Origin of the sequence: Gordonia sesuvii (genome assembly GCF_036350415.1) — a bacterium.
GTDB classification, from domain to species: Bacteria; Actinomycetota; Actinomycetes; order Mycobacteriales; family Mycobacteriaceae; genus Gordonia; species Gordonia sesuvii.
Genome location: NZ_JAZDUF010000005.1, coordinates 1 through 115343 on the forward strand (window position 1 = coordinate 1; position 115343 = coordinate 115343).

Consider the following 115343-nt stretch of genomic DNA (forward strand, 5'->3'; position numbering starts at 1 on the left):
GGGACGACCTGGCCGACGCGGTCATCAGCCTCGACCCCGACGGTGCTGCCGAATCCCGGGATGCGATCGCCGAAGCGTTCGAGAACATCACCTTCAGCAACGAAGCCGGCGGGCACATGAACCTCGACGCCTGCATGCCCGCCGAGCACGGCGTGCACCTGCGTGACCGCATCACCAAGCTCGTCGCGGCACGCGTGTGCAAGAACGACCCGCGCACCCTCGGCCGCCAACGCATCCTCGCGTTCGGCGAGATCGTCGGCATCCCTGGCGCCAGCCTGGCGTGTGAATGCGGCGAGGACACCTGCACGGCAGGACAAGTCCGCACCAGGCGCGGCAAGCGGAAGACGGCGGCGCCCACCGCCGGCGGCAATGTAGCGAGTCAGACCCACCCGGAGACAGCCGACACCACCGGCCATGAGACCGACCCGAGCGACGGCGACGACGAGACTGGTCGGTCGCCGAGCAGCGCGTCCATCACCGCACCCACCGACACCGATCCCACCGACACCGAACCGGCCGCATCCGCCGAGAACCATGACACCGCCGACACCACGGACGGCGCCCACAACCACGACGTCGCCGAGACCGACAGCGAGCCCGACGCCGACATCGCCAACCTCGATAGCACTGGCGATGGCGACACGGCCGAGACCGACGCCGACACCGCTGACGACACCGGCAACGCCGACGACGCCGACGACAGCACCGAACAGACAGCCCCCGACCCAGCGCCCGCCGACCTCCCGACCCCACCGGCCTGGACGCTCCTGCACGACCCCACCGGCATCGAACCGACCCGGCTGCAGGGCTACGGGGCCATCGATCCCGCGCACGCGGCCGACCTGGCGCAGCGGGCGAAGATCATCACCACCCCCACCCTCACGACGCCGAAACCGGCCAGCCGACTGATCATCGTCGGCGACCGAGCCCTGGCACCACCCATCGACCCCACCGGACACGGCGGATTCGACATCCCACCACCCGGAGCCCTGATCTACCGACCACCCGACCGGATGCGCGCCGAGATCACCTACCTCGATCGGCGCTGCCGCTACCCCTACTGCAGTCGCCCGTCCCACGAGTGCGAGCTCGACCACCTGGTGAAGTTCAACCATGCCGACCCGCTGGCCGGCGGCTGGAGCGTGCCCTTCAACTTCGCACCACTCTGCCGACCCGACCACCACCGCAAGCACGATGGCGGCTGGGTGCCGACCATGCACACCGACCGCACCATCACCTGGCGCAACCTACGCACCGGCGAAACCATCATCACCTACCCACGGTGACCGGCACACTCACCGTGAAGACGGCGGCTCGCCTAGCAACGACCACCAGTAATCCTCGGAGATCTCCTCCCCTGCGCGAAGGACTTTGGCGAGTCCGATCGTCATGAGGATGCCGAGGATGCCGAGCCACAGGCCCACCAGGGAGATGAGAATCCAGGCCACGGTGACGGCACCCTGCCACGGTTCAAGGATGATCAACACCGGCGCGAAGAAGAAGCCGGCAACGATGTACCAGTACGATCCCCACCGGTCGCACCACATCACGAAGGTCAGCCATCGAGGGCTCGACTCTGTCGGTGCCGCAACGGGAATCGATAGAGAATGGCTGCGCGATGTCATGGCGCACCTCCTGAGATCCGGGTACCTCCATCCTCCGACCGAAACGGCATCGAGACCACTACCTGCGAGGTAGTGGTCCCGAAACCGGGTCGCGGGAAATCGCTTGTTCCGCTGCGCCACCGACCGTTACCGTCGACGCCGGAGGTGCACATGCGCAAGCTGATCTATCTCGTCGCCGCGACGCTGGACGGGTTCATCGCCGCGTCGGCCGGAAGCGACCCGTCCGGAACGGTTTTCGAGCTCGAGGGTGACCATGCCTCGGCATTGCTGGATGAGTATCCGGAGACGATCCCGTTCCATGTGCGCCCGATGATCGGGATGAGCGACGTCGAACCCCGCCATTTCGACACGGTGCTGGAGGGACGAGCCAGCTATGAGATCGGGAGGTCGCAAGGCGTCAGTGACGCCTATCCGCACCTGCGGCACCTGGTGTTCTCTTCCACCCTCGACGCGACCCCGGCGGAATCAATAGAACTCGTGACGTCGGACGCGATCGCGCACGTCCGCGCAGTGAAAGCCGAACGGGGCCGCGACATCTGGCTCTGTGGCGGTGGTTCGCTTGCCGCTTCGCTCCGCACAGAGATCGACGAGATCCATCTGAAACTACACCCGGTCGTCCTCGGCACGGGGGTACCGCTGCTCGCGCCGCCGACGACGCCAGAGGTCGACCGCTTCCGACTACGGTCCGCACAGCCCTTCGAGAGCGGCGTGAGCCTGATGATCTACGAACACTGTTGATCTACAAACGCGGCCGACCTACGACGCCACCCAACGACGACTCACCGATACGGCCGCCGCGCGGTCTCCGGATCGCCGTAGGTGATCGCGCGCTCTCGCCGTGAATCCGTGAGAAGGGTTGCACTCCAATTCATCACGGTGCCGAGCCGATTACGCATCCCGGCGAGGAAAGCGATGTGGATGATCCCCCACGCCACCCAGCCGATGTAACCGTACAGATTCAGCCTGCCCGCCTCGACGACTGCGTGCCTCCGCGCGATGTAGGCAGCGCTGCCCAGGTCGTGATACCTGAACGGCGCCCGCTCGGTGCCGTCCCCGGCGAGATGCGCGATGACCGCACCGACGTGGCGGCCACCCTGCATCGCGACCTCGGCGACACCCGGCAGATTGTCGCGCGACATCATGTCCCCGACGATCCACACGTTCGGATGACCAGGTACCGACAGATCGGCTTCCACCGATATCCGCCCGCCGCGGTCCTGCTCGACGCCCAGCGCCCGCGCCACCACACCCGCAAACGGGACCGCCTCGACTCCGGCGCTCCACAACGTCGTCCGGGTCTGATACCGGATCACCTCGTGCGGCGTGGACTTCGACGTCGTCTCCACCTCATCGGCGGTCACGTCGGTCACATGCACACCCAGGTGCGTCTCGACGCCGAGTTGGTCGAGGATCGTCTGCGCGCGGTGCGACAGCTTCGGACTGAACGACGGCAGCACCCGATCCCCGCCGTGCAGCAACAAGACCCGCGCCTCACCCGGGTCGATGGTGCGGAACTCGTTCTGCAGCGCCAGCGTTGCGAGTTCCCGGATCTGCCCGGCCAATTCGACACCGGTCGGCCCGCCGCCGGCGACCGCGAACGTCAGCCACTCTCGACGCTGCTCGGCATCCGGAATCGTCTCGGCCACCTCGAACGCGCCGATGATGCGTCGCCGGATCGCGAGGGCGTCATCGAGGGTCTTCATCCCCGGCGCATACTGCGCGAACTCGTCGTTGCCGTGATACGCGGTTCGCATCCCGACCGCGACCACCAGATGGTCGTAGCCGATGGTCATCGACGAGCCGTCCGGCCGGCACACCGAGATGGTCTGCCCCTCCGCGTCGACCTCCTCGGCCTCCCCCAACACGACGTCGGCATTCCGCTGCCGGCGCAGCAGATGTCGGATCGGGCTGGAGATCGCACCTTCGGACAACAAGCCGGTCGCACACTGATACAGCAGTGGCTGGAAGAGGTGGCTCGTCCCACGGTCGACGACAGTGACGTCGACATCGGCCCGCTTGAGCCTGCGGGCGGTCTGCAGCCCACCCAGACCTGCGCCGACGATCACCACACGTGGCCTACCGTTCGCACGCTGAGTGGTCACGCTTGCCGATTGTTCCAGAACCCGGGGACTCCCTCAGCGGTTCCGACCTTCGACCGCGTGTCAGCCCCGCCGGGTCACCGCATACGTCGTTCCCGCCGTGGCGGCGGTCACCGCGAACACCGACGGCCATGCCCCGATCTTCTTGGCCAGCGGATGCGACGCACCGAACGCCCCGAGATAGGTCGCGAGGAGTCCCGACGCGACGGCCGGGCCCCGGTCGGCCCACTCCCGCGTGCACCACGCGCCGGCGACGGCCAGCACCACACCGCCGAGTTCCCGGCGACCGCTGTAGCGAGCGGCGGCGTACCCGCCGACGAGGCCGACCGACGAGACGAGAACCGTGGCGTTGAGGGGCATGCCGGCCACCTTAGGCCCACAATACGAACATGAGCCAAGCAGGTGGCCTCGATCCCGCCCAGCCCGTCGACCCCGCCCAGCCCCTCGACCACGACGACCCGGCCGTCCAGCCCCCGAACGTCGCGGTGACGTTCCTAAAGGAACGCGTGTACGCGACCTTCACCGGACTGGCCATCGTGCTGACCCTCTACAACGGCGCCGACCACCACAGCGCCGCCTACGCCTTCGAGATCCTGTCGATGGGTGTGCTCGCGGTGATCCTGGCCGGTTTCGCGTCCGACGGCATCGCGCACCTGTCGGTCCACCGCCACTTCCCGCGGGGCAACGAGATCCGCACCCTGCTCCGGATCGCCGGCCACGCCCTCGAGACCCTGGTCGTCCCCATCGGACTGATCGTCGCCGCATGGATCGGCATTCTCGAGCTCGACACCGCGCTGCTCATCGCCGGGTTCGTCTACATCGGCACGCTCGGCCTCACCGGCTGGCTGGCGGTGCGCAACGCCGAGGTCACGTGGTGGCAGAAACTCGCAGCGCTCATCACACTCGTGGTGATCGGACTCATCGTTCTCAGTGTCCAGGTGTTCGCGCACAGCCACTGACGATCAGTCAGGAGTTCAGACCGTGACACGCTCCCCGGACCGGTCGCGTGCCGTCGCAAAACGCAGGTTCTCGTCGGCGACATCGCCACGCAGCAGCCGCCGGTCGGTGTAGTAGCTCATCGACATCACCCACGGCGCCTTCGGCCCCTGCTTGGGCAGCGACCCCAGCGCACGCTGCACATAGCCCGCACCGAAATCGAGCAGCGGGCGAGTCGGCATCGCCGGATCGGCGACGGCCCGCACGCTGTCGTAGCCGTGACGGTCCATGTGCCCCAGCAACTTACAGAAGTACTCGCACAGCAGCCCGATCTTCAGGGTCCAGGACGAGTTCGTGTAACCGATCGCCATCGCGAAGTTCGGCACACCGGACAGCATCATTCCGCGATACACCACCGTGTCTGTCAGGGCGACCGGCTCACCGTCGACGGTGAGGTCGATCCCGCCGACCACCTTGATGTTCAGGCCGGTCGCGGTGACGATGATGTCGGCCTCGAGCTCCTCGCCACTTTCGAGCAGGATGCCGTTCTCGGTGAACGTCGCGATGCGGTCGGTGACGATCGACGCCTTGCCCTTCCGGATGGTGCGGAACAGGTCCGCATCGGGGACGACGCACAGCCGCTGATCCCACGGGTTGTACGGCGGGTTGAAGTGCTCGTCGACGGGATAGCCGTCGGGCAGCTGGGATTGGTTGATCTTCCGGATCACCCGACGGGCCTGCTTCGGGAAGCGTTGACACAGCTCGAAAAGCAGCCGCTGCTGCGCGATGTTCTTCTGCCGTGTCACCGCATACCCGACCTTGTCGCCGAGCACCTTCTTGAGCGTGTTCGCGATGTCGTCCTCGCGCGGTAGCGGGATGACGTAGGTCGGCGTCCGCTGCAGCATCGTGATGTGCGCGGTCTCGTCGGCCATCGCCGGCAACAGCGTCACCGCGGTGGCACCGCTACCGATCACCACGACACGCTTGCCCGCGTAGTCGAGATCCTCGGGCCAGTGCTGCGGATGCACGATCTGTCCACGGAAGCGTTCACGCCCCTCGAAATCCGGACTGAACCCCTCGTCGTAGTCGTAGTACCCGGACCCGCAGAAGATCCACCGCGCACTGATCTGGATGCGCTCCCCGGTGTCGAGACGATCGATGTCGACGAGCCACCGCGCATCCTCCGACGACCACGCGGCCGACACGACCTTGTGCTGGTACCGGATCAGATCGGTCAGCCCGTTCTCGTCGATCGTCTCGTGCAGGTAATCGAGGATGCGCGGCGCGTCGGCGATGGCCTGCTTGTCTCGCCACGGCTTGAACTCGTAGCCGAACGTGTACAGGTCGGAGTCCGACCGGATGCCCGGATAGCGGAACAGGTCCCACGTGCCACCGGCGACCCCGCGCGCCTCGACGATCGCGAACGACCGGGCCGGGTGTTCGGTGGTGAGGTACCGGGCTGCGCCAACCCCGGACACACCCGCTCCGATGATCAGTACGTCGAGCGTCTCGGTCGCTGTCGAAGTGGACACGTTGCTCCTCTGCTTGTCGGCACGGTTGTTCCCAGCATGGACATCATTCGCCGATCACGCCAGCCACAAGGTGCAACATCTGGCCGGCTCGAGTGGTGCAGACTGTTCGTATGAGCGACTGGCCTGACTCCACTGACCGGGTCCGCGAACTGCTGCGGCGCGGCGCGGAGATCGTGCTGGCGCCCCCGGACGCCTGGATTCAGGAGATGCACGACGCCGCCCTCGGCGGGGTGCGGATGAGCCCGGTCGCCGACGACCCCGTGCTCGCCGAGGGCACCCGCCGCACCAATCTCGCCAACATGCTGCACTGGGCCGCGTCGAACGTCCGCGACCCGGGCGAACGGGTACCGGTCAACATCACCGGCCACGTCCTCGACACGGCACGCGACCTGGTCCGACGCGGGTTGGGCGAATCATCGCTGGACGCATACCGCACAGCGCAGAGCGTCGCGTGGCGACGGTGGATGGAGATCTGCTTCGAGCTGACCGACGATCCCGCCGAACTGCGCGAGCTCCTGGACATCTCGTCGTTGTCGATCTCGACGTTCATCGACGACACTGTCTCGGCGATGTCGGAGCGGATGGACGCCGAGCGCGCCGACCTCACCCGCGGCACGCATGCCGAGCGTCGCCAGGCGGTGGCGCTGCTCCTCGAAGGCGCCCCGATCCCGGCCGACCGCGCCGAGGCGCGGCTCGGCTACCGGTTGAGTGGTCCGCATGTGGCGGCGGCGATCTGGAGTGAACCGGGAGCGTCCGCGGTTCAGGACCTCGAGGCGGTCGCCGATGCGATGGCGAAGGCAACCGCAGCCGATGACCGACTCACCGTCATCGCGAGCGCGGCGACCCTCTGGGTGTGGCTGCCGGTGCAGCGGGTCCCGCCGATCCGCGACCTCCCCGATCACCCGACGGTCCGCGTGGCCGTCGGCCAGCCCGGCCGCGGCCTCGACGGCTTCCGTCGCAGCCACTTCCAGGCCCTGTCCACCCAGCGGTTGATGGCCCAGTACACGTCGGCACCGCACGTCGCACGCCACGAGGACGTGCGTCTCATCTCACTGCTGACCTCCGACGCCACGGCCACCGACGAATTCCTGTCCGACACGCTCGGCGGACTCGCCACCGCCGATCCCGACATCATCGACACGCTGCGCACCTGGATTGCCGAGCAGTGCAACACCTCCCGCACCGCCGATCGCCTGTACACCCACCGCAACACGGTGATCCGCCGACTCGCACGCGCGGACACGCTGATGCCCCGGCCGGTCGCGGAGAACATCGTCGACATCGCGGCCGCCCTGGAGATCCTGCGGTGGCGGCCGTCCCCACCCGCGACCTGAGTGATCTGTTACGGAATTGCCGCACCCAGCCGGGCGGCCGGCGTGAAGTCGTCGGGCACCCGACCTGACGCGACCGTCTCGACCAGGGCGTCGCCGATGACCGGCGCGTGTTTGAACAGGTTGTGGCCCGCGACCGCGACGATCGGACCCGACTGCCAGATCGCCATCCCGTCATCGCCCCACGGCAGAGTCGTCACCCAGCAGTGCACGATGTCCCGCGGGGTCGGGTCCAGGCCGGGCAGCGCCGTCGCGACGTAGCCGACGGCGGCGTCGGCGAACTCCGCCAGCCGTGGACCGTCGTCGATGGCGCCGTCGTCGTGCGCGTCGACGTGGTCGGACAATCCCAGCCCGTATCCGGAACGGTCCGGGTAGGCGGCGGCATACACCCCGGTGGCGCCGAAATATCCGCTGCCGTCCTGCAGGGTCGGCAACCGGGACACAGGTTCGCGGGTCGCGAACGAGACCCGCACATGCGCACCCAGGCGGACCGGCACGGTGATGCCGGCGCCACGCGCCAGCGCCGCCGTTCCCCGGCCCGCGGAGACGACAACGGCGTCGTGCACGCCCTGCGTCGTCGGCGTGCGCACCACCGCCCCATCCCCGTCGCGGTACAGCGCGATCACCTGCTCGCCGACGATGCGGTCGGAGAACCGTTCCGCCAGCGCGCCGATGGCGGCGCGGGTGTGGATCGAGCCGCCGCCCGGATCGAACATCGCCATGCCCTCGTACTCGCCCAGCAGCGGGAGGAGCTCACGCAGGTCGTCACCGTCGAGTTCCGCGGCGGCCACCCCGGCGTCGCGCAGCAACGGCAGCCGCCGATCCACCGCGTCACCGAGCGCGACCGCCCCATCCTCCGAGACCATGGTGACCCCGAACTCGTCGGTCAGCGCGTCCCACTGCTCGCGCGCCCGTACCGCGAGCCGGATCAGGCGAGGATCGTCGTGCGCGTGGCGGAAGATCCGCGAATGACCGGCGGACTGGCCGTACCCGGGTCGGCCCGATTCATAGAGGGTGACCGAATAACCTTGCCGCGCTGCGTGATACGCCGTCGAGAGACCGACGATGCCGGCGCCCACCACGGCGACGTCGGATCGTGCGACATCGGACGAGTCGACCATGACCCCACGCTACGCCCGCGCCGGGAACTATCGGCACCTTCGGTTTGCGGCACCGTCGGTGCGGGTACGCGTCCCGACACGCAAGATCCGATCCGAGAAAGGACTCGACATGCCCGAAGAGCTCGCCGGCACCACGATCGCGTTCCTGGTCGCCCCCGAAGGCACCGAACAGGTCGAGCTGACCGAACCGTGGAAGACCATCGAGGCGGTCGGCGGTACCCCGCGCCTGGTGTCCACGTCAGACGGGGAGATCCAGGCGTTCAACCATCTCGACCGGGCTGACACCTTCCCCGTCGACGTGACGGTCGGCGACGCACGCGTCGCGGACTTCGATGCGCTCGTGCTGCCCGGTGGCGTCGCCAATCCCGACTTCCTGCGGGCGAACTCCGATGCGGTCGCGTTCGTGAAGGCGTTCGTCGATGCCGGGAAGCCCGTCGCGGCCATCTGTCATGCGCCGTGGACGCTCATCGAGGCGGGCGTGGTGAGCGGCCGCACGGTCACCTCTTACCCGAGTCTGCAGACCGACCTCCGCAACGCCGGTGCCGAGTGGGTCGACGAGGAGGTCGTGGTGTGCCGTTCCGGCCCGAACGCACTCATCACCAGCCGCAATCCCGACGATCTGCCGGCGTTCAACTCGAAGCTGACCATCGAGTTCGCCAAGGCCTCTGCCTGATCCGGTCAGGCGTCGGCAGCGTCGAGTCGTTCGGCGACGTCGGCGGGGAATCCACCGGTGGCGATCGGCCCCCACCGGGTGGGCAGGATCCGGATCAGCGACTTGCCCTGCAGGCGCATCGCGGCCCGGTACTCGTCCCAGTCCGGGTGCTCGCCGGAGATGCAGCGGAAGTAGTCGACGAGCCCGTCTTCGGCGTCCGGCATGTCGAGTACCTCGGCGTCGCCGTCCACCTGCACCCACGCACCGTTCCATTCCTCGGACAGCACGCAGACGCTGGCCACCGGCGTGTGCCGGATGTTGGCGGCCTTCGCCCGTGTCGGATACGTGGAGATCACGATCCGGCCGGCGTCGTCGACGCCACCGGAGACCGGCGACAACTGCGGGGTGCCGTCGCGGCGCATCGTGCTGAGCAGCATGCGGTGCCGCGGACGGATGAAGTCCAGGAGCTCGGTTCGATCGACGGCGTCGGAGGTCGCAACTGTTCGGGCCATGGTCTCGACCTTACGCCGACGATCAGACCCGGAACCGCCCCGCGAACCCGCGCAGCGGCATGTCCGCACTCGTGAGGATGCCCGGCCGGGCCGCGACCACCGAGGAGATCGCGTTCAACGCGGGCAGCCCGGTCACGGTCATCCCGATCGACGCGAACGACGCCGGATCGGACAGATCGACCCCGGCTCTCGGGAAGATCATGTGCTTGGAGTACACCGACGGGTCACCGGTGATGTGAGTGATGTAGCAGCCCTTGATGTCCCACGCGGGATCGGTGTAGGGCGTCATCTGCCATTCGAGGTGCGTCTCGACGCGCGGCACGCCGTCGACCATCCCCTGGTACTTGATGTAGTTGGCACCCAGCGACCCTTCCGGCAGGAAGTACCAGCCGAGGTCGACGTCCTTGGTGCATGCGCCCAGCTCATAGCTGAACGCGACCTCGTCGAGTTCCAGATCGAAGCAGTCGGCCATCAGGTAGACCGAGTCCGCGAACACCTCGGTGTACGTCCGCAACGACTCCGGTATCGAGGGGTCATCGACCGGCCGTCCGTACCCCACCGCCTTCCACGTCTCCGCCGAGTGGTGGCATGACACGTCGACCGATTCGGTGACGGTGACGTTCTCGATGTCGGCGACATCCATCGACTGCGCCACCGCGATCACCTGTGCGGCACCCGGATTCATGCCGGTGCCGTAGAAGGTGGAACCACCCTTCTGGCAGGCGTCTTCGAGGATCTCGGTGGTCTTGCGGCCGCTGGGGTGTGGATGGTTGGTGTTGCGGTGGAATCCGGTGATCCAGTCGGCGGTGGTGACGATGTCGATGCCGGCCTCGAGGACCTGTACGTAGAGGTCCTCGTCGGGGAAGACGCCGTGGAACGTCATGACGTCGGGCTCGGCCGCGATGATCTGCTCGACCGTCCCGGTGGCGGTCACCCCGATCGGCTCCATCCCGACGATCTCCCCGGCGTCGCGGCCCACCTTGTCCGGCGAATAGCAGTGCAGGCCCACCAGTTCCAGGTCGGGATGGTTGCGGATACGTCCGATCATCTCGGTACCGACGTTGCCGGTGGCGACCTGGAACACCCGGATCGGCCGGGTGGGAGTCGTTGTCATGACACGACCTTTCGCTTGTCGGGCCGGAGGTTCGGCATCGCCACTCCGTCCGGGTAGAACTGGGTGGCCCACGCCCGAAGCGCCGTGAAACCCTGATACTCCTTGCGCGACAACGCAGGCGGGTCGGAGTAGCGCTGATGACGCCAGATCTCGATATCCGCCTCGAACTGCTCGATCACGAAGTCGGCCATCGTCTTTCCGTAGTCGGTGATCGGTCCGGACTCCTCGCCGGGTTTGCGCCCGATCCATACGGTGAAACGGACGTCGGAGGTGTGTTCGTCGACCGGGGTCACCGCCGGCATCGTCCGGTTGTCGACCATTCCCCAGCTCTTGGTGACCGAGCAGCCGAGGCCGGCGTTGATGGATTCGACTCCGCTGGTGGCTTCTTCGAGGGTGGCCCCTTCGTCGAACGCGATGGTGAAGTCGACGTAGGAGACCGGGCCGGAGAAGTCGTGCCGGGTGAACTCCGGCATGAACGGGGTCTTGTGCACGAACTTGAAGTGGGCGAAGTCGACGCCGTTCTCCATGATGTACTGCGGATGGATCTCCAACTGCTCGCGGAACAGCGTGGCCGCGGGGACCGGCGGGTAGTAGTCGTCGGCCGTCTTGTCGTCCCCGAAATCGGCGAAGATGTCCGGCACGTCGAAATGCGGTGGCCGGTTGTCGACGTCGTACCAGATCCAGATCGCCTCGTTGCGCTCGACGACCGGATAACTGCGGATGCGGCGGCCCTTGTTCGGGCGGCTCTCGTACGGGATGCAGACGTTGCGGCCCTCGCGATTCCACTCCCAGCCGTGGAACGGGCAGACGATGTTCTCGCCCTCCACATGTCCGCCGTACCCCAGATGCGCGCCGAGATGCTCGCAGTAGGCGTCGAACACCGCGACGGTTCCGGACGCCGCGCGCCACGCAACCATCTCGCGTCCGAAGTACGTCATCCGGCGTACCGCGCCGACCGCGAGCTCCGCCGACCACGCGACCTGGAACCACCCGGTCGGCTCCATCGAGAGCGGAATCCTGGCCACTCGACCTCCTCGTGCATGCGGGTCACGATGCGTCGAGAAGGATCGTAGTGGGTTCTACGAAACTGCGGTAGGGGGTCTTGTCCCCCTATCTGTCGACAACGCAGATCTGCCGCCGCCGCGCCAGGAGCACACCGAGCCCGCCGTATCCCAGGATGGTGAAGGCCGCCGCACCCCACAGCCCGATCGCCGGGACCGCGACGAGCGGAATCGAGTACAGGAACCAGCACTGCGCGAACAGGGTCTGCCACCGCAGCGCGCCGGTCCACCGGCCGGCGATGGCGATGCGGATGCCGATGATCGCCATCCCGAGCATCGACAGCGGCCAGGAACTGTCGAAGATCATCCAGACGACGGACTCCTGGATCAGCCAGAACATGTCCAGGATCGTCGACACCAGCGCTCCCCCGATCAGGGCGAACTCGATGCGGTACCCGACCCGGGCGACTCGACCGGCCCCCATCGCCTGGGTGCGGTACTGCACCGCTAGGAGCGCCAGCAGCGAGAACTGGAACGCGAGCCCGGCAACCCCGCCGACCAGCGATGACACCCCGAAACCCTCGTCGTCGCCGACCACCGCGAGGGCAACCGCCCAGATCGGCGCACTCACCGCCAGGGCGAGTCCCGCCCGGACGGTGGGCACCGGATTCGGCGCGACGACGGGGTGGACGGACGGATCGACGGCGGTCATGGATTCTCCTCGGTTGGTGGGCGATCGGGAGAAGCATCGCGAACGCGACTTGGGGTTGACTTGGGATCGGGCGCGCCCGATTAGGATCGGGCGTCATGACCAGCGAGGCCGGTACCGAGGGGCGACGCACCAACCGGCGCGGGCGCTCCACCCGGGAGGCGATGCTCGACGCCGCGGTCACCGCGTTGGCCTCCGGCGAACCGGGCTCGGTGTCGGCCAACCGCATCGCCAAGGAGACCGGCGCCACCTGGGGAACCGTCAAGTACCAGTTCGGCGACGTCGACGGCCTGTGGGCGGCGTTTCTGCGACGAACCGCCGAACATCGTGGCGAGTTGCCCTACCGCGAGAACAACAGCGCACCGCTACCGGAACGGGTCGCCGACATCATCGACATCCTGTTCCTCGGCCTCACCTCGACCGAGGCGCGGGCCATCGAGAACCTGCGGGCCGCCCTGCCACGCGACCCCGCCGAACTGGAGCGGCTGTACCCGGCGACCGCAGCGGAACTCGCATCCTGGAAGGACAGCTGGGCGAACGCCTGTCAGAAGGCATTCGCGGATCTCGATGTCGACCCGGGACGGGTGCGTGAGGTTGCCGCCTTCATCCCGGGCGCGATGCGCGGTCTCGTGTCCGAGGCACGGTTGGGCACGTACTCGGACCTCGACGAGGCGCGCCGCGGCCTGACGAATGCGATCGTGGCCTACCTCGACCGGTGAGATGTTTCGGGAAGCACGGATTCGCCCGCGCTCCATGGCCTAACGTCAGGCGCAGATCGTTCCGTCTCTCAACCACCAGGAGTTCGACCACATGTCGCCCGTAGTCGTCGTTGCCACCCTGTCCCCGAAGCCCGGCGAGGAGGAGGCCGTCAAGGAAGCCGTCCTGAACGCCATCCCCAAGGTGCACGCCGAGAAGGGATGCCTCAAGTACGCATTGCACGAGGCCACCGGCGACTCGACCGACCTGGTGATGATCGAGAAGTGGGAATCGATCGACGCCCTCGCCACACACGGCCAGGCGCCGGCGCTCGCCGAACTGGGCCAGGCCATCGCGAATCTGCTGGCCGCGCCCCTCGACGTCAAGACCTTCACGCCGATACGAGCAGGCGAAGCGGACCTGGGCGCCATTTAGCCCCGGCGCCGACCGGGCCCGCCGATCTTGTTGATCCGGCGGGTTCCGGCGTGCTACACAGGTAGAACGAGCGTTAGATCGGCGCGTCACGGAACGCGTGTCACCAGCCGATACGACTCACCGCCATCCCCGGGAGGATCCACATGCCTGAAGCAGTCATCGTCGACGTCGTCCGCCTCGCCTCGGGCAAGGGCAAGCCAGGCGGCGCCCTCTCGGAGACACAGCCGGTCGAACTCCTCGCCCACGTACTCCGCACCCTGGTCGAGCGCAGCGACATCGATCCCGCCCTCGTCGACGACGTCATCGGCGGGTGTGTCGGGCAGGCAGGCGAACAGGCCCTCAACATCTCGCGTACCGCACTGTTGTCGGCGGGCTTTCCCGAGTCGGTGCCCGCGACCACCGTCGACCGCCAGTGCGGTTCGAGCCAGCAGGCGGCCCACTTCGCCGCCCAGGGTGTGATCGCCGGCGCCTACGACGTGGTGATCGCCGCCGGCGTCGAGTCGATGAGCCGCGTGCCGATGGGCTTCACCACCGTCGGCCGCAGCCCGTACGGTCCCAGCATCGCGGCCCGGTACCCCGATGGCCTTGTCGGCCAGGGCATTTCGGCCGAGCTCATCTCCGCGAAGTGGAAGTTCGACCGCGATACGCTCGACGCGTTCGCCGCACAATCCCACCAGCGCGCCGCCGCGGCCGCGGCCGACGGGTTCTTCGACCGCGAGATCATCCCGATCGACGTCGCCGATGCCGACGGCAACACCGCCACCCACACCGCCGACGAGACCGTCCGCGCCACCACCACCGCCGAGGGCCTCTCCGGCCTGAAGCCGTCGTTCTACAGCGAGGAATACGCGCAGCGATTCCCGGAGATCAACTGGCACATCACCCCCGGCAATTCGTCGCCGCTGACCGACGGCGCCTCGGCGGCACTGATCATGAGCGACACGATGGCCGCCAAACTCGGCCTGACCCCGCGCGCACGGTTCCATTCGTTCTCGCTGGCCGGCGACGACCCGGTGTTCATGCTGACCGCCCCGATCCCGGCGACCCGCAAGATCCTGGAGCGCTCCGGCCTGTCGATCGACGACATCGACGCCTACGAGGTCAACGAGGCGTTCGCGCCCGTTCCGCTGGCCTGGGCCAACGAGTTCGGGGCCGACCCGGCCAAACTGAACCCGCGTGGCGGCGCGATCGCACTGGGCCATGCCCTCGGCTCGTCGGGCACCCGCCTGCTCAGCACGCTGGTCAACCACCTCGAGGCAACCGGCGGCCGGTACGGCCTGCAGACGATGTGCGAGGGCGCCGGAATGGCGAATGCCACGATCATCGAGCGTGTCTGACGCCATGTCGACGGCGGCGACCGACGAACCCGATGCGGTTGCGACCGCGTCGGGTGACTGGCGCCAGGTCGAACCGCTGTACCTGCCGGTCACCCTGGCCGCCGCCAAGGACGCGTTCCACGAGCGCGGGTTCCACGGCACCTCGATCCGCGACATCGCCTCGCGGGCAGGGGTTTCCCTGCCGACGCTGTACTACCACCACGAGAACAAGCAGGGCATCCTGGTGGCGCTGCTCGAGGCGGGGATATCGTCGATCCTCAACCGCGTCCGTGCGGCGATCGCCGACGGCGACACCCCGCGCCAGCAGCTGTCCAACGCCATCGAGACGATCGTCCTGCACATGACCGCGGACCTCCAACTCGCCAGCGTCGGCCGCGAACTGCGCTACCTCGACAGCGACAACCCGCACCGGCAGCACTACGTGGGCATGCGGACCGAAATGGAAGATCTGCTCGCCGACGTCCTGCGTCGTGGCATGGCGAGTGGGGATTTCCAGATCCCGGGCGATGTCCGAGAAGTGTTGCGGTATCTGCTCGGCGCCTGCCAGGAGGTCACCACCTGGTACCGCCCGGAGGGTGCCCGGTCACCTGCACAGGTCGCCGAGTCCTACGCGGCGACATCGCTGCGCGCCGTGGGCGCATCGTTCGACACCACCGATCACACCTGACCATCACCGACAGAGGAGTTGAGGGGAACACCATGAAACGCACCATCTTCGAACCCGAGCACGAACAGCTGCGGCAATCCGCCCGGGAGTTCCTGATCCGCGAGTGCGCACCGCACGTCGAGAAGTGGGAAGCTGCGGGGCAGGTGGACCGCGAGGCATATGCCAAAGCGGGCGAGGCCGGATTGCTCGGTTTCAACATCCCCGAGGAGTTCGGCGGAGGTGGCGTCGACGACGACTTCCGATTCAACGCGGTAGTCGTCGAGGAGTTCGCGCGTTTCGGCAGTGCGGCACCGGGTCTGAGCCTGCAGAACGATGTTCTGGTCCCGTACTTCCTGCACCTGGCCAACGACGAGCAGAAGAAGCGCTGGATGCCCGGGATGGCCACCGGAGAGACCATCCTCGCGGTCGCGATGACCGAGCCCGGCGCCGGTAGCGACCTCGCCGGCATCAAGACCTCCGCGAAGCTCGACGGCGACCACTACATCCTCAACGGCAGCAAGACCTTCATCTCGGCCGGTATCAACTCCGACCTCGTCGTCGTGGTCTGCCGCACCAACCCTGATCCGGCCGCCGGGCACAAGGCCTTCTCGCTGCTCGTCGTCGAGCGCGAGATGGAGGGCTTCGAGCGCGGACGCAAGCTCGACAAGATGGGCCTGAAGGCCGCTGATACCGCCGAGCTGCATTTCACCGACGTGCGCGTCCCGCGGGAGAATCTCCTCGGCGAGGAGAACAAGGGTTTCTACCACCTGATGCAGAACCTCCCCTCAGAGCGGCTGTCGATCGCCGTCGGTGCCATTGCCGGAGCCCGCGCCGTCTACGACGAGACGCTGCAATACGTCAAGGACCGCAAGGCCTTCGGCAAGCCGATCGGCACCTTCCAGCACAACCGATTCGTGATGGCCGAGATGTCCACCGAACTCGACATCGCCGAGCAGTACATCGATCGCTGCCTGAAGGCCGTCGTCGACGGTGAGCTCACCGCAGTGGACGCCTCCAAGGCCAAGTGGTGGTGCACGGAGCTGGCGAAGCGTGTCATCGACCAGTGCGTGCAGCTGCACGGCGGCTACGGCTACATGAACGAGTACCGCGTCGCCCGTGCCTACACCGATTCGCGCATCCAGACGATCTTCGGCGGCACCACCGAGATCATGAAGGACATCATCGGCAAGGATCTGGGTCTCTAGGTCTGAGTCCATCTGCAGTTGACGACGATCGGCTCCGTGAGAGACGACCGAGGCAAGTGTGCCTTCGATACGCCCTCACGGAGCCGATTTTTGTCATCGTCGCGTCTCATCAACGACGAGGAGGTGTCACCCCTCCCGCTGATCGAGTAGTCGGCGAGCGGCAGCGAGTCACCCCTCCCGCTGATCGAGTAGTCGGCGAGCGGCAGCGAGTCGACGTATCGAGATCCCCCGTGACCACACGTCGCCGCACAGACCAACGTGCCGACACGACCGGCACCTCCCGTAGGATCGCACCCCGTATCCCACCAGACCGGAAGGTGCCCATGCTCGACGGCGTCCGTACCCTCTATCGCCTGACGCGCGGCGAGCGTGTGGCCGAGGACCAGCCCACCCCGCACAGGACGCTGTCCGAGGGACATCACCGGACGCTTCGGCGCTACGGCACCGACGCGGAGGTCGACGCGGCGCGCGCGGCGAACCGCACGCCGGTCCTGCTGGTGCCACCACTCGCGGTCCCCGCCCGCTGCTACGACCTCGCGCCGGACATGTCGGTGGTGGCGTCGCTGCTGGCGACCGGACGCATCCCGTACGTCGTCGACTTCGGCGAGATGGGTTATGCCGATCGACATCTCGGATTCGAGGACTTCGCCGACGACATCGTCCCCGCCGCGATCGGCAGGTCCTCGCCGACTCCGGCGAGACCACGAGCACCGTCGATCTCGCCGCGTGGAGTCTGGGCGGGACCGTGGCGTTCCTGACCGCCGCTGCCCATCCCGAACTGCCGATCCGGTCGATCACCGCCATCGGCACCCCGCTGAATTACTCTCTGGTGCAGCCGTATCCATTGGTGAAGCGGCTCATCCGGCCGATCGGGCCGGCCCCGGTCACGTATTCGCTGAAAGCGATGGGCGGCATCCCGGCACCGCTGGTTCGCCTGGCCTACCGCGCGACGGCGTGGGAGCGCGAGATCAAGAAACCCGGCTACATCCTCCGCAACGCCGACAACACCGAGGCGTTGGCGCGGATGCAGGTCATCGATTGGTTCCAGGAGGCCCTGCCCGGCTATCCGGGTAAGCTGGCCGAGCAGATGTGGCAGAACCTGGTCTACCGCGACGAGATCGCCGGTGGCGTCGTGCGATTCGGCGATCGCAGCATCGACCTCACATCCATCGCGGTGCCGATCCAGTTGTTCGGCAGCCATCGCGACGCCATCGTGAGCTGGGGTGCGGCACGCCATGGCGTCGAGATCTTCGCCGATTCTCCCGAGGTGCACTTCACCACCGTCGAGACCAGCCACCTGGGTCTGATCGCCGGCAGCGAGGCCAGCGCGCAGACGTGGCCGAGGGTGGACGAATTCTTGACCGGCCTGGACAGCGCGGACACCTGAACCTGTCAGACCATCGCGGGTGGCGGCATACCCCCGCCCAACGTGCGGCCGACCCCCTGCGCGGCCACCTGCGCTGCCGCCACCAGGGTCGCCCGATTGCGGCCCAGGGAGGGCACCACTACACCCAGCGCGGCGACCACCTCGTCACCTCGACGAATCGGCACCGCTATCGAACACGCGCCGAGTGTCATCTCCTCGGTGGTGGTCGCGTAGCCCTGCTGACGGACCTGACGGAGCTGCCGGTCCAGCACCCCGGGCGCCACGATCGTGTGCGGGGTCATCGCCGGCAGGTCACCCATCGCCTGGCGCCGCACGTCGTCGGGGGCATGGGCGAGAAGCACTTTGCCGACGCCGGTGCAGTGCAACGGAAGTCGACTACCGACCCGGCTGACCACCGGCACCGACGCCCGCCCCGACAGGCGGTCCAGGTACAGCACCTCCACCCCGTCGCGCACCGCGAGATGCACGGTCGCGAAGGTCGCCGCGTAGAGGTCCTGCAGAAAGGGCGCCGCGATCTCCCTGATGCCGGATTGGATGGGGGCGAGCAGGCCCAGATCCCAGAGACGTCGCCCGATGACATAGCGGGTGTCGGGCCGGCGGGTCAGCGCACCCCAGGCCTCCAGTTCGCGAACGAGACGATGCACCGTGGGCACCGGCAGGTCGGCACGCTCGGCGATCTCGGTGAGGGTCAGCGTGCGATGGGTTCGGTCGAACACTCCGAGCACCGCCAACGTCCGGGCAGCCACGGACTGCCCCGGTCGACCCGTGTTGCCCGCCATCGCCAGACCCCTTCCACTCAGTGGAATCGAGTGTAGGGGCTGCGCATGGCGATCAGGACACGGTGAGCGGCAGTGTTCTCAGCCGCCGTACCAGCAGACTGCGTTCCCACTCCGGGTTGTCACCGTGGACGACGAACTCCGTCGTCGAATCCAAGAGGAAGTTGATCGCCGTCTGCGCCTCGAGACGAGCGAGGGCCGCGCCGACACACAGATGCATCCCCTTGCCGAAGCCCAGATGGGGCCGACGCCGCGACGGGTCGAGGACGATGCGGTCCGGTTCGTCGAACTGGTCGGCGTCGCGGTTGGCCGAACCCCACGCCAGGTACAGGTGTGAGCCTGCCGGCAACGTGGCGTCGCCCAGGGTGGTGTCCGACACGACGTGCCGATAGTGACCGCGAAACGGCGACTCCACGCGGAGGGCCTCTTCGACGAAGGTCGGCACGAGGTCGCGTTCATCGCGCAGCTGCCCGACCAGTTCCGGTTGCTGTCCGAGCAGCCAGACGGCGTTGCCGAGGAGGCTGACCGTCGATTCCGCCCCGGCCGCCACCAGCTGGATCAGCATGACGACCGCGGTCCCCTCTTCGAGGTCACCCCGGCGCACCACCGTGGCCAAGTCACCCATCACGCCTTGTCCGGATCCCTCGACCGCTTCTCGAAATGCCGCTGCGACATGGCCACTGAGTTCTCCCACCGCGACGCCGGCCGCGTCCAGCTGCTCGGCGGTCACCACCCCGTCGAGGAGGACGGTCGCGGCGAATGACCAGCGGACGAGATCGTCGATGTCATAGGTCGGGAATCCCAGGAGCTCCGCGACGACGGCCATGGGCAACTGCTGCGCGACCGCGGTCATCCAATCGATCCGGCCGCTGCCGAGTCCAACGCTGCCTATCCCGTCGTTCCAGAGACGCTTCAGCGTCCGATCGATGAACGGTTCGAGATCCTTCATGCGTTTCGCCACCAGTGACGGCATGACCATCTTTCGATGATCACGGTGTACCGGATCGTCGGCGGTCGCGAGCGCATGCAGCGGGGAACCCAGCTCGAGAATCGGGTACTCCGTCACCGTGCCATCCGCGGTCCAGACCATCGTCGCGGTGAGATTCGACGAGAAGTCGTCGGGCCGGGAGACCGCTTCGGCGACGAGGTCCCAGCTCGACACGAGATAGAAGGGCGAATCGTCCAGCCGGGCCACCGGCGCCACGCTCCGCAGATGTTCGAAGTACGGGTAGGGGTTGTCCAGATCATGCACCTGACCAGCGTCGACTCCACACGACACCGAAATCAACCGGAGACGGAAAGTCGACACCCCGGGCGCGACGGTTCACGTGCTGGGTGTCTCACGCCCATCGACCGACCTCGACCAATCGGTGAAACATTCCAAGCAGATGTCTCACACTGAGACCGTGACGGGCGACTGGCTGGTGAGCGACGACCGCAGCGACACCGCGCGCGTCAGGCTCTACACGCTGGCCACCGAGATGATCGGTCGCGATGGACTCGATCGGTTCGACCTCAACGACCTCGCTCGTCGTGCTCACTGTTCGAGGGCGACGGTCTATCGGCATGTCGGTGGCAAGAAGCAGTTGCTCGAGGCGGTGTGGGCATTCTCTTCGGCGGCCGTGGTGGCCGAGGTCGAAGCGGCGACCGCCGGTGTCACAGGACGCGAGCGAACGTCGGTCGCGATCACGGTGGCCGTGCAAGCGATCCGGTCCGACCGTGTGATCCGCCAGTTCGTCGAATCGCGTCAGGTCCTCGCCGCGGCCGATACCGTCGTCCACTCACCGACGATCGTCGCGGCGGCTTCCGACCTCATGGGACTCGATCCCGGAGATGCTGTGACGGTTCGCTTCGCGATTCGCGCGATTCTGTCGATCCTCACCGTGCCCGCGCACGATCCCGCCGAGGAACGCGAACTCATCGACATCCTGGTACGCGCGCTACGTCCGGCCTGACCTGCTGCGATCAAATCTGTCGGACCCCTGTCGTACATTGGTTTTCAGCGGAATCGAACACGTGATGTGACACCGGACCGACCCTGAGCGGCCGATCCACCTTCTGAGATATGCGGGCCTGCGTTCCGCGATGTCCACAGTGTCTCCGAAGGTGTTGGGTCTCCGAAGGGTGTTGGGGTGTCGGTTCCGGATTGGCGGCTGTCGTCGTGGTGGGGAGAGGCCTCGCCGTGGCCCGACCTCGCTCCCTTGTTCACCGGGAATGTGCACTCCGACGGTGTGCCCCAGGCTGATACGAATCAACTCCTCGGTTCGATGGCATCGACGCAACGCGGCATCGCATATCTCGCCTGGCACGACTATCAACTGGCCGCCGAGCTCCACCGGCGTCTGGTCGGTGACCAGGAGCGGCCAGAGGACCTGCTTGTCGTTGACGGCTTCGCCGACTGCGCCGCCCGGATCGCCTTGGCACTGAGCATCTCCCAACGCAGCGCCGAGCAACTGATCCACGAGGCGGTGGCGCTGCGCGATCGCCTTCCCGAGGTCTCCGAGCGTCTCCGCAACGGGCAGATCTCGCAGGCCCGCGTCTCGACCATCATCGCGCGCACCGATCTGCTCAGCGGACAGGAATGCATGGCAGCCGTCGATGCCGAGATCGCCGCCGAACTGGATCTGCATCGTGGGGCGTGGTCGGCCGAACGGCTTCGCAACATGACGGACCGCATCGTGTTCCGTCACGACCCGGACGCGGTCCGAGAAGCACGCAGACGCGCGATGGCTGACCGCCGGATGTCGACGACGCCGAAGCCGGACGGGATGGCAGAGATCGCGGGGACCATGTCGGCGGAGAACGTGCGGATCGCTGCGTCGGCGGTGAAAGCGCTCGCGGCTGCAGTGTGCGCCCAGGACGAACGTACGAAACAACAGCGCGCGTCCGATGCCATGTTCGCGTTGCTGTCCGGCACGCGATTCGAATGTCTCTGCGGCCAGGAGGATTGCACCGCGCAGATTCCGGAGCCGGGGACCGTACCGCCTGCGGACGCCAAGATCGTCATCCACGTCGTCTGCGACGAGTCCACCCTCACCGGTGACGCCGAGCATGCGGGTTTCGTCGACGGCCACGGGGTGATCTCCGACGAGCATGTGCGGGATCTCGCGGCACGGAAGGACGCCGTGATCAAGCCGCTGGTACCGAAGGGCACCCCGCAGAATCCGGATGGCACCTTCACCCTGCCGGCACACCTGCCGTCTGACCCGTATCGTCCGTCAGCCGCCCTGGACACCTACATCCGGGTACGGGACGGCTACAGCGTGGTGCCCGGCAACACGACCCCTGCGTTCGAGGGCGATGTCGAACACGTTGCCGAATACAACCACGCCGACCCGGCCGCGGGCGGACAAACGGTGCCGGAGAACCTGAACATCAAGGACCGCTTCTTCCACATCCTCAAGACGTTCGGCCGGTGGGTCGACGACATGTACCGCGATGGCCGCGGCCGGTTGCGCACCGAGTTCACCACACCCGAAGGCCTGGTGATCGAAGGCGATCCGGACAACCTGGAGACGATGTTCCCGGGACTCCTGCGCATCCGATTCACGTCGCCCGAACCACCGGGAGACGCCGAACCTGCGCCTTCCCCGGAACCCACCGTCCCACCGGCCCGACGTGTGTCGCGGTTGGCGGCCAAACATGCCCGCAGACAACAGGAACGAGAGCGCAACCGCCGTCGGAGGGAGGAGTGACGCGGGTCAGGCCTCCTCGTCGACCTCCGCGAACAACCCGTTCGCGATCCGGAACGCCGTATTGGCATCGGGCACACCGCAGTAGATCGCCGACTGCAGGAGCACCTCCTTGATCTCCTCGCGGGTCAGGCCGTTGCGCAGCGCAGCGCGCAGGTGCATCGCGAGCTCCTCGTGGTGTCCGCGGGCGATCAGGGCGGTCAACGTGATCATCGACCGGCTCCGGCGATCCAGCCCGGGACGGGTCCAGATGCTGCCCCACGCGTATTCGGTGATGAGTTCCTGGAAGTCGCGGGTGAGGTCGGTGATCGCGTTGGTTGCCCGGTCGACGTGTGCGTCACCGAGAACCTCGCGTCGCACCGTCATTCCGTCGTCGTATCGGCTCATCGTCGTCCTCGAGTCCCTTTCCTCATTGCTCATCCTTCTGCGTGATCGCGCGCGCACGTTCGAGCTGTGCGTCGATGAATTGGTCTGCGGCGCCGAAATACTCCGATGCCGCCGGGTGTCCGGCGATCTCGGCCATCGTCGACTGCTCAGATGTCACCGCCGCGCCGGCCGCCGCCAGGTTCTCGGCCATCCGTTCGGTGTGGACTCGGAGGTCGTCGAGGAGACTCGTGGTCTGATCACCCGCGACGACGGCTCGTCGCAGAAGGGTTCGGAGCGTGTCCCATTCGACGTGCCATCCGCCCGGCGTCCGTTCGTCGACGGCGTCCGCGGCGGCCAGGTGCAAGGTCGAGGCCATCGGCGGCCCGGCGATCGCGGCACGGCGGATCAGCACCGACAGTACAGGGTTGGACTTGTGCGGCATGGTCGACGATCCCCCGCCCGCCCCTTCGGACAGCTCACCGATCTCGGTCCGGGCCAGCACCATCACGTCGTTGGCGACATGGCCCCAGGCGTCGGTGCACTCGAGGGCGGCATCACCGATCCGGGTGATCGCGGTGCGCACCGAGTGCCACGGGGTGGCCGGCTCGAGGCCGAGTTCACGCGCGGCCACGGTCGAGGATCTTGCGACGAGCGCTGCGATGTCGGCGTCGGCCCCGGCGAGCTCCACGACCGCCGCCGACGTCCCGCCGGCACCGCCGAGCTGCACCGGGAAGCGGAGCAGGTCGAGTCGCTCCCGGGCATCGAGGACGCCACGCAGCCACAGTGCGCTCTTCAGGCCGAAGGTGGTCGGAACGGCCTGCTGCGTCAGTGTTCTCGCGACCATCGGCGAGTGACGGTGCTCGATCGTGTGGCGCGCGAGGATCGTGACCTGCGAGTCGAGTGCCGTCGAGATCGCCGCCACCGCCTCGGCCGCGCACCACATCAGCGCGCTGTCGACGACATCCTGGCTGGTGAGCCCGCGGTGCAACCAAGTCGCCGCGGGGCCGGCGCCCAGCCGCGACCTCAGCAGGCGCACGAGCGGAATCACCGGGTTACCGCCCGACTCGGCCTCGACCGCTACCGACTCGAGATCGGCATCGGTGAGGAGTGAGCGCAGCGCATCCACATCGAGTTCGGCGCCGGCGGGTGCGACCCCGGCCGCGGCCAGGGCCACGCTCCACGCAGCCTCCACCCGGATCATCGCGTCGAGGAAAGCCCCGTCGGTGAAGATGTCACCTGCGCGATGATCGCCTGGCCACAGCAGACCGCTCATCGGCCGCCGTGATCGAGGAAGACGGTCTCGTCGGCGCCCTGCAGGTGGATGTCGAACCGGTACCCGTCGTCGTCCTTGGCCGCGATCAGGGTGTCGCGACGACCGTCGGGAACCGCCGACAGCAACCGGTCCGCGGCGAGTGCGCGCACACTCTCGGGCAGGTACGCGCGGGTGAACAACCGGTCGAGCAGGCCGCGGGCGAACACGCAGATCGCGAAGAACGGTGCCGCCCCGTCGGTCACGGCGCCGGGCGGCATGGTGGCGAAGGAGTAGTGGCCCACCCGGTCGGTCTGGACACGTCCCCACCCGGTGAAGGTGAAACCGTCACGACGCAGCGACCCCGGCTCGCGGCTGACGTTGCCGTCGGCGTCGGGTTGCCAGATCTCGATGAGGGCGTCCGGAACCGCGTCACCGTTGCCGTCGAACACCGTGCCGTGCAGTCGAATCCGCCGCGGATCTCCCGGCGCGACGAGTTCGGGCCCACCGTCGAACGGCAGTGCGTAGTGGAAGAACGGGCCGACGGTCTGGCCCGGAGTCGGGGCGAGGGTCACTGGTCCTCCTCCATCGGGGTCTGGGCGGCACCGGTGAGCACGATGTCCCAACGGTATCCGGTGCACCACTCGTGCTGCGTGAGATCGTGGTCGTAGGTCGCGACCAGGCGGTCGCGGGCCTGCTGGTCGACGATCGCCTGGTAGATCGGGTCGAACGCGAACAGCGGGTCGCCGGGGAAGTACATCTGCGTGACCAGCCGCTGCGTGAACGCCGTGCCGAACACCGAGAAATGGATGTGCGCAGGGCGCCAGGCGTTGTGGTGGTTCTTCCACGGATACGGACCGGGCTTGATGGTGGTGAACCGGTACCAGCCGTCGTCGTCGGTGAGGCAACGCCCGACGCCGGTGAAGTTGGGGTCGATGGGCGCCGGATGCTGGTCGCGCTTGTGGATGTAGCGACCGGCCGCATTGGCCTGCCACACCTCGACGAGTTGGTTGCGGATCGGCCGGCCGTTGCCGTCGAGCACTCGTCCGGTCACGACCATCCGTTCGCCGATGGGGTCGCCACCGTGCTGGATCGTCAGGTCGGCTTCGAGCGGGTCGACGTCGCGGTGCCCGAACGCCGGTGACCACAGCTCGATGCCCTCGGGATCATTGTGCAGGAAGCTCTTTGTGGGATGGCGCAGGAGACTCGACCGGTACGGCGCGTAGTCGAGTCGGGGTGCGGTCTCCGGGACACCGCCCGACGACAGGGCCGACGCGTACCGATCGCCGATCCGGGCGATCTCGTCGCTGATCTGCTGTTGTGTTCCGTGCGCGGCATCCGAGGAGATCTGTCCGTGGTCGGTGAACACCTCCGACACGTCGGTATCCGGAATCAGTGGTGTGGCCATCCTGTGTATCCTTCTGCGAGATAAGTGGACCCGGCTTCGGAGGCGACCAGGGTCGCCAGCTCGCCGAGCTGCCGTTGTTCGTCGAAATCCGATGCGTCCGAGCTGTTGTGGAGCATCGTCGTCATCCAGTACGAGAAGTGCTGCGCCTTCCACACCCGGGCCAGCGCCCGGTCGGTGTAGGTGTCGAGAGCGTCGGAATCACCCTTGGTGATCGCCCGTTCGAGGACCTCGGCCAGCACCCGCACATCGGAGAGCGCGAGGTTGAGCCCCTTGGCACCGGTCGGTGGAACCGTGTGGGCGGCATCGCCGGCGAGCAGCAGACGGCCGTGGCGCATCGGTGACTGGACGAAGCTGCGGAACGGCAGCACCGTCCGTTCCAGAACGGGCCCGTCCTTCAACCGGAATCCGTCGGCACCGGACAGTCGAGTGTGCAGTTGTTCCCAGATCCGGTCGTCCGACCAGTCGTCGGGGTTCTCTCCCGGATCACACTGGAAGTACATGCGCTGCACGGTGTCGGTGCGTTGGCTGATCAGCGCGAAGCCCTGCGGCGACCGGTTGTAGATGAGTTCGGGTGCACTCGGCGGCGCCTGCACCATGACACCGAACCAGGCGAACGGGTACTCGCGGTAATACATGTGCGGGTCGGCGACCAGTTTGCGACAGATGCTGCGCGACCCGTCGGCGCCCACGACGAGGTCGGCGGTGATCTCGTGCCGCGCGCCGTCGGCGTCGGCGAAGCGCACCGTCGGTGTGTCGAGGACATCGGTGACCTCGGTGTCGGTGATGCCGTATCGGACGTCACCACCGTCGCGGGTGCGTGCCCGGTGCAGGTCGATGAACACCTCGGTCTGCGGGTAGAGCCAGCAGGACGCGCCGGCGAGTTTCTGGAAGTCGATGCGATGGCTGACGCCGCCGAAGCGCAGCGAGATGCCCTCGTGCTCGTGGCCGTCGGTGAGCACACGGTCGGAGACGCCCGAATCGACCAGCAGCCGCACGCTGTCGCGTTCGAGGATGCCGGCGCGATGGGTGGTCTCGATCTCCTCGACGGTGCGGTTGTCGACGACGACACTGTCGATCCCGGCGAGATGCAGCAGGTGCGACAGCATCAGGCCGGCGGGGCCACCGCCGACGATGGCCACCTGGGTGCGGGTGTGAGCGACAGTGCTCATCAATCGTCTCCGCTTTCTGTGTGGTGAGCTCGTGTGTGGTGATGGTGCTGTGAGGTGATGCGATTGCGTTGACCGTAGGAGGTCGGGATCACAGAAGTCGATGACCAGCTTTCACTCAGTGGAAGCGCTGGAAAAGTTGTGGCGGACCGATCTCGCGTGGATGACCAGCTGCATAGGATTGTGGCCACTCCATGGACATCACGCCCCAACAGCTTCGATGCTTCGTCGCCGTCGCCGAGAACCTGCACTTCGGCCGGGCGGCCGACTCGTTGCACCTCAGTCCGTCCACGGTCAGCGAGAACGTCGCCGCACTTGAGCGGCGTACCGGTCACGACCTTCTCCGACGCTCGCGATCGGTGTCTCTCACCGCGGCCGGCGAGGACTTGCTGCCATTGGCCCGGGAGGCGTTGTCCGCGCTGGACGCGGTGGGCGCCTGGGGTACTGCCGCCCGCTCGCGAGCGACGATCCGAGTCGGATTGATGGTGTCGAGCCGCCGGTTCCGAACCGTGATGGCGCACGCCACCGCGGCGATGCCGGATGTCACGTGGGAGATCAAGCACCTCGGGTTCGAGGGCAGCCATCGCGCCCTGGCGCACAACGAGGTGGACTGCGCCTTCCTCACCGAGGCCGGCGACGGCCCCACACACCTCGATGCGGCACGCCTGTGGGACGAGGGCAGTGTCGTGGTCCTACGCGACGACCATCCGCTCGCGCAGAGGGGCGCCATCCGGCGAGACGACCTTGCGGGCCAGACCGTGATCATGGGCCCGACGACGGGCGCATCGGCCGTCTGGACGCAAGCATTGCTCGGCGACACCGCCGATCTGCACATCCGACCGATCGCCCAGAATTTCGACGAGATCCTCGAGTTGTGCGGGATGGGCGCGGGGATCAACATCGCCGGCGAGTCGGCGGCGGAGGCCTATGCGCGGCCGGGCCTGCGCTTCGTCCCGACCACCGGCCTCCCTCGTCTGACCACCTATCTCTGCCGTCGACCCGACCCACCGGGCCCGGAACTCGACAGGTTCGTGCAGGTCGTCTCCACTGCCGCACAAACGGTCGACGGCTGACCGTTCGGTCCGACCGAACGCGGTGTTCCGGAATTCCTGATGGACGTCCGTGTGATCGGCGCCGCACCATGTCCGGGTGACTACGACCTCCACGACGCCCGCCGGTGTTCGTACACGGACCGTGCCGTATGCCGATCGGGCTGCCGGTCCGCTGCTGATGGACCTGTACCTCCCGGAGGCGGGCGGCCGCCCGCCGGTGGTGATGTGGCTGCACGGCGGCGGATGGTTCACCGGCGACCGCACTCTCGCACCCGATCTCGCGACCCACTTCGCCGGACGCGGGATCGCGATGGCCTCGATCGACTACCGGCTCAGCGGTGACGCCACGTTCCCTGCCCAACTGCACGACGTTCGCGCGGCAATCCGATTCCTGCATTCACGTGCCGGGGAGTTCGGCGTCGACCCCACCCGGATCGGCCTGTGGGGCGCCTCGGCCGGCGGCCATCTGGCCGCGCTCGCCGGCGTGACCGGGCACATGGAACAGCTAACCGGAGAGGCAGTGTCACCGACAGATACAGGCTGCGAGATCCAGGCCGTAGCCGCGTCGTACCCACCGGTCGACCTCGTCGGGGACCGGGTCGCGCCGGGCGCCGCGCTCCCCGGCACCGATCCGCACACCTCGCCGGAGGCCCGGCTGATCGGCGGCCTCGCCGCCGAGCTCCCCGACCTCGCACGTGCCGCGTCGCCCCACCTGCAGGTGACGCAGGCCGCCCCTGCCTTCCACATCTCGCACGGCACCGGTGACGTTCTGGTGCCGCACGCACACAGCGAGTTGCTGTTCGACTGCCTTCTCGCACACGGCATACCCACCGAGCTCTACCTGCTCCACGGCTACCGGCACGGGTTTCTCAACCCCGCCGGCCGACTCGACGTCGCGATGACGAAGGTCATGGACGACGGTCGACTGGCCGCCGAGGAACCGGTGACGGCATCTCTGCGGACCTCGACCGACCCGGCCGCACCCCGGCCCTCCGAGTACGGATTCGCGACCATCGGACGATTCTTCGAGCAGCATCTGCTCTCCACACCAATCGATTCCACCACTGCAGACCGGGAGAACCCATGACCGTCCACGACCTCGAAACGATCCATCGGCTGACCCCGGTCGTCGGCGCTCTGCCCGGCGAGCAGGTCCCGTACCTGATGCCCAGCGGGGAAGGTGAGCGCCACCAGATCGGCGACCAGCTGTGGACCGTCGTCGCCCGTTCTGCCGACAGCGGAGGCGATTTCGACGCCGCGTTCGTTCTCGGACCCCGCGGTTCGGGCGCCCCGTTCCACAGCGTGCCGTTCCAGCGGTCGTTCTACGTCTTCGACGGGACCATCCAGTTCTGGCTGCCGGGCGAGAGCCAGGTGTTGGGCCCCGGAGACTCCGTCCACGTTCCCGCAGGCGTGCCCGTGGCATACCGGTTCGCACAACACATGTCGCGGTTTCTGCTGTTCTCCGCTCCCGGCGGCGCACTTGCCGATCTGGGTGACGCCGATACCGCTGTGACGCAACACATCTACCGCGCCGGTCGGAGCAGTGACGCGCCCGGCATCCCGGCCGAGTGGGCGGTACACGATCTACCACTCCACGACGCGTCGGACACCTGGGACGACACGCTGCCCACCGACACCCGGCCCTACGTCCAACGGGCCCACACCGGAGATCACCGGGCGTGGCCCGACGCCGTCAACACGTTCTCGGCGCGTGCCGCGAACACCGATCGTCGGTACTTCTCGGTGACGACCCTCGGGAACCGGCAACCCTACATCCCACAGCACTTCCATCAGCTGCACACCGAGAACTTCTTCTGCCTGTCCGGCCGTATCTGGCTGTGGGTCAACGGCACCGAGGTCCTCCTCACTCCCGGCGACTTCGTCCACGCACCGCCCGGCACCATTCACAGCTACGCCCTCGGCGCCCACAACACCCGGATGCTGGGCGTGCTGACCACCGATGTGTTCGAGCCGTTCTTCGACCGAACCGGCGAGCCCACCGCCGACAACGTGTACACCGAGGGGCTCGTCGACCCGGCATCGCTGATGACGAAGCTCGGTCAGATCTCCGATCTCGACGTCACCATGGTCGGGCCGCCGCCGGAGAGCGCGTACAGCCATCTGTGAATCGGCGGCTCAGCGCATCTCCCCCGCACCCACATAGGGGAAGCGGGTCGTGAGGAGGTCGCCCTCGGCGAATCGGGACAGCCGGAAGTCCGTCTCGGGGATGCGAGGGTCGGTGCTGTGCCCGTCGACGGCGAGATCCGCGACGAGCCGCCCGACCGCCGGCGAGATCTTGAACCCGTGGCCACTGAACCCGGCCGCGATGATCAGGCCATCGAGGGGACCGGTCGAGATGATCGGATTCCAGTCGGGCGTCACGTCGTAACAGCCCGCGTAGGTGCTGGTGATAGCCGGGTCGCCGAACCCCGGGAACCGGGTACCGACCTTGTCGACGGTCAGGTCGAGAAACGCCTCGTTCGCACGGTTGAGATAGTTGTCCGGGTCGGCGAGCTCCAGCTCCGCGAGATCGCTGTTGCCGAAGAGGATCTCGCCGCGCACATCGGGCCGCACGTACTGCAGCGACACGAGGTCGGAGAACACCGGGACGTCACCGAGGGCGGTCCCCGGGTCGATCATGACGATCTGCTCACGGTGCACTCGGATCGGCACCTCGATGCCGTGCGCGGCGAGGAACGGTTTGGTCCATACCCCGGTGGCGACGATGACGGTGTCGGCGGAGATCGTCGACCCGTCAGCCAAGAGCACACCGGTGACCTTGTCTCCGGCGACGACGAGTTCCTGCACTGTGGTCGACTGCCGGATGCGAATCCCGTCGGCGCGGGCCGACGCGGCGAACGCCTGCGCGGTCTGGTAGGCGTCGCCGTAGCCACCTCGTTCCTCCCAGCCGAATGCGGCGAACGGTTCGAGATCGGCGGTGGGCCACAGCTCGGCGACGTCAGACGGCGCGATCTCTTCGGTCTGTACCCCCACCTCGCGCTGGGCCGCGAGGCTGCGGCGCAGGTTGTCGACGTTGGGTTCGCCGACACCTACGACGTAGCCGGTCTGGCGGAATCCGATGTCGGTACCGAAGATCTCGTCGGCCTTCTCGAATACCTCGAGACCAACGGCCGCCATCGCGGCCAGGGAACTCACCCCGTAATGGCAGCGAACGATGCCCGACGACTTGCCGGTCATCCCGGCGCCCACGGTGTCCCGTTCACACACGACGACGTCGGTGATCCCGCGCTGTGCCAACGCCCACGCCGTGGCCGCGCCCTCGAGTCCACCGCCGACGATGACGATCGACGCGGTCTGCTCGCTCACAGCCCCGTCCCCGGAATCCAGGAGGTGCCGGCGAGCGGAACCCGCGCCATCGCCGACGCCTCGATGGTGACGGCCACCAGGTCCTCGGGCTCGAGATGTTGCAGGTGGGCCTTGCCACACGCACGCGCGATCGTCTGTGCCTCCATCGTCATCACGCGAAGGTAATTGGCGAGGCGGCGTCCGCCGGCGAGCGGATCGAAGCGCGCCGACAGCTCCGGGTCCTGCGTGGTGATGCCCGCCGGGTCCTTGCCGTCCTGGAAGTCGTCGTAGTACCCGGCCGCCGAACCGAGCTTCGCGTACTCATCGGCGTAGCGGGGGTCGTTGTCCCCCAGCGCGATCAGTGCGGCCGTCCCGATGGCGACCGCGTCGGCGCCGAGCGCCATCGCCTTGGCGACGTCGGCGCCGTTGCGGATGCCGCCCGAGACGATCAGTTGGACTTCTCTGTGCACCCCGAGTTCCTGCAACGCCTGCACAGCCTGCGGGATCGCAGCCAGGGTCGGGATGCCGACATGTTCGATGAACACGTCCTGGGTGGCGGCGGTTCCGCCCTGCATCCCGTCGACGACCACGACGTCGGCACCGGAGTGCACGGCGAGCTTCACGTCGTAGTAGGTGCGGGTGGCGCCGACCTTGACGTAGATCGGCTTCTCCCAGTCGGTGATCTCGCGGAGTTCGTTGATCTTGATCGCGAGATCGTCGGGGCCGGTCCAGTCGGGGTGCCGGCAGGCGCTGCGCTGGTCGATGCCCTCGGGAAGCGTCCGCATGGCAGCGACCCGCTCGGAGATCTTCTGCCCCAACAGCATTCCACCGCCGCCGGGCTTGGCACCCTGGCCGAGGACGATCTCGATGGCGTCGGCTTTGCGGAGGTCGTCGGGGTTCATGCCGTACCGCGACGGCAGGTACTGGTACACCAGGTTCTTCGACTGCCCCCGCTCCTCGGGGGTCATGCCGCCGTCACCGGTCGTGGTGGAGGTGCCGACCTCCGACGCACCGCGCCCGAGGGCCTCTTTCGCGCCGGCCGACAGTGCGCCGAAGCTCATGCCGGCGATGGTGACCGGGGTGTCGAGATGCAACGGGTACTTGGCGTTCCGGGTGCCGAGAACGACATCGGTGTCGCATCGCTCCCGGTAACCCTCGAGCGGATACCGCGACATCGATGCGCCGAGGAAGAGTAAGTCGTCGAAGTGTGGCAGCTTGCGCTTGGCGCCCCATCCGCGGATGTCGTAGATGCCGGTGTCGGCGGCACGCTGGATGGCGGCGATGGTGGCGCGGTCGAAGGTCGCGGACTCGCGGAGTCCGCGCTGTTCGACGCTGAGGTTGTCGGTCATGGTGTCTCCTATAGTCACCGATCCCTGAGGAGTTCCGGAGCGCTAGCGGAGGGACGTCACGACGGGTGGCCCTTCGCGACGCTCGGCTGGCGCCTCGCTCCTCGGGGAGCAGCGTGGGCGGAAGGCGTGCTCAGTACGCAGACGAGTTGTCCGAGTGGAAGTGGTAGAGCTCGCGGGCCGAGCCATAGCGGGTGTAGTCGGCGGGGTTGTCCTCCTTGAACCCGGCAGCCTTCAGGAGGCCGGCGAGTTCGTCGAGATGCTCGGCGCGCATCGGCTTCGCGACGCAGTCGGCACCCAGCGAGCCCACGGAACCACGTACGTAGAGCCGGGTTTCGTAGATCGAGTCACCGAGACCGTGGCCGGCGTCGCCGCGCACGACCATCCGGCCGGCCTGCGCCATGAACGCACTGTTGTGCCCGACGTTGCCGCCGACCACGATGTCGACGCCCTTCATCGAGATGCCGCACCGGGCGGCCGCATCCCCCTCGACGACGAGCAGACCCCCGTGCGCTGTCGCGCCCGCCGATTGCGATGCGTTCCCTTTGACCACCACGGTGCCGCTCATCATGTTCTCGGCGACGCCGGTGCCCGCGTTTCCGTTGACGATGATCTCGGCCTGCTGATTCATGCCTGCCGCGTAGTAGCCGACATGACCGTTGATGGTGATCTTCACCGGCGCATTGACGCCGGCGGCGACACTGTGCGCACCGGACGGGTGGTCGATGACCACTTCGCCGGAGATGTCGCCGTGTAGTGCGGCATTCACCTCACGCAGCGTCATGGCGGCGAGATCGAATGTGTGACTGGGGTTCAGCGTGTCCATGCGTAGACCACCTCCGGCTCGGGTTCCCAGATACGTGCGTTCTCGACGCCGGGCAGGTTGGCCAGCGCACGGTACTCGCTGGCCATCGCGACCCAGTCGTCGGTTTCGGCGATGACCGCCGGTTTGCAGGCGATGGCGTCGCGCACCACGGCGAAGCTGTCGTGGTTGGAGACCAGCAGGGTGTAGAACCCGTCGAAGGTGGCGCACACCTCCTTGAGCGCGGTCTCCACGTCCTTGCCCTGAGCCAGCTGATGCGCCACGAACCGGGCACCGACCTCGGTGTCGTTCTCGCTGTCGAATTCGACTCCGGCGGCGCGCAGTTCACGCCGGATGGTGGCGTGGTTAGAGAACGATCCGTTGTGCACGAGGCATTGTTCCGGGCCGACGGCGTAGGGGTGGGCGCCCGACGGGGTGACCGCCGATTCGGTGGCCATGCGGGTGTGGCCGACGCCCTGCCATCCACTGGCACCGCGGAGTCCCCACGACTGCACCAGATCTCGCGGAGCTCCCACACCCTTCAGGACGGCGAGGTCGGCGCCGAAGCCGGCGACGAGCGCGTCCGGAAGGGCTGTGCGCGCGGCGGCGAGCAATTCCTCGGAGCCGATCGGCGCGGTGAGCACCAGCGTGTCGGCAACCAGCTGAGCACCGACATCGGCACCGGCGATCTCGGCGACCTCCGATGCCACAGCGGTGGTGCCGATGGAGTCCACTCCGGTTTCGAGCAGCGAGACACAGCCCTGCCCTGGCGGTGACCAGGTGTCGTCGCCGTAGATGGCGATGCCGGCCGAGTCTGCGCCGCGGTCCTGCATCTCACCCAGCATGTCACTGAGGAGATCCCCGAGTCGGGGATGGAGTTCGGGGTTGCGCAGATGCAACCCGACGATTCCGCACATGAGTGTGGTGGTCCTTTCTACACGCGAGATGCGGTGCTGTCAGAAGGCGGTGAGGTAGTTGTCGATCTCCCACGGTGAGACCGCGGAGTGCCAGGCGAAGAACTCTTCGCGCTTGAGTCGGGAAAAGTACTGCGAAACTGCAGTTTCGCGATCGGACCAGTCGTCCGGGATGGCGGCATTCAGCGTGCCGGTGACCACCGGGTCCGCCTCGAGTGACTCCACCGCGTGCAGCAGGGTGAGCGGCAGCGACGCGATGTGCTGCGGGCAGCCGCCGAGATCGCCGGGGTCCAGGCTGCGCTTGATCCCGTCGAGCCCGGCGCCGAGCGCGGCGGCGATCGCCAGGTAGGGGTTGGCCGAGCCGTCGCCGCCGCGCAGTTCGACGCGCTGATCGTCGGGCACCCGCACGTAGTGGGTGCGGTCGTTACCGCCGTACGTGGGCCGCCGCGGCGCCCACGACGCACCGGACCGGGTCGCCGTGGCTCCGGTTCGCTTGTAGGAGTTGACAGTCGGGGCCATCACCGCCTGCAGAGCACACGCATGCTCGAGGACGCCCCCGACGAATCCGTAGGCGGTCGGGGACAGACCGAGACCACGTTCGTCCTCACTGCCGGCGCCGGGAAACACCGGGGCGCCTGCCGAGGTCAGGGAGAGGTGCAGATGAAGTCCGGAGCCGGTCCGCTCGGCGAAGGGCTTGGGCATGAACGTCGCCACCATGCCACGCTCGGCAGCGATGGTGGACAGCAGGTACCGCAGCGTGATCACCCGGTCGGCGGTGGTGAGCGCCTCGGCGTACTTGAAGTTCTGCTCGAACTGGCCGTTGCCGTCCTCGTGGTCGTTGGCATAGTTGCTCCAGCCGAGCTGGTTCATCGCGGTGGAGACCGCGGTGAGGTGGTCGTACATACGCGTCAGCCCGCGGACGTCGTAACACGGCTGATCGGAGTCGTCGGCGTCGTCGGCCGTGACCAGCGACCCGTCCGCGGCGCGCTTGAGCAGGAAGTACTCGACCTCCGCACCGACCCATGGCTCGAAACCGGCGTCGGCGGCCTGGGCCACGAGGGACTTGAGGATGTTCCGCGGCGCGTACGGCCACGGCTTGCCCTCGACGTGGGGATCGCAGTGAACGATTGCGAGCCCCTCCTTGATGAACGGGATGGGAGTGAAGGAAGCCGGATCGGGGATTGCCATCAGGTCCGGATCCTTGGGCTCCTGACCGATGGCACCAACCGCGTAGCCGGCGAAACCGACACCCTCGGTGGCCAATTCATCGACAGCCTCAACCGGGACGAGCTTTGCGCACGGCTTGCCTCGGAGGTCGACGAACAGCGCCAGGATGAACTTCGTCCCGGTGGCCGCACAGAGGTCGGCGAGTTCGTTGTGGTCGGTCATGGTGATTCTCCAGTGGGTGTGGTCACGAACAGTATGTCTGCCTTTGTGAAACTTTGTCTACTTTGAGTAGACACCCGCTGTATTTCGGCGTCGTTACGTAACCGTGAGGGCTACGTGTCGGCCGAGCTCGCGATACGAAATCGGGGGCCCACCGTCATGCGGTGAGCCCCCGATGGCCGTACGTAGGTCCGGCCTAGTGGGCTGGAGTCGGTTCCGTGGTGGCGGACTGCGTGGTGCTCGTCCTGGGCACCGCAGTGTTCGACAGTCCTGGCACATGCCCCACCCCGGCGGCCGGGATCTCGTATGCCGACTCGGCGTGGATGGTGGTGTCGAGTCCGGCGATCTCGGTCTCCTCGTCGACACGCATGCCCATGACCTTGTCGATCCCCTTCGCGATCAACCAGGTCATGACGAACGACCAGGTGCAGGTGATGACGATGCCCGCCAGTTCGCGCCAGACGATGTCGATCGGCCCGCCGAACAGGATGCCCTGGACTCCGGCCGGCGCCGACTCGGCGGCGAACAGCACGATGCACAGGGTGCCGATCATCCCGCCGACCCCGTGGACGGCGAACGCGTCGAGGGTGTCGTCGACCTTGAGACGCGACTTGAAGCTGAGGAGGAACGCGACTGCGGCCGACGCGAACAGGCCGACGAGGAGGGCACCCAGTGGGGTCATCGAGCTCGCCGCAGGCGTGATACCGACCAGTCCGGCAACCGAACCCGTGATGAGCCCGAGCGAAGTCGCATGACCTTCACGCCAGCGCTCGATCGCGCAGAAGCCGATCATGCCCGCACAGCCGGCGAGGAGCGTGTTCAGGATGACCACCTGGGTCAGGAAGCTGGCGCCGAGTGCGCAGCTGCCGTTGAATCCGAACCAGCCGAACCAGAGGATGCCGCCGCCGAGCAGCGTCATCGGCACGTTGTGCGGACGCTCCATCCGGCGCCGGCGGGCACCGAGGACCAGGGCGAGTGCCAGCGCCGCGACTCCCGCGTTCATGTGCACGGCTGTGCCGCCGGCATAGTCGACGATCTCCAGGTCGTTGAGCATGAACCCACCGCTGAAGCCGTCACCGTCGGCGGCGAAGATCCAGTGCGCGATCGGGAAATACACCACGGTGAGCCAGATGGGTGCGAAAACGAGCCACGCGGAGAACTTCATCCGCCCCGCGGCGCCGCTGGCGACGATGGCGATGGTGATCGCCGCGAACAGGATGAACCACGCTGCGAAGTACAGTGTTTGGGTCGAGCCCGAGCCGTCGTCGGTCATCCAGTTCGTCAACCCCAGATAGTCCATCGGGTTGCCGATGATGCCCCAGTCGTTGATCGACGGCCCGGAGACGAGCCCGTGCCCGAAGAGGACGTAGAGCACGGCGGTGATGCCGAGCGTGGACAACACCATGGTCATGGTGTTCAGCACGTTCTTGGACCCGACCATGCCGCCGTAGAAGAAGGCGAGGCCGGGAAACATCAGTAGCACGAAGACGAATGCCGCGAGCATCCACGCCAGGTCGGCGTTGGCGGCGAGAATCGGTTCCATTCAGAGAATCCTCGGGTTGGGTTGGTGGACTTGCAAATCGGGGAAATGAGATGAGGCGGACGTCACTTGGAGCGGATGTCACTCGGAGCGCAGGTAGCCCACGACGTCGTCGCGGTAGTCGAGGAAACCCTTGTACTCGGCGATCGGTTCACTCAAGCTCTCGACGACGGTGGCCAATTGCTCCGCCCATGCCGGAATCCGTTTGATCTCCTCGAGTGAGGCCATGAAGGTACGGATGTTGAAGGTGACCGCACCGGTCATCGGAAGGCGGATGAAGTGTTCGAGTTCGATGCGCAGACGCGCACGCCCGAACGCCCTGTCCCGCATCATCTGCGGTATGTCACCGGACCATTCCGGCAGTTCCTCCAGACTCACGTCCAACTTCGGTGAGTCCGATGCGGACAGAGTCCAGTTCAGGCGACGGTAGACCTGGTCAGGAGGTAGGCGGCGCAGGAACTGTTCGGCGCGGGCCACGATACCCTGACGGGTCAATCCTGGTACCGGGGCGTGGATCTCGTACATGTCCATACCGACGTCGAAGGACACCGACCACGCCGCGGCGAAGGTCACCGCACCGGCATCGAAGTAGAGGTGCCCGTCGCGCTCGATCACCAGGAGCAGGTCGTCGGGCACCTCGCGGGCCAGGAAGTCCAACGGACCGCCCGGCAGGGATGTCTCGTCGCCGAGCACGAAGTACTGGTCGGTCCCCAGAAGGTCATTGCGCCAATGGAATCGAAGATCGGGATGCTCGGTCAGATGCATCACCGACGGATAGCTCAGGGTCAGATCACGCAGGTAGTAGAGCAACAGGTCCCAGCAGGCAGGTTCCATGCCCGGACGCACCTTGACGCGGTGCGGGTCGGCGTCGAGGATGCGGCGACGCTCGGCCATGATCGCCGGATACTCCGCACCACCGAGGTCGACGACATGTCGACCCCACTCGCCGCCACGCGTTGCGCGGGGCACCCGGGCGGGTTCCACATTGACGCTGTACCGGAACTGCTCGAGGTCGTCCGGGAACGGCCACGGCAGGTTCGCGAGATGGTCCACGCCGTCGACAACCACATCCGCAGCGGCGGTTTCGGAGTTCTCCGACGCGATCGTCATAGGTCCACCTCGATGCCCTGCCCGCGGGAGACACAACACAGCATGCTGTCGGCGGCGACTCGTTCCTCGTCGGTCAGCACGAAGTCACGATGCTCGATGACGCCGGACCGGACGCCGATCCGGCATTCCCCGCACACGCCTTGCCGGCACAGGCTCGGCACCGGCACGCCGTGATCGAGCAGCCCTTGCAGGAGGGACACGCCGGCGGGGATGTCGATTCGGGCGCCGGTCGAGCGCACGGTCGCGGTGAACGGATCGCCGGGGTCCTGTTCGGGCGCGGCGAAGCGTTCGAGGTGGACTCGGGATGTGGGCCACCCTGCGGCACCGGCGAGTTCGAGGTAGGTCTCCAACATGGGCGCCGGACCGCAGGCGTAGGCGTGGGTGCCGAGCGGCTGGTGGGCCAACCGCTCGGCAAGCAGCCACCGGGTGTCGTCGGCGCCAGACACCTCGTACAGGGTGATGTCGGGATGGGCGGCCAGGTCTCGCAGTTCGTCGAGGTGGGCGCCACCGGCCCGGCGGTAGGAGTAGATCACCTCGGCCGAGGTGCCGCGCCGCAGCGCCGAGCGCAGGTGCGACAGGATCGGGGTGATCCCGATCCCGCCGGCCACGAGCAGTGCGTGACGCTGATTCCAGATGGGCGCGAACATCGACCGCGGACCTTCGACGTCGAGCACCATGCCCTCGGACACGTTGCGGTGCAGCCAGTCCGAGCCGCCCCGATCCGGGTCGTCGCTAGCGTTCCGGCGCAGCACCGAGATGCCGTAACTCGTGGGCAGGAAGCCGTCGTCGACCAGGGAGTAGGCGTTGCGGTGGGCGCCGGCTGTGACGATGAGGTGACTGCCCGGGACGAACGGTGTCAGCGGCGCCCCGTCGGCCGGGACCATCCGGAAGTGGCTGATGGCGTCGGTGAGTCGGGTGATCGCCACCACTCGCATGGGTCGGGTCGAGGTGGTGTAGCCGGGGTGCAGGTGACCGGCCGGTGCCTCGGCGGCGACCGTCATGAGACGGCTCCGGATTCGGCCGAGGAGGCGAGGAATCCGCCGCGGACGGCGGAGTGGTGTTCGTGGATCTCCAGGGTGCGCGCACATCCGGGACATGCGGCGGTCTCGCCGGGCGCGCCGACGACGCGGAAGGTGTCCCGGCACTGCGCGCAGTAGACGGGCAGGTCACGGGTGTGCACGACGAAGGCGGACAGTTCCGCTGCCACCGCACCGGATTCGCGGGCCACCGCAAGTGCGGTCAGTACGTCGTACTGTCCCCCGACCACGTGGATGCGCACGCCGGTGGTCGCCTGGTCCAACGCGGACTGCAGGACGGCGCGATCGGCGTCGTCGGTCAGTGCGTCGAGGACCACGAGTCGGGTGGGGCCGATCTCTTCTGCCGCGCCGACCCAGCCGCCGGCCACCTCGCCGATCGTCGGGTCGTCGCCGATCGACACGATCAGAAATGATGCGGCGCCCGGATCGATGGGGTCGGGTTCGACGGGCCACTGTGGCAGACCCTCGCCGGGTCGTTCATCGATGTCGGGGGCCGCCGGAGCCGGCCGCGCAGCGCGCAACCATTCCGCAGTTCGACTGCGGTATTTGATGATTCCCTTGTAGTCGGCCATGTCGTCGGGGAGCTCGGCGACGACCTCGGCGGTGCGCAGTCGCCATGGTTCGACTGCGGCAAGGGTTTCCAGCGGCAGCATGTAGGTGCGGATGAGGAACATCACCGCGCCGGAGTCGGGCAGCCGGATGAGGTGCTGCACCTCTACCCGCAGGTGGACGAGTCGACCGAAGGTCTCGTCGTCGGCGTGTTGGATCATCTCCCGGTCCGGTCCCCAGTCCGGGTAACGCTCGGTGGAGACGTCGAGGCGGCGTCCGATCGTCAGGGTCCAGTTGGTGCGACGATAAGGACGGTGCGGCTGAAGGCGTTTGATGAACTCGTGGGCTCGGGTGATGACCCCTTCCTTGCGCACCCGCGGCACCGGTCCGTGGATCTCGAGGAAGGCCATCCCCACGTCGAATCCGAAGCTCCAGTCCGCGGCGAAGGTGACCACCCCGGCGTCTGCGAAGAGTTGGCCGTCGCGCTGGTCGAGGAGGACGACGTCTTCTTGGATCTGTCCGCAGATGTAGCTCAGCGGGTCGCGGGGAAGCGTGGTGTCGTCGCCATAGGAGAAGGTGTCGGAGATCCCGAGCTTGTGGTTTTCCCACTGCCAGTGGTCGCCTGCGGTGCGGAGGGCGAATTCGTCCGGGTACGCGGTCGCCAACTCACGCATGATGGTGACCATCGCGTCCCAGGCGGCCGGGCGCATATGGGGCAGCATGGCCGAGCGCGAGGGATCGACCGCGAGAATTGCGGCGCGTTCGTCGATCTCGGCCTGGTACTCGGAATCGACGTCGATGACGCCATCGCCCCACTGGCCTGCCGCAGTCGTGACGGTGTGGTCGGCGGGCTCGACGTTGGTGCTGTAGCGGTAGTGGTCGTCGACGAACGGGAACGGGAAACCCGTCACCAGAGCGGGATCGGCGGTGGGCGACTCGGTCGGCGCGGTGGTCACAGTGGTACCTCCAGAATGGTGCCTTCGGCGGCGCGGGAGACGCACGGCATGAATGCGTCCCCGGCGCCCTTCTCCGCATCGGTCAGGTACAGATCTCGGTGTAGTGCGGCGCCCCCCGACAGCGGCAGGCGGCATTCGCCGCACACCCCCTGCCGGCATCTATTGGGGATGTCACGACCAGTGGCCTCGAGCGCTTCGAGAACCGAGGTGCCGGAGGGAATGTCGACGGTGGTGTCGGACTCGGTGAGGTGCACGGTGAACGGGTCGCCCGCGTCGAGCGCGTCGGTGCCGAAGCGTTCGAAGTGGATCCGCGACGCCGGCCAGCCGAGTCCGGCCGCGGTGTCGACGACGTGGTCGATCATCCCCGCCGGCCCGCACACGTACAGGTGTGTCCCGATCGGTTGATCGATCAGGGTCTCGGCGAGTCGTTCGACGAAGGCCGGCTGATCGGTGAACAGCTCCGCACGCGATCCGGCCAGTGCGACGATGTCGTCGACGTGCGCAGCCCGGCCTTCGCGAAACGAGTACAGCACCTGGACATCACGTCCCCATCGTCGCGCGGCACGCAGATGCGACAGGATCGGGGTGATCCCGATGCCACCGGCGATGAGCAGATGCTTGGCGGCGCGCGCCTCGGGTGCGAAGGCACTGCGCGGGATCTCGACATCGACCACGTCGCCCACCGACACCGCATCGTGCATCCAGCGTGATCCGCCCAGACCGTCGTGCAGACGCAGCACCGAGATCGAGTAGTGCCTCGGCGCCACTCCGTCGCCGGTGAGGCTGTAGGCGTTGGTGCGTTCGCCCGCGGTGATGACGAGGTGGCTGCCCGCGACGAAGCCGGGAAGCTCGGCCCCCTCGGGGTCGGCGAAGGTGAAGCTCCGAATACCCGGTGCCGCATCCTCGATGGCGCTGACCACGAGGCGAAGCGTCGACGATTCGGTACGCGTGGTACCGGCCGACGCTCCGGAGATGGCGATGGTCACTGCGTCACTCCTTGTGCAGCCGAAGCGGTCTCGGCGTCGACCATGAAGCCGAGGTAGTGCCCGGACCGGCGTGAGACGTGGTGGTAGATCAGCAGGTGGCGGCCGCATCCCGCACAGTCGACGATGTCGTCGACGCCGAGGTCGGTGCGGGTCAGCGCCGTGCAATGCGAACAGAACACCTCGATCGCATCGACGCCGACGACGGTCACGCCGATCTCGTCATCCATGAGACCGGCGCTGGTGGCGACTCCGCGTAGTGCGAGCGCCGCGCCGCGCGGGGCGAGGATCACCACCCGCACCCCGACCCGCGCCCGGACCAGTTCGTGACGTAGCGTAGCTGCCGCCTGGTCGACGTCCTCGAATGTCAGTGCACAACAGAGGTTGTCACTACCGACAGTCGTGGCCCAGCGCTGCACGGGTTCGGTCGCGGCCGGACCCACGCCGATGATGATGTACGAACGACCCGAGAGGTCGAACGGCACATCATCGTTCGGTGCGGCGGGGCGAGCCCAGGCCGGGATGCTGGAGTAGGCGATCTGCGACATGGAACCTCAGAGCAGGTCGGCGTCGCGGTGGCCGGCGTAGAACGCCAGCGCGTAACTCGGGGTGCTGAAGTAGATCTTGGAGCCCTTCGGAAAGAAGATGGCGTCCTTGGCCTTCGCGACCTGGGTCTGTCCCGTCTCCTTGTTCTCCAACAAGAACTCGCCCTCGAGGACGACCTTCATCTCGTCGTACTCGTACTCGTAGTAGAGCGGTTCGTCGGTGTGGCGCAGTTCGAAGTATCCCGAGCACATGACGCTGCCCTGCGGGTTCTCGTAGACGTCTCCGATGAACCCCTGGGTGCCGGGATACTCCGACTCCGGCATCTTGGGCAGGTTCTGCCACGCGTCGCTGGTCACCAGGAACGGTGCCGCGGTGGTCTCGGTGCTGTCGACGCTCATGGGTCCTCCTCTGTTGATGTTTCTCGACCACCAACGCGCATGGCTAACATCAGTGGACTTTGTTCGATCTCATGAAACCCAGCACGTGTTACGTGGCGATGACGAGTCCGTTTAGTGATGTAAAACATGGTCTACCCCGGGTGGACTTCGATTGTCGAGAGTGTGGCGCCACTTCGGTGTGCGGACTGTCTGTGGGCGGTTTCACGTGGCGCGGGTCGCGCCCTTCGGGTGGGCTGGAGATTGCCCGACGAGTTCGATTGTCGGCGAAGGCCAGACGCTCGACCACCGACCACGACTGGAGTCGACGAGATGACCACCACCCACGCGCCGCCCCCGTCACAGACGCGCAAAGAACTCCTGGGCCCCTTCTACGACAGCCGCGAGATGATCCTGGCCGCGGTACTCGCGGCACTGGCCGGAGCGACCGGCGCGGCCGCATGGCTGTACTCCTCGGGCTGGTACGTCACCTTCATGACGGGCAACACCGAGCGCCTGGTTCTCGAGCACATCAAAGGCGCACACGCGCTGGGGCTGACCGCACTGGTGACCGTGCTCGTCTTCGTCCTCGGGGTGATCGTCGCGACCCTCGCCAGGGTTCACCTCTGGCGCAAGGCACGCCACGGTGCGACGGTGCTGACCGCGGGATCGACCGTCGCAGCGTCCGCATGGGACGGATCGTTCAACTCTGCGAGCCAGGAATTCGGCGTCGGTCCCGTCCTGTGCCTCGCCTTCGGACTCGGCGCCCTCAACACCTCCATCAGCCGCAAGGGCGAAGTGGTCATGCCGTTGTCGTACGTGACCGGCACCCTGGTCAAGATCGGCCAGGGTGTGGGGCTGCACATTGCCGGCAAGAAACGATGGGGTTGGGTCGCCCATGCGAGCACCTACGCGGGTTTCCTCGCCGGAGCGGGCGTCGGTGGCCTGCTGTTCAACGCCTTCAACGTGCAGAACTCACTGCGGACTCTCGCCGTTGTCGCCGTCGCGATCGCCGCGCTCACCTGGCGCCTGGATCATCCCAAGTTCCTCAAACGCGACCTCCACTGAGAACGCCACCGCATACCCTCCCAGGCATGGACACCTCGTCGGTCGACGTCGCCGTCGTCGGCACGCTCAACATGGATGTCATCGTGCAGGTCACGCGGATGCCGGAAGTCGGTGAAACGGTTCTGGGACAATCGGTGTCGGAGCGTCCCGGCGGCAAGGGCGCCAATCAGGCACTGGCGGCTGCCGGTCTCGCGTCGACGATGCTCGTCGGTGTGGTCGGCCGCGACGACGCCGGGGACCGACTCCTCGCCGTGCAGGACGCCGGCGGGGTGGACACCGTGTACGTGTCCCGGGTGGACGAAGCCAGCGGTCAGGCGATCATCGAGGTCGACGATGCCGGCGACAACCGGATCGTCGTACTCGTCGGGGCCAACGCGAACCTGTCGACGGCCCATGTCGAGCACGCGCTCGATGCTGCGCTGCCGAGAGTTGTTCTCACCCAACTTGAATCGCCATCAGAGGTGACAGCTGCGGTCGCCGCCTGGTGTTCGCGACGCTCTCGTCGTCTCCTGCTCAACCCGAGTCCCGTCGCAGAGTTGCCCGGGGCAGTCCTCGCCGCCGCCGACCCGTTGGTGGTGAACGAGCACGAGGCACGGTTCTATGCGTCGGATGACACCGACGACCCCGTCGCCGTGGCACATGCGCTACTCGAGGTCGCCACGTCCGCGGTGATCACCCTCGGAGCCGACGGCGTCGTCGTGGCCGCCGACGGCGCGGTTGCGCGCATCGACGTGGCCCGGGTCCGCGCCGTTGACACCACCGGAGCAGGCGATGTCTTCGCCGGCGTACTGGCCGCGCATCTCGCCCACGACTCGGGTCTCGTCGAGGCCGCCGAACAGGCCGCCGCGGCGGCGACCGCCCACGTCGCGCGCCGCCCTCCGGCGGTCGAGTAGTCCGAGGCGCCTCCTTTTCGCTGGTCGAGTAGTCCGAGGCCCCCCTTCTCGCTGGTCGAAAAGTCCGAGGCCCCCCTTCTCGCTGGTCGAGTAGGCCGAGGCCCCCCTTTTCGCTGGTCGAGTAGTCCGCGGCCCCCTTCTTCCCGCTGGTCGAGTAGTCCGAGGCGCTAGCCGAGGACGTATCGAGACCTCCGCAGGCTCGGGGGGTCTCGATACACCCTCGGCTAGCGCCTCGGGCTACTCGACCAGCGAGGGGAAGGACTCGACCAGCGGCGGGGAAGGTCAAACAGCGGGGGAAGGACTCGACCAGCGGCGGGGGAGGTCAAACAGCGGGAGAAGGACTCGACCAGCGGAGGGGAAGGTCGACGACTCGACCAGTGAGACGAAAACTCAGCGCTTCGCCCAGCGCGCCACCCGCTCCTTGTGCTCTGACGTCTGGTGGGCCAGAGGCTGCATGGCCGCCGCGAGGTTGAGCACCGAGTCCAGCGAACCGCTGCGCGACTCGGTCAGCAGGCGCTTGGCCATCCGCAGCGCGTGGGGCGGGTTCTTGGCGATCCGGGCAGCCAGCGCCTTGGCCTCGTCGAGAAGCACGTCGTCAGCGACGACCCGGCTCACCAACCCCCACTCGAGCGCGGTCGCGGCGTCGACGCGGTCGCCGGTGAAGGTCATCTCCGCGGCCCGTTCGTAGCCGATCGCGCGCTGCAGGAACCACGACCCGCCGTCACCGGGGATCAGCCCGACTTGGACGAAACTCTCGGCAAAGAACGATGATTCGGCGGCCACGCGCAGATCACACATCATCGCGAGGTCACAGCCGGCGCCGACCGCGGCACCGTTGACCGCGGCGATCACCGGGACCTCGCACCGTTGCAGGGCTCGCGGAATCCGTTGGATGCCATCGGCATACCCGTGGCGCTGGTCGACGGCGTCCAGCCCGAACAAGCCTTGCCGATCGGCCATCTCCCGCACATTGCCACCGGCGGAGAAGATGTGTCCCGCACCGGTGAGGATCACGGCTCGCACCGCGTTGTCGGCGTTCGTGTCGTCGACCGCGCGCTCGAACGCGGCGATCACGTCGGTCCCGGTGATGGCGTTGCCGACATCCGGGAGGTTGATGGTCCAGACGGCCACACCGTCGGAGATGTCGATGTCGAGGGGTTCCTGCACGTCGTGGGCCTTTCCGCGTCGAATGGTCTGACTGCAGCCTACGGTGGGGCCGGCCGTACGGTGGTGGCATGTCGAGCACGTCCACCCGCCACCTCATCCGTTACGGCGGCGCCTTCTCCCCAGACCTCATCGCGCGAGCGGAAGGTTCCTACGTCTACACCACCTCGGGTCGGGGGCTGCTCGACTTCACGTCGGGCCAGATGTCGGCCATCCTCGGCCATTCCCACCCCGATGTGGTTGCCACGGTGCAGCGTCGGGTCGCCACCCTCGATCACCTGTTCAGCGGCATGCTCTCCGAGCCCGTCGTCGAGTTGGCGGGCCGTCTCGCCGAGTCGTTGCCCGACCCGCTGGACAAGGTGCTGCTGCTCACCACCGGTGCCGAGTCGAATGAGGCCGCGGTGCGCATGGCCAAGCTGGTCACCGGCAAGCACGAGATCGTGTCCTTCACCCGGTCCTGGCACGGCATGACGCACGCAGCCGCCGCGGCCACCTACAGCTCTGGACGCAAAGGGTACGGTCCGGTCGCCGCAGGCAACCTCGCGTTGCCGACCCCGAACGCCTACCGCCCCGACTTCACGAACGCGGACGGTTCGTTGGACTGGCGTCGCCAGCTCGACTTCGGTTTCGAGATGATCGACGCCCAGTCGGTCGGATCGCTCGCGGCGTGCATCGTCGAACCGATCCTGTCGTCGGGTGGCGTGATCGACCTTCCGCCGGGCTACCTGGCGGCGCTGAAGCAGAAATGTGTCGAGCGCGAGATGCTGCTCATCGTCGACGAGGCACAGACCGGTCTCTGCCGGACCGGCACCTGGTATGCGTTCGAGCGGGACGGCGTGGTGCCCGACATCCTCACGCTCTCCAAGACGCTCGGCGCCGGACTGCCATTGGCTGCCACGATCACCTCGTCGGAGATCGAGGCGATCGCACACGAGCGTGGCTTCCTGTTCTTCACCACGCATGTCTCCGATCCGCTGGTCGCGGCGGTCGGCAACACCGTGCTCGATGTCCTCGTCCGCGACGGCCTCGACGCTCGCGCGCGAGGTGCGGGAGATCTGCTCCGAGACGGACTCATCGCCATCGCCGACCGCCATCGGGTCGTCGGCGATGTCCGCGGCCGCGGACTGATGCAGGGGATCGAACTCGTCACCGACCGCGAAACCAAAACCGGTGCAGACGAACTCGGCGCAGCGGTCACGCGCAGATGCTACGAGCTCGGCCTACATATGAACGTCGTGCAGCTCCCCGGCATGGGCGGCATCTTCCGGATCGCTCCACCGCTGACCGCCTCCGACGACGAGTTGAGGTTGGGACTCGAGATGCTCGATCAGGCCATCGGGGAGTGCGCGGCGACGTAGTCTGCGGCCATGTTGATCACGACCGCAGTAGCTCCCGCCCTGGCGGACCTGCGGCCGGTCCAGCCGATCGACACGTCGGAGTCGGCCGAGGTGCGTGCCACCTTCCCCGTGTACCAGGATCTGACGTCGGCCCTCGTCGACGGACGGGATCGTGCGGTGATCGCGCATGCGCTCTCGGTCGCGGCCGGCTACGTGTACTCCGACGTCGAGACCGAGTCGACCATGATGGCGCGCATGGGGTTGACCGACAACCTCTGTGTGGCGGCCACGATGTCGGTAGATGCGATGTTCATCGAGACCACCGCCTACATCATCCAGAGCGCTGACGGCCGCGTCGTGATCGTCAGCTATCGCGGTACCGAACTGACGAACAGCATCAGTTGGGTCGCGGACGCCGACGTCAACACCGATCCGATCGCCTTTCAGTTCGGCCGCGACGTCGCCGACCCGTCCGAGTCCTACGCGATCCACGGCGGCTTCTACCGCAATGTTCGAAGCACCCGCTACGTCGTCGTCGAGGCGTTGAAGCGAGCCGCCCAGGGGTTGGCCATACACAACGGGGTCGCCGGTGACGCCGAGCCCGCCGGAGGGACGCGGCGACTGGCTCATCGAATGGAGTCGCTGTACGTGACCGGGCACAGTTTCGGTGGCGCCCAGGCGGACCTGTTGGCGGTGATGTTGATGACCGACGATCGCTACCACGAGAGATTCGGCAAACAGTTCAAAGGCCTGTACACGTTCGGCCAGCCGATGGTCGGATCGCCGGAGTTCGCCGCCCGGTGCGACCGCCTTTCGGTATTGGCCCACAACACGTTCCGCTACAAGTATCGGCACGATCCGGTGCCACATCTGCCTCCCCGCGTGACCGGGGAGTTCGCCCACCACGGACAGGAGTTCCACCTCTCGGGCCCCGGCGACGACCGTATCCGCGTCGCCTGCCGCAACACCGGACAGGAGCTTTTTCCGAGCAGACTGCTCTGGGCGCCGATCGGCTTCGTCACCCGCCAGATACCCCTGCTGGCCGGAATCCCGCTGCCGTACAACATCGACGACCATTTCCCGCATCGCTACATCGCCGCGCTCACTCCGCCCGGGCGGGCGAACGAGTTCGGCGACGCCGAGTTCTATCGCGGCGACGACTGAGAATCGTCGACAGCGGTATCGCCCTTCACCGCCCACTGACGCGTCCACCGGTACAGCCATGCGAGCACCGCGACGAACGCGACCACACCGAGGATCTCCGACCACGTCTCCCAGCCGTCACCGATGAACGGCAGGGCGAGCACCTCGTCGTTGCCGGTGGAGGCGACGATCGCCGCGAAGACCACATTCCACAGACTCTCGCCGACGATGAGGCCCGTGGCCATCAGCACGCCCATCCGCTTCTTGCGTTCCACATGGCCGCCGGTGCGTTCCGCCCACTTGTTGTAGGCCCGTCCGATGAAGGCGCCGATCGGGATGATCAACGTGACCGACATCGGCAGGTACATCCCCATACCCACCGCGAGCGGCGGCACCCGGAACCTGGTGCTGGTCTTGCCCAGGACCTCGTCGACGATGATGACGACCACGCCGATCAGGACACCGAGACCGATGAGTGCCCAGTCGAGATCACCGCCGAAGACGCCTTCGGCCAGTGACGAGATCAAACCGGCCTGCGGCGCGGGAAGCGCATCCTCGCCGGCGCCCGGCGCGCCGACGAAGCCGAACGCCGTCTGCATCAACTGCAGCACCGGCGGGATGACGGCCGACCCGAAGATCACACCGATCACCAAGGCCACCTGCTGTTTCCACGGGGTCGCGCCCACCAGCTGGCCGGTCTTGAGATCCTGCAGGTTGTCGTTGGAGATGGTGGCGACACCGAAGACGATCGCCGCGGTGAACAACGTGTAGGCCACCAGGGCTGCGGACTGGTCGTCGTCGGCGGTACCGAACGTCAGTTTGAGAACGACGGCGGCCACCAGGACCACGACGATGCCGACACCGGAGATCGGGCTGTTCGACGACCCGATCAGGCCGGCCATGTAGCCGCACACCGAGGCGACCACGAGGCCGATGAGGAACACGAAAAGGATGCTGGCGGTGATGATCCCCGCTGCACTTCCGTGGAGCACGGTGTTCTCGGCGAAGTCCCACAACATGAATCCAATGGGGATGAGCGACGCCAGCACGACCCCGCCGACGATGGTGATCGGGATGTCCTGCTCGGTGACGTCGACCCTCGTGCCCGCACGCCGCGCGCGGGTGGACACCATGGCCGCCTTGATACCGCGGGCGATCGGTCCGATGATCTTGATGAGGGTCCAGATCGCCGCTATGGCGATCGCGCCGGCACCGATGAATCGGACGTCGTTGGTGAAGGTGTCGTCGACGACGTCGGCGATCGATCCGGTCGACGGCAGATCACCCCACGTGCGGATCGGCAGCAGGACGCCGTAGGAGATCACGAGGCCGATCAGCATCGAGATTCCGACCATGATCCCGACCAGATGCCCGACCCCGATGAGCGAGAACAACAGCCCCGCACCGAACATCGTGCCGCCCTGCCCGACACGGACGAAACCGGAGATGGTCCCAGCGATCAACTTGGTCTGCGTCAGGATCGAGAAGGCCGCCGACACAACGCTACCCACGACGATCACACGCAGACCGCGGCGGTTCTCTTCTGCCCCTTGCGCCGTGTCGCCGACCTTGAGGACCTCAGCCGCGGCAGCACCTTCCGGATACGGCAGGTCCGATCCCGTGACGAGCGCTCGGCGCAACGGGATCGAATACATCACGCCGAGGACGCCGCCGATCAGGCAGACGGCCACCGTGGTCCAGTACGGAAAGCCAGTCCACCAGCCGATCATGATCAGCCCGGGCAGCACGAAGATGATCGCCGCCAACGTGCCTGCGGCCGACGCGATCGTCTGGACGATGTTGTTTTCGACGACGGAGTGATTCGCGAAGTACCGCAGGATGCTCATCGAGATCACGGCGGCGGGGATCGCGGTGGCGAACGTGAGGCCCACCTTCAGCCCGAGGTAGACATTGGCGGCGGTGAACACCAGCGTGATCACGCCGCCCAGGACGATGCCGCGGATCGTCAGCTCGCGCAGTCCCGCCGACGACGAACCCTTGAGTGTGGAGCCTGACGTGGACATGACGGCGACCCCTTCATCCGACCCGGTTCTCCAGTTATGGACTTCCGACAACTCTAGGATCGGGTCGCGATATCCGCAGGCGATCGTCCGGGGACGAGAGACCGTGTCGGCCAAGTGGTCCGAATTGCCGGATTCGAGGGCCGACCGGAATCCCGAACATCCCCGGTAGTCTGTGAGGGTTCACCGTCGGCGACGGCGAACGCCACCCGGGGGAAGGGACCGCAGCGACGATGGGATCGGATCCGATCACCGACCTCGAGGCCGAGCTCACCGACATCTGGCGCCGCGGCCGCGTCCAGATGCGCGAGCGGTCCCGCGCGATCCATCCCCGTCTCGACCCCACCTGCTACCCGCTTCTCATCCTGCTGTCCCGGCATGACGCGGTCCGTATGTCGGATCTGCTCACCGACCTCGGCCTGGAGAAGTCGACATTGACCCGACAGATCGACTCGGTGGTCCGTCTACGGCTGGTTGAACGACACCCGGACCCGGACGATGCACGTGCACGTCTCGTGGCGCTGACCGATGAGGGGCGAGCCCGGCTCGAGGCGGTCGCGACCACCGCTGCCGCTTTGTGGCGGGAGCGTCTTTCCCGATGGGATCCGGACGATGTCCGACGCCTCGCCGACCTCCTGCGACGGCTCGGCGACGACACCGCGGACATGACCGACGATGAGCGGAATACGCAGCGGTAGTTGCAGCGTTACAACTGCCGACCCTATAGTTGCGTCATTCAACTAATTGTTGTGTGTCGCGTTTCCGCGCCCCTGCCCGCATGTTGCCGGGCACCTGCATCACCCCGACCGGGATGACCGTGAGTGGCGTCTGAACCCGAGGAGGTTGTCGTATGAGCGCGTCGGTATCGCCGTCCACCGACTTGTCGACGGCGACATCGGCCCCGATGACGCATCGCCAGCGCATCGAGGCTCTGGTCGGCCTGTTGCTCGGCATGTTCGTCGCATTCCTGTCGTCGACGATCGTGTCCAACGCGCTACCGGTCATCATCACCGACCTGCACGGCACGCAGGACCAATACACGTGGGTGGTGACGGCCACGCTGCTCGCGGCGACGGCCACCACACCCATCTGGGGCAAGATGTCGGACCTCGTGAGCAAAAAGCTGCTGGTCCAGGTGTCGCTGACGTTGTTCACGGTCGGTTCGATCCTCGCCGGACTGTCCCAGAGCGTCGGCATGTTGATCGGGTTCCGCGCGATCCAGGGACTCGGCCTCGGCGGCCTGCAGGCGCTGGTCGTCATCGTCATCGCCTCGATGTTCAGCCCGCGCGAACGCGGCCGCTATCAGGGGCCCATCGCCGCGGTCATGTCGATCGCGACCGTGGCGGGCCCACTGATCGGCGGTGTCATCGTCGACACGAGTTGGCTGGGTTGGCGATGGACCTTCTACGTCTGCGTCCCACTCGCGGTGATCGCCCTGGTGGTCATCCAGCGCACCCTCAACCTGCCGGTCGTCCGCAAGGACGTGACGATCGACTATGCCGGAGCTGCGCTCATCGCCGCCGGAGTCAGCACCCTGCTCATCTGGGTGACCCTGGCCGGCAAGAGTTTCGACTGGTCGTCCGGGCTGTCATACGGACTCGTCGCCCTCGGTGTCGTGCTTCTGGTCGGCGCTGTGGTCGTCGAGTCCCGAGTGCCCGACCCGATCATCCCGCTCCGCCTCTTCCGTGACCGCACCACCGCCCTGGCGACTTTCGCGAGCATCGCGGTGGGTGTCGGGCTGTTCGGTGGCGCGGTGTTCCTCGGCCAGTACTTCCAGATCGCCCGCGGTTTCTCACCCACTGCGGCCGGCCTGCTGACACTGCCGATGGTGATCGGGTCGATGCTGTCGGCCACAGTGTCGGGCAATCTCATCACCCGCTTCGGCCGGTGGAAGATCTACCTGGTCTCCGGCGCTGCGCTCATGACGGTCGGCTTCGGACTCCTGTCGACCATCGACGGGCACACGAACATGGTTCTGGTGGGCGCATACCTGTTCGTCCTCGGTGTCGGCATGGGGATGTCGATGCAGAACCTCGTGCTCGCGGTACAGAACAACGTGCGGCCCGACGACCTCGGTGCCGCGACCGCGACGGTGTCGTTCTTCCGCTCGCTCGGCGGCGCGGCCGGCGTCTCCGTGTTGGGCGCGGTGCTGTCCAATCACGTGGCGGATCTGATCGCCCGCGGACTCGACGCGATCGGCATCGGAGCGGCACAGACCGGCGGTACCGCCGCGGGCCTGTCCAACCTCAACGAACTGCCCGCTCCGATCGCCGACATCGTGCGTGGCGCCTACGGCGACGGCACCGCACGGATCTTCCTGATCGCCGCGGCAATGGCAGCCCTGAGCTTGATCGCGATCGCGTTCATCAGGGAGGTCGCCCTGAACACCGTCAGCCCGGATCAGCAGAGGTGGATGGAGTCGCAGCGCGACGACGCGGTCTGATCGCGTTCAGCCGTGCTTGCCGACCGGCAGCGCGCCGATGTCCGCACCGTCGGCGCCGAAGTGCCGGTAGATGGCGCGATCCCGTGCCACGCGCCCCCGCCATTCGAGGTAGCGGCCACCGATCGGGGTGCGACCGATGACCTGGTAGCTGATCGTGTTGCGGACCCAGGCCAACCCGAATGCCCACGGGGGGCGTTGCGGGAGTTGCAGATCCCGCATTCCGTGCACGCCGAGGAAGCCCTCGAGCATGCTCAGCAAGCGTTCGCGGGTGTAGCGCGAGGCCGGACCGTGTGCGAGCCGGTAGTGCAGATCGTCCTGTACGTCGACGAGCGCACCGGCCAGCTGCGCACCGGCATCGGTCACGTCCGTCTGCGACAACAGGATCGCGTAACTCAGTTGATGCTGATCGCGCTCGTGATCGAAGAGCCAGTCGTCGTCGACACCCATGAGCCAGCCGACGTACTTCCACAGGTGCATCAACGCCCGTGAGTCGTCCTTGCTGATGGGGACACCGAGGGCACGCACCCCCATCATCAGTGCGCCACTGAACAGGTTGAGGGTGGATGCGAGGTCGGTCTGGTTGATCGGCAGCCCCCACTCGGAGCTGTCCCACCGGCCGTTGCGTTCGAAGGCCTCGTTGACCAGGGCATGCATGAGCCGGACGTGCACGCTGAGTTTCCAGCCCTCGGCGTGACGGGCCATTCCGCCGGGCCGGCCGACCGCGATGGCCCAGGTCTGTGTTTCGCCGAGCCTGCGCTTGGTGGTGCCCCCGGACAGACCACCCGTCTCCGCGAGCAGATCCACCGGCCCACCGAACCGATAGCCACCGATCAGCGACAGCTGGAGCAGCACGTCGTTCGCGTTCTGACCGAAACGACGGAAGACGGTCGCGCCGTGCTCACACAGATCGGCATCGACCCACGATGGCGTCTCCTCGATCAGTGCGAAGAAGGTGCGCAACGCGGGTGGGCTCTGGTCGGAGATCCCGGTGTCGAGCGCCTCGTGGAACTGGCCCATGGTCACCCGGTCCGGATCATCCTTCGGCAGTCTCATCGCGGCCACCAGCGCGGCCGCGGGTTCGTCCCGCATCATCAGCCGTCGGCCGAGGAGTTCGAAGTCGGCGGCGGTCGGCTCGGACAGTCCCCAGTACATCTTCAGCAGTCGTCCGATCCGCCGTCCGCGCGCGTCGGCCGATCGATGGCGGCGCGGCGGCGCGGGCGCGGGCGTATGAGCGGAGATCTCGGTCGTCGCTGACATGAGACGATTCTATCTATTCGTCTCACTGCGGATCAATGACGAACTCGTGTCGGAACTGTCGGGGCAGCGTCGTACCGTGGGTCACGGACCGAACGAGGAGTGGGCGATGACCGGTCGACGTCACGCGATCATCCCGACATCCCTCGGCGACATGACTTTGGTCGCCGAGGGGAACGACCTGGTCGGGTGCCGATTTCCGCCGGCCGACACGTCGTCGTCCGGCGACGTGGTCGAGCCCATGGACGACGATGCGCTGGGGCCCGCCGCGACGCAGCTCCGCGAGTACCTCGACGGCAGGCGCACGATGTTCGACGTGCCGTTACGCACCGAGGGCGACGAGTTCCAGCAACGGGTATGGACCGCACTGCGCGACATCCCGTTCGGCCAGACCGTCAGCTACGGACAACTCGCGACTGCACTGGGTGGTCCCGCGCTCGCACGGCGCGTCGGGAGAGCGGTCGGCCAGAACCCGATCGGCGTGTTCATCCCGTGCCATCGCGTGATCGGGGCGGACGGTTCACTCACCGGGTTCGGCGGCGGTCTGCAGCGTAAACGACTTCTCCTGGACCTCGAGGAGCCGCCCGAGCGTCGTGCGGCGCGCCTGTTCTGATCGAACCGCTCCCCTACCCTCGTGGCATGGACGACCGATTGACCGACCTTGCCGGACGTCGCGCCGTCGTCACCGGCGCAACCAACGGGCTCGGCCTGGCCACCGCTCGCCGACTCGCGCATGCGGGACTGCGTGTGGTGCTGGCCGTCCGCGACACCGACCTCGGCGCCCGCCGAGCGCGCGAGTTCGGCGGCGACTGTGAGGTGCTGCCGCTCGACCTCGCGGACCTTGCGTCCGTACGCCGCTTCGCCGAGCTCCTCGACGGCCCGATCGACTATCTGATCAACAACGCCGGCGTGTTCCCCCATCAGCATCGGCGTACCGCCGACGGATTCGAGTTGGGGATCGGCACCAACTTCCTCGGACCGTTCGCGCTGACGAATCTGTTGCTGCCCCGGGTCGAACGGCAGATCGTGATGGTGGCCTCCGACGCCCATCGCGGCGCCAAGGCGCTCGATCCCGACGACCTGGATCTCGAGCAGGCTCGATGGAGTCCACCACGCGCGTACGCGCGCTCGAAACTGGCGGTCATGCTGTGGGGGCTCGAACTCGATCGACGGCTGCGCGCGGTGGGCTCACCGGTGACCGCGATGATGACGACGCCGGGATGGGTCGCCTCGAACATCTCCAACAAGCCACGCCTGGGCATCGCGCATAAGCTGGTCCAAGGCGCCGCCTCGCGATTCGCCAACGACATCGACGCCGGCGCACAGACCACCCTGTACTGTCTGACCGAGCCCATCCCGCCCGGCAGCTATGTCGGCGTGGACGGGATCTGGGCGTTGCGCGGTCAACCGGTCCTGTTCGGGCGGTCCACGGCGGCATGCGATTTCGGAGTGGCCGGCCGACTGTGGTCGAGGGCCGAGATGCTGACGGGGACCGCTTGGCCGGTGTGAGGCCGGCGCGGGCATCTCACAGTTCGAAGGCCGCACGATAGCGTGCGTACGCGGTGCTCACCTCTGCTTCGGTCAGGCCGAAGTCGTCGAGCGAATAGGTGTGCACCCCGTGGGCGTGCTGGGCGTGACCGGCGCGGTGCGCGTCCATCTGCGCGCGGATGTCGTCGGTGAGGTCTAGGCCGACCGCCTCGTAGATCCGTCTGACCTCGCCGATCGGGTCGTCGACGAGGTCGTCGTATCGCACGTCGACGAACGCGTCCGGCCGCTGCTCGCGGACATCGAGTGCCCGATCGACCATCGCCGCATTGCGTCGCAGCCAGTGTCGTGCAACAGCTTCCGCGTCGACATGATCACTGAACATCGAGTGTCCATGCGCCAGCATGCTGGAGAACGACGCCGTGGTGCGCACCGGGTCGCGGTGGGTCTGCACGATCACCGCATCCGGAAACACCTCGAGCAGCGAGTCGAGGTGTTCGAGATGCGCGGGCGTCTTGAGCACCCAGTGTGGTCTCGGATTCTGGTCGTGCAAGATCTGCAGCAACGTCTTCAGGTACCGGTACGAACCGAGCATGTCCTGCCCCTGCAACCACGCCGCGTACTCGGGCACGTCGAGCATCGCCTCCGGCACCTGGGACAGCAATGAATACTCCTGCAGGAGCACATCTTCCTCAGGACCGTCGGCCTCGACCGCGTGGATCGCGAAGAACTGTGGGTTCAGGTAGCGCAGCGCGAGTTCGGCCATCTTGGTCTGCGCGACGCGAACCGTCGGGCGGCCCGGTCGTTCACGTTTTCCCGGCAGCACATGGATGACTTCCCAGGAGCCGACGGAGCGCATCCGCGGGTCGGCGCCGATGAGTCGGTGCAGCATCGTCGTGCCGCTACGTTGCAGACCGGCGATGACGATCGGTGGTGTGATCTCGATGTCGGCGATGTCGGGACGGCGCCGCATGAGCTCCGCGACCCGCAGACGGGTGGTGAGAATGCCGTGCATCCGCGCGCGGATGACGAGGGATCCGAACGTCGACAGCTGCGCCTCGTCGACGATCGAGGTGCACAGCACATCAAGGGCTTCGTCGGTGAGCGGGTCAGCGGCCCACACCAACCCGGTGGCCTTCTCCGCCCGGCGACGCAGGGTGTCGGCGGACAGATCGATCTTACGGATACCGCGCGAGTCCAGCACCTCCCCGATCCGATTGACCACGCGGATCGGACGCCGCTGGAACGGGACGAAGGACGATGCCATATCCGACACCCGTCAGATCAGTTGCGGCAGTTCGGCCGTCGAGACCACCCGCGTCGTGGGTTGTGGGTGGGTTGCCGCGCGAATCCAGCGGAACGTCATCGCGCCGCAGCCGTGTCCCGTTGTGTCGATCCAGTTCGGCAGGCCTGGGTCGTCATGGGCGACAACGATCCGGACACTGCCGTCGGATCGGTACGTCGCGGTGTGCTTGTTCACGTGCACGGTGTGATAGCGGTAGTCCAGCGACTCGAGCCAGTGGTTGTCGAGCTGGAAGTTCCATCCGTCGCAATCGGGGATCTCGCTCTCGATCACGAGGGCCTCGTCGGGTTCGAGTCGCCAATAGCTGTGGTAATAGATGATGTTCGGATCGCCGCCCGCCTTGGTCGATCGTTCCGGGTCGAACATGGGTAGCTCGTTCGTGTGTTTCTGGAAGTCGCGGGCCCACTTCGCGAACAGCATCGACGCGCCCGCCACGAGCAGGCTCGCCTTGCCGAGACCGGCGTCGAGCGTGGCCGGCGTCAACGGTTCCGGGGACGTGGCTCCGTCGAGCAATTCGATTCGCAGATCCGCCGGCACCTCACTGGTGCGATCGGCGAAGGTCTGCCGGACGATGAGCAGGCCGGTCGCCGCCGTCATCGGCAGCCAGTTTCCTTCGTGTTCGGTTGCGCTGACGATGATCTCGAATCGTCCGTCAGGTCCGATCTCGAGGTCGGCGGCCTCGACGTAGCCGGTGGTCGGCATCTGCCCGCCCTCGCCGTAGTTGCCCTCCTGCGTCCCGAACCCGAGGTAGTCGACGGTGCCGCGTGTCCCGATGATGCGGTACTCCAGCGAACCGTCGAGGGTCGCGTTCATGTAGTGGTTGTCGGGGTTGTCCGAACCCATCTTCGCGGTCTCGTGGATCATCCGCCGCAGCACGGGCGCTCGCGGATCCGCGTACTCGACGAACGCCTCGAGCCCGGCTCGGGTGAGCCTGCTCAGATACCGATAGCCCTCCGCCTGGGTGAGCGGGTCGGTGGGTGTGCCCGGGAACACGACGGCGGCTCCCGCCGACTTGAGGGTGTCGCAGAACTCCTCCCACGACGCCCCGGTCACGACGCGCTGTTCGGCGACGCTGTCAGGAGTCTGGCCGCGCATCTTGAGGTACGCGACGCGCGCCTTCTTGAACTGCCCCAATGCCGCTGTCGCGATCGTGCGTCCGTTCATCTCCCGCCTTCCGTGCCTGGCTTCCTCGAATCACCCTGACACGTTCTGCCCTTCGGCGACGGCCGAATACGGACGCTCAGGTTCCAACCACCCGCGCAGGTAGCACACTGCGCGCTTGGTTGGAACCTGAGCGTTTCATGTCGCCGTCAGAGAACCTTGCCGATGGCACCGGTCAGCTTCTCCGGCTTGGTTGCCGGAGCGAAGCGGTCGACGACGGTACCGTCGCGGCCGATCAGGAATTTGGTGAAGTTCCACTGAATCCGGCCACCGAGCAGCCCCCGCTTCTGCGAGCGAAGCCATTCGTAGAGCGGGTGCGCATCGGGGCCGTTGACGTCGACCTTGGCGAACATCGGGAAGGTGACGTCGTAGGTCAGCGAGCAGAAGTTCTTGATCTCGTCGGCGTTTCCGGGTTCCTGGTGTGCGAACTGGTCGCACGGAAACCCGAGCACGCGCAGTCCCTGATCTCCGTATTCGCGACTCAGCGCCTCGAGACCCTGATACTGCGGGGTGAAGCCACACTTCGATGCGGTGTTGACGATCAGCAGCGGCAAACCCGCGTAGGTGGACAACGGTATCGGGTTGCCGTCGATGTCGTTCGCGGTGAAGTCATATGCGTTGGTCATTCTGATACCCCCTTGTAGCGCCGGCCGGGTCAGGCCGGCTGTTCACTTCGAAATCCGTACGCGTGCACGACAGGTCAGGTCGGGTGCGGCTCGAGCATCGGGACGAGGTACTGCCGCGCGACCGCGGCGAGTTGTTCGTCGTCGTGCACGTCGATGAGTTGGCTGGGCACGGTGAGAAACGAGTTCGACACCCGGACCATCACCTCCGCGGTCAGCTCGGTGTCGAGTTCGGCCGCGATGTTGCCCGCGATCTGTTCCTTGCGGAGCTGGGCGGCGACGAACTGACGGACCGCGGCGAGCATCCTGCCGTCGTCGGCGCCGATCGAACCGGCGAGCAATGTCGGTTCGGTTTCGATGAGACCGCCGATGAGCGGATTGCCGAGAATCGACCGCAGTGAGCTGACGAATCCGAGCTCGACGCGTTCGGCGGCGGTGTCCGCTTCCCTGATGTCGGCGAGGAAGCGGAGGAAGTAGCGGCGGAATTCACGCAGGAGCACCTGTTCGACCAGCGCGTCCTTGGTGTCGAACTTGCGGTAGATGGTGATCCGCGAGAGACCGGCGCGTCGCGCGACCTCCTCCATGGAGGACCGTTGGATGCCCATCCGGCAGAACTGGTCGAACGCGGCGTCGAGCAGCCTGGTCCTGGTCGGGTCGTCGGTCTCGGCGAAGTCGCCGCCGACCACCGCGACGTACGCTCGCTGCAGTAGGGACTGGGACCTCGAGTCCGGCGACTGCGTATCCGGCGTCGCGGCGGCTTGGCCTGGTTTCACTGGTACTCCTCCGCCGGTCGTGGGCGAAGCATACCGCGAGTACAGACCGGTTGCCGCCACCCTTTTGTGAGCTCATCCACCCGTCCACCCCAGAGTGAGCCCAGCAGGCGTAATCCCAGCTTGTGAGTGGTGTCACACTGTGCTAAGTCTATGTAACAGAGTTACAGCCTTTGTTACATCGCGTCATCGAGTCGGGTGGCGATAGACGGGAGTGAAGAAGATGGACAATGTGAGCAGGCGGAATCTGTTGAAGGCCAGCGGAACCGTCGGAGCGGTGGGCGCGCTGGCGACTGTCGGGCAGGCGACGCCGTGGACGTGGTCGCCGGCCGGATCGGTGCCGGGACGCGGCACGGGCGCGAACCCGCTCCAGGTATGGGACGTGGAAGCCGATCCGGTGGTCGCGTCGCTGCTCGACCGTGGCGAGGTCCCGCGGGTCAACGAACTGCTGCGCGGTTGGACCAAGAACGGTCAGCCGCTGCCGGCCGGGCTACCCAAGGATCTGCGGGACTTCATCGAGTACGCGCGCCAGCTGCCACCGTGGACCGACCGCTCCAAACTGGAGACCGCGGTCCGGTTCAACCAGAAGCGCGGCACCTATCTGGGCGTGCTGTACGGCTTCGCCAGCGGCATGATGAGCACGGTCATCCCCCGCGAGGCCCGCGCCGTCTATTACTCCAAGGGCGGTGCGGACATGAAGGACCGCATCACCAAGACCGCGAAGCTCGGCTACGACATCGGTTCGCTCAACGCCTACCGTCCCGACGGCGAGATGATCGTGACCTGTGTCAAGACGCGTCTGGCACACGCCGCCGTGCGGCATCTGCTACCCCAGTCGCCCTGGTGGGCGCACTCGGCGGAGGAGAGCAAGCCGATCAGCCAGGCCGACATCATGGTGACCTGGCACAGCCTGCCGACCACGGTCATGCGGATGCTCAACAAGTGGAACGTCCGCATCGCACCGGACGAGTCCGAGGGCTTCCTGCACTCATGGCAGGTCAGCGCCTACATGCTGGGTGTGAAGGACGAGTACATCCCCGCGACGTGGGGCCAGGCGGATGCCCAGGCCCAGCAGGTTCTGGACCCGATCCTCTCCCCCACACCCGAGGGTAAGAAGCTCGCGGACACCCTCCTCGATCTGGGGATGAACCTGGATCTCAGTCTGCTGTCACGAGGGGTGCTCGGCGCTCTCACCCGCTTCATGCTGGGCGACCAGATGGCCGACTGGTATCAGATCCCGCGGGAACCGGTGTGGAGTCCACTGCTCGAAACCGCCTGGGGCCCTTATGTCATCGTCCGCGAAGGGGTGCTGGACCTGGGTATGCCGAAGGAGGCGTACTGGTTGTTCGACGAGTTCCTGCGGCAGTTCGTGCTCTTCTACATGTCAGAACTGCGCATGCCGATCAACATCACCATCCCGGTGTTGAACAACCCGCGCTACAACTGATCCGCTGCACTTGCGCCAACACGAATGTCGGGGAATCGAGCATGACCATGCGCAAGTGGTTCGTGGTGCTCATCGCCGTCGTGGCCGGGCTCGTCACCCCGGCCACGGCGGCGGCGTCACCGTCGACCTTCAGCCGCACTCAATGTCCGGAGCTGTACGTACTCGCCATCCCGGGGACATGGGCCGATATCGCTGAACCGGGCATCCTCCGGGAGGTGACCAGTGGCCTCGGGCCGCGGACGCTGGTCCACTTCGTCGGCTACTCCGCAACCGCCTTCCCCTGGGAGAAAGCCATCTACGGCAAGTCCAAGGCCCAGGCCGTCGCGAACACGGTGGGACTGGCGACGACAATGCTCCGCCGGTGCCCCCGCACGCAACTGGCCCTCACCGGCTACAGCCAGGGCGCGGATGCGGCAGGCGATGTGGCCGCCGAGATCGGCAGCGGCCGGGCAGCGATCAGACCGCAGCAGGTGGCAGGAGTGGTCTTGCTCTCCGATCCGCGCCGATCACGGAAAGACAATCTCGTCGGCTACCAGCTGGATGGACAGGGCAGCGGCGGCCCTCGGCTGACCGGCATGGGCTGGTTGAGCCACAAGACCTTCAGCATCTGCGCACCGCGAGACCTGTACTGCAACACCCCGCGCGAGTCCTACGTAACGAGGATCGTCGGCTACCTCGCCGAGACCAGCGATCCCAATCCCAGCCAGATGCACCAATATCACGCCGAGGCCAGCGCGATCCTCGACGAACTCCTCGCCAAGGGCGGGATCGGCGCACTCGGCCGGGAGGTCAGCAATCAACGTGCACGCCAACAGATCATCGTCTTCAACCGTTTCCTGCAGTCCGGAGTGCACACCAACTACGCCGCGTTCGAAGTGCAGCCCGGGGTGAGCGCCGTGGACTGGGCGCAACAGTTCCTCGCCGGGCTCTCGACGCAGCACCAGTGACCTGAGAGGTACGAGATGGACAAGCATCTGCTCGAGCGGAGTCTGACAGCGGTCGACCTGCCCGACGACGGCCTGACAGTGCGGTTCTACGAGATCCTGTTCGAGCGCTACCCGGCTGTACAACCGATGTTCCGCCGGGACACCAAGCTCCAGGCGGAGATGCTGCGCACCGCCATCGTGTCGGTCATCGACAATCTCGACGATGGCGAGTGGCTCACGTCCAACCTGGGGTCATTGGGTCGACGCCACTCCGAGATGGGCGTGACCCCGCCGATGTACGACGCAGTGGGCGAGTGCATGATCGCCGCGATGGCCGAGATCGGGGGTGACGACTGGACACCCGAGATGAGTGCGGCGTGGACCGAGGCGCTCACCGCGGTGTCGTCACTGATGCTCGCCGGGTATCCCGATGGGGTGCCGCGCTGATCGCGGCCAGGTCGACCGGAGTTCAACCTTTTGCCGCGAGCACCCGCGCCGCCTCCCGCACCGCATGGACGTTCGCCTTGCCTTGACGTGACCCGGCCAGTTTGGCGGCGATGTGGTCTCGCACGGTGATCGGCTCGTAGGCCAGGCCGTTGTCGCTGCCGAGGTAGTCTGCTGCGGTTTCGATCACGGCATCGACGTTGCCGTCGTGGAAGAATGCCGCGGAGCGGCGTCGCGCTATGGTGCCGTCGATGATCGGCGGCTTCACACGGTGCAGGGTCGACATCCAGCGGTCGTTGGTGATCCGGGCGGTGAGGTCACCCAGGTTCACCAGCAACGCGCCGTCGATCGGCGAAACGTCGTGCCAGTGCCCGTCGGTCCCCAGGATCTGCAGTCCGGCAACCTGATCCGCCCACAGGACGGTCACGATCCCGAAGTCGGTGTGTTCACCCATCCCCGTCAGGTCGCCGTCGAGGGTGACGGTGCCCTCCGGCAGCGCATAGTTGTTCATCCGCAGCACGTCGATGGAGTGACCGGTGAGGGCATCGAAGTAGTCCGCCGGCAGGTGCAGGGCGTCGGCGAAGATCGAGGTGAGCGTTCGGGCCACGCGGCTCGCCTCGTCGAAGTAGGCCGAGACCCTGGACTCGAACTGCGCGACATCGTCGGGCCAGACATTGATCCCGTAGTCGGCCTCGTCGAGGTCGAGCTCGGTGAACGACCGCGCCTCGACACCGACGTTGAAGGCTTCGAAGAAGTCGTTCATCCGGGTCGCCGATTCGACGCCGAGGCTGAGGCTCAGCGACTCGCTCTTCGGCGGGCTGTACCCACGGTTGGCCCCGTCGACGCAATAGGTCTTCTTGGACTCCAATGTGAGACCGAAGAAGTCGTCGATCGCACTGGCGAGTCCATCACCGACCGAATCGGCGATACCGTGGCCGAGGATCTGCATGAAACCCACACGGCTGCAGGCATCGTCGACGGCTGCTGCCACTGCGCGACGCTCCTCGGGCGAACCGTCGGCGACATATGGCGAGATGTCGATCGCGGGTACTTCGAACTGGCTGGTCATGATGTCATTGTTCCTTCATCGTGGTGCTCGCGCACCCGACGACCCAGTCGTCGAGTCGGGCGCGCAGTCTCTGTTTGTCGGCGTCGTCGAGCCAACATGCCTCGATCGCGTTGCGGCTGAACTGTAGTAGCTGCTCGAGGTCGTATCCCAGGGCGTTGCCGACGGCGTGATAGTCGTTGGTCGGGTCGGTGCCGAACATCGGAGGATCGTCGGAGTCGATGCACACGAGCAGACCGAGGTCCACCATCTCGCGGATCCGACGGTGGCTGCCGTCGCCGGAGCCGCTGTACCGACCTATGTCGGAACTCACCGGAGTCGCGGTGAACGGCACCCGTTCCTCCGCACAGCGTCGGGCGATACGTTCGTCGGTCACCACGTGATAGCCGTGGTCGACACGGCTGCAGTGCAGTTCGTCGAGGATGACCTCGATGGCGGATGGGGGACCACTTTCCGAATGTGCGGTCCGTCGGAGCCCTGCTTGACGCGCCAGCTCGAACGCCGGGGCGAAGGGGGCCGGCGGGCCATTGACCTCCTCGTAGTCGAGGCCGATACCGATCACCTCGTCTGTGCGGTACTCGATCACCGTCTCCACGAACTCGACGGCCTCGGCCACGCTGTGCTCCCGGTTGACGGCCATGATGATCCTGCTCTCGATCCCAGTGTCGTGCCGGGCATCTCGCATTCCATCCAGAATCCCGGCCAGCGCGTCCGGATATGGCAACGGACTCGGCTGTGGGGTCACGAAGATCTCTCGGTACCAGACGTTGTGGTCGGCTCCGTACACCGTCAGGGATTCGTACGTCGCCCGGCGGAAGTCGTCGCGGGTGTGCAGCGATTGCCCGACGAGATCGTAGACGGACAGGAACTGACCCAGATCCTCGTAGGCCGCACTGTCGTAGATCCGATCGGCGTCGGGGTCTCCCGGAATCGCGACGCCGTTGCGCCTGGCGAGCTCGACCGCGGTTGCTGCAGGCACCGATCCGAGCAGGTGACAGTGCAGGCTGATCTTGGGAATCGATTGCGCCAGAGTCCGTGTCAGCAACTCGGCCATCACGGCACCGCGATCGCGTGATAGCGCGACCGGAGGTAGTCGGCGACGGTGACCGGCCGATAGTCGTTCTCACGACCGAGGGGCGGCGGGAAGGATTCGATGACCTGATCGAGGTTGGCTTCGTAGAAGAAGATCAGTGAGATGAGTTCCTCGTCCGGGGCCTCCGGCGACGGCGGCAGTACCCGATGGCGGGTCGATGTCCAGCGGTCACCGGTCCAGCGGGCCATGAGGTCGCCGATGTTGATCGTGTAGGCGTCCGGGACCACGGGCGCGTCGATCCATTCGCCGGAGCGAGTGCACACCTGGAGCCCACCGAACCCTGGCTCCCGATCGAGGATCGTGATGGTGCCGAAATCCGTGTGCGGCGCGATTCGGTACTGTCCTTCCGCGACCGGTCCGGTCAGGTGCAGCGCCGGATACCGATTGATGTTGAACGAGTGGGGTGATCCGCTACAGCGCTCGGTGAACCACGCCGGATCGAGTCCGACTGCGGTGGCGAGCAATTCGAGGATGTCGGCGGCGAACCGACGCATTGCTGCCGTGTAGGTGACCGAAAGTGACTGCAATTCATAGACCTCGGAGGGCCATACGTTGGGCGCGAACCACTCCGCGTCGACGGCGGAATCTCCTGAGTGGCGCTCGTAGCCCGCGGTGAATGTCTCCTTGAGGTCGGGCGGGAGGTCCGCACCGAGCAGTGCCCCGTTGGCCTCCTTGCCGGGCGGTATCCAGCCTCGACCGCCTACCGAAGTGGTGTAGCACCCCTTCGTCTCGGGGTCGAGGGTGAAGAACTTCCGCGACGCGTCACGCAGGTCTGCGCGGAGTTGGGCAGGCACGCCGTGACCGCTGATCATGAGGAATCCGCTCTCGATGAGCGCGTGGTCCACGGCGGCGGCAAGTTCACCGCGTTGGGTTGCAGTACCGTTCTGCCACAAGGACAGATCAATCAGGGGAATGGGTGCGTTCATGCCTTCTCTCCTTCGCGATCGCCGTCGACGACGACCATGTCGTTGGTGCGGTTGGACGTCGAGCCGCTGTCAGCACTGCGGCCGGCCATGATCAGGTAGGTGGTGGCGCCCACGGCGAGACCGACGATCACACTGAGGTCGGCACCGTCGAGTCCGGAGGCCACCGGCCCGACGAAGATCGAGGTGTTGATGCAGGCAGCCGCCGCGAGCATGCCGAGAATCTGTGCCGTCACGGCCGGACTCGACCAGTCGCGACGCACCGGCGCGGTCGCATCGGGGTAGAGCGTGTCGCGGTGGAGCGCGCGGCGACGCCACAGATCGGCCACGAACACTCCCGTCCAGGGTGCGAACCAGACGATCATGAACAACAGGAAGTTGTTGACGAAGGTGTAGAAGTCCCCGGAGAAGACCACCATGGCGCCGACGACACCGCAGATGATGCCGTCGAGCATCACCGCCTGCCAGCGCCGTATCCGAACTCCCATCGCCTGCAACGTGACTCCCGACGAGTACAGGTCGACTGCGTTGAGCGACACCATCTGGACGATCACCAACAGCAGGTAGATCACGACCAGCCAGGTCGGGAAGATCGTCGCGAGCCCACTGATCGGGTCGGTCGCGTCGGGCATCGCCATTGCGATCGCCACGCCGAGAGTCATCAGCAGCATCTGCGGCACCGCGCCGCCGATCGCCACCGATCCGACGATGCGGCGACGGCTCGTCGAGGCCGGGAGGTAGCGCGAGTAATCGGCAGACGACGATGCCCAGCCCAGGCCCGAGCAACTGGCGACGAGCGCCACGCCGCCGAGGAACATCGCCAACGATCCGGGCTCGCTCACACCGGCGTCGACCTGGTCGGCCACGAGCCACGCCATGATGAGAAAGATTGCCGCGAAAGGAAGTACGAGGAATCGGAGCACCTTGGTGACCGCCGAGTGGCCGAGCAGGGGCAAGATCGCCTGCGCGACCGACAGGCCCACCACGAGGCCGAGTTGCATCGGATCGGAGACCGTGACCCCGGCCATCTCCAGCAGGGCGCTCGCGGCCAGCACCATCACCACGAGATCGAGGACCTCGTAGCCGAGCATCATGATCCAGTTGAAGAAGGCGACAGGACGGACACCGAGACGCCCGAACACCAGCTGCGTCACGCCGAAGGTCGTCGTGCCGGCGGCGGCGCCGGCCACCGAGACCAGCCCAGTGAGCACCCACGTCAGGTTGCCGAGCACGATGGCGGCGAGCGCCTGCCACCAGTTCAGGCCAAGCGCGACGAGGATGGTCCCGTACACGACCGACAGGACATTGAGGATCAGGCCCGACCACATCGCCCCGACCTGCCATGGCTTGCCATGTCGTTCGGACTCCGGGATGTGTTCGATGCCACGCCGCTCGACGGCGATGCGCGGACGATGATCAGTCACGCCAATCCGATCCTGCTTTATCGTGGTCATGGTTGTGTCCTGTTGTCGCGGAGGTTAAGGCTTGGCACCAGAGCCAGACACTGATTACTCACAGCAATCAGAGTGGGCATAACTTATGTCTGAGTTATTGAAATTGTGTTTCCGGGCCGTAAACGGTCCCTGGATGATCGCCGAGAGAGACCGATGACCGAGCCCCAGGCGCTGGACGAAGAGGCGTTGGCCCTGAGGGCCGGCACTGCGATCCGCTCGATTCGCGAGAAGGCAGGGCTATCAATGCGCGAGGTGGCGGCCCGTGCCGGGATCAGTCAGCCCTTCCTCAGTCAGATAGAGCGCGGCCAGAACATGCCGTCGATGATCACCGTTTATCGGTTGGCGGAAGCCCTCGATGTGACACCCGGAGATCTGCTGCCGGCCAGCACCGACAGTCAGGTCGAGATCGTGCGCAACGGCGAAGGCCGCGTGCTGCCGGTGGCCGACCGCGCCGACGCGGCGTTCGGTCGCGTGCTGCTCATGAATCCGCACTCGCTGCTGCAGGTCATCGAGTACAAGATCGCCCCGGACCAGTACATCGGCGAGTGGTTCCAGACCCCGGGCGTCCTCGCGCTCTACGTGATGGACGGCGAACTCGACATCACCGTCGAGGGCGCCGGCACCTATCGCGTCGGTCCCGGCGACCTCATCACACATCCCTCGCCACTGCGGCACCGATGGCTGCTGGTGGACAACAGACCCGCAGAGGCGCTGCTCATCATCGCGGACTCGGCGGCGATGTAGTTCTCGCACCTCGCCGGCCACTGTCGCAAGAGTGGCATTGCCCACCCACACATGCGTGATCGGCCATATGAGCGTAGGACGGAGAGAGGGGGATGACCTACTGACGAACCGAGAGGTGTGATCGCATGAAGGCCATCCAGATCGTCAAGCCGGGTGCCGAGCCCGAGCTCCGCGAGGTGGACAAGCCGACGCCGGGGCCAGGACAGGTGTTGCTGAGAGTCACCGCGGCGGGTGCATGCCACTCCGATGACTTCGTGCTGAACACACCCGCCGACAATTTTCCGTACCCGCTCCCGATGACTCTCGGTCACGAGGGCGTCGGCGTCGTCGAGCAAACCGGTAGTGGCGTGGACAGCATCTCCGAGGGGACGGCCGTCGCCGTGTATGGCCCATGGGGTTGTGGTGTGTGCCAATTCTGTTCGCGCGGAATGGAGAACTACTGCAGTCGTGCGCGGGAACTGCAGATCACCCCGCCTGGGCTGGGTGTCGACGGCGCGATGGCGGAGTTCATGATCGTCGATGACCCGCGGCACCTCGTCCCCATCGGCGACCTGGACCCGGTTCGCGCCGCACCGCTGACCGACGCCGGACTCACGCCCTATCACGCAATCAAGCCGTCCTTGCCGAAGCTCGTCGGAGGCACCACGGCCGTGGTCATCGGCGCCGGCGGTCTTGGGCACATCGGCATCGAACTGCTGAAGCGCCTGACCCCGTCCCGGATCATCGCGCTCGACGTCACCGAGGAGAAGCTGGCGTTCGCAAAGGAAGTCGGCGCGGACGAGGTGGTGCTGAGCAACGACGGCGCCATCGACAATGTCCGCGAGATCACCGGAAACGACGGCGCCACTGCGGTGTTCGATTTCGTCGGCTTCCAGCCGACCATCGACATCGCGATGGGCGTCGTGGGGACACTGGGCGACGTCGTCATCGTGGGCCTCGGCGACGGCGAGGCGGCCGCCAAGGTAGGCATGTTCGCCCAGCCGCAAGAGGTCTCGGTGCGGGCTCCGTACTGGGGTTCACGCAGCGAGCTGATCGAGGTCATCAACCTCGCGCGCGACGGCGTCCTCGACGTCGCCGTGGAGAAGTTCAGCCTTGACGACGGCGTCGAAGCCTACCGCAAGCTGGCCGCCAACGAATTGCGCGGACGAGCAGTCGTGGTGCCGTAGCCGCCCAACCGTCGGTCGAGTAGCCGCGCGAGCCCGCGAGCCGGCGTATCGAGACCCTCACCGCGCAAGCCCGACGGAACGCAACCAAACCGTTGGTCGAGTAGCCGCGCGAGCTTGCGAGCCGGCGTATCGAGACCCTACGTCGCCTCGGCCCGCCGTCGCCGTCGATAGACTCGGTCAGATGAGTGCGCGCGCAGGCATCGTGGTCACCGGCACCGAAGTGCTGACCGGGCGAGTTGCGGACCGAAACGGACCATGGGTGGCCGGCCGGCTGCTCGAACTCGGGGTCGGCGTCGCACACATCACCGTGTGTGGCGATCGGCCCGACGACCTGCGGGCGCAACTACGCTTCCTCGCCGCCGAGGGCGTCGACCTCATCGTCACCACCGGCGGACTCGGACCCACGGCCGACGACCTGACGGTCGCCACCGTTGCCGAGTTCACCGGACGCCCGCTGCACCTCGATACCGACCTCGAGGCGCACATCGCCGACATCATCGGCCAGTGGATGAAGCGTCGCAAAGCCGACCCGGACCCGGGACCACTGCGCGCCGGCATTCGTAAGCAGGCTCTCGTTCCCGAAGGTGCACAACCGATTCCACCCACCGGAACCGCACCCGGGGTCGTCATCCCGGCCGATGTGGCATCCGGTAGCCCAACCATACTGGTGCTGCCCGGACCGCCGCGCGAGCTGCAGGCGATGTGGCCGACCGCAATCGCCACCGCCGAGGTCACCGACGCATTGGCGGAGCGCGACGATGTCCGGCAGGAGATCATCCGCGCGTACGGACTGTCCGAGGCCGACCTCGCCGAGACACTGCGTGATGCCGAACGCGACCTGGCTGGTTTCGACGACCTCGAGATCACCACGTGCCTGCGCAACGGCGAACTCGAGATGGTCACCCGTTTCCCCGACGACGCCTCGTCCGCCTATGCCGCGCTGGCCACGGCAATCGCCAATCGTCATCAGCGCCACATCTTCTCGACCGACGGTTCCACCATCGACGATCAGCTGGTGTCCGCCCTCTCGGGACGCACCGTCGCCACCGCCGAATCCTGCACCGGCGGAATGGTCGCGGCCCGACTCACCGACCGGGCGGGATCGTCGGCGTACATGGTCGGCGGTGTGGTCGCTTACGCGAACGAAACCAAGACCGGCCAACTCGACGTCCCTGCCGAACTCATCGCCACACACGGCGCGGTCAGCGAACAGGTCGCGGCGGCGATGGCCGAAGGTGCCGTGGCCCGACTCGGCGCCGATGTCGCGGTGTCCACCACCGGAATTGCCGGACCTGGTGGCGGCTCCGACGCGAAACCGGTGGGCACGGTGTGCTTCGGGATCGCCGTCGCGGGCCGACCGACGTCGACGTGGACGCGGTACTTCCCGGGGGATCGAGCGAACGTGCGGTTGTTGTCGACCGTTGCGGCCATGCATTTCCTCGTGGCGGTGGTGGGCGACCCTTCGTGACGCTCGCAAGCTCGCTCCTCAGGGATCGGGTGACGCTCGCAAGCTCGCGCCCATCCCGGTGAGCGAGTGGGCGGCGAGCGGCAGCGAGTCGCCGTATCGAGATCGCGTCACCGGATCTCGATACGTCCTCGGCTGGCGCCTCGGACTACTCGATCAACGGGAGGGAGTGGCGCCTCGGACTACTCGATCAACGGGAAGGGCTAGCGCCTCGGAGTGCTCGATCAGCGGGAAGGGGCTGGCGCCTCCGATTCGGACTCATCCGACTCGGCGTCGGCTCCGAAATACCGGTGTGACGCCCACCCACACCGAGCCCACACCCGTCCCGTGCGACGCACCACGCTCACCTGACCCGGGCCCGCAGGTCCGGTTCGTCGGGGAACGCGATGTTGCGTGTGTGGAGCGTGTCCTGCATGAGCAGGTCGCCGAGCACGCATCGGTGCTGACCGGAGTGCACGGCGATCTGTCCGCGCTGGCGTCCGCGCTCGCGCGGGCAGGATCAGGGGGTAAACGTCTGCGGGCGTCGTTCTGCCTCTGGGGCGCGCGGGGGGCCGCCGACGGCGAGCTCCCGTCGGGCGCGATCGAGACCGCCGCCGCCATCGAGCTGTTCCACCTCGCCGCCCTCGTACACGACGACGTGATGGACCACAGCGATCACCGCCGCGGCCTGCCCACAGTGCATCGACATTTCGCCGACGAGCACCGTCGCGACGGCCGTACCGGCGACGCCGACGCCTATGGTGACGCCGTTGCGATACTGGCCGGAGACCTGTGTCTGACCTGGTCGGATGACGTTCTCCACGACGCCGTCACCGGGCTCGGGCGCCCGACCCGCGACGTCGTGCGCCGCATCTGGTCGACCATGCGCGACGAAGCCATCGCCGGCCAGTATCTGGACGTCGACGGCCAGACCCGCATGACGACGTCGGCGGCGCGTGCCCGCGTCGTGCTGCGATTCAAGAGCGCCAAGTACACGATTTCCCATCCCCTGCGGCTCGGTGGTGCGCTGGGCGGGGCACCCGCGGACCTACTCGCCGCGTACGACGCGATCGGCCTGACCGCCGGCGAGGCGTTCCAACTCCGCGATGACGTTCTCGGCGTGCTCGGCGATCCGGCGGTCACCGGAAAACCCGCCATCGACGACATCCGAGAAGGCAAGCGCACGTTGCTCGTGGCGCTGGCCGAGAATCAGGCCAGCACGACCCAACGAAGGATTCTGGCCGACAATCTGGGCAACCCGGAGGTGACAGACGACGGCGTCCGCGCGGTGTGCGATGTACTGCACGACACCGGCGCGGTGCTCGCGGTGGAGAGCCGGATCGGCCGCCTCGCCGAGGAAGCGGCCGCGCACATCGACGCATTGCCGGTCGACCACCTCACGCGTAGTGCTCTCGGTTCCCTCGTCGCACGGTGCGTGTGGCGTGCGGCCTGACAGCCGATCTCGAGGCCCCACCGGCCCGGTGACGTCGGTCCCCGTGGTGGAGCTGCGCGTGTGGGGTGTCGACCGGATCGGTCCGGCTCTGGGTCGGATGGCGTTCGGCCGCCGACGAATCGGCCGGCTTCCTGGCCTACGGTTCGCGAAACTCCTCGGCACCGGATCGGCGCGGACGTTCACCCCACGTGACGCCGATCTGCGCCATTGGGCTCTGCTGACCGTGTGGGAGGACGACGCGGCAGCCACTGCCGGGGGCTACACGTCGGCGATCGGCGACTGGATGTCGGCCAGCACGGAGGAACTGCGAGTGCGGATGCGGCCGTTGCGTTCTCGTGGGCGCTGGGCCGGCGTCGACCCGTTCGGGTCGTACCCGGAAGCACAGTGGGACGGCCAGGTGGCCGCGATCACCCGCGCTCGCCTACGGCCGACCCGGGCCATGTCGTTCTGGCGCGCGGTCCCTCCGGTGGTGAGCGAATTGTCCGGAGCGGCAGGGCTTCAGGTTGCGTTCGGTATCGGGGAGGCGCCGATCGGCCTGCAGGGCACCTTCTCTCTCTGGGAGTCCGCCGATCGTCTGACCGAGTTCGCGTACCGCTCACCCGCGCATGTGGCGGCGGTACGACGCACCGACTCGGCCCGCTGGTACGCCGAGGAACTGTTCGCCCGCCTCGCCGTCACCGACGTGACCGGCCGGTATCTGGGGAGAACCCCGTGAACCCGTTCATGTCCCGGGCGACGACCGCGCCGACGACAGGTGCCGACCAGCGCCGGTTCGCGGCTGCATGGATTCTGTTCGGCTGTGCGTTCCTCGTGCAGACCGCTTTCCCGTTCACCGACGGCGGCACACCGGCGTTGACCGTCGCGAGCGTGGTGTTGTTGACCGCAGCCGTTGTTGCGCACGTGCTGAGCAGTCGTGGGCTCCGTGCTGCAGTCGTCCTCGTCGTCGTCGCGGGCGGGGGTGGTCTGCTTGCCGAAACCGTGGGGGTGCACACCGGATTCCCGTTCGGGTCGTACGAGTACACGGGCACTCTCGGTCTCGAGGTGCTCGGTGTTCCCGTCCTGGTGCCGCTCGCGTGGATCATGATGGCGTGGCCGGCCTTGTGCGCGGCACGGCAGCTCGTCGGCGCGCGCCGGTGGGCGACCGTCGCTGTCGGCGCGTGGGCGCTGACGGCCTGGGACGTCTTTCTCGATCCCCAGATGGTGGACCAAGGGCATTGGCGGTGGGCCGACCCGGAACCTGCACTTCCCGGCGTAGAGGGCATCCCGGTGACGAACTTCGCCGGATGGCTGCTGGTCTCGTTCCTCATGATGACGGTGCTGGACCGTCTGATCGGTCCGGCCGGCCGTGACGACCGTGGGTCTATCGGCGCGGCTGCAGACCTCGTGCCCATCGCGATCTATCTGTGGACCTACTTCTCGTCGGTGATCGCGCATGCGGTGTTCTTCGGTCGGCCGCCGGTGGCCGTCGTCGGCGGCGTTGTCATGGGGCTGGTGGCTGTGCCCCTGGTGATCTCGCTGGTCCGGGAGGGCTCCCGTGCGAGTATCTGAGATCGGCCGGTGGGTGATCGGTGCCGCCGCAGCAGGTGCCATCGCATCGCTGGCACTGACGATCGACAACGCGCGTCGCATTCGTCGGCCCGATCCGGCATCGGCGCCCGGTGCCGAGCCGCTGACCGTGCTGCTCCCGGTGCGCGACGAGGTCGACCACCTGAACGATTGCCTGACAGCAGTTCTCGACGCGGTGGACCGATGGCGCGGCCCTGCTCGAGTGCTGGTTCTCGATGACGAGTCCGCCGACGGCACCGATCGAGTACTCGCGGACTTCGTGGCCCGGCACGGCTGCGTCGAGGCCCTGGACGGTGCCCCGACGCCACCCGGTTGGCTCGGCAAGCCCTGGGCGTGTGAGCAGCTGTCCCGCCAGGCCCCGGGCGACGGCGTCTACGTCTTCGTGGACGCGGACGTCCGCGTCGCGCCCCACGCGTTCGTGGATTCCGTCGCGCTCCTGCGCGCTGCGGGCCTCGACCTCGTCTGCCCGTACCCACGTCAGCTGACGACGGGCGTCGTGGAACGGCTCGTCCAGCCACTGCTGCAGTGGTCGTGGATGAGCACACTGCCGCTGCGGCTCGCCGAACGGTCGTCGCGCCCCTCGCTGTCGGCGGCCAACGGGCAGTTGCTGATTGTCGACGCGGCGGCATATCGCCGCGCCGGCGGTCACGCGGCAGTACGCGACGATGTTCTCGAGGACATCGCGCTCCTGCGCGCGCTCAAGCGATCTGGTGGTCGGGGTGTGGTCGCGGAGGGCAGCGAGGTCGCGACCTGCCGGATGTACGACGGATGGCGCGAGGTGCGGGCCGGCTACCGCAAATCGCTCTGGTCGGCGTTCGGGTCGACCGCGGGAACTGTCGCCGTGGTCGTGCTGCTGAATCTGCTGTACACAGTGCCGCCGATCGCTGCGTTGTGCGGTTCGCGGATCGGACTGTTGGGCTATCTTGCCGCCGTCACGTCACGTGCGGTGACGGCCGCGCGAACCGGCGGACGTTGCTGGCCTGACGTCCTGGCCCACCCGGTGTCGATCGTCGCATTCACCGTGCTCACCGCGGATTCGGCGATCGCACGGCGGCGGGGTGTGCTGACGTGGAAGGGCCGCGGGCTGTCGGGGTCGGCGCGATGAGCGACATCGTGGTCGTCGGCGCCGGGGTCGGCGGCCTCGCCGCGGCGTTGCGACTGCGGGCGGCAGGCCATCGGGTCACGGTGCTCGAGCAGGCCGACGCGGTCGGGGGGAAGCTCGGCGTGATCCGACACGACGGATTCGTCTTCGACACCGGGCCCTCCCTGGTGACGATGCCGCACATTCTTCGCGAGCTGCTGGCTACCGCCGGGCGACGAACCGATGACGTGTTATCGCTGTCGAGGCTCGATGTGGCTGCCCGTTACCGGTTTCCGGACGGCACGATCCTCGACATGCCCGGCGAGCTCGATCGGATCCCCGGCGCGCTCGACGCAGCTCTCGGGCACCGAACCGGCGACCAGTGGTGCAGCTTCCTCGCTCGTGCCCGGGATATCTGGGCGGCATCGCGGGAGCCGTTCCTCGAGTCACCTGTCGGTCCGGGCACACTCATCCGCGCATCCCGCCCATCCGACCTCACCACCATCGCACCGTGGTGCACCCTGCGGGACCTGGGCCGACGGTATCTGCACGATCCGCGTCTGACGATGCTGCTCGACCGTTACGCCACCTACAGCGGGTCCGATCCGCGGGCCGCGCCGGCCGCGCTCGCCGCAGTGCCGTGGACCGAGCAGGCGTGGGGTTCCTGGTATGTCGACGGAGGACTCGGCCGGATCGCAGAGGTGTTGCGGGACAGTTTCGTTGAGCTCGAGGGAAACCTCGAGCTGGGGGTCGCGGTCGACGAGATCCGAACGGACGCATCGGGGCGTGCGTGTGGCGTGAGGCTCGGGGACGGCACCGTGCGGGCCCCCGACCTCGTCGTCGCGAACGCCGACGCCCGCCAGGTGTACGAGAAGCTGCTGTCCGGCCCGACGGCGGCCCGCGTGGCGGCGCGCACCCGGAAGGCCACACCGTCACTGGCCGGGTTCGTCCTTCTGCTCGCCCTCGACGATCCACCGTCCGATGTCCCGCATCATCAGGTGCTGTTCGCCGAGGACTACGACGCGGAATTCGATGCGGTGTTCGGGCGCGGCGGACCGGCGCGTCCCGTCCACCGGCCGACGGTGTACATCTCGGCGCCCGACGACCCCGCGATCGTCCCGGGCCCGGGAAATGCCTCGTGGTTCGTGCTGGTGAACGCACCCCGGCACGATCCCGCAGGCGGGATGGACTGGGATGAAACCGGTCTCGCCGAATCGTATGCGGACCACATTCTGCAGGTCATGGCTGACCGCGGACTCGATGTCCGGGGTTCGATCCGTCACCGCATCATCCTGACCCCCGCCGACCTGGAGCGGCGCACGCTCACCCCGGGTGGCTCGATCTATGGTTCGTCGTCCAATGGTGCGCGGGCCGCATTCCTCCGTCCGCGCAACGCCTCTCCGATCCCCGGCCTCTATCTCGTGGGCGGCTCGGCTCATCCGGGCGGCGGATTGCCGCTGGTGATGTTGTCGGCGAAGATCGTCGCGGGGCTCATCGGGCCGGCGTAGACCGGGCGGTCAGGTGTGGGACGGCGTCACCGACCGGTCGCCGCGCAACCGCTTGCGAACCAGTTCGGCGCTGATCAGACACATCGGTAGACCGATGCCCGGTGTGGTACTCGAGCCCGCGTAGTAGAGGCCGTCCACCTTGCGGGACCGGTTGGTGGCACGGAGAAATGCGCTCTGCCGCAGGGTATGTGCGGGCCCCAAGGCCCCGCCCTGCCACGAATTGAGGTCGGCGACGAAGTCGGCCGGCCCGACGGTCCGCCGCACCATCACACGGTCGGCGAGGTCGGGCACACCCGCCCACTCCGCGACGAGATCCACGGCCCGGTCCGCGACCTCCTCGACCGCCGGGGCGCCGGCGCCGTCGACGCCACCGGAGCCGAGGCCCGGGTCGGCGGGGATCGGCACCAGGATGAAGAGGTTCTCGTCACCATCGGGCGCGACCGACGCGTCCGTCGCCGAGGGTCGACACACGTACAGCGATGCGGGATCGGGTACCCGGGTCGGCGTTTCGAAGATGGCGTCGAAGTTGGTGTTCCAGTCGGCGGCGAAGAACAGCGAGTGATGAGCCAGCTCGGGCACCCGACCACGCACACCGAGATAGACCAGCACCGCACCCGGACCGGATGTCGCGTTGTCCCACCACTTCTGGCCGAAGGTCTGCAGCTTCGGCGGCAGCATCGTGGTCTCCACGTGATGGAGATCGGCGGCGCCGATCACCACCTCGGCCGCGATGTCGCGTTCCACACCGGCAGCATCGCGGACGCGGACGCCGGTCACCGTGTGGCGACGCGAGGCGAAGCGAGATGTTCCTTCTCGCGGCCGGGTGAGAATCCGGGTCGCTGCCGTCGAGCTGTGCACGGCCACGCCGCGATCCACGGCCAACTTCTCCAGCACCTCGGGCAGCCGGACGAATCCCCCGTCTGGGTAGCGGACGCCGTCGGCGAGGTCGAGGGCGCTCATCAGGTGATACATGGCCGGCGCACGGTCGGGCGAGGCTCCCAGAAACACCGCCGGGTAGCCGAGGATCTGCCGAATCCGGTTGTCCCGGAATCGAGATGCGATGAAGGAGTCCAGCGATCGGGTCAGCAGTCCAGCGAGTTGCCCCACATTGCCGAGGACTTCCCGTCCCGCGAACGCCCCGACCGAGTCGAAGTTGGTGTACAGGAAACGCTCGACCGCGATGTCGTAGGCGCGTCGCGCCGATGCCAGGTAGTCGTCGAATTTGTGCCCGGCACCCGGTTCGAGAGACTCGAACAGGTCCCGGTTACGGTCCGCGTCGCCGCTGATGTCGACACTGTCGGCGATACCTTCGAAGAACACGCGATAGCCGGGCTCCAGGCGCAGGAGATCGATGTGTTCGGAGGTGGATGTTCCCAGCATCTCGAAGAAGTGGTCGAAGACCTCCGGCATCAACCACCACGACGGGCCGGTGTCGAACCGGAATCCGTTCGACTCCCACGATCCGGCACGACCGCCGAGACGATCGTTCTTCTCGATCACCTCGACGCGGTGGCCATCCTCGGCCAACAGCGCGGCCGTGGCGAGACCTGCGACGCCACCACCGATCACGACGATCCGTTTGGCGGTGGCGGTCATGATCGTCCCGCCTGACCGGATCGGCGTGAACCGGATCGTCGTGGCAGTCCCCTCCGCAACGCGGCGGCTCCCGCGATCCGCGCCTTCACCGGCCCCGGCACACGGACCCTCTGCCGGCACGCCACCTCTGGAGCTGTCGCACGCAACCGGTCGGCGAGTTCGGCGAACAGATCGTGGGCCGTGCAGACCGCGACACGAGTCCCACTGGGCAACAGCGGAATCGTCTGCGCCGCACAGTCCAGGTCGCGGTCGATGTCGTCGAGCCAGCCGTGCCATGCCTGCGCCGATGGACGTTCCGGGTCGAGTCCGACGAGGTAGCGGCGTCCGAGTTCGTTGCTGTCGTCGCCGATGTCGCGCAAGAAGTTGATCTTCTGGAAGGCCGCACCGAGTCGCCGGGCGCCGGGCGCAAGCTGGTCATAGCGCGCCTTGCGGTGCGGTTCGTCGGCGAGAAACGCATGCACGCACATCAATCCGACGACCTCTGCGGAGCCGTAGATGTAGGTGGCCAGGCTGTCGGCGTCATGCCCGGCGCGGTCGAGGTCGGTCCGCATCGACGCGAAGAAGGGGGTGGTCAGCGCCGAGTCGATGCCGGTCCGCCGTGCTGTTCGCGCGAACGCGTGCACAACCAGGTTCGTGCTCGAGCCCGACGCCATCGCACTGTGCGTTTCTGCTTCGAGCGCATCGAGCGCCATTCGACGTTGCTCAACCGACTGTCCCGGTCGGGGCGCGTCGACGATCTCGTCGGCGACCCGCACGAGGGCATAGATGTTGTGCACGTCGCGGCGCACCGACGCGGTCAGTAGGCGGGATGCCAGGCCGAACGACGACGAGTACGAGCGGATGACCAGTGCCGCGCTCTGCTCGGCAACGGCGTCGTAATGGCGGTAGGGCAGCGCGGCGTCGGTGTCGGCGGCGCGGTCGGCGGTCGAGGTCATCGCCATCACCCGCCGATCCCGCGATACGGGTCGGAGCCCAGTGCGTGCACCTGATCGACGAACCACGGGCTGAACACCCACGGCGTCCGTCGAGCCGACGCCCAGACATCCTCGATGGGCGCCCAGACGAAGTCCATCACCTCGTCGGGATTCGGGATCGGAGGGCCGACTGGCCGCGCCCGATAGACCGGGCACACTTCGTTCTCCACGACCCCGCCGGCGTCGGTGGCGCGGTACGAGAAGTCGGGCAGGACACACTCGAGACCATTGATCTCGAAGCCCAGTTCCCGCGGAGCGTATCGACGGACCGCGTCCTCGACGGATTCACCGGGCCGCGGATGACCGCAGAAGGAGTTGGTCCAGACCCCCGGCCACGTCCGTTTACCCAGTGCGCGGCGGGTCATCAGAATACGACCGGAATCGTCCACCACATGACAGGAGAATGCCAGGTGAAGTGGGGTGTCGCTGCCGTGCACGCTGCCCCGCGGCGCTGTGCCGCGGGGCCTGCGCTCGGCGTCGACGAGCACCACGAGATCATCGGTCATCGGCCGCCCTCCGTTCGCTGCGCAGTGCTGCGGCTGCCGCCGCATACGCACCATTCTTCGTTGCCGCCGGCGAAACGGATGGAGACCGGACCGCGGAACCCGCGGGACCCGCGATCAGTAGAAGTGCTTGCGTCCTCCCACGGCGCGCCCGGTGGCCCCGAGAACCGCGAGGATCGCTCCCACCACGATCAGGATGATGCCGATCGTCCAGAGAATCGGGATGCTGAAGATGAAACCCAGGACGAGCAAAATGATGCCGAGAATGATCACGGCCAACCTCCGTTGGTCGGTGGACGGACTGCTCGACGCTGCTGCAAGCTTTTTCACCGTACTCGCCGCACTGTTCGATCATGTCCGATTTCCCATCTCGTGATCAGCGCGTGTCGGGAGTGAGTTCGACGATCGCGAGCGGGCGCGACGTCTTCTGCTGGTAACCGGCATATCGGCCCTTGTTCACCTCGTCGACGAGGTCGAAACGACGCGCGTAATCCCCGTCATCCGGGAATGTCGGTCGGGCGGTGACCGCAACCCGACGGCGCCCGACCTGGATTTCGCAGCGCCGGTCGGCGGTGATGTTGCCGAGCCACGCGGGCGGTCGCGGGGAGCCTCCGTTCGATGCCACCACCAGGTACGCATCGCCGTCGACGGCGTAGGTGAGCGCCGACGTGCGCCGCTGCCCGGTACGGCTGCCCGTATGGCGCAGCAACAACGTCGGGTTGCCCATCAGCAACCGATGCCCGACCCAACCGTCTGAGTTTTCGTAGAGCCACTGATGGACCTGCAGGGTGCGGACGAAGAGGCTCGGCATACCGACAGGGTAGAAGCCCCGCCGTCAGGCCGCGCAGCCGTACCGGCCCGGTAGTGGTACCCGAAGTTCTCACATCGGACACAGATTGGTTAGGCTCACCTAATGATTCTGAGCGCCCGTCGCCGGACCCTTGCGGCCGTGACTCTTGCGACAGCCGTGGGTTTCGCCGCAGCCACCGCCGGGCAGGCATTCGCGGTCGATCCGACCACAGTTCGATCCGGATGCGCGTACGTCAACGAGTCCGAGCGTGCGCAGAACATCCAGACCTGCTGGGTGTGGTCGGAGTCGATGCAAACGTCCGTCACGGTGAAGGTCCGCCCCTCCGACAAGCAGGCAGGCGAGTCCGAACAGGCCGTCTACTTCCTGGGGTCGCTGAGCGACCCGAGCACCAACGGCAGGGGCGATCTGTACAGCACCGAGTACAACCTCGTGGCGATTCCCGATTCCGCGAACACGTGGTCGTCGAACTGGCAGTCGACGCCCGTCGACACCGACGGCAATCCGCTCACCACCTATGAAGGTGGCGAGTTCACTCCACAGTGGGAAACCTTTGTCGGCGAGGAACTCCCGGCGTTCTTGAACGAGAGTTTCGACATCAGCACCTCCGGAAACGCGGTGTCGGGACTGTCGATCTCCGGCGGGCAGGCGATCAACCTGGCGCTGAAGTATCCCGACGTGTTCTCCGTGGCGGTGTCTCGATCCGGGTACTACCAGACGGACAATCTCCTCGGATACCTCGCGGTCCCGTTCATCCTCGCCACACGCCACGGCATCTCCAACGGTTTCGACGCCATGTGGGGCAACCCGTTTCAGGCCGGCAACACATGGGCCGACAACGACGTCGCGTCCCGCCTCGATGAGGCGAAGGCCAACGGTCAGACCATCATCATCTCGACCGGGAACGGTCTGGTCGCCTCGCAGGACGAATGGGACGAGATGATCGCGCAGGGCGGTATCGCCCACGTCGCCATCGGCGTCGTCCTGGAGGTCGCTTCGTTCGCGTCAGCGGTCCTGCTCAATGCGCAGGCAGCTATTTTCGATCTCCCCGTGGAGTTCATCTACACCGATGGTGCGCACACCTGGAACCGGTGGATTCGCACCGATGAGGAAGAGGCCGACCGCCTCGAGGACGCACTCGGCAAGTACGAGCAGGCACCGTCGGTGACTGACTCGACCGTTTCGGACTCGAATGATCCCGTAACCCTTTCCGCAACAAACGTTTCCGAGTCCACTTCGGCGGTTGCCGAGCCCTCGGTCACCCCGACGACGACAACGCAGGCTCCGCCGGAAAGCGCGGCCGAGGCGACGACGCCCGTTCCGGACCCGTCACCGATCACTGCCACGGCACCCACCGACGAGCCGACCGACGCAACCGAGACACCGAGCGCACCAGAGACTTCCGCGCCTACTTCTGTCGACGACGAGGCGGTCGCCACCACTGACACCGCGACCGTGGACGACGCCGACAGCGTTTCGGGCGACGAGCAGGGCACGACCGCCGACACCTCTGAGTCCCCGGATCCCGCGGCCTCGTCGGACGACGAGTAGCTGTCAGATCTCGGAGAAGTCGCCGTGCCGACCTGCTCCGCCGGCGAATCGTTGTGCGCCGTCGTAGCCGTGCGCCCGCAACGAATCGATCCCGACCTCGATCTCGCGGGCCATCGCGTCCGCCTCGGTCAGACCGTTCTGGAGATATGCCGAGCGCCGGTCGTTGCGCATGCAGGTCTGCGGGAACTGGGTGAGCGCTCGCGCCAGCTCCTGCGCGGCGGCCAGGCTCTGGCCGGGTTCGACGATCCGGTTGACGAGTCCGAAATGCTCGGCCTCGGTGGCGTCCACCGGTCTGCCGGTGATGATCATGTCCATGGCACGGCTCATGCCGATGAGCCGTGGCAGGCGTACCGTTCCGCCGTCGATCAACGGGATGCCCCACCGCCGGCAGAAGACACCGAAGACGGCATCCGACGCAGCGACCCGCAGATCACACCAGATGGCGAGTTCGAGTCCGCCGGCCACCGCGTAACCCTCGACGGCGGCGATGGTCGGTTTGGACAGGTTCATCCGGGTCGGCCCCATGGGGCCGTCGCCGGACGTCGCGACCCGGTTCATCCGCGGCGTGCCTGCTGCCTTGAGATCGGCTCCGGCACTGAAGTATCCGCCGCTACCCCACAGCACCGCGACATCCGCGTCGGAATCTTCGTCGAATGCCCGGAACGCGTGCGCGAGTTCCGCGGCCATCTCGCCATCGACCGCGTTGCGCCGTTCCGGACGCATCATGGCGATCGTGGTGACACGCTCCGCGGTCTCGACGCGGATCGATGTGTATTCACCTGCAGGTGCAGTCATCTCTCGGACTGTATCGGTTCCGCCGCGGGCGCAGAAGCCCCCTCACGCCCCCGAAGGTTGAGACCCCACCGATGGTTGAGTAGCCTGCGAGCCGCCAGGCGAGCACGCGTATCGAAACCATCTACACCAGCGGAGATCTCGATACGCCGGCTCGCAAGCTCGCGCGGCTACTCGATCAACAGGGGGCGCCCCCCGATGGTTGAGTAGCCTGCGAGCCGCTAGGCGAGCACGCGTATCGAAACCATCTAAACCAGCAGAGATCTCGATACGCCGGCTCGCAGGCTCGCCCGGCTACTCGATCAACAGGGGGGCCCGACCCGACACCCCCACCGATGGTTGAGTAGCCTGCGAGCCGCTAGGCGAGCACGCGTATCGAAACCATCTGCACCAGCGGAGATCTCGATACGCCGGCTCGCAAGCTCGCGCGGCTACTCGATCAACGGAGGGGCGCGCGGCTGCTCGATCACCGGGCCGACCCTAGCTGGTCGCGATGATCTGCGCCGCAATCTGCATCGCCCGATCGATCGGTACCGCGAAACCGATACCGATGTTGCCGGACTCCGCGCCACCGACCGTGGCGATGGCCGTGTTGACGCCGACGACCCGGCCGTCCAGGTCGGCCAGCGGGCCACCGGAGTTACCGGGATTGATGGAGGCGTCGGTCTGGATCATCGGCTGCCTCGGCCGTCCCGGACCGCCGACCCCTGCCGACCGGTCGACCGCGCTGACGATCCCGGCGGTCACCGTGCTCGACAGCCCCAACGGTGATCCGACCGCGATCACGGGTTGCCCGATGCGGAGTCCGGCACTGATCCCGAGATCGGCAGAACGAATTGCCGCACCGGGAATCTCGACGACCGCGATGTCGGTCGCCGGATCGCTGCCGAGCACCGTGCCGCCGACGACCCGGCCGTCGGCGAGTTGGACCTCGACCCGATTGTTTCCAGCGATCACATGGTGGTTGGTCATGATGTGCCCGTCGTCGTCGATCGCGAAGCCGGACCCGCGGGCCGCACCGGCACGGATCTGCACCACACTCGGCAGCAGCGTCGTCGAGGCCCCCTGTGCGTCAGTCGCGCCGGCCGCGGCCGCCGGCTCCGACGATGCGAACCCGCCCGGTGCATACGCCGAGCTCGCGATCAGCCCGGCACCGCCACCGGCGATGGCACCCGCGAGCAAGCAGCCGACGACGAGGATGGCAGTCCGCCCGGACCGCCGGGCACCGCCATCGGTGCCCGGCGCACTCGCCTGTCCCCCAGGATCTTCCGGGAGATCGGGCGACGACGGAACCGCCGGCGACGAGTAGTGGTCGGATTGGATACGGGTCGGCGGCGGCGCGATCGGACGCGGCCGGGGACTCTCCACCGGCGCCGGGGGATCGACGCCGTGTTGCCCGCTTGCCAGGACGTTGTCGAGGGGCAGGAAATCCGGCCCGGCCGGTCGGCCTAGGTCGAACTGTGAGCGCGTCATCTGTCTGTCCTCAGATCAGTCGGGAGAACCAGCGGAGGGAGAAGGCGGCGGCGATGAGGCCGACCAGCAACGCGATTCCCGCGACAAACGGGGTCACCTCACGTTGCTCGGTCCGCCACCCGATCGACGACCCGATCTCCCGGTACACGTCCTGCAGCTCGTCACTGCTGGCGGCCTCATAGCTGCGCCCGCCCGTCGCCTCCGACAGATCGGCGAGCGCGGCGGCGTCGACCGGGACGGGGATGGCATAGAAGCCGTTGTTCAGCGTCCCGTTCTCACTGCCGTAGGCGATCGTGGACACCGGCACCCCCGCGGCCGCGGCCTCCTGCGCAGCCAGTTCCGGCGACCGGCCGCTGGTGTTGCTCCCGTCGGAGAGCAGCACGATATGTGCCGGCAGTTCTTCCTGACCTGGCCCGACCACGCTGCGGATCTGATCGAGCGAGGTGAGCACGCCCTCGCCGATCGCGGTCCGCGAATCGGTGCTGACCGTCTGCAGCGTCCGCCGGGCCTGCGCGTGATCGGTGTCCGGCGGGTGCGCAACGGTGGTGGTGCCGGCGAAGGTGACCACTCCGACGTTGAACGTGTTGGGCAGCTGCTCGATGAACTCCCCAGCCGCGTCGAGCGCAGCCGTCATCCGATCCGGCTCGACGTCCTGTGCCCGCATCGACTCCGAGGTGTCGATCGCGACGACGATCGTGGCGCGTTCGTAGGGCACCCGCACCGGAAGTTCCGGTCGGGCCACCGCGAGTCCGGTCAGCGCCAGCGCAACCAACAACAGCGCCGCCGGCAGATGTCGTCGCCACTGCGGGCGTTCCGGGATCACTTTGTCCAGCAACGGCAATGCCGCATAGCGCACGACGTAGCGCTGCCGCCGACGCAGCATCACCAGGTAGGCGGCCGCCAGCGCGACGACCGGGACGAGGACCAGGAGGCCCAATGGGAACAGGAAAGTCATGTGACGCCCTTCAGCGGGTGTGCTTCAACGGGTGTGTCTGTTGCGCCCGGGATGGCCGACGGTGTGGGCGGTGCGGCGTCGACCGCGGAGGAAGGCGGCCAGGTCGCGCAGCCAGTCGCGACCGGTGTCCACACGAAGATGTTCGGCGCCGGTGCCGATCAGTCCCCGGTGAATGGCCTGCTCGCGTTCCATGGCGGCCGCGGCGTACTTCTCGCGGAGCCCACGATCGGATGTCCACACGTGCCGTTGCCGGCCTGATTCGGGGTCGGCGAGCACCACGGACCCGACGTCGGGAAGTTCGCGTTCACGAGGGTCGGTCACCTCGACGGCGATCACGTCGTGCCGCGCCGCCAGATGTCGAAGCGGTAGCTGCCAATCGAACGGCTCTTCGTGCCGACCGTCGGGGTCGATGAAGTCGGAGATGACGATGCGCAGACCGGTTCGTCGATACCGCCGCGCGAACGCATCGACCGCGTCGGCGAGCGGGGGCGCAGTGCCCTCGCGATGGTCGACCGCGTCGAGCAGTCGCGCGCAGCGGTGCGCGGCGAAGCGCGACCGGTCCGGGCGACCCCAGTTGATGCCGTCGGGCGAGAGTGTCGCGATACCCATCCGGTTGCCCGGGGCGTCGGTGAGTTCGCCGATCGCCCAGACCACCTGCGCGGCCAGGTCCCGCTTCTCGCCGGTGACGGTGCCGAACGCCATGCTCGGCGAGAGGTCGAGCAGCACCCAGGTGTCGAGCTGGTTGTCGGCGCGCGGACGCCAGACGTGCATGTCGACCGAGCGGGCAGTGATGTTCCAGTCGATCCTCCGGACGTCGTCGCCGGGCTGGTAACGCACCACTTCCTCGGGTTCGGAACCCGCACCGAGCCGGGAGCTGTCGTGGTCACCCGGGACGAGGCTGTCCAGCCGTCGCCGCACCGCCAGGTCGAGCGTCCGGAAGGGGTTGTCGGTCACGACGCGGCCTCCGTGGTGTCGTCGCGGGAGGCGATCTGCGGGGCGGCGACCCCGGCGAGGACCTGATCCACCACCCACCGGGGTGGGACGCCGTCGGCGACGGCGTCGAAGGTCAGCACGAGACGATGCGCCAGGACGTCTCCGGCGATGTCGCGCACGTCGTCGGGCAGGACGTAGTCGCGGCCGCGGATCAGGGCGAGCGCGCGCGAGGCAGCCAGCAGGGAGAGCGAGCCGCGCGGGCTGACGCCGTACTCGAGCATCGGCTCGATGCCCGGAACCCCGTACGCGCCCGGGCTGCGCGTGGCCATCACCAACCGCACGATGTAGTGGGCGACGGCGTGGTGGACGAATACGTCCTCGGTGGTCTCCTGCAACGCGAGCACGTCGTCGACCGACAGGATCTGCGACGCCCGCGGCGGACGGGTGCCCATCCGCGCGAGGATCTCCATCTCGTCGAGTTCGTTGGGATGACCGAGGTCGACCTTGATGAGGAACCGGTCGCGCTGTGCCTCCGGCAGGTGATAGACACCGTCGGTCTCGATCGGGTTCTGCGTCGCCAGCACGAGGAACGGGCGGGGCAGGTCGAACGTCGTCCCGCCGATGCTCACCTGACCTTCCGCCATCGCCTCGAGCAGCGCCGACTGCACCTTCGCCGGGGCGCGGTTGATCTCGTCGGCAAGTACCAGGTTGCCGAACACCGGACCGAGTTCGATGTCGAACGACTCGGTCGACGGCCGCCACACCCGCGTGCCCACGATGTCGGCGGGCATCAGATCCGGGGTGAACTGCAGGCGACGGAAGGTCCCACCGACCACCCCCGCCACGGTCCGCACCGCCAGGGTCTTGGCGATGCCGGGGACACCTTCGAGCAGGATGTGACCCCGAGCCAGGAGTCCGACGAGCAGCCTTTCGAGCATCTCGTCCTGTCCGACGACGACGCGCTTCATCTCGAACAGCGCTCGCTCCAGGATGGCGCCCGACGACGGCGCGGTGATCGTCGACAGGTGCGCCTGGCCGCCGGGGCCGGCTGGGACAGAACGGTGTTCATCGTCTCCGTTGGTCATGGGATCACCCCATCAGGCAGCCCCGAAAACCAGTGAAAGACAGAGCGAAAGTGGACCGAAAGCGCAGTGGCCGGAGGTCCGGCGCGGCGCTACGCTGGGGCGGTATGCGTGTGCTGATCGTCGAGGACGAGGAAGGGCTGGTCAGCGCTCTCCGTATCGCATTGCAACGTGAGGGTTACGCGGTGGATGCGTCGTTGACGTACCGCGGTGCGCGCGAACGGCTGTCGGTCAACGAGTACGACGTGGCGCTGATCGACGTGACCCTGCCCGACGGCGACGGCTTCGAATTGGCCCGTGCCGTCCGCGACGCCCATGCCGACTGTCGTTCCGGACCCGACATGCGCATCGTGATGCTCACCGCGCTGGGCACTCTCCCCGACCGGGTCCGCGGCCTCGACGCCGGTGCCGACGACTACATCGTCAAACCGTTCGCGCTGGCCGAGCTCACCGCCCGGCTGCGGGCCGTGTTGCGTCGTGAGGTGCGGGGCGCCTCGTCGTCGATGCGGGTCGGCGACATCACCATGGACACCGCCCGCCAGATAGTCCATCGCGGGCGGCGCGAAGTCGACCTCACCCTCAAGGAGTTCGCGGTCCTGCGATTCCTGATGTCGAGGCCCGACCATGTGGTGTCGGCCGAACAGATCCTCGAACACGTCTGGGACGAGCACGCCGATCCTTTCACACAGACCGTCCGGGTCACCGTCGGCACGCTGCGTCGCAAACTGACCGTCGACGACGAGGAGCAGGTTCTGCACACGGCCATCGGGCGCGGCTATCGGTTGCGCGCCGCAGGTGGCGCGGACTCTCCCGCGGCGCGGAGTTCGTGATCGGTGGCCGGCGTCGGCTCCGCGTGGCGGCTGATCCACACGCTCCGGGTGCGCATGGCGCTGACCACCTCGGCGTGGCTCTTCGCGATCTCGGGGCTCATCCTGCTCGCGCTGTATCTGGCGCTGCAGCACAGCATCGACGCCCGCCCGCTCGACCCGGTGACCGTCCGCAAGTTCCAACGCAAGTCCGACGGCACCCTGATGTACAAGACCGGCGAGACGTTTCAGGCCGCCGACCTCGAGAGTGTTCAGCAAGCCGTCAACCAGTCGACCCTGGACATGCTGCGCAACTACTCGTTGATCGCCCTCGCGGTGATCTCGCTGATCAGCCTGCTGGTGGGGTGGTTCGTCGCGGGCCGGATGCTGCGCCCCATCGACGCCATCACCTCCACCGCCAACCGCCTGCGGGCCACCGACCTGTCCCAACGTATCCGCGCCACCGGCCCCGACGACGAATTGCACACCCTCGCTGACACTCTGGACAATCTCCTCGACCGCCTGGACACCGCCTTCCGGGCCGAGCGGGCGCTCGTCGCGGACGTCTCACACGAGTTGCGCAATCCCGTGGCGGTGATCCAGGCCAATGTCGAGGCCGTCCTCGCCGACGACCGTGCGAGTCCACAGGAACGCGCCGACGCCCTGGCCATCGTGTCCCGGCAGACGACGCGGATGAGCCGCCTACTCGACGACCTGCTCGCCACGGCACGCCGGCGTTCCGGTTCGTTCGGCGACGAGCGCGTCGACCTGCACGAGTTCGTCACCGACGTCACCGCCGAACACGTCCTGTTGGCCACGGAACGCTCGCTCGATCTGGCCGTCCACGCCTCCCCCGGCCCGGTGGTCTATGCCGATCCGGAGTCGCTGGCGCGGGCGCTGACGAACCTGCTCGGCAATGCGCTACGGCTCGCACCGGAGGGTTCGGACATCACGATCGCGGCCGGCAGCGTCGAGGGCTGGGCGTGGATCGCCGTCCGGGACGAGGGTCCCGGCATCGCCGAGGCCGACCAGCAGCGAGTGTTCGAACGCTTTCGCCGCGTGGATGATTCGACATCCCCGAGTTCACACCGCGGATCCGGTCTGGGCTTGACGATCGCCCGCCAGATCGTCGAGTCGCACGAAGGGCGACTCGTTCTGCACAGTCGACTCGATATCGGCAGCACCTTCGTGATCTGGCTGCCCGACCGCGCCGACGCGAGCCGCGGGGTGCGCTCCGGCCAACCGCCGGAACAGGATCCACTCGGGGAGCGGTGAGCCGCCCCCTCCGATGGTTGAGTAGCCTGCGAGCCGCCGCCCCTTTCGATGGTTGAGTAGCCTGCGAGCCGCTAGGCGAGCACGCGTATCGAAACCTCGTGCGCAGACGACGATCTCGATACGCCGGCTCGCAAGCTCGCTGGCTACTCGATCAACGGGAGGGAAGCCCGACCACGCACCCCACCGATGGTTGAGTAGCCTCGTGCGAGCTTGCGAGCCCGTGGCGTATCGAAACCTCTTGCTCTGACGACGATCTCGATACGCCGGCTCGCAAGCTCGCGCGGCTACTCGATCAACGGAAGGGGAGCCTGCCCACGCACCCCACCGATGGTTGAGTAGCCTCGTGCGAGCTTGCGAGCCCGTGGCGTATCGAAACCAGTCGCGCCAGAACGCGATCTCGATACACCGGCTCGCAAGCTCACCGGCTACTCGATCAACGGGGGGCAACCGGCTACTCGATCAACGGATGAAACCCACTCGGTCAACGCGCGAACCGCACGCCTCACCCGGCCAGCATCCGCCGCCGCGCCCGCGATGCGGTGACCGTCGTGCCCATGCTGGCGAACACGATCAGCATGATCGCGCCGAGCCGGACTGCGCCCAGTGACTGATCGAGCAGCAGCCAGCCGGCCACTGCGGCGACGATCGGCTCCAGACTCAGCAGCACCCCGAACACGTGCTTGGGGAGGCGGCGCACCGCGGCGAACTCCAGGGAGTACGGGATCACCGACGCGAGCACGGCGACGGCCGCCGCGAACGCCAACAGCCGAACGTCGGCGAACGCCGCCGCCGCGCCGGAGGCCCCCAGCGGCATCACGACCACCGTCGACACCACCAACGCCACGGCCAGGCCGTCATTGCCGGGCACGAGCCGACCCGCAGTCGAGCTGGTCAGGATGTACCCGGCCCAGAACGCCCCGGCCAGCAGTGCGAACGCCACGCCGACGAGGTCGAGCCCGTCGGCATGCAGCACCCCCTCCAATCCCAGCAGTCCCATGCCGGCCACCGCCAGCGACACCCAGGCGAGATCGGCGCGGCTCCGCGACAGCGCGGCGGCCAGGATCAGGGGACCGGCGAACTCGATCGACACCGCCACACCGAGCGGTATCCGATCGATCGCCGAGTAGAACGCCGCGTTCATCGCGCCGATGGCGATCCCGAACGCCAGGACGGCCTTCCATTCCGTACGCGTCCACCGCCGAATGTCCGGCCGGATCACCACCAGCAGGATCAGTGCCGCGATGGCCAGACGCAGCGCGGTCGCCCCTAGTGCCCCCACATGCGGGAACAGGTGAACGGCGAGGGCTGCGCCGAACTGCAACGAGATACACGATCCGAGGATCATCAACACGGCCGGACCGGTCTGGTCCACGCCGCCGAAACCCGATCGCCTTGTCGTCGCCGTCGCTCTCATGCTGACAGCATCACGCGCCCGAATCCGGTCAGTCCAGTGAATGTTTTCGCGTGATATCCATCAGATTCTCTTACCATTGTTGGGTGCTGAACGTGACCCGGCTGCGCATCCTCCGTGAGCTGCATCTGCGCGGCACCCTCGCGCAGGTCGCCGACGCGCTGTCGTACAGCCCGTCAGCGATCTCACAGCAGTTGTCGCTGCTCGAGCGCGAGGTCGGCGTCCCGTTGCTCGAGCACGTCGGCCGCAGAGTCCGGCTGACCGACGACGCGGTCACCCTGGTGGGTCACACCGAGGTGGTGCTGGCACAGCTCGAGCAGGCCGAGGCCGAACTCGCGGCCACCCAACCGAGCGTCAGCGGTACGTTGCGCGTCGCCTCGTTCCAGTCCGTGGCGCTCGAGATCGTGCCCCCGGCCCTGACCCGGCTGAACGAGACCTACCCCGGCCTGCAGGTCGAGATCACGCAGCGCGTCGTCGACGCGGCATTCAGCGGCCTGCTCGCTCACGACTTCGATCTCATCCTCGGCGAGGAGTACCCCGACCTGCCCGACCCGCCGCGAACCGGAACCGACCGCGCCGACCTCGTGCGCGATTCGCTGTTCCTCGCCGTACCCTCTCATGGTCCATGGGCGCAGACCCCAGAGCGGATCGCCGATCTGGCCGACGCACCCTGGGCCCTGGACCCGCAGGGGACCGCCAGCGGCGACTGGGCGCGGGCCGTCTGTCGGGGAGCGGGCTTCGAACCCCGGGTGATGCTCGAGGGCCCGGACCCGTTGCTGCATGCGCAGATGGTCCGGACCGGACATGCCTTGGCGTTCGTCACCGCGCTCATCGCCGCCGAACACCTGCGCGGTGCACAGCTCGCCGCCCTGCCGGGCGATCCGGAACGGATTCTGTACACGTCGGTCCGGGCCGGACGCACCGGCCACCCTGCGGTCGTCGCGTTTCGTGACGTGCTCGCCCAGGTCGCAGCCGAGCGGCGTCTCGACGAGCCGCGCCACCGGTTGCGGGCAACCACGGGGTAGTCGGTCGTCACCGGGCCCGGCCGTGTCGCTTTCGTTGCCTTTTCTAGGCCGTTCCGATGCCACAGCGGGGGCCTCGGGGTTCACTCGGGCGCCTATCCTGCACTCAAGCCGAGTGGGGGGCCGCCCGAAGGGATGGACCGCCGATGGGACGAGTACGTCGCCATCGAATCGCCGCGGCCACCGCGGCGGTCGTCGCCGCGCTCGCGATCGGCGGCTGCGCGGGCTCGGCACAGACTCCGACTCCGGAGCCCGCTTCGCCACCGCCCGAGAACATCCCGGCCTCCTTCGACGTCACCTTCCGCTGGCTGACCGGAGGCGTGTTCGATGTGTTCGGACAGGAAGGCACCTTCGTCCGTGCCTTCGTCGAATCGTTCGAGCTGGCGAATGCCGGACGCTCGGCGGAGTGGGGATACCGCGGATTCGAGGACGCGGCACCGTCGAACATCGGGCAGATGGTCGAGTTCTACCCGTCGGAGACGACCGAGACCAATCCCGGTGTGGGCACTGCGTTCTTCACCGGCCTTCGTCGCGTCGACGAGGCGGACTGGACGCGAATAGTCCTGTGCCGCTATGGGTATCGATCGATCAAGGTGTCCGACGGTGAGTGGTCGATTCGCCTCGACGCGCCACGGCCGGTCGAGATCGACTTCCGCCGCAGCGGGGTTCTCCCACCGAGCAACACCCGCGGGACCGCACGGACGCCCGACGGTGATGTCTTCGGCGACTGGCATGTGACCCGATACGACTTCGCCGCGGTCTACCCGCGCACCACCGCTGATGAACATGCGTGCGCGGCCGCTGCTCCGGCCGAGGTGCCGTCTCGTCTGCCCGGCCAGACCGACTCGCCTTGGCCGCCGATGGCGCCGAATCCGGGATGGTGGACCTCGTCGCCGCTGTGATCGGTCGCCGCGGTTTGGTCGCCGCTGTGATTGCTTGCCGCTGTGATGATCGCGGCCTCGATCGGGGCGTGAACCCTGCCCCTTTCAAGGTATAGCGGGGACCGGGGCTTGCCGCAAGGCCCCCGGCACGCTGCACAATGGTCTCCTCCGCGTGCCCCGACACCGACTGCGCGGAGCCTTCGCCCGCCGCCGATCACCGTCCAACCGTTGCCGTGTTGTGCCCAAACCTTCACTGCGACAGTGCCACCGATCCATCCTTGCCTGATCCCGGGAGCCGCCCACATGCCACCGTTGACCACGACCGTCTTCGATCTCGCCGCCCATCCCGCCAAGTCCGAACCCGCCCGGATCACCGACGACGAGCGGCACTTCGCCGCAATGTCGACCAGCCTCGACGAGCTGATCGCCGACCTCACGTCTCGCCTCGCCGTGCTGCGGAGGACATCCGCCCGCAAGGGCAAGCAGGCGGTCGAACGTGATCTGGAGATCCACGAACTGAACCGACGACTGCGCACGCTGCGACGCTTCCGCCTGGATCTGTGCTTGGGCCGGATCGTCAGCGGCGATCCGGAGGACGGCTCCGTCGAGGTCCACTACATCGGCCGCATCGGCCTGACCGACCGAACCGGACGTCAGCTCCTGATCGACTGGCGGGCGCCGGCCGCTGCACCGTTCTTCTCGGCCACGCCCGCACATCCGATGGGGCTACGGAGCCGGCGTCGGTACCGGTGGGGGCGCGGTCAGATCGTCGACTATTGGGACGAGGTGTTCACCACCGACGCCGCCGAAGACCAGTCGCTGGTCCTCGACGACGACTCGGCGTTCATCGCCGGTCTCGGCGCGAGCCGTTCGCCACGCATGCGGGATGTGCTGACCACGATCGCGTCCGATCAGGACGCCATCGTCCGCGCCGACTCGCACGGCGCCCTGGTGGTCGACGGCGGTCCTGGCACCGGCAAGACGGTGGTGGCGCTGCATCGCGCCGCCTACCTGCTCTACGCCGATCCGCGTCTGGCGGGCAACCGCGGAGGTGTGCTGGTGGTGGGCCCGCACGAGCCCTACCTCGGATACATCGCCGATGTGCTGCCGAGCCTCGGCGAGGAGAGCGTGCAGACGGTGACGCTGCGCGACCTGCTCCCCGAGGGCGCCCGTGCACGGCCCGAGGCCGATCCCGCGGTGGCCCGGTTGAAGGCCTCCTCCTCGATGGTCGGTGCGATCGAACCCGCGGTGCGGTTCTACGAGACCCCGCCGACGACATCGATGACGGTGGAGACCGACTGGGCCGATGTGGTTCTCACGCGACCGGACTGGGCGGAGGCCTTCGCTGCGCCGGAGGCGGGCACACCACACAACGAGGCACGTGACCAGGTGTGGGAAGCGCTGGTGGACATCATCATCGCAAAGCACGATCGCGAGGTTCCGTCGAGTCAGCTGCGGAAATCGTTGGCAGACAACGATGAACTGACGTCGACGCTCGGCCGGGCGTGGCCGATCCTGGAGTACACCGATCTGGTCGGCGACCTCTTGTCGGTACCCGCCTATCTGCGGCTGTGTGCCCCCGAACTGAGTCGTGACGACGTCGCCGCCCTACAGCGCGGCGACGTCGATGCGTGGACCACATCGGATCTGCCGCTTCTGGACGCCGCACGTCGCCGACTCGGGGACCCGGCCGCATCGCGGCGACGACGTCGCGGCGAGGCGCAGCGGCGCGCGGGCCACGACCGGATGGAGCGCGTCGTCGACGAACTGCTCGACTCGAGCACCTACGACGACGGCGAGGGCCTGATGTCGATGTTGCGCAGTACGGATCTGCGTGACGTCCTCGATGACGCCGACACTACGCCCGCGAACGACGCCGATGTCCTGGCCGGGCCGTTCGCCCACATCATCGTCGATGAAGCCCAGGAACTCACCGACGCCGAATGGCAGATGTTGTTGGCGCGCTGCCCATCTCGCAGCTTCACGGTTGTCGGCGATCGCGCCCAGGCACGTTCGGGATTCACCGAGGCGTGGACCGAACGACTCGAACGGGTGGGGCTACGCGACGTCACGATGGCGTCACTGACGGTGAATTACCGTACGCCGGAAGAGATCATGACGCATGCGGAGCCGGTCATCCGCGCCGCCGTGCCCGATGCGAATGTCCCCACGTCCATCCGGAGCAGCGGCCTGCCGGTGCGGAGTGGCGCGGCGGCGGAACTCGACGAGATCCTCCGAGTGTGGCTGACGGACAACGACGAGGGCACCGCGTGTGTGATCGGCGATCCCACCTTCGTCGGCACCTCACGTGTGCGGTCGTTGTCACCGCAGCAGGCCAAAGGACTGGAGTTCGATCTGGTGGTGCTCATCAACCCGGAGGACTTCGGGGCCGGGGTCACCGGCGCCGTCGACCGCTACGTCGCGATGACGCGGGCGACGCGCGAGTTGGTCGTACTCGATCAGTAGGCCGAGTTGACGTTGTCCATCGAGCCGTACCGGTGGGCCGCATAGTTGCAGGCTGCCACGATGTTGGAGACCGGGTTCCACACGTCGAACGCGGTGCCGTGCACGTGGTAGGCGGCGAAGGTCGGGTCGATCACCTGCAGCAGCCCCTTGGACGGGATGCCCGCGGCGGCGTTCGAGTCCCACAGGTTGATGGCCTGCGGGTTTCCGGTCGACTCGCGCATGATGTTGCGGTGGATGGCGTCATAGCTGCCGGGGATGTTGTTCGCCCGCATGACGTCGAGGGCCTCGCGAATCCAGCCGTCCAGGTTGTTCGGGTAGACCGGCTTGGGCGCGGGCTTGGGCGCAGGGGCCGGTGCGGGAGCAGGGGCCGGCGCCGGCGTCGACGTCGCCGACGGATCGCTCGGCAGGGCAGCGATCGCCTCCTCGGCCTTCTTCTGGATGTCCGCCGTGTGTGCCGTCGCGGTGATGTGCTGTTCGGCGCGGGCCGGTTCGTCGACGCTCACCGATGCGACGGTGACCAGCGCGGCGAAGGCGAGCGTGACCGACCCGATGACGTGGCTGGAGCGAGAGTGAAGCAGGCCGCGGGTACGGCGAAGCGAGGTAGAGACAACATTCATGAGAGCGTGATTCCTGATTGGGCCGGATGGCGACCGGCAGCATCCAGCCCGCCGACACGCGACGCGCTCGGCCGAGATGGTGCTTGGTGAACTTGTTGATCGGGCGATGTGACGCCCGGCGCATTGCGCAAAACCCGTTCGATCGGGTGGTCGTCTGGCGCGGCTCGCTCAGACAGCGGCGGTGATGACCCTGATGGCCAACACGAGTCCGCGGATTGCGCATGCGGGATGGTTCCGCATAGCTATTCGACTTTCTCGTGCTGGGCAGACCGTCGCCTGCCTCCTGGTAGGTAACAGATTGATATACATTCCTGAGGAATGTCCAATAGAAGGTGTCCGCGTGGACTGCGAGAGTCGAGTGCGGGTGGCCATCGCCACGGGGCGATAGCGTGACTGACCTGCGGTTTCGCAGATTCGCGCAGCTGTGACCCGTTTCACAGAATCAATGTCAAGAGATGACACGCTTCCGCCACCATTTCGTTACGCATACGACACCGTTTGCGACCGCGCGCCTGGCGGGCCGGGCCGCGCTGTGACGTTGGTCCCGTCCTCTTTTCAGTGGCTGGCCAGCAGGGGTGTTCCGGTGTCACGATGAATTCGTCCGGGGTGCAATCAATCGGGGCCGGGGGTGGTCGGCATGTATCGCAAGATTCGCCGATGGTCCGTGGCGCCCCTGTTCAGCAGCAATCCGCTCGTCCGACGGTCGGACCGGGCCGAGGCGCTGTCGGTGTGTCTGGCGGCGATGCTCGCGGTGGTGGCTATACCGTTGGCCGCTCTGGTGTTGGGCAACGTCCACGACTCCCAGATCGCCGCCGTCGAGGAGCAGGCGCGGACCGTCCAGCCGATAACTGCCACCGCGGTCGATGATGCGACGGCAGTCGCCACCGAAGCTGCGCCGTCCGGCATTGTCACGGCGCAGTGGACACACAACTCGGTGATGCACACCGACACCATCACCACCGACGACATCACCATCGATGCCGGTGACCCCGTCACGGTGTGGGTCGATTCGCGCGGCGAGTCCACCTTGGCCCCGATGACCGCCAATGACGCGGCGATCAGCGCAGCCCTGGCGGCGATCGGGTTCTACCTGGCGGTCGTCTCGCTCGTCATCGGATTCGTGATGGCCGCGCGGGCCATCGCCGACCGGTATCGCCGACGCCGGTGGGACGCCGATCTCGCCCTACTGACCGGCGACGGTGGCGATCAGCTTCGGCACTGACCGATGGGCTCGCTCGACGACACGACGAACGTGGTGATGTTGACACTGGTCATCCTCACCGGCGCAACGGCGTCGGCCTGCGCGCTGACCGCTGCCTACGTCTACCTTCGACCGAACACCCACCGCGACAACGACACCCGGGATCGATTGGCTCGACGGTGGTTGGTCGCCACCGCGGTGTTCGGGTTCACGGCGATCGCGTTACGGTTCGTCTGGGCGCTGATCGTGTGACTGCGCGTCGGGACCATCCCGAGTTCCGACGCTTCCGGACTGTGCTATTGCTGACGCACGACACTCGACGCGACGGATGAAGGTGAGCGATGCCCTACGTCGAATCAGCGGTACGGAGCAGGCAGGTAGTCGCGGCTGCACGCGCTGTGATGATGCGCGCGGGTGTCGGAGGATTGACGATGCGCGCGGTGGCAAACGAAGCGCAGATCCCGCTGGGGACCTTGCAATACGTGTACCCGACCAAGCTCGGACTGCTGCACGCCGTCATCGAGGACGTCGTCGAGGAGATCGCGACAGTGCTGCGGGATTCGGCCGAGCTCGACGCCGGCCTCGGTCACGCGATCAGTAACGGGCTGCGCAATTTCTGGTCCGACCTGGTGATCGACCATCACGCGCTCCAGCTCCTGCAACTCGAGCTCGTCACCCATGCCCTGCGCACCCCCGGACTCGAAGACCTGCCACGTTGGCAATACGAACGGTACTGCCAGGTCGTCTCGGACTGGTGCGCCATGGCGGCCGCCCGCGCCGATGAGGTCTGCGCAGTTCCCTACAGTCAGTTGGCGCGGGTCCTGGTCGCCGGCGTCGACGGACTCATCGTCCAGCACGTCGTGTCTCCGAATTCCGACCACGCCGCCGACGACGTCGAGGCACTTATCCAGATGATCGTGAGCCTCGCGGCTCCGCAGCCGCGCTCCACCGCGTCGGCCTGAGTCCACTCCTTGTGACCGACGGTGACCTGGCTTACACTCATTCCAAGTCATACGTATGACTGACTTTGTTCGAATCAGCCGATCATCGGCTGCGAACGCCGAAAAGAAGCCTCCAACCGGATGGGAACCACCATGGAACACGTCGACGTCGTCATAGTCGGAGCCGGTCTCGCGGGCCTCAGCGCAGCCCGGGCGCTGGTCGCGCATGGCCGATCGGTCACCGTCCTCGAGGCCCGTGATCGAGTCGCCGGACGCACCTTCGGCGGCGCCCTCGACAACGGCGTGCCGGTGGAACTGGGCGGTCAGTGGGTCGGCCCCACCCAGGATGCGGTGCTCGAACTCATCGCCGACCTCGGGCTCGAGACCTTTCGGACGTACGACGACGGCGAATCGATGACGGTCTATGACGGCAACACCGTCAGGTACGCCGACGAGACATTCGGGCTCCCCGAGGGCTCCGCCATGGAGGTCGGACGATTGTGGGCCGAGATCACCGAACTCGCGTCGTCCGTCGTGACCGCCGCGCCATGGCAGACCGCCGACGCAACTGACCTCGATCGTCACACCCTCGACGAGTGGCTGCGGGGCCAGACCACGGACACCATCGCCCTACGCTTCTTCCGAATTCTCGTGCCCGCGCTGTTCTCGGCCGAGTCGCCGGAGATGTCCCTGCTGCATTTCCTGTTCTACGTGAAGTCGGGCACCAGCCTGGAGACGCTCGTCGCCACCACCGGCGGCGCTCAGGAGTCGCGGGTCGTCGGTGGTACCCATCGGATCTCTGAGCGCATGGCCGAGGAACTCGGCGACCGGGTCCGGCTGAGCGCTGTTGTCCGGGACATCCACCAGGACGCCGACGGGGTGACCGTGCGGTTCGAAGGCGGCGACGTGCGCGGGGATCACGTCATCGTCGCGATCCCGCCCACGCTGTCCGGCCGAATCCGGTACTCGCCTCCCCTGCCTGCCGCCAGGGACTCACTCACCCAACAGATTCCGGCCGGTTCGGTCATCAAGTTCCACGTCGCCTACCCGACGCCGTTCTGGCGCGAGGCCGGACTGAACGGCTTCGTCCTCAGTCTCGACGACGAGTTCAACGTCACCCTCGACAACTCGCCCGACGACGGGTCGTGTGGGGTGATCGTCGGTTTCCTCGAGGGTGTACATGCGCGACGTGCCGCCGAGATGACTGCGAGCGAACGGCACGAGCTGATCATCGGGAACCTGGTCAGCTATTTCGGGCCCCAGGCCGCAGAACCGATCCAGATCGTCGAACAAGACTGGATGGCAGAGGAGTTCACGCGCGGTTGCTACGGCGGACGACTGGGCGCGGGCGTCTGGACCCAGTTCGGTCGCGCGTTGTCATCACCTGTCGGACGTATCCACTGGGCCGGCGCGGAGACCTCGGACGTGTGGAACGGCTACATGGACGGCGCCGTCCGGTCGGGTCGTCGCGCGGCTGACGAGATCATCGGCAGCATCTCGTGACGTCGGACCGAGAGACGCCGGCCCAACTAAACACCACGGTGGCGATCATCGGCGCGGGATTGTCGGGCCTCACCGCCGCACGGGCACTCCATCGACGCGGTATCGACGTACAGGTTCTGGAAGCGGCCGATCGGGTCGGTGGACGCGTATGTGCCGAAACCTCGTCGCTGGGTTCGCGACTCGACGTCGGCGGACAGTGGGTCGGGCACGGACATCACCGCGTGGCGGCGCTCGCCGCGGACTGCGGTGCGACCGTGTATCCGATGCACACCGGACGACTCCCGCTGATAGTCGACGGTCCGCACCGTGTCCGGGCGTGTGCGCCCTCGGTGCTCACGGCCGGTGCCGCGCTCATCGCTCTCGCAGTCTTGTCCCGGCTGGGCACGCCGACTCGGTGGAACACGTCCACGGTGGACACCTGGATTCGACGAATACCCTTCCACCGCACGCGCGACCTGCTGCAGGTGTTGACGGCGATCTCGTCGACGGCCGATTCCGACCGCCTGTCGGTGCATGCCCTGGCGTCGATGGTCCGATACCAGGGTGGATTGGGCGCCATGTTGGCCAGCAGCGGCGGCGCACAGGAGTCGCTGATCGTCGAAGGCGCCGGGCATCTCACCGACGCCCTGGCCGCCGAGCTGGGCGAGCGTGTGCACACCGGCGCACGGGTCATGTCGATCACCGATGGCGAGACAGGCGTCACGGTGCGAACGGACACGTTGTCGGTCGTCGCCGACAAGGTCATCGTGGCGGTTCCTCCGCCGGTGGCATCCGCGATCGCAATCGATCCCGCGTTGCCGACGGGTCGACTCGCGTTGGCGCACAACACCTACATGGGGTCGGTGTACAAGGCGATCGCGGTCTATCCCGCACCGTTCTGGCGCGAGCGGTCGGGAGCGGAGCTGATCATGCTGGGCCGCCCGGGCGCCGCGGTTTTCGATACGACGGCTCCGGACGGTCCGGGGCACCTCTGCATCCTGGTCGCCGGACCGGCAGCCCGCGAACTCGACGAGTTGACGACCGCCGAGCGTCGACGCCTGTTGCTCGATCCGTTGGTCGATCATCTCGGCCCCGAGGTCGTCGGACCGACCGATTGGCACGAGAAATCCTGGCATCTCGACGAATTCGTCGGTGGGGGTTACCTCGCCCTACCCGACGTGGGTACCACCGACGGCTTCCTCCCGATGCCGTCGGAGCCGATCGGCAACATCCACTGGGCCGGGACCGAGACCGCGGGTGAGCACGCCGGCTACCTCGAAGGTGCGATCGAGGCCGGACATCGGGCGGCACGGGAGGTCAGCAAACTCCTGTGATGGTCGTGGGCGTTCGCTCTCCGACTGTCACGTCGCGTTCGCCAGGCCCTCCAGGCTGCTGGTGGCGTCGATGTACTCTCCCACCCACCGTTCGATGACCGCCGACGTCTTCTCCACCTTCTCGAACTGACCGACCACCTGGCCGACCGGGTTGAAGGCGACGTCGATGCTCTCGTCGGGATACTTATGCGTGGCGGCGACCGCCATGCCGGAGACCATGTACTGCAACGGCATTCCGAGCGGCTCGGGATTGTTCGGGTCTTCCCAGGCCTCGGTCCAGTCGTTGCGCAGCATCCGGCACGGCTTGCCGGTGAACGACCGGCTGCGGACGGTGTCACGGCTTCCCGCGTTGACGTAGGCCGCCTGCTGCGTGGGGGTGTTCTCTGCCTCTTCCACCATCAGCCACTGCGACCCGGTCCACGCCCCCTGCGTGCCGAGCGCCAGCGCCGCGGCGATCTGCTGGCCACTGCCGATACCGCCGGCGGCGAGTACCGGACGCGGTGCGACCGCCTTGACGACCTGCGGCCACAACACGATCGAGCCCACCTCGCCGCAGTGGCCGCCACCTTCGCCGCCCTGCGCGATGATGATGTCCACGTCGGCGGCCGCGTGCTTGAGTGCTTGCTGCGGGGAGCCGCACAGCGCGGCGACCTTGCGACCGGACTCGTGGATCTTCTCGATCATGTCCGCCGGCGGGGTGCCGAGGGCGTTGGCGATCAGCTTGACCTTGGGATGCTGCAGCGCGATCTCCACCTGGGGTGTGGCGGTCGCCTCCGTCCAACCGAGCAGCTGCAGCGAGTTGTCGTCGTCCTCGTTGAGCGGGACCCCGTGGTCGAGCAGCAGCTTGCGACCGAAGTCCAGTGTCTCGGCGGGCACCATCGATTGGAGCATCTTGGTGAGCTCCTCGGTCGACATGTCGGCGTCCATGCCCTCGTACTTGTTCGGGATGACGATGTCGACCCCGTACGGGTGGTCACCGATGTTCTCGTCGATCCAGTTCAGCTCGATCTCGAGCTGTTCCGGCGTGAAGCCGACCGCGCCGAGGACACCGAATCCACCCGCCTTGCTGACCGCGACCACCACGTCACGGCAGTGGGTGAACGCGAAGATCGGGAACTCGATGCCGAGCTCGTCACAGATCGGGGTGTGCATGCGGACTCCTTCAGCACCAGGACTCGAACTAGAACGTGTTCTAATCTTGATACTAGACCGCAACCCCGCGCGACAAGTGGCAGTCGACGTGAGGTGGCCTGCGTAGGTCAGTCCGCCTGATCGGCCCGTGTCATGGCATCGCCGTATTCGTCGAGGTCGATCTCCTCTGCGGTCACCGTCTTGGTGCCGTTGTAGACGTCGCGGTCGATCTCGTCGTCGGCGTTGGCCACCAGCATCGCGACGAAGGTGTCGCCGTTGACGTTGAGGAAGGTACGGAAGATGCCGGTGAACCAGTCGACCGCGATGAGCAGGCCGATCGCCTCGAACGGGAGGTCGAGGGAGGTGGCGAGGAACATCGCGACGACCGGAAACCCGCCCGGAACGGTGATGGTGCCCATGTTGAGCAGGATCGCCAGGCCCATGCCGAGGGCGATCTGACCGAAGCTCAGCGAGATGTCGCCGGCCTGGGCGAGGAACATCACGACGATCATGTAATTGAGCACGGCGCCGTAGGAGCCCATCGTCAGTCCCACGGAGAGCGTGAAGTTCGCGATCTTCTGGCTGACGCCGACCTTCTCGATGGTGTTCTTCAGGACCGTCGGGAACGTGACCGCCGAACTGGTCGTGGTGATCGCGATCGCGGTCTGCTCGCCGAGCTTGCCCGGCAGTTTCGCCGGATTCAGGCGGGTCCGCATGGTGACGACCACGACGAACAGGGCGAACAGGATCAGCACCCCGAGCAGGGTCGTGCCCAGATACTTCAGCGCAGTGGTCACCACCGAGAAGCCCACGTCTCCGGCCAACGCGGCGAGCAGGCAGAAGACGCCGACCGGGGCGATGTACATGACCAGCCGGATCATCGTCAGCACGATCTGCTGGACCTGATCGATGAACGTCAGCACGCGGGTGTCGCCGGTCTTGGTGATCTGCATGCGCAGGGCGATGCCGAACAGCAGCGAGAAGATGATGATCGGCACCATCGTCGCGGTCGACATCGCCTCGAAGATGTTGGTGGACACGAAGTTCAGCAGGGTCTCCTGCCACCCGAGCGCCTCGTCGGCCTCCGCCTCGAGCGAGGAGTCCAGTTCACCGTCGAACACCATGCCGGCGCCTGGTTGGATGAGCACGCACAGCACCCAGGCCAGAACTGCCGCGACGAGTGAGAACCCCAGCATCCACTTGAACGTGCGAAAAGCGATCCGGCCGGTTCCGGCGCCGGTCATCGAGCCCGTCGCCACGATCACCGACGCCATCACCAGCGGCACGATCGACATCTGGATCAGCCGGATGAACATGTCACCGATGAACTCCAGGTTGGCCGCCCACTCCCCGACGATCAATCCGAAGATGATGCCGGCGATCGCGCCCACACCGATCTGGAACGCCGGATTGGTCAGGGCTTTGCGCATTCGCTTCCTCCACGAGTTCGGTCTGCCGCCATCTGCCGGTTGCGCGCCATTCGCACCGGGGAAACCTATGCCAGCGGCGCTACCGGCACGTCGCGACAGCGTTGCCTGCGGGTTTCGGCGTGCTGTGTAGGCTCGAACCGGGCATTGCCCGACAGCACGTCACGGATACTGAATCACCAATACAAGGGGCACCTCCCCACCCGACATGAACGGGATCATCGACATGAGCGCACCCCTCACCCCCGAAGCCGACACCGCGGTCCTCGACATCGCGCAACGGCATGGCCTGTCCCGCGATGCGGTGGTGTCGATGCTGGTTGCCGTGAACGCCGGTGGCGGCACCATGGCCCAGTTCTCGATCCCCGAACTCGGCGGATCCGGACAGTGGATGCGCGGCGGGATGACCATGGTCGGCAACATGTTCGACAACGCGTTGAAAGCGCGAGTCGACACCCTCTGCAATGAACTGGCGCAGTTGCTGGCCACCATGACGGTCTTCCCGCCCGCGGCGGCGCCGACAGGAGGCTTTGCATCCAACAACTGGTGGCCGACCGAGTTCGGTTCGCCCAGCTCGTCCGGCGGGCAAAATCATGTCCGCTACGCGATCTTCCCGGCCGCTCGTCGGCTGGCGATCAACATCGACGGCGTCGTCCGGATCTTCGACACCGGCGAGCACAACATCGGCGGCGTCCAGCAGCAACAGGGCACGGCATACGGACTGGTGACGTTCACGAGCCAGTTCGGCACCTTCGACGTGTCCAGTCTGCAGGAGTTGGGAACCCAGCCGGGTGACGCGCCGGCAACTGGTGGCCACCCCGAGCCGGCCCCGGCGTTCTCCGCCCCCGAACCCCAAGTGCCCCAACCTCAAACAGCCCAGCCCCAGGCATCAGAGTCACCGGCACCGTTGTCTCCCACCGGTTCCGACGACTCCGCCGGGATCATCAGCGCCATCGAGTCGCTCGCGGGGCTGCATCAGCGAGGCATCCTCTCCGACGAGGAGTTCGTCGCCAAGAAGGCGGAGTTGCTGGGTCGGCTCTGAGGCGAAGGCGCTCCGTTCTGGCCGCAGTTCCAGGTTCCGGCTTGGACACGAAACTGCGGCCGGAAGCTGTAGGTGCGGCCAGAACTGAACGCACAAGCGTCGGCGGTGTAGGAGATCAAGCGCCGGTGGATTTCTCATCTGCCCGAGCCTCCAGCCACCCTTCGTGGTCCCACCTGCGCGCATACTCACGAGACCTCGCGATCGCCTCTATCCGCTGGAACCGCTCGACGTACTCCCGGAGCGCCAGATTGACCGCTTCACCCGCGGTGCCCACTCCGGCAAGTCGCATCACTTCCGAAAGGGCCGCGTCATCCACATCGATTTGTGTCACGGCCACGGCTACCTCCGAGGTTGGTCAGTACTGATAACAGTATGTCGTTAAGACGAAACCAGTGGTGCTGCCTCTGTCTTGCACCGCGCAGCCGATCAGCGTGCGTGTCGAAGCGTGGAAACCATCTGGTGGATGACTCCCGACTCGGCAGCACCCGGCATGCCCTGCGGTAGGGAGATGACGAAGAGAACGGCACCCGGTTGATCGGGCACGGTCGTGGCCACCATGCTGTGCAGGGCTGTGTCGCCGTCGCAGTCAGTGGCCTCGATGTCGGTCACGGTTGCCAGAATGTGCACGGCCGGTGACCCGCTCACCGTGAAATGGCGAGGCTCGCTGAGGGCCACATCGGGGACATGACCGGACTCCGACGTGTAGATGCTCTCCACCAGAGCCGATTCCGCTCGGATGGCGCTGTCGATGTCGGGAGCGTCCTTCGCGCCGGGCAGTCCCGATATGCCGGCCCAGTCGTCCGGGCATTGCGATGTCTCGAGGAACGCGGCGCCACTCATCGTCCGGACCGGACAGTAGCCGAAAGGCCCATCGGGACAAGGCGATTCCCAGCCGACCAAGGTCTGGCAGCTCGCCACCCGCCAGTCCGGTGGAACGTCGTAGGCAAGGTGCCGCTGTCCGGCGACGGTCAGCCAGCCGGCCGGTGTGTTCGGACCGGCGACTCCCGGCGGGCATTCAGTCGGTGACTGTGTCCCGCGATCGGTGTCGGTGGGCGACGCGCCGACACTCTCTCCGGCAGCGCTGTCATCGTTCGCGTCGAACTGTCGGAACGTGAGGATCCCGACACCCACGATCGCCGCAACCAGCACCAGCAGGACGACGCTGATGACCGCGAGGTTCTTGCCACTCCCGCCGGCGTCCGGTGATTCACCCGCGCTGACCGCGGTCCACCCCGGCGGAAGGTGATCCGACCCACCACCCTGCGTCGGCTGGCTCACTGATTCCCCCCACCGGTTGGCCGTTGACGGAGGTCACGGTAGCAGTCTGGACTGCGTGCCTGCGACGATGGAAGCTCGCGTGAATGACTCTGACTATGGAGGCGTGACCATGGAAGTGTTCGCCGGGGTCCCGGTGACCGACCTGGCGCGGGCAATCGACTGGTTCGAGCAGCTGTTGGGCGACGTGGAATCGTTCGACCCGAATGACGTCGAACGGGTGTGGACGCTGGCCGAACACGGGCACGTGTATGCCGTGGTCGCTCCCGCGGACGCGGGACACGGCCATGTGACGCTGTTCGTCGACGATCTGACCGGGTTCCTGACGTCGGCGGAGAGCCGCGGTGTGGTGCCGGAATCGCAGGAAACCTACGACAACGGTGTCCGCAAGGCGATCTTCCGTGATCCAGATGGAAACGAGGTCGGCGTCGGCGGCCGGTAGCGATGGCATTCGGCAGATCTCGAGCGTGGTCAGCGCGGCTACGATGAGAACATGTCGGATTCCTGGTCGACCGAAATGCTGACCGCCGTGGATGATTCGCCCGAGATCGAGATCTCGGCCCGACATCCGGATGGACGGTACCTGCGATTCACGCCGGTGTGGATGGTCAGGCATGGGGACGACGTCTACGTCCGCACCTGGTATCGCCGCGACACGGGCTGGTACGGGCGAGCGATCCAATCTCGCAGCGCCCGTGTTCGACTCGGCGGCATGCAGACCGACGTGGTGGTCTCCGACGTCGGCGACATCGAGGGCGAGATCCGGTCCGCGGTCGATGCGGCGTACCGGACGAAGTACGGACGCAACGGCGGTTCGGTCGGGCGGATGGTCGGTGACGAGGCGGCGCAGACGACGTTGCGATTGGACCTGGTCGATGAATGAGTGACCTGCTCGGCACGCCAGGTCAGTCCCTACGCTCCGACGCCAGCCGCTCGATGCGCGCGAGAGCAATCGCCAACACCGGCAGGTAGCCGACGGCCCAGATCGGCGCCCCGAAGCTCAGCACACAACCGCCGGCGGTCGGGATCACCTCGTGACGTGTGGCGTCGACTCCGGCGACCTTCCACGCCCACACTCGTCCCTCGCTGAACTCGGTGATCTCGAACGGCAGTGACGCACCCACCGCGGTCGTGACCATGCCTCGCACACCGTTCGCCAGCGGGGCATCGTCGTCGACCTTCGCGCCGGTCACGGTCGGTCCCCACCGTGACCAGGCGTCGACATCGGTGATTGTCGACCAGACTGTCTCCGGCGGGAGATCCACCCGGAGTTCGGCGCTCGGCATGCCGCGACGAAAGCCGCCGCGGATCCGCAGCGCCGACGTGGCCGTGTGCATCGCGCGTGCCATCGGTCGTCCTTCGGTGTCGGACGTAGGGGATCTGTCAGTTCCCTGTCTACCCTCCCCGGGACGGGCCCGTAACGTGCGCCGATCAACTGCGCGAGATGATCACCTTGAGCGCGTGTTCGTCGGCGGCGTTGGCGAAAGTGTCGTACGCCGCGTCGAACTCGTCGAAGGAGTACCGGTGGGTCACGAACTTCTGCGGTTCGATCTCACCGTTCTGAATGCGGTCGAGCAGTTCGGGTGCCGTGGTTGCGTTGACCAAACCTGTTGTGATGGTGAGGTTGTTGATCCAGTCCCGCTCGATGGGGAACTCGACACTCGCGCCGTGCACGCCGACATTCGCGACGTGGCCGCCCGGGCGCACGCTGTCCAGACACGTCGAGAATGTCGCCGGGACGCCGACCGCCTCGATGGCGACGTCGACCCCGAGACCGCCTCGACTGAGCTCCTTGAGTTCGGCGACCACGTCATTACCCGCGTTCACGTCGATGGTGTCGGTGGCCCCGAAGTCGCGGGACTGCTCCAGGCGGAACTTGTTGCCGTCCACGGCGATCACCTTGGATGCGCCCTGCGCCGATGCGGTCATCACCGCAGCCAGTCCCACCGGTCCCACGCCGACCACCGCGACGACATCGCCTTCCTTCACCGCGCCGTAGAGCACACCGATCTCGAAGCCGGTCGGCAGGATGTCGCTCAGCATCGTGCCCTGTTCGGCCGAGATGCCCTCCGGCAACAGGATCAAGCCGTTGTCGGCGAAGGGAACTCGTACATACTCGGCCTGCGTGCCGTCGATCAGATGTCCGAAGATCCAGCCGATGCCGCCGACGGTCTGACAATGCGAGGTCATCCCCATCCGGCAGTACTCGCAGGTTCCGCACTTGGTGACACATGAGATGATCACGCGGTCCCCGACCTTGACTTTCGTGCAGTCGGCCCCCACCTCGGTGACCACCCCCACCCCCTCGTGACCGAGGACCCTGCCGGCGGTGACGGCAGGGACGTCGCCCTTGAGTATGTGCAGGTCGGTACCGCAGATGGTGGTGGTATCCATGCGGACGATCGCATCCGTGGCGTCGACGATGACGGGGTCCGGAACTTCCTCCCACGATTTGTCACCGGGACCGTGGTAAACGAGTGCTTTCATAGTTCGGATCCTCCGTCCGCTGATGCAACTGCGATGGTGCGCGCAGGCCGGTCGGGTTGATCGTATGCACAGAAGGCCATGGGTTTGAGCGTCCGTCTCAAGATGAGATAGACGGCGTCACGCGGATCGCCTGGCGAGGTGATCTTCCTTCGCGGTGTGCGGAACACGGGTGGTCGACGCGAACTCCGCACCGATCTCACGCGCTCGCCGGACGCCGTCTTCTCGGTTGGGGGCGTTGACATCTCCCTCGACGTCGTAGATGAGGTGACTCTCGACGTCGTTCATCCCGCAGTAGGCGAAGATCCCGACGTCCAGTTGGGTGCGCATCGCCTCGTCGTACCCGTACTTGTCGTAGGTGCGCTTCGACGACCCACCGACACCGACCAGCGCGGTGGGAATGCTGGGCAGCAGACCGCTGAGCGGTGCTGCACCGCGATCCTCGACACCGCGGCCGTACTGGTAGGCCCATCCGGCGGTGAAGACCCGCTCGACCCAGCCCTTCATCAGCGCCGGCATCGACCACCAGTAGACGGGGAACACGAAGGCGAGTCGGTCGGCCGCCTCGACGCGGCGGTGCATCTCGGGGATGTCGGACGGGATGGGGCCGCCCCAGAAGTGAGCGTGGTCGGCCTCGGTGAAGCGTGGGTCGAAACCCTCGCGGTGGAGGTCGAGAACGTCGACCGTGTACCCGGATTCGGCGAACGGTTCATGGAAGGCATCCATCACGGCCGCCGGATACTTATCGGTGAACGGATGGGCGAACACGGTCATCAAGTGCATGGGTGATCCTTTCGCGTCGCAGACAGGGTTCGTGCCCTCTGGTTCGTGCCCCGGCTCGTCAGCGTGGCCGGCCGAGGACGAGCGCCGCCGCGCCCCGGGCCGCGGTCACCGCTCGCGGGCCCAGGTACGACGCCGTCGAGGTCATCCCCTCGAAGATCACGAGGAGCTGATCGGTCAGGTCGCCGTCATCGTGGCCGGTCTCATGGACGACGATGCGCCCCAGCATCTCTCGCAACCGCTCCCGGTATGCGGCGACGACGTCGGCGACCTCGGGGGTCAGGCCACCGGTCTCGGCGAGGGCCCGCAGGAACAAGCAGCCCCGCGCACCTTCGGCCGCGATCCACTCCTCGAATGCCGTGAACAGCGCGTCGACGCTGTCGACGTCGAACTGTACGAAGAACCGCTCCATCCGGAGTTCGAGCACCGCGGCCATGAGGCCGGTCTTGCTCCCGACGTGCTTGTACAACGTTCGCGTCGACACCCCGGCGGCCGCGGTGAGGCGGTCCATGCCCGTCGCGGCGAACCCGTGCCGGTCGAAGACCTGCTCGGCGCTGGTGACGATGGCGGCTCTGGAGGACACAACGTCAGTGTAAAACGATCGTTTTACACTGACAAGGGCGCGGGCTCCTCAGCGCGGCACCGGCCGCCCCGACTGCTGTGACCAGAGCTCCGGATCGTCGCGCAGCAGGCGAGCGCGCCCCTTGCGCCGATAGCGCCAGATCTGCGTCACGCCGATCCCCCACAGCACGAACTGTGCCGACATGGCCCAGGTGAACGCGTCGGCGGAATAGCCCGCGACGTCGTCGGCGGTCCGCCAGTCGAGGATCAGGCCGATCGCCGCCACCAAGGTGAGGCTGGCAAAGAATCCGCCCTGGTTGATGATGCCGGTGGCGGTACTGACCCGGAACACCGGGTTGGATGTACGGCCGAGGTCGAAGCCGACCATCGATGCCGGGCCGCCCATCCCGCAGATCACCACCAGGATCACCAGGAGCCAATAGGGCGCCGCGCCGGGCCACGCCAGCACCACCGCCCAGGTACCCGCGATCGCGGCGACCACCAGCAGCACGAGTGTCGACCGATGCCAGGGCCACCGGGTGATCAGCCAGGCGAAGGCGGGACCGAACGCCATGATCGAGAGCACCATGACGGTCAGCAGGACACCGGCCGCCGCCGAGCTGACGCCCTGCCCTTCGACGAAGAACGGGTACCCCCACAGCAGGCCCAGCACGGTTGCACTGAACTGCGTGGAGAAATGCATCCAGAACCCGAGGCGCGTGCCCGGATGCTCCCACGACGCGACCAGGCTGTTCTTGATACCGGCCAGGCCGAGCATCGGACCCGACACCGAGCGCGCCTGCGCCGAGTCCCGAACCACGACCAGTGTCGCAATCAACAGCGCGGCACCGAGCGCGGCGGTGGCGAGATAGGCGTGTGTCCAGCCCAACGCCGACAGCGCCCACGTCATGGGCACCGCGGCCGCGACCGCACCGAGCTGTCCGAGCACCCCGGTGAGTTGGGTCATCAGCGGGATGCGGCGGACGGGGAACCAGACGGTCACCAACCGCAGGACGCACACGAAGGTCATGGCGTCGCCGATCCCGACGAAGAATCGCGACGACAACGCCCACATGTAGTTGTCGGCGAATGCGAAGCTGAGCTGGGCGCAGGTGAGGATCAACGTGCCGCACAGCAACACCCGACGCGGGCCGAACCGGTCCACCAGGAGCCCGACGGGCACCTGCATGAGCGCGTAGATCAGCAACTGCAGCACCACGAAGGTCGACAGCTGCGACGCAGTGATGTCGAATCGATCGGCCGCGAGCAGACCGGCGACGGCCAGCGACGAACGATGGAACACGGCGACGAAGTAGACCGCGAGTCCGACAAGCCAGATCGCCATCGCCTGGGCCGGGCGCGGTGGGGCGGTCATCGGCGGCGATCCCGGACAGGGCGCGCCGACTGCAGAATGTCGAACACTCGATTCATTGTCCGGCATGCGATCGGGGACTCGATCCCCCGGGTGTCACCACACCTCGTCGCCGCCCGATCGATCTGAGCCAAAGCCCACCAGCCGACATGTGAGCGGCGTCACAATAGAGCTGCTGCAGCGCTCTGCGGCGAGACGGACGTGAGGGTGGTGCACACATGACCGACGAGGTTGTCGTGCTGGCGGAGACGCGCACGTCCGTCGAGCGGCGGGCGGTATCCGACTGGGCGTCGACCGCATACCCCGATTCCCCGGTTCACCGGCCGGACGATGTCGACCTCGACACACTGCCACCGTCGACGATGCTGGTACCGGTACGGCCGGTGTGGCTGCCCGCGGTCCGCCAGGGCGAACGCCGCGTCACACTGGGTGACCTGCTGGCCCTGTCCAACCCGCGGCGGCCCGTCGGGCTGGTTCAACCGCTGATTCGTGGCCGTCGGCCGGACAGCCTGCGCGTGGTGCAGGGCGTGCCGGCGACCATCGCGGAACTGCGTGAGCGCCACACCCGCGACCTCGCCGAGGGTGAACCGTTCGGGACGTTCGTCGCGGTCCAGGCCTCGCTGTCGGCCGACCGCGCGGAGCGGCAGATCATCGGGGACCGCTACAAGGTGCCGCGGCTGGTTGCCGAACAGGTGGGCAGCTCGGCACGATTCCAGGCCGGCGCGGCCAAGCTGGCGGCCGAACTCGGCAGGCCCACCGAAGCGGTGGTGACCGAGGCCGTCGACAAACTGTCCGGCTTCGTGGCCACACAGAGTCGCCTGATGGACGATGTGTTCTCCGCGACGTTCGACAGGCTCCACGAACGCGCGTGGCACGTCACGGTGGATCGGGACACCCTCGACACTCTGCGGACACTCAACAAGTCGACCGGCCTGGTGTTCCTGCCGTCCCACCGGTCCTACGTCGATCCGTTGGTGTTGGCGAAAGTGTTGCGCAGCAACGATTTCCCACCCACTCTGGTTCTGGGCGGCAACAACTTGTCGTTCTGGCCGGTGGGCCCGGTTGCGCGGCGGGCCGGAATGATCTTCATCCGACGGAAGTTCGGGTCGGACCCGGTCTACAAGTTCGCCATGCGGTCGTATCTCTCCTACATCGTCGAGAAGCGGTTCAACCTCGAGTGGTACATCGAGGGCGGGCGCAGTCGCACCGGCAAGCTGCGCAAACCGATGATGGGCCTGCTCACCTACGTCGTCGACGCGGTGACCCAACTCGAATCCGGCGACGTGACGATCGTGCCCACCTCGATCGTGTACGACCAGCTGCAGGAGATCGGAGCGATGGCCGCCGAGGATGCCGGCGGCACCAAGAAGCCCGAGGGTGTTGGTTGGCTGTTGCGGTACGCGAAGGCGCAGCGCAGCTATCTGGGCGAGGCGAGGGTCCGCTTCGGCACCCCGTTCTCGCTGCGCTCGGCGCTCGCCGACGCCGGCGAGGGTCGCGCCCGTCTGGAGAAGGTCGCGTTCCGCGTGATGGACGAGATCAATTCCGCCACACCGATCTCGGCGACGTCGTTGGTCGGCTTCGCCCTGCTGGGTGCACCCGACCGCGCCTACACCCTGCCTGAGATCGAGGCGATTCTGGTGCCACTGCTCGATTACATCGCCCGCCGCAGTTTGCCCGGACCCGACCCGGCACGGTGCCGCGGGGTCGGCCTGACCCAGACCCTGCGGGTGCTGGCGGGCAACGGCGTGGTGAGCTGTTTCGACGGCGGGTCCGAGGCGGTCTGGTCGATCGTGCCGGACAACCGCGCCGTCGCCGCTTACTACCGCAACGGTGCGCTGCACCATTTCGTGAACCGCGCCATCGTCGAGGTCAACATGCTGGCGGTGGCCGAAGGCGAGATCTGCGCCACCGGCGACTACGCCACCGATGAAGGCCTGCTGGCCGTGTCGCAGCGCGAAGCCCTGCGGATGCGAGATCTGCTCAAGTTCGAGTTCTTCTTTCCGGCCAAGGACGAGTACTTCCACCGACTCGCCGCCGAACTCGACCTGATCGCGCCGGAGTGGCGCGGGCGGATTCCGACCCAGGAGTGGACGTATGACGTCCTGCACGGTCACACCGGCGCCCTGCTCGCCCGTCGGACCCTGCAGCCGTTCTTCGATGCGCAGCTGGTGGTCGCCACGCGGCTCGTCCAACTGGGCGTCGCCGCCCGCGACAAGGACGACCTGATGGGCGACTGTCTGGGTCTCGGCCGCCAGTTGTCATTGCAAGGGATTGTGCGGAGCAAGGATTCGGTGTCCAAGGACCTCTACGACGGTGCCTATCGACTCGCCGACAACCGCCACCTCATCCACGGCGAGGAACTCACCGACCTGGCTGCGGCGCGTCAGGCATGGCTCGACGAGGTGAACCTCATGCGGGATCGACTCGCTCGGATCACCCAGATCGAGGACATCCAACCGTCGCTCGGACGCAAGGAGGCTCGATGAGCGCATTCACCGACCGGATGCGCGCGATCCGTGCGGCGCCGACCGGCAAGAAGGTGGCCGCGCTGTTCGACTACGACGGCACCCTCATCGAGGGCTTCTCCGCCGCAGCCATCATGCGGGCGCGCATGCGCAGCATGGAGTTCGGGCTCGGCGAGGTCGTCGACTACCTGCTGATCGGGCTGCGCGGGGTGGTGTCCGAGCAGGACTACGCCGAGGTACTCGCGGCGACGAAGCCGACTTTCGCGGGCAAGACCTACACCGAGATGCTGGAGTTCGGTGAGGACCTGTTCAAGCATGAGACGGCGGCAAAGCTGCGGCCGCAGATGTGGCAGATCCTGCGTGCGCACCGGGAGATGGGGCACACGATCGTGATCGCGTCGTCGGCCACCCGATTCCAGATCGCGCCCATCGCGCGAGAGATCGACGCCGACCACGCGCTGGCCACCGACGTCGAGGTCGTCGACGGCGTGGTCACCGGCAACATCCTGGGGCGACCACTGTGGGGACCGGGTAAGGCTGCGGCCGTGCGTGCATTGGCCCGCGACCACGAGATCGACCTGGGCGCGTCGTTCGCCTACAGCGACGGCAACGAGGACATCCCGTACCTGGAGTCGGTGGGCCATCCGGCGGCCGTCTCACCGCGCCGCCTGCTGCGCGCCGAAGCCGAGGCACGCGGCTGGCCCATCCTGGACCTGAAGAACCCCACCTACAACCGGGCCGGCATGCTTGCCCGCACCGGCGCCTTCTATGGTTCGTTCATCACTTCTGCCGCAGTAGGTTTCACCGCAGGCCTGGTGCGTCGAAACCCGCAGGCACTCGTCGAGACCCTGCCGACGGGTGTCGATGTCGGATTGTCGCTGGCCGGCGTACACGTGCGGGTCCTCGACGGCGGCGAGTATCTCACCTCAGACCGCCCGTGCGTCTTCGTGTTCAATCACCAGTCCAAACTGGACCTCCCGGTGATGATCCACCTGGTCCGATCGGATGCGACGGGAGTGGCCAAGAAGGAAGTACAGCGGGTGCCCGTGGTGGGGCAGATCCTCGATCAGGCGGGGCTGGTGTTCATCGATCGCGCCGACCCGGGTCGGGCGATCGAACAGCTGACGCCGGCGGTCACCGCACTCCGTGACGACGGGATGTCGCTGGTGGTGGCGCCCGAGGGGACGCGATCGGCGACGCCGCGGATCGGTGCTTTCAAGAAGGGCCCGTTCCACATCGCCGCACAGGCGGAAGTACCGGTGGTGCCGGTGGTGCTGCGCAATACCGGCGAATTGATGTGGCGCGGTTCGCAGTTGATCAGGCCCGGAATCGTCGAGGTGCGGGTGCTGCCACCGGTCGACACCACGGGGTGGCGGGCCGAGGAGATGGGTGCTCATGCCGAGGAGGTGCGGCAGATGTTCGTGAGCGCACTCGCCGATTGGCCGCTCGAGTCGTTCACCGACGATCCGACGGACGTGGAACAGGAGGCGAGAGATGACTGACGGTGGTGATACCGAGGATGCGAGTGGCCGCCCGCTGGACTGGGCGAATGAACCACATATGAGCCCGGTGGACACCATCATGTGGCGCGGTGACACCGACCGTCGCATGCGCGGCACCATCTGCATGCTGGAGATCTATGACTGCGCCCCGGACTGGGACCGGCTGGTCGCCGCCCATGAGTGGGCGAGCCGGATGGCGCCGCGGTTCCGCCAACGGGTGGTCGACTCGCCGTTCGGCACCGGAACACCCAGTTGGGCAGTCGATCCCGAGTTCGACCTGCACTACCACCTGCGGCGGATCCGGATCGGCGGCGACGGCAGCATGCGTGAGCTGCTCACCACATGCGAACAGCTGGCCATGACCGCGTTGGATCCCGCGCGCCCGCCGTGGGAGGGCACGTTGATCGAAGGCCTGCCCGGCGGCAAGGCCGCGTACCTGTTGAAGGGACATCACGCCCTCACTGACGGCCTGGGCGCCATCCTCGGTCTCGCCCAGCTGCATTCGCCGACGCGCGAACACAATCCGAGCAAACCTCAACCGCCGAACCCCGACCCGGACAACATCACCGCCCTCGATCTGCTGCGCCGACAACTCGGCGAGGAGCTCCGCCGTGTCCCCCACCGCGTCGATGTGGCCGTCTCCGGAGTTCGCGCACTAGGACGTCCCCGCCGCGCGTTGAGTTCCGCGCTGCGCTACGGACGATCGGTGCCCCGGGTGGCGGGGCTGGCGAGTCCACCCGGCTCCCCACTACTGGCCCACCGCAGCCTGTCCTGGCGGTTCAGTGCGTTCGAGGTTCCGTTCACCGATCTGAAGGCGGCCGCCACGGCCACGAAAGCGTCGATCAATGACGTCTATCTCGCCGGGCTGATCGGCGGTTTTCGCCGGTATCACGAGAAGATGGGCGCGCCGGTGGAGGCGATCCCCGTCGCGATCCCGATCTCGGTGCGCCGGCCCGAGGACCCCGCCGGCGGCAACCGGATCGCCGTCGGCCGCCTGGCCGGACCTGTCGGGATCGCCGACCCGTTCGAACGTGTACTGACCATCCGTGAACAGGTCCGAGTCGCCCGCCACGAACCCGCCGTCGACCTGTTCAACACGCTCGGCTCGGTGATGGCCTGGCTGCCCGGATCGCTGCTCATGCAGTTCAGCGGAACCACCAGCCAGAACGACCTCCAGGCCAGCAACGTCCCCGGAATACCCTGGGACACCTACGTTGCCGGCGCCAAGGTGGAACGGATGTTCCCGTTCGGGCCGATGCCCGGCTGCGCGATGATGGCGACGATGATCACCCACAACGGCACCGCCTGCCTGGGCCTGAACTCAG

The 115343-nt window shown here is 67.0% G+C and carries 110 protein-coding genes and 2 pseudogenes (1 of these 112 running past the window's edge); 52 read left to right on the top strand and 60 right to left on the bottom strand.

Annotated features, from left to right (window positions below; genetic code table 11):
* Window positions 1–1286: HNH endonuclease signature motif containing protein (locus VZC37_RS16770; RefSeq protein ID WP_330433808.1), on the top strand; the 1286-nt coding region annotated here is incomplete at its 5' end.
* 9 nt (window positions 1287–1295) lie between these two features.
* On the opposite strand, the gene VZC37_RS16775 is transcribed toward VZC37_RS16770, so the two are convergent.
* Complete coding sequence (locus VZC37_RS16775) at window positions 1296–1625, bottom strand: hypothetical protein (RefSeq protein ID WP_330433810.1); 330 nt, start codon at window positions 1623–1625, stop codon at window positions 1296–1298.
* A gap of 150 nt (window positions 1626–1775) precedes the next feature.
* Between VZC37_RS16775 and VZC37_RS16780 the strand changes: the two genes are divergently transcribed.
* The gene (locus VZC37_RS16780) at window positions 1776–2363 is read left to right on the top strand and encodes a dihydrofolate reductase family protein (protein ID WP_330433812.1); all 588 of its coding nucleotides are present in this window, start codon (window positions 1776–1778) and stop codon (window positions 2361–2363) included.
* 41 nt (window positions 2364–2404) lie between these two features.
* Here VZC37_RS16780 and VZC37_RS16785 read toward each other — a convergent pair whose 3' ends face one another.
* Window positions 2405–3727: an NAD(P)/FAD-dependent oxidoreductase gene (locus VZC37_RS16785; protein WP_330433814.1), complete on the bottom strand. Its 1323-nt coding sequence runs from the start codon at window positions 3725–3727 to the stop codon at window positions 2405–2407.
* A gap of 60 nt (window positions 3728–3787) precedes the next feature.
* A complete protein-coding gene (locus tag VZC37_RS16790; protein WP_330433816.1) occupies window positions 3788–4084 on the bottom strand; it encodes a hypothetical protein in 297 nt (98 codons plus the stop codon).
* 29 nt (window positions 4085–4113) lie between these two features.
* Between VZC37_RS16790 and VZC37_RS16795 the strand changes: the two genes are divergently transcribed.
* Complete coding sequence (locus VZC37_RS16795; RefSeq protein WP_330433818.1) at window positions 4114–4683, top strand: hypothetical protein; 570 nt, start codon at window positions 4114–4116, stop codon at window positions 4681–4683.
* Window positions 4684–4698: 15 nt separating this feature from the next.
* Here VZC37_RS16795 and VZC37_RS16800 read toward each other — a convergent pair whose 3' ends face one another.
* Window positions 4699–6192 (bottom strand): flavin-containing monooxygenase, encoded by a 1494-nt coding sequence (locus VZC37_RS16800; RefSeq protein ID WP_330433821.1) that lies wholly within the window; start codon window positions 6190–6192, stop codon window positions 4699–4701.
* A gap of 110 nt (window positions 6193–6302) precedes the next feature.
* Between VZC37_RS16800 and VZC37_RS16805 the strand changes: the two genes are divergently transcribed.
* Window positions 6303–7526, top strand: a complete 1224-nt coding sequence (locus VZC37_RS16805) for a PucR family transcriptional regulator (protein ID WP_330433823.1) — start codon at window positions 6303–6305, stop codon at window positions 7524–7526.
* An 8-nt stretch (window positions 7527–7534) separates the two neighbouring features.
* On the opposite strand, the gene VZC37_RS16810 is transcribed toward VZC37_RS16805, so the two are convergent.
* Complete coding sequence (locus VZC37_RS16810; protein ID WP_330433825.1) at window positions 7535–8644, bottom strand: NAD(P)/FAD-dependent oxidoreductase; 1110 nt, start codon at window positions 8642–8644, stop codon at window positions 7535–7537.
* Between the two features lie 109 nt (window positions 8645–8753).
* Between VZC37_RS16810 and VZC37_RS16815 the strand changes: the two genes are divergently transcribed.
* On the top strand, window positions 8754–9317 hold the full coding sequence (locus VZC37_RS16815; protein WP_330434421.1) for a type 1 glutamine amidotransferase domain-containing protein: 564 nt from the start codon (window positions 8754–8756) through the stop codon (window positions 9315–9317).
* 5 nt (window positions 9318–9322) lie between these two features.
* Here the strand turns inward: VZC37_RS16815 and VZC37_RS16820 are convergent, their stop codons facing one another.
* The 4 genes from VZC37_RS16820 to VZC37_RS16835 all read right to left on the bottom strand — a co-directional run bounded on the left by VZC37_RS16820 (window position 9323) and on the right by VZC37_RS16835 (window position 12635).
* Window positions 9323–9808 carry a PPOX class F420-dependent oxidoreductase gene (locus VZC37_RS16820; RefSeq protein ID WP_330433826.1) on the bottom strand — a complete coding sequence of 162 codons (486 nt, stop codon included), beginning with the start codon at window positions 9806–9808 and terminating at the stop codon, window positions 9323–9325.
* A 22-nt stretch (window positions 9809–9830) separates the two neighbouring features.
* The gene (locus VZC37_RS16825; RefSeq protein ID WP_330433828.1) at window positions 9831–10922 is read right to left on the bottom strand and encodes an NAD(P)H-dependent amine dehydrogenase family protein; all 1092 of its coding nucleotides are present in this window, start codon (window positions 10920–10922) and stop codon (window positions 9831–9833) included.
* Window positions 10919–11947, bottom strand: coding sequence for a Rieske 2Fe-2S domain-containing protein (locus VZC37_RS16830; protein WP_330433829.1), 1029 nt, complete (start codon window positions 11945–11947; stop codon window positions 10919–10921). Before VZC37_RS16830 ends, VZC37_RS16825 begins: the two co-directional genes overlap by 4 nt.
* A gap of 85 nt (window positions 11948–12032) precedes the next feature.
* A complete protein-coding gene (locus tag VZC37_RS16835; protein WP_330433831.1) occupies window positions 12033–12635 on the bottom strand; it encodes a hypothetical protein in 603 nt (200 codons plus the stop codon).
* 95 nt (window positions 12636–12730) lie between these two features.
* On the opposite strand from VZC37_RS16835, the gene VZC37_RS16840 reads away from it, so the two are divergent.
* The 6 genes and pseudogenes from VZC37_RS16840 to VZC37_RS16865 all read left to right on the top strand — a co-directional run bounded on the left by VZC37_RS16840 (window position 12731) and on the right by VZC37_RS16865 (window position 18338).
* Complete coding sequence (locus tag VZC37_RS16840) at window positions 12731–13351, top strand: TetR/AcrR family transcriptional regulator (RefSeq protein WP_330433833.1); 621 nt, start codon at window positions 12731–12733, stop codon at window positions 13349–13351.
* A 91-nt stretch (window positions 13352–13442) separates the two neighbouring features.
* Window positions 13443–13763, top strand: coding sequence for a putative quinol monooxygenase (locus VZC37_RS16845; protein ID WP_330433836.1), 321 nt, complete (start codon window positions 13443–13445; stop codon window positions 13761–13763).
* A 143-nt stretch (window positions 13764–13906) separates the two neighbouring features.
* Entirely contained in the window at window positions 13907–15100 is a 1194-nt protein-coding gene (locus VZC37_RS16850) for an acetyl-CoA C-acyltransferase (RefSeq protein ID WP_330433838.1), read from the top strand.
* A gap of 4 nt (window positions 15101–15104) precedes the next feature.
* The gene (locus tag VZC37_RS16855; protein ID WP_330434423.1) at window positions 15105–15767 is read left to right on the top strand and encodes a TetR/AcrR family transcriptional regulator; all 663 of its coding nucleotides are present in this window, start codon (window positions 15105–15107) and stop codon (window positions 15765–15767) included.
* Between the two features lie 32 nt (window positions 15768–15799).
* Complete coding sequence (locus tag VZC37_RS16860; protein ID WP_330433840.1) at window positions 15800–16951, top strand: acyl-CoA dehydrogenase family protein; 1152 nt, start codon at window positions 15800–15802, stop codon at window positions 16949–16951.
* A gap of 323 nt (window positions 16952–17274) precedes the next feature.
* A pseudogene (locus tag VZC37_RS16865) lies at window positions 17275–18338 on the top strand (alpha/beta hydrolase).
* A gap of 5 nt (window positions 18339–18343) precedes the next feature.
* Here the strand turns inward: VZC37_RS16865 and VZC37_RS16870 are convergent.
* Together VZC37_RS16870 and VZC37_RS16875 are read right to left on the bottom strand one after the other, a co-directional pair.
* On the bottom strand, window positions 18344–19117 hold the full coding sequence (locus VZC37_RS16870) for an IclR family transcriptional regulator (protein WP_330433842.1): 774 nt from the start codon (window positions 19115–19117) through the stop codon (window positions 18344–18346).
* Between the two features lie 52 nt (window positions 19118–19169).
* Window positions 19170–20366, bottom strand: a complete 1197-nt coding sequence (locus VZC37_RS16875) for a cytochrome P450 (RefSeq protein ID WP_330433844.1) — start codon at window positions 20364–20366, stop codon at window positions 19170–19172.
* Window positions 20367–20520: 154 nt separating this feature from the next.
* Between VZC37_RS16875 and VZC37_RS16880 the strand changes: the two genes are divergently transcribed.
* Both VZC37_RS16880 and VZC37_RS16885 read left to right on the top strand, forming a co-directional pair.
* Window positions 20521–21069 carry a TetR/AcrR family transcriptional regulator gene (locus VZC37_RS16880; RefSeq protein WP_330433846.1) on the top strand — a complete coding sequence of 183 codons (549 nt, stop codon included), beginning with the start codon at window positions 20521–20523 and terminating at the stop codon, window positions 21067–21069.
* A 177-nt stretch (window positions 21070–21246) separates the two neighbouring features.
* On the top strand, window positions 21247–22809 hold the full coding sequence (locus tag VZC37_RS16885; protein WP_330433848.1) for a DUF222 domain-containing protein: 1563 nt from the start codon (window positions 21247–21249) through the stop codon (window positions 22807–22809).
* Window positions 22810–22815: 6 nt separating this feature from the next.
* Here the strand turns inward: VZC37_RS16885 and pcaC are convergent, their stop codons facing one another.
* The 5 genes from pcaC to VZC37_RS16910 are packed head-to-tail and all read right to left on the bottom strand — an operon-like array spanning window position 22816 to window position 26998.
* Window positions 22816–23193 (bottom strand): 4-carboxymuconolactone decarboxylase, encoded by a 378-nt coding sequence (gene pcaC, locus VZC37_RS16890; protein WP_330433850.1) that lies wholly within the window; start codon window positions 23191–23193, stop codon window positions 22816–22818.
* Window positions 23194–23215: 22 nt separating this feature from the next.
* Window positions 23216–24445 (bottom strand): lyase family protein, encoded by a 1230-nt coding sequence (locus VZC37_RS16895; protein WP_330433852.1) that lies wholly within the window; start codon window positions 24443–24445, stop codon window positions 23216–23218.
* A complete protein-coding gene (gene pcaG, locus VZC37_RS16900) occupies window positions 24442–24996 on the bottom strand; it encodes a protocatechuate 3,4-dioxygenase subunit alpha (protein ID WP_330433853.1) in 555 nt (184 codons plus the stop codon). Before pcaG ends, VZC37_RS16895 begins: the two co-directional genes overlap by 4 nt.
* Window positions 24993–25829: a protocatechuate 3,4-dioxygenase subunit beta gene (gene pcaH / locus VZC37_RS16905; protein ID WP_330433856.1), complete on the bottom strand. Its 837-nt coding sequence runs from the start codon at window positions 25827–25829 to the stop codon at window positions 24993–24995. Before pcaH ends, pcaG begins: the two co-directional genes overlap by 4 nt.
* A complete protein-coding gene (locus VZC37_RS16910) occupies window positions 25814–26998 on the bottom strand; it encodes a 4-hydroxybenzoate 3-monooxygenase (protein ID WP_330433858.1) in 1185 nt (394 codons plus the stop codon). The genes pcaH and VZC37_RS16910 overlap by 16 nt, the downstream gene beginning before the upstream one ends.
* A gap of 191 nt (window positions 26999–27189) precedes the next feature.
* Between VZC37_RS16910 and VZC37_RS16915 the strand changes: the two genes are divergently transcribed.
* The 3 genes from VZC37_RS16915 to VZC37_RS16925 all read left to right on the top strand — a co-directional run bounded on the left by VZC37_RS16915 (window position 27190) and on the right by VZC37_RS16925 (window position 30174).
* Window positions 27190–28068 (top strand): LysR family transcriptional regulator, encoded by an 879-nt coding sequence (locus VZC37_RS16915; RefSeq protein WP_330433861.1) that lies wholly within the window; start codon window positions 27190–27192, stop codon window positions 28066–28068.
* A 76-nt stretch (window positions 28069–28144) separates the two neighbouring features.
* On the top strand, window positions 28145–29134 hold the full coding sequence (locus tag VZC37_RS16920; protein WP_330433863.1) for an alpha/beta hydrolase: 990 nt from the start codon (window positions 28145–28147) through the stop codon (window positions 29132–29134).
* Complete coding sequence (locus VZC37_RS16925; protein WP_330433865.1) at window positions 29131–30174, top strand: quercetin 2,3-dioxygenase; 1044 nt, start codon at window positions 29131–29133, stop codon at window positions 30172–30174. The genes VZC37_RS16920 and VZC37_RS16925 overlap by 4 nt, the downstream gene beginning before the upstream one ends.
* Window positions 30175–30183: 9 nt before the next feature.
* On the opposite strand, the gene VZC37_RS16930 is transcribed toward VZC37_RS16925, so the two are convergent.
* The 12 genes from VZC37_RS16930 to VZC37_RS16985 all read right to left on the bottom strand — a co-directional run bounded on the left by VZC37_RS16930 (window position 30184) and on the right by VZC37_RS16985 (window position 42920).
* Window positions 30184–31374, bottom strand: coding sequence for an NAD(P)/FAD-dependent oxidoreductase (locus VZC37_RS16930; RefSeq protein ID WP_330433867.1), 1191 nt, complete (start codon window positions 31372–31374; stop codon window positions 30184–30186).
* Complete coding sequence (locus tag VZC37_RS16935) at window positions 31371–32702, bottom strand: FMN-binding glutamate synthase family protein (RefSeq protein ID WP_330433869.1); 1332 nt, start codon at window positions 32700–32702, stop codon at window positions 31371–31373. The genes VZC37_RS16930 and VZC37_RS16935 overlap by 4 nt, the downstream gene beginning before the upstream one ends.
* 130 nt (window positions 32703–32832) lie before the next feature.
* Window positions 32833–33525 (bottom strand): GltB/FmdC/FwdC-like GXGXG domain-containing protein, encoded by a 693-nt coding sequence (locus VZC37_RS16940; RefSeq protein WP_330433871.1) that lies wholly within the window; start codon window positions 33523–33525, stop codon window positions 32833–32835.
* Window positions 33513–34418: a class II glutamine amidotransferase domain-containing protein gene (locus VZC37_RS16945; protein ID WP_330433873.1), complete on the bottom strand. Its 906-nt coding sequence runs from the start codon at window positions 34416–34418 to the stop codon at window positions 33513–33515. The genes VZC37_RS16940 and VZC37_RS16945 overlap by 13 nt, the downstream gene beginning before the upstream one ends.
* Before the next feature lie 39 nt (window positions 34419–34457).
* On the bottom strand, window positions 34458–35804 hold the full coding sequence (gene glnT / locus VZC37_RS16950) for a type III glutamate--ammonia ligase (RefSeq protein WP_330433875.1): 1347 nt from the start codon (window positions 35802–35804) through the stop codon (window positions 34458–34460).
* Between the two features lie 193 nt (window positions 35805–35997).
* Complete coding sequence (locus VZC37_RS16955; protein WP_330433877.1) at window positions 35998–37344, bottom strand: ammonium transporter; 1347 nt, start codon at window positions 37342–37344, stop codon at window positions 35998–36000.
* Window positions 37345–37422: 78 nt separating this feature from the next.
* The gene (locus VZC37_RS16960) at window positions 37423–38451 is read right to left on the bottom strand and encodes a heme-dependent oxidative N-demethylase family protein (protein WP_330433879.1); all 1029 of its coding nucleotides are present in this window, start codon (window positions 38449–38451) and stop codon (window positions 37423–37425) included.
* On the bottom strand, window positions 38448–39452 hold the full coding sequence (locus VZC37_RS16965; protein WP_330433882.1) for a PDR/VanB family oxidoreductase: 1005 nt from the start codon (window positions 39450–39452) through the stop codon (window positions 38448–38450). The genes VZC37_RS16960 and VZC37_RS16965 overlap by 4 nt, the downstream gene beginning before the upstream one ends.
* Entirely contained in the window at window positions 39449–40993 is a 1545-nt protein-coding gene (locus VZC37_RS16970) for a DUF3445 domain-containing protein (RefSeq protein WP_330433884.1), read from the bottom strand. Before VZC37_RS16970 ends, VZC37_RS16965 begins: the two co-directional genes overlap by 4 nt.
* Window positions 40990–41973, bottom strand: coding sequence for a PDR/VanB family oxidoreductase (locus tag VZC37_RS16975; RefSeq protein ID WP_431309440.1), 984 nt, complete (start codon window positions 41971–41973; stop codon window positions 40990–40992). The genes VZC37_RS16970 and VZC37_RS16975 overlap by 4 nt, the downstream gene beginning before the upstream one ends.
* 2 nt (window positions 41974–41975) lie before the next feature.
* Window positions 41976–42524 carry a dimethylamine monooxygenase subunit DmmA family protein gene (locus VZC37_RS16980; RefSeq protein WP_330433888.1) on the bottom strand — a complete coding sequence of 183 codons (549 nt, stop codon included), beginning with the start codon at window positions 42522–42524 and terminating at the stop codon, window positions 41976–41978.
* Between the two features lie 6 nt (window positions 42525–42530).
* Complete coding sequence (locus tag VZC37_RS16985; RefSeq protein WP_330433890.1) at window positions 42531–42920, bottom strand: ethanolamine utilization protein; 390 nt, start codon at window positions 42918–42920, stop codon at window positions 42531–42533.
* Window positions 42921–43229: 309 nt separating this feature from the next.
* On the opposite strand from VZC37_RS16985, the gene VZC37_RS16990 reads away from it, so the two are divergent.
* Complete coding sequence (locus VZC37_RS16990; RefSeq protein ID WP_330433892.1) at window positions 43230–43964, top strand: YoaK family protein; 735 nt, start codon at window positions 43230–43232, stop codon at window positions 43962–43964.
* A 26-nt stretch (window positions 43965–43990) separates the two neighbouring features.
* On the top strand, window positions 43991–44857 hold the full coding sequence (locus VZC37_RS16995) for a ribokinase (RefSeq protein WP_330433894.1): 867 nt from the start codon (window positions 43991–43993) through the stop codon (window positions 44855–44857).
* Window positions 44858–45247: 390 nt separating this feature from the next.
* On the opposite strand, the gene VZC37_RS17000 is transcribed toward VZC37_RS16995, so the two are convergent.
* Window positions 45248–46024, bottom strand: a complete 777-nt coding sequence (locus VZC37_RS17000; protein ID WP_330433896.1) for a crotonase/enoyl-CoA hydratase family protein — start codon at window positions 46022–46024, stop codon at window positions 45248–45250.
* Between the two features lie 68 nt (window positions 46025–46092).
* Here VZC37_RS17000 and VZC37_RS17005 point away from each other — a divergent pair, with 68 nt between their 5' ends.
* Together VZC37_RS17005 and VZC37_RS17010 are read left to right on the top strand one after the other, a co-directional pair.
* Window positions 46093–47379 (top strand): aspartate aminotransferase family protein, encoded by a 1287-nt coding sequence (locus VZC37_RS17005; RefSeq protein ID WP_330433897.1) that lies wholly within the window; start codon window positions 46093–46095, stop codon window positions 47377–47379.
* Window positions 47380–47388: 9 nt separating this feature from the next.
* On the top strand, window positions 47389–48522 hold the full coding sequence (locus tag VZC37_RS17010) for a lipase family protein (protein WP_330433899.1): 1134 nt from the start codon (window positions 47389–47391) through the stop codon (window positions 48520–48522).
* Here VZC37_RS17010 and VZC37_RS17015 read toward each other — a convergent pair.
* Entirely contained in the window at window positions 48504–50525 is a 2022-nt protein-coding gene (locus VZC37_RS17015; protein WP_330433901.1) for an OPT family oligopeptide transporter, read from the bottom strand. The two genes, VZC37_RS17010 and VZC37_RS17015, sit on opposite strands and share 19 nt — an antisense overlap.
* 230 nt (window positions 50526–50755) lie before the next feature.
* On the opposite strand from VZC37_RS17015, the gene VZC37_RS17020 reads away from it, so the two are divergent.
* Window positions 50756–51220 carry a MarR family winged helix-turn-helix transcriptional regulator gene (locus VZC37_RS17020; protein ID WP_330433903.1) on the top strand — a complete coding sequence of 155 codons (465 nt, stop codon included), beginning with the start codon at window positions 50756–50758 and terminating at the stop codon, window positions 51218–51220.
* Between the two features lie 206 nt (window positions 51221–51426).
* A complete protein-coding gene (locus VZC37_RS17025) occupies window positions 51427–52965 on the top strand; it encodes an MFS transporter (RefSeq protein WP_488803386.1) in 1539 nt (512 codons plus the stop codon).
* Between the two features lie 6 nt (window positions 52966–52971).
* Here VZC37_RS17025 and VZC37_RS17030 read toward each other — a convergent pair whose 3' ends face one another.
* Window positions 52972–54222, bottom strand: coding sequence for an oxygenase MpaB family protein (locus VZC37_RS17030; RefSeq protein WP_330433908.1), 1251 nt, complete (start codon window positions 54220–54222; stop codon window positions 52972–52974).
* Window positions 54223–54328: 106 nt separating this feature from the next.
* Here VZC37_RS17030 and VZC37_RS17035 point away from each other — a divergent pair, with 106 nt between their 5' ends.
* Together VZC37_RS17035 and VZC37_RS17040 are read left to right on the top strand one after the other, a co-directional pair.
* Window positions 54329–54832, top strand: coding sequence for a methylated-DNA--[protein]-cysteine S-methyltransferase (locus tag VZC37_RS17035; RefSeq protein ID WP_330433911.1), 504 nt, complete (start codon window positions 54329–54331; stop codon window positions 54830–54832).
* 26 nt (window positions 54833–54858) lie between these two features.
* The gene (locus tag VZC37_RS17040) at window positions 54859–55728 is read left to right on the top strand and encodes an SDR family NAD(P)-dependent oxidoreductase (protein ID WP_330433913.1); all 870 of its coding nucleotides are present in this window, start codon (window positions 54859–54861) and stop codon (window positions 55726–55728) included.
* Between the two features lie 16 nt (window positions 55729–55744).
* On the opposite strand, the gene VZC37_RS17045 is transcribed toward VZC37_RS17040, so the two are convergent.
* The 4 genes from VZC37_RS17045 to VZC37_RS17060 form a co-directional block, all read right to left on the bottom strand.
* Window positions 55745–56971: a sulfotransferase family protein gene (locus tag VZC37_RS17045; RefSeq protein ID WP_330433915.1), complete on the bottom strand. Its 1227-nt coding sequence runs from the start codon at window positions 56969–56971 to the stop codon at window positions 55745–55747.
* 12 nt (window positions 56972–56983) lie between these two features.
* Window positions 56984–58171, bottom strand: a complete 1188-nt coding sequence (locus VZC37_RS17050; RefSeq protein WP_330433917.1) for a DUF1214 domain-containing protein — start codon at window positions 58169–58171, stop codon at window positions 56984–56986.
* Window positions 58172–58317: 146 nt separating this feature from the next.
* Complete coding sequence (locus tag VZC37_RS17055; RefSeq protein WP_330433919.1) at window positions 58318–58794, bottom strand: glutathione peroxidase; 477 nt, start codon at window positions 58792–58794, stop codon at window positions 58318–58320.
* A 74-nt stretch (window positions 58795–58868) separates the two neighbouring features.
* Window positions 58869–59564 (bottom strand): TetR/AcrR family transcriptional regulator, encoded by a 696-nt coding sequence (locus tag VZC37_RS17060; protein ID WP_330433921.1) that lies wholly within the window; start codon window positions 59562–59564, stop codon window positions 58869–58871.
* Between the two features lie 220 nt (window positions 59565–59784).
* On the opposite strand from VZC37_RS17060, the gene VZC37_RS17065 reads away from it, so the two are divergent.
* Genes VZC37_RS17065 through VZC37_RS17075 form a run of 3 tightly spaced genes read left to right on the top strand, consistent with a single transcriptional unit; the run spans window position 59785 to window position 62381 of the window.
* Window positions 59785–61008, top strand: a complete 1224-nt coding sequence (locus tag VZC37_RS17065) for an oxygenase MpaB family protein (protein ID WP_330433923.1) — start codon at window positions 59785–59787, stop codon at window positions 61006–61008.
* A gap of 47 nt (window positions 61009–61055) precedes the next feature.
* Window positions 61056–61955 carry a cutinase family protein gene (locus VZC37_RS17070; RefSeq protein WP_330434426.1) on the top strand — a complete coding sequence of 300 codons (900 nt, stop codon included), beginning with the start codon at window positions 61056–61058 and terminating at the stop codon, window positions 61953–61955.
* Window positions 61956–61970: 15 nt separating this feature from the next.
* Window positions 61971–62381 carry a globin domain-containing protein gene (locus VZC37_RS17075; RefSeq protein WP_330433924.1) on the top strand — a complete coding sequence of 137 codons (411 nt, stop codon included), beginning with the start codon at window positions 61971–61973 and terminating at the stop codon, window positions 62379–62381.
* 22 nt (window positions 62382–62403) lie between these two features.
* Here VZC37_RS17075 and VZC37_RS17080 read toward each other — a convergent pair whose 3' ends face one another.
* From VZC37_RS17080 to VZC37_RS17095, 4 genes are read right to left on the bottom strand one after another with little or no spacing between them, the layout of a single operon-like run.
* Window positions 62404–63447 carry an isopenicillin N synthase family dioxygenase gene (locus VZC37_RS17080; RefSeq protein ID WP_330433926.1) on the bottom strand — a complete coding sequence of 348 codons (1044 nt, stop codon included), beginning with the start codon at window positions 63445–63447 and terminating at the stop codon, window positions 62404–62406.
* A gap of 4 nt (window positions 63448–63451) precedes the next feature.
* On the bottom strand, window positions 63452–64498 hold the full coding sequence (add, locus tag VZC37_RS17085; protein ID WP_330433928.1) for an adenosine deaminase: 1047 nt from the start codon (window positions 64496–64498) through the stop codon (window positions 63452–63454).
* The gene (locus VZC37_RS17090) at window positions 64498–65463 is read right to left on the bottom strand and encodes an isopenicillin N synthase family dioxygenase (protein ID WP_330433929.1); all 966 of its coding nucleotides are present in this window, start codon (window positions 65461–65463) and stop codon (window positions 64498–64500) included. Before VZC37_RS17090 ends, add begins: the two co-directional genes overlap by 1 nt.
* Complete coding sequence (locus VZC37_RS17095; protein ID WP_330433931.1) at window positions 65460–66884, bottom strand: purine-cytosine permease family protein; 1425 nt, start codon at window positions 66882–66884, stop codon at window positions 65460–65462. The genes VZC37_RS17090 and VZC37_RS17095 overlap by 4 nt, the downstream gene beginning before the upstream one ends.
* 183 nt (window positions 66885–67067) lie before the next feature.
* On the opposite strand from VZC37_RS17095, the gene VZC37_RS17100 reads away from it, so the two are divergent.
* From VZC37_RS17100 to VZC37_RS17135, 8 genes are all read left to right on the top strand, one after another.
* A complete protein-coding gene (locus VZC37_RS17100; protein WP_330433933.1) occupies window positions 67068–67658 on the top strand; it encodes a helix-turn-helix domain-containing protein in 591 nt (196 codons plus the stop codon).
* A 125-nt stretch (window positions 67659–67783) separates the two neighbouring features.
* Complete coding sequence (locus VZC37_RS17105) at window positions 67784–68824, top strand: NAD(P)-dependent alcohol dehydrogenase (RefSeq protein ID WP_330433935.1); 1041 nt, start codon at window positions 67784–67786, stop codon at window positions 68822–68824.
* 181 nt (window positions 68825–69005) lie between these two features.
* Window positions 69006–70292: a competence/damage-inducible protein A gene (locus VZC37_RS17110; RefSeq protein WP_330433936.1), complete on the top strand. Its 1287-nt coding sequence runs from the start codon at window positions 69006–69008 to the stop codon at window positions 70290–70292.
* 394 nt (window positions 70293–70686) lie between these two features.
* A complete protein-coding gene (locus VZC37_RS17115) occupies window positions 70687–71721 on the top strand; it encodes a polyprenyl synthetase family protein (RefSeq protein WP_431309432.1) in 1035 nt (344 codons plus the stop codon).
* Window positions 71722–71749: 28 nt separating this feature from the next.
* The gene (locus VZC37_RS17120; RefSeq protein WP_330433938.1) at window positions 71750–72436 is read left to right on the top strand and encodes a monooxygenase; all 687 of its coding nucleotides are present in this window, start codon (window positions 71750–71752) and stop codon (window positions 72434–72436) included.
* An 8-nt stretch (window positions 72437–72444) separates the two neighbouring features.
* A complete protein-coding gene (locus VZC37_RS17125; protein ID WP_330434431.1) occupies window positions 72445–73269 on the top strand; it encodes a carotenoid biosynthesis protein in 825 nt (274 codons plus the stop codon).
* Window positions 73256–74392, top strand: coding sequence for a glycosyltransferase family 2 protein (locus VZC37_RS17130; protein WP_330433940.1), 1137 nt, complete (start codon window positions 73256–73258; stop codon window positions 74390–74392). Before VZC37_RS17125 ends, VZC37_RS17130 begins: the two co-directional genes overlap by 14 nt.
* Window positions 74389–75876, top strand: a complete 1488-nt coding sequence (locus VZC37_RS17135; protein ID WP_330433942.1) for a phytoene desaturase family protein — start codon at window positions 74389–74391, stop codon at window positions 75874–75876. Before VZC37_RS17130 ends, VZC37_RS17135 begins: the two co-directional genes overlap by 4 nt.
* Before the next feature lie 9 nt (window positions 75877–75885).
* Here VZC37_RS17135 and crtI read toward each other — a convergent pair whose 3' ends face one another.
* From crtI to VZC37_RS17160, 5 genes are all read right to left on the bottom strand, one after another.
* On the bottom strand, window positions 75886–77472 hold the full coding sequence (gene crtI / locus VZC37_RS17140; protein WP_330433944.1) for a phytoene desaturase family protein: 1587 nt from the start codon (window positions 77470–77472) through the stop codon (window positions 75886–75888).
* Window positions 77469–78407, bottom strand: a complete 939-nt coding sequence (locus VZC37_RS17145; protein ID WP_431309433.1) for a phytoene/squalene synthase family protein — start codon at window positions 78405–78407, stop codon at window positions 77469–77471. The genes crtI and VZC37_RS17145 overlap by 4 nt, the downstream gene beginning before the upstream one ends.
* A 5-nt stretch (window positions 78408–78412) precedes the next feature.
* The gene (idi, locus tag VZC37_RS17150; protein ID WP_330433948.1) at window positions 78413–78952 is read right to left on the bottom strand and encodes an isopentenyl-diphosphate Delta-isomerase; all 540 of its coding nucleotides are present in this window, start codon (window positions 78950–78952) and stop codon (window positions 78413–78415) included.
* A gap of 114 nt (window positions 78953–79066) precedes the next feature.
* Window positions 79067–79222, bottom strand: coding sequence for a DUF6131 family protein (locus VZC37_RS17155; protein WP_330433950.1), 156 nt, complete (start codon window positions 79220–79222; stop codon window positions 79067–79069).
* A 103-nt stretch (window positions 79223–79325) separates the two neighbouring features.
* The gene (locus VZC37_RS17160; RefSeq protein WP_330433952.1) at window positions 79326–79760 is read right to left on the bottom strand and encodes a nitroreductase/quinone reductase family protein; all 435 of its coding nucleotides are present in this window, start codon (window positions 79758–79760) and stop codon (window positions 79326–79328) included.
* 138 nt (window positions 79761–79898) lie between these two features.
* Here VZC37_RS17160 and VZC37_RS17165 point away from each other — a divergent pair, with 138 nt between their 5' ends.
* Window positions 79899–81308, top strand: coding sequence for an alpha/beta hydrolase (locus VZC37_RS17165; RefSeq protein ID WP_330433954.1), 1410 nt, complete (start codon window positions 79899–79901; stop codon window positions 81306–81308).
* Window positions 81309–81311: 3 nt separating this feature from the next.
* Here the strand turns inward: VZC37_RS17165 and VZC37_RS17170 are convergent, their stop codons facing one another.
* The 5 genes from VZC37_RS17170 to VZC37_RS17190 all read right to left on the bottom strand — a co-directional run bounded on the left by VZC37_RS17170 (window position 81312) and on the right by VZC37_RS17190 (window position 86546).
* Complete coding sequence (locus VZC37_RS17170) at window positions 81312–82103, bottom strand: crotonase/enoyl-CoA hydratase family protein (RefSeq protein ID WP_330433956.1); 792 nt, start codon at window positions 82101–82103, stop codon at window positions 81312–81314.
* A 477-nt stretch (window positions 82104–82580) separates the two neighbouring features.
* Window positions 82581–83573 carry a S1C family serine protease gene (locus tag VZC37_RS17175; protein ID WP_330433958.1) on the bottom strand — a complete coding sequence of 331 codons (993 nt, stop codon included), beginning with the start codon at window positions 83571–83573 and terminating at the stop codon, window positions 82581–82583.
* Window positions 83574–83583: 10 nt separating this feature from the next.
* Window positions 83584–84528 (bottom strand): VWA domain-containing protein, encoded by a 945-nt coding sequence (locus VZC37_RS17180; RefSeq protein ID WP_330433960.1) that lies wholly within the window; start codon window positions 84526–84528, stop codon window positions 83584–83586.
* 24 nt (window positions 84529–84552) lie between these two features.
* Window positions 84553–85482 carry a DUF58 domain-containing protein gene (locus VZC37_RS17185; protein WP_330433962.1) on the bottom strand — a complete coding sequence of 310 codons (930 nt, stop codon included), beginning with the start codon at window positions 85480–85482 and terminating at the stop codon, window positions 84553–84555.
* Window positions 85479–86546: an AAA family ATPase gene (locus VZC37_RS17190; protein ID WP_330433964.1), complete on the bottom strand. Its 1068-nt coding sequence runs from the start codon at window positions 86544–86546 to the stop codon at window positions 85479–85481. Before VZC37_RS17190 ends, VZC37_RS17185 begins: the two co-directional genes overlap by 4 nt.
* A 104-nt stretch (window positions 86547–86650) precedes the next feature.
* On the opposite strand from VZC37_RS17190, the gene VZC37_RS17195 reads away from it, so the two are divergent.
* Window positions 86651–87373 (top strand): response regulator transcription factor, encoded by a 723-nt coding sequence (locus tag VZC37_RS17195; RefSeq protein ID WP_330433965.1) that lies wholly within the window; start codon window positions 86651–86653, stop codon window positions 87371–87373.
* 3 nt (window positions 87374–87376) lie between these two features.
* Window positions 87377–88624, top strand: coding sequence for a sensor histidine kinase (locus VZC37_RS17200; RefSeq protein WP_330433967.1), 1248 nt, complete (start codon window positions 87377–87379; stop codon window positions 88622–88624).
* A gap of 502 nt (window positions 88625–89126) precedes the next feature.
* Here VZC37_RS17200 and VZC37_RS17205 read toward each other — a convergent pair.
* A complete protein-coding gene (locus VZC37_RS17205) occupies window positions 89127–90038 on the bottom strand; it encodes an EamA family transporter (protein WP_330433969.1) in 912 nt (303 codons plus the stop codon).
* Between the two features lie 83 nt (window positions 90039–90121).
* Here VZC37_RS17205 and VZC37_RS17210 point away from each other — a divergent pair, with 83 nt between their 5' ends.
* The 3 genes from VZC37_RS17210 to helR all read left to right on the top strand — a co-directional run bounded on the left by VZC37_RS17210 (window position 90122) and on the right by helR (window position 94404).
* Window positions 90122–91060 carry a LysR family transcriptional regulator gene (locus VZC37_RS17210; RefSeq protein ID WP_330433971.1) on the top strand — a complete coding sequence of 313 codons (939 nt, stop codon included), beginning with the start codon at window positions 90122–90124 and terminating at the stop codon, window positions 91058–91060.
* Between the two features lie 143 nt (window positions 91061–91203).
* Window positions 91204–91959 carry a hypothetical protein gene (locus VZC37_RS17215; RefSeq protein ID WP_330433972.1) on the top strand — a complete coding sequence of 252 codons (756 nt, stop codon included), beginning with the start codon at window positions 91204–91206 and terminating at the stop codon, window positions 91957–91959.
* Between the two features lie 282 nt (window positions 91960–92241).
* The gene (helR, locus tag VZC37_RS17220) at window positions 92242–94404 is read left to right on the top strand and encodes an RNA polymerase recycling motor ATPase HelR (protein WP_330433974.1); all 2163 of its coding nucleotides are present in this window, start codon (window positions 92242–92244) and stop codon (window positions 94402–94404) included.
* Here the strand turns inward: helR and VZC37_RS17225 are convergent.
* Window positions 94398–95021, bottom strand: a complete 624-nt coding sequence (locus VZC37_RS17225; protein WP_330433976.1) for a transglycosylase SLT domain-containing protein — start codon at window positions 95019–95021, stop codon at window positions 94398–94400. The genes helR and VZC37_RS17225 overlap by 7 nt on opposite strands.
* 637 nt (window positions 95022–95658) lie before the next feature.
* Between VZC37_RS17225 and VZC37_RS17230 the strand changes: the two genes are divergently transcribed.
* From VZC37_RS17230 to VZC37_RS17250, 5 genes are all read left to right on the top strand, one after another.
* A complete protein-coding gene (locus VZC37_RS17230; protein WP_330433978.1) occupies window positions 95659–96243 on the top strand; it encodes an Rv1733c family protein in 585 nt (194 codons plus the stop codon).
* Between the two features lie 3 nt (window positions 96244–96246).
* Window positions 96247–96474, top strand: coding sequence for a hypothetical protein (locus VZC37_RS17235; protein WP_330433980.1), 228 nt, complete (start codon window positions 96247–96249; stop codon window positions 96472–96474).
* An 89-nt stretch (window positions 96475–96563) separates the two neighbouring features.
* Entirely contained in the window at window positions 96564–97184 is a 621-nt protein-coding gene (locus VZC37_RS17240) for a TetR/AcrR family transcriptional regulator (RefSeq protein WP_330433982.1), read from the top strand.
* 132 nt (window positions 97185–97316) lie between these two features.
* The gene (locus VZC37_RS17245; RefSeq protein ID WP_330434433.1) at window positions 97317–98666 is read left to right on the top strand and encodes a flavin monoamine oxidase family protein; all 1350 of its coding nucleotides are present in this window, start codon (window positions 97317–97319) and stop codon (window positions 98664–98666) included.
* The gene (locus VZC37_RS17250; RefSeq protein WP_330433984.1) at window positions 98663–99979 is read left to right on the top strand and encodes a flavin monoamine oxidase family protein; all 1317 of its coding nucleotides are present in this window, start codon (window positions 98663–98665) and stop codon (window positions 99977–99979) included. Before VZC37_RS17245 ends, VZC37_RS17250 begins: the two co-directional genes overlap by 4 nt.
* Window positions 99980–100006: 27 nt before the next feature.
* Here the strand turns inward: VZC37_RS17250 and VZC37_RS17255 are convergent, their stop codons facing one another.
* Together VZC37_RS17255 and VZC37_RS17260 are read right to left on the bottom strand one after the other, a co-directional pair.
* The gene (locus VZC37_RS17255; protein WP_330433987.1) at window positions 100007–101131 is read right to left on the bottom strand and encodes a nitronate monooxygenase; all 1125 of its coding nucleotides are present in this window, start codon (window positions 101129–101131) and stop codon (window positions 100007–100009) included.
* Between the two features lie 107 nt (window positions 101132–101238).
* The gene (locus VZC37_RS17260) at window positions 101239–102540 is read right to left on the bottom strand and encodes a dicarboxylate/amino acid:cation symporter (protein ID WP_330433989.1); all 1302 of its coding nucleotides are present in this window, start codon (window positions 102538–102540) and stop codon (window positions 101239–101241) included.
* A gap of 223 nt (window positions 102541–102763) precedes the next feature.
* Between VZC37_RS17260 and VZC37_RS17265 the strand changes: the two genes are divergently transcribed.
* On the top strand, window positions 102764–103579 hold the full coding sequence (locus VZC37_RS17265) for an SHOCT domain-containing protein (RefSeq protein ID WP_330433991.1): 816 nt from the start codon (window positions 102764–102766) through the stop codon (window positions 103577–103579).
* Between the two features lie 184 nt (window positions 103580–103763).
* Here VZC37_RS17265 and VZC37_RS17270 read toward each other — a convergent pair.
* Together VZC37_RS17270 and VZC37_RS17275 are read right to left on the bottom strand one after the other, a co-directional pair.
* Window positions 103764–103916, bottom strand: a pseudogene (locus tag VZC37_RS17270) (type II toxin-antitoxin system VapB family antitoxin); the annotation flags it as partial.
* Between the two features lie 89 nt (window positions 103917–104005).
* A complete protein-coding gene (locus VZC37_RS17275; RefSeq protein WP_330433993.1) occupies window positions 104006–104857 on the bottom strand; it encodes a DUF8017 domain-containing protein in 852 nt (283 codons plus the stop codon).
* 109 nt (window positions 104858–104966) lie between these two features.
* On the opposite strand from VZC37_RS17275, the gene VZC37_RS17280 reads away from it, so the two are divergent.
* The gene (locus tag VZC37_RS17280; RefSeq protein ID WP_330434435.1) at window positions 104967–105296 is read left to right on the top strand and encodes a VOC family protein; all 330 of its coding nucleotides are present in this window, start codon (window positions 104967–104969) and stop codon (window positions 105294–105296) included.
* A 51-nt stretch (window positions 105297–105347) separates the two neighbouring features.
* Window positions 105348–105737 carry a DUF2255 family protein gene (locus VZC37_RS17285; RefSeq protein WP_330433994.1) on the top strand — a complete coding sequence of 130 codons (390 nt, stop codon included), beginning with the start codon at window positions 105348–105350 and terminating at the stop codon, window positions 105735–105737.
* A 22-nt stretch (window positions 105738–105759) separates the two neighbouring features.
* Here VZC37_RS17285 and VZC37_RS17290 read toward each other — a convergent pair whose 3' ends face one another.
* From VZC37_RS17290 to VZC37_RS17310, 5 genes are all read right to left on the bottom strand, one after another.
* On the bottom strand, window positions 105760–106140 hold the full coding sequence (locus VZC37_RS17290) for an SRPBCC family protein (RefSeq protein WP_330434436.1): 381 nt from the start codon (window positions 106138–106140) through the stop codon (window positions 105760–105762).
* 145 nt (window positions 106141–106285) lie between these two features.
* Entirely contained in the window at window positions 106286–107341 is a 1056-nt protein-coding gene (locus VZC37_RS17295) for a zinc-binding dehydrogenase (protein ID WP_330433996.1), read from the bottom strand.
* Between the two features lie 117 nt (window positions 107342–107458).
* A complete protein-coding gene (locus VZC37_RS17300; protein WP_330433997.1) occupies window positions 107459–108121 on the bottom strand; it encodes an NAD(P)H-dependent oxidoreductase in 663 nt (220 codons plus the stop codon).
* Between the two features lie 58 nt (window positions 108122–108179).
* Complete coding sequence (locus VZC37_RS17305; RefSeq protein ID WP_330433999.1) at window positions 108180–108701, bottom strand: TetR/AcrR family transcriptional regulator; 522 nt, start codon at window positions 108699–108701, stop codon at window positions 108180–108182.
* A 48-nt stretch (window positions 108702–108749) separates the two neighbouring features.
* Window positions 108750–110054, bottom strand: coding sequence for an MFS transporter (locus VZC37_RS17310; protein WP_330434000.1), 1305 nt, complete (start codon window positions 110052–110054; stop codon window positions 108750–108752).
* Window positions 110055–110269: 215 nt separating this feature from the next.
* Here VZC37_RS17310 and VZC37_RS17315 point away from each other — a divergent pair, with 215 nt between their 5' ends.
* The 3 genes in view from VZC37_RS17315 to VZC37_RS17325 are tightly spaced (each overlapping or abutting the next) and all read left to right on the top strand, a layout consistent with a single transcriptional unit that may run on beyond the window.
* A complete protein-coding gene (locus VZC37_RS17315) occupies window positions 110270–112537 on the top strand; it encodes a glycerol-3-phosphate 1-O-acyltransferase (protein WP_330434001.1) in 2268 nt (755 codons plus the stop codon).
* Complete coding sequence (locus VZC37_RS17320) at window positions 112534–114018, top strand: HAD-IB family hydrolase (protein ID WP_330434002.1); 1485 nt, start codon at window positions 112534–112536, stop codon at window positions 114016–114018. Before VZC37_RS17315 ends, VZC37_RS17320 begins: the two co-directional genes overlap by 4 nt.
* Window positions 114011–115343: the 5' portion of a wax ester/triacylglycerol synthase domain-containing protein gene (locus VZC37_RS17325; RefSeq protein ID WP_330434004.1), read on the top strand. It continues 119 nt past the right edge of the window; the window shows 1333 of its 1452 coding nt (coding positions 1–1333); it begins with the start codon at window positions 114011–114013; its stop codon lies off the right edge, out of view. The genes VZC37_RS17320 and VZC37_RS17325 overlap by 8 nt, the downstream gene beginning before the upstream one ends.

Coding starts and splice junctions, on each gene's coding strand:
- VZC37_RS16775 (WP_330433810.1), bottom strand. CDS start 1,625: ATGACATCGCGCAGCCATTCTCTATCGATTCCCGTTGCGGCACCGACA.
- VZC37_RS16780 (WP_330433812.1), top strand. CDS start 1,776: ATGCGCAAGCTGATCTATCTCGTCGCCGCGACGCTGGACGGGTTCATC.
- VZC37_RS16790 (WP_330433816.1), bottom strand. CDS start 4,084: ATGCCCCTCAACGCCACGGTTCTCGTCTCGTCGGTCGGCCTCGTCGGC.
- VZC37_RS16795 (WP_330433818.1), top strand. CDS start 4,114: ATGAGCCAAGCAGGTGGCCTCGATCCCGCCCAGCCCGTCGACCCCGCC.
- VZC37_RS16805 (WP_330433823.1), top strand. CDS start 6,303: ATGAGCGACTGGCCTGACTCCACTGACCGGGTCCGCGAACTGCTGCGG.
- VZC37_RS16810 (WP_330433825.1), bottom strand. CDS start 8,644: ATGGTCGACTCGTCCGATGTCGCACGATCCGACGTCGCCGTGGTGGGC.
- VZC37_RS16815 (WP_330434421.1), top strand. CDS start 8,754: ATGCCCGAAGAGCTCGCCGGCACCACGATCGCGTTCCTGGTCGCCCCC.
- VZC37_RS16820 (WP_330433826.1), bottom strand. CDS start 9,808: ATGGCCCGAACAGTTGCGACCTCCGACGCCGTCGATCGAACCGAGCTC.
- VZC37_RS16825 (WP_330433828.1), bottom strand. CDS start 10,922: ATGACAACGACTCCCACCCGGCCGATCCGGGTGTTCCAGGTCGCCACC.
- VZC37_RS16835 (WP_330433831.1), bottom strand. CDS start 12,635: ATGACCGCCGTCGATCCGTCCGTCCACCCCGTCGTCGCGCCGAATCCG.
- VZC37_RS16840 (WP_330433833.1), top strand. CDS start 12,731: ATGACCAGCGAGGCCGGTACCGAGGGGCGACGCACCAACCGGCGCGGG.
- VZC37_RS16845 (WP_330433836.1), top strand. CDS start 13,443: ATGTCGCCCGTAGTCGTCGTTGCCACCCTGTCCCCGAAGCCCGGCGAG.
- VZC37_RS16850 (WP_330433838.1), top strand. CDS start 13,907: ATGCCTGAAGCAGTCATCGTCGACGTCGTCCGCCTCGCCTCGGGCAAG.
- VZC37_RS16855 (WP_330434423.1), top strand. CDS start 15,105: ATGTCGACGGCGGCGACCGACGAACCCGATGCGGTTGCGACCGCGTCG.
- VZC37_RS16860 (WP_330433840.1), top strand. CDS start 15,800: ATGAAACGCACCATCTTCGAACCCGAGCACGAACAGCTGCGGCAATCC.
- VZC37_RS16870 (WP_330433842.1), bottom strand. CDS start 19,117: ATGGCGGGCAACACGGGTCGACCGGGGCAGTCCGTGGCTGCCCGGACG.
- pcaC (WP_330433850.1), bottom strand. CDS start 23,193: ATGAGCCGATACGACGACGGAATGACGGTGCGACGCGAGGTTCTCGGT.
- VZC37_RS16895 (WP_330433852.1), bottom strand. CDS start 24,445: ATGAGCGGTCTGCTGTGGCCAGGCGATCATCGCGCAGGTGACATCTTC.
- pcaH (WP_330433856.1), bottom strand. CDS start 25,829: ATGGCCACACCACTGATTCCGGATACCGACGTGTCGGAGGTGTTCACC.
- VZC37_RS16910 (WP_330433858.1), bottom strand. CDS start 26,998: ATGAGCACTGTCGCTCACACCCGCACCCAGGTGGCCATCGTCGGCGGT.
- VZC37_RS16915 (WP_330433861.1), top strand. CDS start 27,190: ATGGACATCACGCCCCAACAGCTTCGATGCTTCGTCGCCGTCGCCGAG.
- VZC37_RS16925 (WP_330433865.1), top strand. CDS start 29,131: ATGACCGTCCACGACCTCGAAACGATCCATCGGCTGACCCCGGTCGTC.
- VZC37_RS16935 (WP_330433869.1), bottom strand. CDS start 32,702: ATGACCGACAACCTCAGCGTCGAACAGCGCGGACTCCGCGAGTCCGCG.
- VZC37_RS16940 (WP_330433871.1), bottom strand. CDS start 33,525: ATGGACACGCTGAACCCCAGTCACACATTCGATCTCGCCGCCATGACG.
- VZC37_RS16945 (WP_330433873.1), bottom strand. CDS start 34,418: ATGTGCGGAATCGTCGGGTTGCATCTGCGCAACCCCGAACTCCATCCC.
- glnT (WP_330433875.1), bottom strand. CDS start 35,804: ATGACCGACCACAACGAACTCGCCGACCTCTGTGCGGCCACCGGGACG.
- VZC37_RS16955 (WP_330433877.1), bottom strand. CDS start 37,344: ATGGAACCGATTCTCGCCGCCAACGCCGACCTGGCGTGGATGCTCGCG.
- VZC37_RS16960 (WP_330433879.1), bottom strand. CDS start 38,451: ATGACGATCGCGTCGGAGAACTCCGAAACCGCCGCTGCGGATGTGGTT.
- VZC37_RS16965 (WP_330433882.1), bottom strand. CDS start 39,452: ATGACGGTCGCCGCCGAGGCACCGGCCGGTCACCTGCACCCCGGCTAC.
- VZC37_RS16980 (WP_330433888.1), bottom strand. CDS start 42,524: ATGTCGCAGATCGCCTACTCCAGCATCCCGGCCTGGGCTCGCCCCGCC.
- VZC37_RS16985 (WP_330433890.1), bottom strand. CDS start 42,920: ATGAGCGTCGACAGCACCGAGACCACCGCGGCACCGTTCCTGGTGACC.
- VZC37_RS16990 (WP_330433892.1), top strand. CDS start 43,230: ATGACCACCACCCACGCGCCGCCCCCGTCACAGACGCGCAAAGAACTC.
- VZC37_RS16995 (WP_330433894.1), top strand. CDS start 43,991: ATGGACACCTCGTCGGTCGACGTCGCCGTCGTCGGCACGCTCAACATG.
- VZC37_RS17005 (WP_330433897.1), top strand. CDS start 46,093: ATGTCGAGCACGTCCACCCGCCACCTCATCCGTTACGGCGGCGCCTTC.
- VZC37_RS17010 (WP_330433899.1), top strand. CDS start 47,389: ATGTTGATCACGACCGCAGTAGCTCCCGCCCTGGCGGACCTGCGGCCG.
- VZC37_RS17015 (WP_330433901.1), bottom strand. CDS start 50,525: ATGTCCACGTCAGGCTCCACACTCAAGGGTTCGTCGTCGGCGGGACTG.
- VZC37_RS17020 (WP_330433903.1), top strand. CDS start 50,756: ATGGGATCGGATCCGATCACCGACCTCGAGGCCGAGCTCACCGACATC.
- VZC37_RS17025 (WP_488803386.1), top strand. CDS start 51,427: ATGACGCATCGCCAGCGCATCGAGGCTCTGGTCGGCCTGTTGCTCGGC.
- VZC37_RS17030 (WP_330433908.1), bottom strand. CDS start 54,222: ATGTCAGCGACGACCGAGATCTCCGCTCATACGCCCGCGCCCGCGCCG.
- VZC37_RS17035 (WP_330433911.1), top strand. CDS start 54,329: ATGACCGGTCGACGTCACGCGATCATCCCGACATCCCTCGGCGACATG.
- VZC37_RS17040 (WP_330433913.1), top strand. CDS start 54,859: ATGGACGACCGATTGACCGACCTTGCCGGACGTCGCGCCGTCGTCACC.
- VZC37_RS17045 (WP_330433915.1), bottom strand. CDS start 56,971: ATGGCATCGTCCTTCGTCCCGTTCCAGCGGCGTCCGATCCGCGTGGTC.
- VZC37_RS17050 (WP_330433917.1), bottom strand. CDS start 58,171: ATGAACGGACGCACGATCGCGACAGCGGCATTGGGGCAGTTCAAGAAG.
- VZC37_RS17055 (WP_330433919.1), bottom strand. CDS start 58,794: ATGACCAACGCATATGACTTCACCGCGAACGACATCGACGGCAACCCG.
- VZC37_RS17065 (WP_330433923.1), top strand. CDS start 59,785: ATGGACAATGTGAGCAGGCGGAATCTGTTGAAGGCCAGCGGAACCGTC.
- VZC37_RS17070 (WP_330434426.1), top strand. CDS start 61,056: ATGCGCAAGTGGTTCGTGGTGCTCATCGCCGTCGTGGCCGGGCTCGTC.
- VZC37_RS17075 (WP_330433924.1), top strand. CDS start 61,971: ATGGACAAGCATCTGCTCGAGCGGAGTCTGACAGCGGTCGACCTGCCC.
- VZC37_RS17080 (WP_330433926.1), bottom strand. CDS start 63,447: ATGACCAGCCAGTTCGAAGTACCCGCGATCGACATCTCGCCATATGTC.
- add (WP_330433928.1), bottom strand. CDS start 64,498: ATGGCCGAGTTGCTGACACGGACTCTGGCGCAATCGATTCCCAAGATC.
- VZC37_RS17090 (WP_330433929.1), bottom strand. CDS start 65,463: ATGAACGCACCCATTCCCCTGATTGATCTGTCCTTGTGGCAGAACGGT.
- VZC37_RS17100 (WP_330433933.1), top strand. CDS start 67,068: ATGACCGAGCCCCAGGCGCTGGACGAAGAGGCGTTGGCCCTGAGGGCC.
- VZC37_RS17105 (WP_330433935.1), top strand. CDS start 67,784: ATGAAGGCCATCCAGATCGTCAAGCCGGGTGCCGAGCCCGAGCTCCGC.
- VZC37_RS17110 (WP_330433936.1), top strand. CDS start 69,006: ATGAGTGCGCGCGCAGGCATCGTGGTCACCGGCACCGAAGTGCTGACC.
- VZC37_RS17125 (WP_330434431.1), top strand. CDS start 72,445: ATGTCCCGGGCGACGACCGCGCCGACGACAGGTGCCGACCAGCGCCGG.
- VZC37_RS17135 (WP_330433942.1), top strand. CDS start 74,389: ATGAGCGACATCGTGGTCGTCGGCGCCGGGGTCGGCGGCCTCGCCGCG.
- crtI (WP_330433944.1), bottom strand. CDS start 77,472: ATGACCGCCACCGCCAAACGGATCGTCGTGATCGGTGGTGGCGTCGCA.
- VZC37_RS17145 (WP_431309433.1), bottom strand. CDS start 78,407: ATGACCTCGACCGCCGACCGCGCCGCCGACACCGACGCCGCGCTGCCC.
- idi (WP_330433948.1), bottom strand. CDS start 78,952: ATGACCGATGATCTCGTGGTGCTCGTCGACGCCGAGCGCAGGCCCCGC.
- VZC37_RS17160 (WP_330433952.1), bottom strand. CDS start 79,760: ATGCCGAGCCTCTTCGTCCGCACCCTGCAGGTCCATCAGTGGCTCTAC.
- VZC37_RS17170 (WP_330433956.1), bottom strand. CDS start 82,103: ATGACTGCACCTGCAGGTGAATACACATCGATCCGCGTCGAGACCGCG.
- VZC37_RS17175 (WP_330433958.1), bottom strand. CDS start 83,573: ATGACGCGCTCACAGTTCGACCTAGGCCGACCGGCCGGGCCGGATTTC.
- VZC37_RS17180 (WP_330433960.1), bottom strand. CDS start 84,528: ATGACTTTCCTGTTCCCATTGGGCCTCCTGGTCCTCGTCCCGGTCGTC.
- VZC37_RS17190 (WP_330433964.1), bottom strand. CDS start 86,546: ATGACCAACGGAGACGATGAACACCGTTCTGTCCCAGCCGGCCCCGGC.
- VZC37_RS17195 (WP_330433965.1), top strand. CDS start 86,651: ATGCGTGTGCTGATCGTCGAGGACGAGGAAGGGCTGGTCAGCGCTCTC.
- VZC37_RS17205 (WP_330433969.1), bottom strand. CDS start 90,038: ATGAGAGCGACGGCGACGACAAGGCGATCGGGTTTCGGCGGCGTGGAC.
- VZC37_RS17215 (WP_330433972.1), top strand. CDS start 91,204: ATGGGACGAGTACGTCGCCATCGAATCGCCGCGGCCACCGCGGCGGTC.
- helR (WP_330433974.1), top strand. CDS start 92,242: ATGCCACCGTTGACCACGACCGTCTTCGATCTCGCCGCCCATCCCGCC.
- VZC37_RS17225 (WP_330433976.1), bottom strand. CDS start 95,021: ATGAATGTTGTCTCTACCTCGCTTCGCCGTACCCGCGGCCTGCTTCAC.
- VZC37_RS17230 (WP_330433978.1), top strand. CDS start 95,659: ATGTATCGCAAGATTCGCCGATGGTCCGTGGCGCCCCTGTTCAGCAGC.
- VZC37_RS17235 (WP_330433980.1), top strand. CDS start 96,247: ATGGGCTCGCTCGACGACACGACGAACGTGGTGATGTTGACACTGGTC.
- VZC37_RS17240 (WP_330433982.1), top strand. CDS start 96,564: ATGCCCTACGTCGAATCAGCGGTACGGAGCAGGCAGGTAGTCGCGGCT.
- VZC37_RS17245 (WP_330434433.1), top strand. CDS start 97,317: ATGGAACACGTCGACGTCGTCATAGTCGGAGCCGGTCTCGCGGGCCTC.
- VZC37_RS17255 (WP_330433987.1), bottom strand. CDS start 101,131: ATGCACACCCCGATCTGTGACGAGCTCGGCATCGAGTTCCCGATCTTC.
- VZC37_RS17260 (WP_330433989.1), bottom strand. CDS start 102,540: ATGCGCAAAGCCCTGACCAATCCGGCGTTCCAGATCGGTGTGGGCGCG.
- VZC37_RS17265 (WP_330433991.1), top strand. CDS start 102,764: ATGAGCGCACCCCTCACCCCCGAAGCCGACACCGCGGTCCTCGACATC.
- VZC37_RS17280 (WP_330434435.1), top strand. CDS start 104,967: ATGGAAGTGTTCGCCGGGGTCCCGGTGACCGACCTGGCGCGGGCAATC.
- VZC37_RS17285 (WP_330433994.1), top strand. CDS start 105,348: ATGTCGGATTCCTGGTCGACCGAAATGCTGACCGCCGTGGATGATTCG.
- VZC37_RS17290 (WP_330434436.1), bottom strand. CDS start 106,140: ATGCCGAGCGCCGAACTCCGGGTGGATCTCCCGCCGGAGACAGTCTGG.
- VZC37_RS17295 (WP_330433996.1), bottom strand. CDS start 107,341: ATGAAAGCACTCGTTTACCACGGTCCCGGTGACAAATCGTGGGAGGAA.
- VZC37_RS17300 (WP_330433997.1), bottom strand. CDS start 108,121: ATGCACTTGATGACCGTGTTCGCCCATCCGTTCACCGATAAGTATCCG.
- VZC37_RS17310 (WP_330434000.1), bottom strand. CDS start 110,054: ATGACCGCCCCACCGCGCCCGGCCCAGGCGATGGCGATCTGGCTTGTC.
- VZC37_RS17315 (WP_330434001.1), top strand. CDS start 110,270: ATGACCGACGAGGTTGTCGTGCTGGCGGAGACGCGCACGTCCGTCGAG.
- VZC37_RS17320 (WP_330434002.1), top strand. CDS start 112,534: ATGAGCGCATTCACCGACCGGATGCGCGCGATCCGTGCGGCGCCGACC.